Annotated in this window: 92 protein-coding genes (2 of these 92 cut by a window edge); 55 read left to right on the forward strand and 37 right to left on the reverse strand. The window is 41.7% G+C overall.

Annotation, left to right across the window (positions count from 1 at the left end; all coding sequences use genetic code 11):
• The 3 genes in view from ORQ98_RS05875 to ORQ98_RS05885 are tightly spaced (at most 13 nt apart) and all read left to right on the forward strand, a layout consistent with a single transcriptional unit that may run on beyond the window.
• Window positions 1–593, forward strand: the final stretch of a protein-coding gene (locus tag ORQ98_RS05875; protein ID WP_274687855.1) for a 4Fe-4S dicluster domain-containing protein. 1,375 nt of this gene lie to the left of the window's left edge; 593 of the gene's 1,968 nt are visible here — the last part of the coding sequence; its start codon lies off the left edge, out of view; its stop codon occupies window positions 591–593.
• 13 nt (window positions 594–606) lie between these two features.
• Window positions 607–1,428, forward strand: coding sequence for a hypothetical protein (locus ORQ98_RS05880; protein WP_274687856.1), 822 nt, complete (start codon window positions 607–609; stop codon window positions 1,426–1,428).
• Window positions 1,429–1,434: 6 nt separating this feature from the next.
• Window positions 1,435–3,153 (forward strand): hypothetical protein, encoded by a 1,719-nt coding sequence (locus ORQ98_RS05885; protein WP_274687857.1) that lies wholly within the window; start codon window positions 1,435–1,437, stop codon window positions 3,151–3,153.
• Between the two features lie 40 nt (window positions 3,154–3,193).
• On the opposite strand, the gene ORQ98_RS05890 is transcribed toward ORQ98_RS05885, so the two are convergent.
• The 3 genes from ORQ98_RS05890 to ORQ98_RS05900 all read right to left on the reverse strand — a co-directional run bounded on the left by ORQ98_RS05890 (window position 3,194) and on the right by ORQ98_RS05900 (window position 7,892).
• Window positions 3,194–4,252 carry a hypothetical protein gene (locus ORQ98_RS05890; protein WP_274687858.1) on the reverse strand — a complete coding sequence of 353 codons (1,059 nt, stop codon included), beginning with the start codon at window positions 4,250–4,252 and terminating at the stop codon, window positions 3,194–3,196.
• A gap of 94 nt (window positions 4,253–4,346) precedes the next feature.
• The gene (locus ORQ98_RS05895) at window positions 4,347–5,927 is read right to left on the reverse strand and encodes a D-arabinono-1,4-lactone oxidase (protein WP_425347672.1); all 1,581 of its coding nucleotides are present in this window, start codon (window positions 5,925–5,927) and stop codon (window positions 4,347–4,349) included.
• Between the two features lie 120 nt (window positions 5,928–6,047).
• Window positions 6,048–7,892, reverse strand: coding sequence for a carotenoid oxygenase family protein (locus ORQ98_RS05900; RefSeq protein WP_274687860.1), 1,845 nt, complete (start codon window positions 7,890–7,892; stop codon window positions 6,048–6,050).
• A gap of 507 nt (window positions 7,893–8,399) precedes the next feature.
• On the opposite strand from ORQ98_RS05900, the gene ORQ98_RS05905 reads away from it, so the two are divergent.
• Genes ORQ98_RS05905 through ORQ98_RS05915 form a run of 3 tightly spaced genes read left to right on the forward strand, consistent with a single transcriptional unit; the run spans window position 8,400 to window position 12,754 of the window.
• The gene (locus ORQ98_RS05905) at window positions 8,400–10,712 is read left to right on the forward strand and encodes an efflux RND transporter permease subunit (protein WP_274687861.1); all 2,313 of its coding nucleotides are present in this window, start codon (window positions 8,400–8,402) and stop codon (window positions 10,710–10,712) included.
• A gap of 25 nt (window positions 10,713–10,737) precedes the next feature.
• Window positions 10,738–11,559: an outer membrane lipoprotein-sorting protein gene (locus ORQ98_RS05910; protein ID WP_274687862.1), complete on the forward strand. Its 822-nt coding sequence runs from the start codon at window positions 10,738–10,740 to the stop codon at window positions 11,557–11,559.
• Between the two features lie 4 nt (window positions 11,560–11,563).
• Window positions 11,564–12,754 (forward strand): hypothetical protein, encoded by a 1,191-nt coding sequence (locus tag ORQ98_RS05915; protein ID WP_274687863.1) that lies wholly within the window; start codon window positions 11,564–11,566, stop codon window positions 12,752–12,754.
• 98 nt (window positions 12,755–12,852) lie between these two features.
• Here the strand turns inward: ORQ98_RS05915 and ORQ98_RS05920 are convergent, their stop codons facing one another.
• From ORQ98_RS05920 to pigA, 8 genes are all read right to left on the reverse strand, one after another.
• The gene (locus ORQ98_RS05920) at window positions 12,853–14,325 is read right to left on the reverse strand and encodes an FAD-binding protein (protein ID WP_274687864.1); all 1,473 of its coding nucleotides are present in this window, start codon (window positions 14,323–14,325) and stop codon (window positions 12,853–12,855) included.
• 99 nt (window positions 14,326–14,424) lie between these two features.
• The gene (locus ORQ98_RS05925) at window positions 14,425–14,964 is read right to left on the reverse strand and encodes a VOC family protein (RefSeq protein ID WP_274687865.1); all 540 of its coding nucleotides are present in this window, start codon (window positions 14,962–14,964) and stop codon (window positions 14,425–14,427) included.
• A gap of 79 nt (window positions 14,965–15,043) precedes the next feature.
• Window positions 15,044–17,590: a prodigiosin MAP biosynthesis aminotransferase PigE gene (gene pigE / locus ORQ98_RS05930; RefSeq protein ID WP_274687866.1), complete on the reverse strand. Its 2,547-nt coding sequence runs from the start codon at window positions 17,588–17,590 to the stop codon at window positions 15,044–15,046.
• A 19-nt stretch (window positions 17,591–17,609) separates the two neighbouring features.
• Entirely contained in the window at window positions 17,610–20,060 is a 2,451-nt protein-coding gene (pigD, locus tag ORQ98_RS05935) for a prodigiosin MAP biosynthesis protein PigD (protein ID WP_274687867.1), read from the reverse strand.
• A 49-nt stretch (window positions 20,061–20,109) separates the two neighbouring features.
• Window positions 20,110–22,797: a prodigiosin ligase PigC gene (gene pigC / locus ORQ98_RS05940; RefSeq protein WP_274687868.1), complete on the reverse strand. Its 2,688-nt coding sequence runs from the start codon at window positions 22,795–22,797 to the stop codon at window positions 20,110–20,112.
• A gap of 30 nt (window positions 22,798–22,827) precedes the next feature.
• Window positions 22,828–24,510 carry an NAD(P)/FAD-dependent oxidoreductase gene (locus ORQ98_RS05945; protein ID WP_274687869.1) on the reverse strand — a complete coding sequence of 561 codons (1,683 nt, stop codon included), beginning with the start codon at window positions 24,508–24,510 and terminating at the stop codon, window positions 22,828–22,830.
• Between the two features lie 7 nt (window positions 24,511–24,517).
• The gene (locus tag ORQ98_RS05950; protein WP_274687870.1) at window positions 24,518–24,943 is read right to left on the reverse strand and encodes a DUF6041 domain-containing protein; all 426 of its coding nucleotides are present in this window, start codon (window positions 24,941–24,943) and stop codon (window positions 24,518–24,520) included.
• A 34-nt stretch (window positions 24,944–24,977) separates the two neighbouring features.
• Window positions 24,978–26,120: a prodigiosin MBC biosynthesis dehydrogenase PigA gene (gene pigA / locus ORQ98_RS05955; RefSeq protein WP_274687871.1), complete on the reverse strand. Its 1,143-nt coding sequence runs from the start codon at window positions 26,118–26,120 to the stop codon at window positions 24,978–24,980.
• Between the two features lie 506 nt (window positions 26,121–26,626).
• Here pigA and ORQ98_RS05960 point away from each other — a divergent pair.
• From ORQ98_RS05960 to ORQ98_RS05995, 8 genes are all read left to right on the forward strand, one after another.
• Entirely contained in the window at window positions 26,627–26,890 is a 264-nt protein-coding gene (locus ORQ98_RS05960) for an acyl carrier protein (protein WP_274687872.1), read from the forward strand.
• Between the two features lie 48 nt (window positions 26,891–26,938).
• Entirely contained in the window at window positions 26,939–28,744 is a 1,806-nt protein-coding gene (locus ORQ98_RS05965) for an aminotransferase class I/II-fold pyridoxal phosphate-dependent enzyme (protein ID WP_274687873.1), read from the forward strand.
• Between the two features lie 58 nt (window positions 28,745–28,802).
• A complete protein-coding gene (locus tag ORQ98_RS05970; RefSeq protein WP_274687874.1) occupies window positions 28,803–29,114 on the forward strand; it encodes a RedY protein in 312 nt (103 codons plus the stop codon).
• Window positions 29,115–29,167: 53 nt separating this feature from the next.
• Complete coding sequence (locus tag ORQ98_RS05975) at window positions 29,168–30,340, forward strand: nitroreductase family protein (RefSeq protein ID WP_274687875.1); 1,173 nt, start codon at window positions 29,168–29,170, stop codon at window positions 30,338–30,340.
• 14 nt (window positions 30,341–30,354) lie between these two features.
• Window positions 30,355–31,926, forward strand: a complete 1,572-nt coding sequence (locus tag ORQ98_RS05980) for an amino acid adenylation domain-containing protein (RefSeq protein ID WP_274687876.1) — start codon at window positions 30,355–30,357, stop codon at window positions 31,924–31,926.
• A complete protein-coding gene (locus ORQ98_RS05985) occupies window positions 31,926–34,532 on the forward strand; it encodes a polyketide synthase (protein WP_274687877.1) in 2,607 nt (868 codons plus the stop codon). Before ORQ98_RS05980 ends, ORQ98_RS05985 begins: the two co-directional genes overlap by 1 nt.
• Window positions 34,533–34,564: 32 nt before the next feature.
• Window positions 34,565–35,215, forward strand: a complete 651-nt coding sequence (locus tag ORQ98_RS05990; RefSeq protein ID WP_274687878.1) for a class I SAM-dependent methyltransferase — start codon at window positions 34,565–34,567, stop codon at window positions 35,213–35,215.
• 87 nt (window positions 35,216–35,302) lie between these two features.
• On the forward strand, window positions 35,303–36,031 hold the full coding sequence (locus ORQ98_RS05995; RefSeq protein ID WP_274687879.1) for a DUF1295 domain-containing protein: 729 nt from the start codon (window positions 35,303–35,305) through the stop codon (window positions 36,029–36,031).
• Window positions 36,032–36,201: 170 nt separating this feature from the next.
• Here the strand turns inward: ORQ98_RS05995 and ORQ98_RS06000 are convergent, their stop codons facing one another.
• Window positions 36,202–36,948, reverse strand: a complete 747-nt coding sequence (locus tag ORQ98_RS06000) for a helix-turn-helix transcriptional regulator (protein ID WP_274687880.1) — start codon at window positions 36,946–36,948, stop codon at window positions 36,202–36,204.
• Window positions 36,949–37,536: 588 nt separating this feature from the next.
• On the opposite strand from ORQ98_RS06000, the gene flhA reads away from it, so the two are divergent.
• The 14 genes from flhA (at window position 37,537) to ORQ98_RS06070 (ending at window position 52,503) form a co-directional block, all read left to right on the forward strand.
• Window positions 37,537–39,675 (forward strand): flagellar biosynthesis protein FlhA, encoded by a 2,139-nt coding sequence (gene flhA / locus ORQ98_RS06005; protein ID WP_274687881.1) that lies wholly within the window; start codon window positions 37,537–37,539, stop codon window positions 39,673–39,675.
• A gap of 130 nt (window positions 39,676–39,805) precedes the next feature.
• Window positions 39,806–41,134, forward strand: a complete 1,329-nt coding sequence (gene flhF, locus ORQ98_RS06010; protein ID WP_274687882.1) for a flagellar biosynthesis GTPase FlhF — start codon at window positions 39,806–39,808, stop codon at window positions 41,132–41,134.
• 191 nt (window positions 41,135–41,325) lie between these two features.
• Window positions 41,326–42,147: a MinD/ParA family protein gene (locus ORQ98_RS06015; RefSeq protein WP_274687883.1), complete on the forward strand. Its 822-nt coding sequence runs from the start codon at window positions 41,326–41,328 to the stop codon at window positions 42,145–42,147.
• 11 nt (window positions 42,148–42,158) lie between these two features.
• Window positions 42,159–42,896, forward strand: coding sequence for an RNA polymerase sigma factor FliA (locus ORQ98_RS06020; protein WP_274687884.1), 738 nt, complete (start codon window positions 42,159–42,161; stop codon window positions 42,894–42,896).
• Window positions 42,897–42,989: 93 nt separating this feature from the next.
• Window positions 42,990–43,370 carry a chemotaxis response regulator CheY gene (gene cheY, locus ORQ98_RS06025; RefSeq protein WP_425347667.1) on the forward strand — a complete coding sequence of 127 codons (381 nt, stop codon included), beginning with the start codon at window positions 42,990–42,992 and terminating at the stop codon, window positions 43,368–43,370.
• Window positions 43,371–43,379: 9 nt separating this feature from the next.
• Entirely contained in the window at window positions 43,380–44,168 is a 789-nt protein-coding gene (locus ORQ98_RS06030; protein WP_274687886.1) for a protein phosphatase CheZ, read from the forward strand.
• Window positions 44,169–44,180: 12 nt separating this feature from the next.
• The gene (locus ORQ98_RS06035) at window positions 44,181–46,538 is read left to right on the forward strand and encodes a chemotaxis protein CheA (RefSeq protein WP_274687887.1); all 2,358 of its coding nucleotides are present in this window, start codon (window positions 44,181–44,183) and stop codon (window positions 46,536–46,538) included.
• Between the two features lie 42 nt (window positions 46,539–46,580).
• Window positions 46,581–47,714, forward strand: a complete 1,134-nt coding sequence (locus ORQ98_RS06040) for a protein-glutamate methylesterase/protein-glutamine glutaminase (RefSeq protein ID WP_274687888.1) — start codon at window positions 46,581–46,583, stop codon at window positions 47,712–47,714.
• Window positions 47,715–47,907: 193 nt separating this feature from the next.
• Entirely contained in the window at window positions 47,908–48,648 is a 741-nt protein-coding gene (locus ORQ98_RS06045) for a flagellar motor protein (RefSeq protein ID WP_274687889.1), read from the forward strand.
• Window positions 48,649–48,651: 3 nt separating this feature from the next.
• Complete coding sequence (motD, locus tag ORQ98_RS06050; protein WP_274687890.1) at window positions 48,652–49,464, forward strand: flagellar motor protein MotD; 813 nt, start codon at window positions 48,652–48,654, stop codon at window positions 49,462–49,464.
• A gap of 131 nt (window positions 49,465–49,595) precedes the next feature.
• Complete coding sequence (locus ORQ98_RS06055) at window positions 49,596–50,393, forward strand: ParA family protein (RefSeq protein WP_274687891.1); 798 nt, start codon at window positions 49,596–49,598, stop codon at window positions 50,391–50,393.
• A 3-nt stretch (window positions 50,394–50,396) separates the two neighbouring features.
• Window positions 50,397–51,335 (forward strand): chemotaxis protein CheW, encoded by a 939-nt coding sequence (locus ORQ98_RS06060; protein WP_274687892.1) that lies wholly within the window; start codon window positions 50,397–50,399, stop codon window positions 51,333–51,335.
• A gap of 68 nt (window positions 51,336–51,403) precedes the next feature.
• The gene (locus ORQ98_RS06065) at window positions 51,404–51,889 is read left to right on the forward strand and encodes a chemotaxis protein CheW (protein WP_274687893.1); all 486 of its coding nucleotides are present in this window, start codon (window positions 51,404–51,406) and stop codon (window positions 51,887–51,889) included.
• Window positions 51,890–51,990: 101 nt separating this feature from the next.
• The gene (locus ORQ98_RS06070) at window positions 51,991–52,503 is read left to right on the forward strand and encodes a DUF2802 domain-containing protein (RefSeq protein WP_274687894.1); all 513 of its coding nucleotides are present in this window, start codon (window positions 51,991–51,993) and stop codon (window positions 52,501–52,503) included.
• On the opposite strand, the gene ORQ98_RS06075 is transcribed toward ORQ98_RS06070, so the two are convergent.
• Both ORQ98_RS06075 and fliK read right to left on the reverse strand, forming a co-directional pair.
• The gene (locus tag ORQ98_RS06075) at window positions 52,470–52,823 is read right to left on the reverse strand and encodes an EscU/YscU/HrcU family type III secretion system export apparatus switch protein (protein WP_274687895.1); all 354 of its coding nucleotides are present in this window, start codon (window positions 52,821–52,823) and stop codon (window positions 52,470–52,472) included. The genes ORQ98_RS06070 and ORQ98_RS06075 overlap by 34 nt on opposite strands.
• Window positions 52,823–54,382 (reverse strand): flagellar hook-length control protein FliK, encoded by a 1,560-nt coding sequence (gene fliK, locus ORQ98_RS06080; protein ID WP_274687896.1) that lies wholly within the window; start codon window positions 54,380–54,382, stop codon window positions 52,823–52,825. The genes ORQ98_RS06075 and fliK overlap by 1 nt, the downstream gene beginning before the upstream one ends.
• Window positions 54,383–54,668: 286 nt before the next feature.
• Between fliK and ccmA the strand changes: the two genes are divergently transcribed.
• From ccmA to ORQ98_RS06155, 15 genes are all read left to right on the forward strand, one after another.
• Window positions 54,669–55,304, forward strand: a complete 636-nt coding sequence (gene ccmA / locus ORQ98_RS06085; RefSeq protein WP_274687897.1) for a cytochrome c biogenesis heme-transporting ATPase CcmA — start codon at window positions 54,669–54,671, stop codon at window positions 55,302–55,304.
• A 9-nt stretch (window positions 55,305–55,313) separates the two neighbouring features.
• The gene (gene ccmB, locus ORQ98_RS06090; protein ID WP_425347668.1) at window positions 55,314–55,991 is read left to right on the forward strand and encodes a heme exporter protein CcmB; all 678 of its coding nucleotides are present in this window, start codon (window positions 55,314–55,316) and stop codon (window positions 55,989–55,991) included.
• Window positions 55,992–56,011: 20 nt separating this feature from the next.
• The gene (locus tag ORQ98_RS06095; RefSeq protein ID WP_274687898.1) at window positions 56,012–56,755 is read left to right on the forward strand and encodes a heme ABC transporter permease; all 744 of its coding nucleotides are present in this window, start codon (window positions 56,012–56,014) and stop codon (window positions 56,753–56,755) included.
• 9 nt (window positions 56,756–56,764) lie between these two features.
• The gene (gene ccmD / locus ORQ98_RS06100; RefSeq protein WP_274687899.1) at window positions 56,765–56,947 is read left to right on the forward strand and encodes a heme exporter protein CcmD; all 183 of its coding nucleotides are present in this window, start codon (window positions 56,765–56,767) and stop codon (window positions 56,945–56,947) included.
• Window positions 56,944–57,402, forward strand: a complete 459-nt coding sequence (gene ccmE, locus ORQ98_RS06105; RefSeq protein WP_274687900.1) for a cytochrome c maturation protein CcmE — start codon at window positions 56,944–56,946, stop codon at window positions 57,400–57,402. Before ccmD ends, ccmE begins: the two co-directional genes overlap by 4 nt.
• Window positions 57,403–57,445: 43 nt before the next feature.
• Window positions 57,446–59,443, forward strand: a complete 1,998-nt coding sequence (locus ORQ98_RS06110) for a heme lyase CcmF/NrfE family subunit (protein ID WP_274687901.1) — start codon at window positions 57,446–57,448, stop codon at window positions 59,441–59,443.
• Entirely contained in the window at window positions 59,430–59,990 is a 561-nt protein-coding gene (locus tag ORQ98_RS06115) for a DsbE family thiol:disulfide interchange protein (protein ID WP_274687902.1), read from the forward strand. Before ORQ98_RS06110 ends, ORQ98_RS06115 begins: the two co-directional genes overlap by 14 nt.
• A complete protein-coding gene (locus tag ORQ98_RS06120; protein WP_274687903.1) occupies window positions 59,980–60,504 on the forward strand; it encodes a cytochrome c-type biogenesis protein in 525 nt (174 codons plus the stop codon). Before ORQ98_RS06115 ends, ORQ98_RS06120 begins: the two co-directional genes overlap by 11 nt.
• Window positions 60,501–61,736 carry a c-type cytochrome biogenesis protein CcmI gene (gene ccmI / locus ORQ98_RS06125; protein ID WP_274687904.1) on the forward strand — a complete coding sequence of 412 codons (1,236 nt, stop codon included), beginning with the start codon at window positions 60,501–60,503 and terminating at the stop codon, window positions 61,734–61,736. Before ORQ98_RS06120 ends, ccmI begins: the two co-directional genes overlap by 4 nt.
• A 394-nt stretch (window positions 61,737–62,130) precedes the next feature.
• A complete protein-coding gene (locus tag ORQ98_RS06130; protein ID WP_274687905.1) occupies window positions 62,131–62,796 on the forward strand; it encodes a GntR family transcriptional regulator in 666 nt (221 codons plus the stop codon).
• Between the two features lie 506 nt (window positions 62,797–63,302).
• On the forward strand, window positions 63,303–66,809 hold the full coding sequence (gene smc / locus ORQ98_RS06135; RefSeq protein ID WP_274687906.1) for a chromosome segregation protein SMC: 3,507 nt from the start codon (window positions 63,303–63,305) through the stop codon (window positions 66,807–66,809).
• A 343-nt stretch (window positions 66,810–67,152) separates the two neighbouring features.
• A complete protein-coding gene (gene zipA / locus ORQ98_RS06140; RefSeq protein WP_274687907.1) occupies window positions 67,153–68,199 on the forward strand; it encodes a cell division protein ZipA in 1,047 nt (348 codons plus the stop codon).
• Between the two features lie 81 nt (window positions 68,200–68,280).
• Window positions 68,281–70,317 carry an NAD-dependent DNA ligase LigA gene (gene ligA, locus ORQ98_RS06145; RefSeq protein WP_274687908.1) on the forward strand — a complete coding sequence of 679 codons (2,037 nt, stop codon included), beginning with the start codon at window positions 68,281–68,283 and terminating at the stop codon, window positions 70,315–70,317.
• A gap of 82 nt (window positions 70,318–70,399) precedes the next feature.
• Entirely contained in the window at window positions 70,400–71,005 is a 606-nt protein-coding gene (locus ORQ98_RS06150; RefSeq protein WP_274687909.1) for a transglycosylase SLT domain-containing protein, read from the forward strand.
• Window positions 71,006–71,500: 495 nt separating this feature from the next.
• Window positions 71,501–71,941, forward strand: coding sequence for a hypothetical protein (locus ORQ98_RS06155; RefSeq protein ID WP_274687910.1), 441 nt, complete (start codon window positions 71,501–71,503; stop codon window positions 71,939–71,941).
• Window positions 71,942–71,981: 40 nt separating this feature from the next.
• On the opposite strand, the gene ORQ98_RS06160 is transcribed toward ORQ98_RS06155, so the two are convergent.
• Window positions 71,982–73,280: an NAD(P)/FAD-dependent oxidoreductase gene (locus tag ORQ98_RS06160; protein WP_274687911.1), complete on the reverse strand. Its 1,299-nt coding sequence runs from the start codon at window positions 73,278–73,280 to the stop codon at window positions 71,982–71,984.
• Between the two features lie 20 nt (window positions 73,281–73,300).
• A complete protein-coding gene (mnmC, locus tag ORQ98_RS06165) occupies window positions 73,301–75,403 on the reverse strand; it encodes a bifunctional tRNA (5-methylaminomethyl-2-thiouridine)(34)-methyltransferase MnmC2/FAD-dependent 5-carboxymethylaminomethyl-2-thiouridine(34) oxidoreductase MnmC1 (protein WP_274687912.1) in 2,103 nt (700 codons plus the stop codon).
• Window positions 75,404–75,475: 72 nt separating this feature from the next.
• Here mnmC and ORQ98_RS06170 point away from each other — a divergent pair, with 72 nt between their 5' ends.
• On the forward strand, window positions 75,476–78,784 hold the full coding sequence (locus tag ORQ98_RS06170; protein ID WP_274687913.1) for a GGDEF and EAL domain-containing protein: 3,309 nt from the start codon (window positions 75,476–75,478) through the stop codon (window positions 78,782–78,784).
• 134 nt (window positions 78,785–78,918) lie between these two features.
• Here ORQ98_RS06170 and deoD read toward each other — a convergent pair whose 3' ends face one another.
• From deoD to ORQ98_RS06210, 8 genes are all read right to left on the reverse strand, one after another.
• A complete protein-coding gene (deoD, locus tag ORQ98_RS06175) occupies window positions 78,919–79,632 on the reverse strand; it encodes a purine-nucleoside phosphorylase (RefSeq protein ID WP_274687914.1) in 714 nt (237 codons plus the stop codon).
• A gap of 43 nt (window positions 79,633–79,675) precedes the next feature.
• Window positions 79,676–80,893 (reverse strand): phosphopentomutase, encoded by a 1,218-nt coding sequence (locus ORQ98_RS06180; protein ID WP_274687915.1) that lies wholly within the window; start codon window positions 80,891–80,893, stop codon window positions 79,676–79,678.
• On the reverse strand, window positions 80,890–82,236 hold the full coding sequence (gene deoA / locus ORQ98_RS06185; protein WP_274687916.1) for a thymidine phosphorylase: 1,347 nt from the start codon (window positions 82,234–82,236) through the stop codon (window positions 80,890–80,892). The genes ORQ98_RS06180 and deoA overlap by 4 nt, the downstream gene beginning before the upstream one ends.
• A gap of 183 nt (window positions 82,237–82,419) precedes the next feature.
• Complete coding sequence (deoC, locus tag ORQ98_RS06190) at window positions 82,420–83,196, reverse strand: deoxyribose-phosphate aldolase (RefSeq protein WP_274687917.1); 777 nt, start codon at window positions 83,194–83,196, stop codon at window positions 82,420–82,422.
• A gap of 350 nt (window positions 83,197–83,546) precedes the next feature.
• Complete coding sequence (locus tag ORQ98_RS06195) at window positions 83,547–84,779, reverse strand: NupC/NupG family nucleoside CNT transporter (protein WP_274687918.1); 1,233 nt, start codon at window positions 84,777–84,779, stop codon at window positions 83,547–83,549.
• 196 nt (window positions 84,780–84,975) lie between these two features.
• On the reverse strand, window positions 84,976–85,455 hold the full coding sequence (cdd, locus tag ORQ98_RS06200) for a cytidine deaminase (protein WP_425347669.1): 480 nt from the start codon (window positions 85,453–85,455) through the stop codon (window positions 84,976–84,978).
• Window positions 85,456–85,580: 125 nt separating this feature from the next.
• A complete protein-coding gene (locus tag ORQ98_RS06205; RefSeq protein WP_274687920.1) occupies window positions 85,581–86,273 on the reverse strand; it encodes a PspA/IM30 family protein in 693 nt (230 codons plus the stop codon).
• Window positions 86,270–86,899 carry a YjfI family protein gene (locus ORQ98_RS06210; protein WP_274687921.1) on the reverse strand — a complete coding sequence of 210 codons (630 nt, stop codon included), beginning with the start codon at window positions 86,897–86,899 and terminating at the stop codon, window positions 86,270–86,272. Before ORQ98_RS06210 ends, ORQ98_RS06205 begins: the two co-directional genes overlap by 4 nt.
• Window positions 86,900–87,349: 450 nt before the next feature.
• Between ORQ98_RS06210 and ORQ98_RS06215 the strand changes: the two genes are divergently transcribed.
• The 3 genes from ORQ98_RS06215 to ORQ98_RS06225 all read left to right on the forward strand — a co-directional run bounded on the left by ORQ98_RS06215 (window position 87,350) and on the right by ORQ98_RS06225 (window position 89,955).
• Window positions 87,350–87,895 carry an RNA 2'-phosphotransferase gene (locus tag ORQ98_RS06215; protein WP_274687922.1) on the forward strand — a complete coding sequence of 182 codons (546 nt, stop codon included), beginning with the start codon at window positions 87,350–87,352 and terminating at the stop codon, window positions 87,893–87,895.
• 79 nt (window positions 87,896–87,974) lie between these two features.
• Complete coding sequence (locus ORQ98_RS06220; protein WP_274687923.1) at window positions 87,975–88,751, forward strand: TerC family protein; 777 nt, start codon at window positions 87,975–87,977, stop codon at window positions 88,749–88,751.
• 175 nt (window positions 88,752–88,926) lie between these two features.
• On the forward strand, window positions 88,927–89,955 hold the full coding sequence (locus ORQ98_RS06225) for a quinone-dependent dihydroorotate dehydrogenase (protein ID WP_274687924.1): 1,029 nt from the start codon (window positions 88,927–88,929) through the stop codon (window positions 89,953–89,955).
• Window positions 89,956–90,074: 119 nt separating this feature from the next.
• Here the strand turns inward: ORQ98_RS06225 and rmf are convergent, their stop codons facing one another.
• Window positions 90,075–90,284, reverse strand: coding sequence for a ribosome modulation factor (rmf, locus tag ORQ98_RS06230; RefSeq protein WP_274687925.1), 210 nt, complete (start codon window positions 90,282–90,284; stop codon window positions 90,075–90,077).
• A gap of 809 nt (window positions 90,285–91,093) precedes the next feature.
• On the opposite strand from rmf, the gene rlmKL reads away from it, so the two are divergent.
• The 3 genes from rlmKL to ORQ98_RS06245 all read left to right on the forward strand — a co-directional run bounded on the left by rlmKL (window position 91,094) and on the right by ORQ98_RS06245 (window position 95,402).
• A complete protein-coding gene (rlmKL, locus tag ORQ98_RS06235; protein ID WP_274687926.1) occupies window positions 91,094–93,283 on the forward strand; it encodes a bifunctional 23S rRNA (guanine(2069)-N(7))-methyltransferase RlmK/23S rRNA (guanine(2445)-N(2))-methyltransferase RlmL in 2,190 nt (729 codons plus the stop codon).
• 300 nt (window positions 93,284–93,583) lie between these two features.
• Window positions 93,584–94,645 (forward strand): GTP cyclohydrolase II, encoded by a 1,062-nt coding sequence (ribA, locus tag ORQ98_RS06240; RefSeq protein ID WP_274687927.1) that lies wholly within the window; start codon window positions 93,584–93,586, stop codon window positions 94,643–94,645.
• A gap of 46 nt (window positions 94,646–94,691) precedes the next feature.
• Window positions 94,692–95,402, forward strand: a complete 711-nt coding sequence (locus tag ORQ98_RS06245) for a methyltransferase (protein WP_274687928.1) — start codon at window positions 94,692–94,694, stop codon at window positions 95,400–95,402.
• A gap of 103 nt (window positions 95,403–95,505) precedes the next feature.
• Here ORQ98_RS06245 and ORQ98_RS06250 read toward each other — a convergent pair whose 3' ends face one another.
• The gene (locus tag ORQ98_RS06250; protein WP_274687929.1) at window positions 95,506–96,264 is read right to left on the reverse strand and encodes a substrate-binding periplasmic protein; all 759 of its coding nucleotides are present in this window, start codon (window positions 96,262–96,264) and stop codon (window positions 95,506–95,508) included.
• Window positions 96,265–96,497: 233 nt separating this feature from the next.
• Between ORQ98_RS06250 and ORQ98_RS06255 the strand changes: the two genes are divergently transcribed.
• Window positions 96,498–98,810 carry a response regulator gene (locus ORQ98_RS06255; RefSeq protein WP_274687930.1) on the forward strand — a complete coding sequence of 771 codons (2,313 nt, stop codon included), beginning with the start codon at window positions 96,498–96,500 and terminating at the stop codon, window positions 98,808–98,810.
• Window positions 98,811–98,835: 25 nt separating this feature from the next.
• Here ORQ98_RS06255 and ORQ98_RS06260 read toward each other — a convergent pair whose 3' ends face one another.
• From ORQ98_RS06260 to ORQ98_RS06290, 7 genes are all read right to left on the reverse strand, one after another.
• Window positions 98,836–99,651: a secretin N-terminal domain-containing protein gene (locus ORQ98_RS06260; RefSeq protein ID WP_274687931.1), complete on the reverse strand. Its 816-nt coding sequence runs from the start codon at window positions 99,649–99,651 to the stop codon at window positions 98,836–98,838.
• Window positions 99,648–100,664, reverse strand: coding sequence for a GNAT family N-acetyltransferase (locus ORQ98_RS06265; protein ID WP_274687932.1), 1,017 nt, complete (start codon window positions 100,662–100,664; stop codon window positions 99,648–99,650). The genes ORQ98_RS06260 and ORQ98_RS06265 overlap by 4 nt, the downstream gene beginning before the upstream one ends.
• On the reverse strand, window positions 100,639–101,814 hold the full coding sequence (locus ORQ98_RS06270) for a cupin domain-containing protein (protein WP_274687933.1): 1,176 nt from the start codon (window positions 101,812–101,814) through the stop codon (window positions 100,639–100,641). Before ORQ98_RS06270 ends, ORQ98_RS06265 begins: the two co-directional genes overlap by 26 nt.
• The gene (gene purB, locus ORQ98_RS06275) at window positions 101,811–103,181 is read right to left on the reverse strand and encodes an adenylosuccinate lyase (RefSeq protein ID WP_274687934.1); all 1,371 of its coding nucleotides are present in this window, start codon (window positions 103,179–103,181) and stop codon (window positions 101,811–101,813) included. The genes ORQ98_RS06270 and purB overlap by 4 nt, the downstream gene beginning before the upstream one ends.
• Before the next feature lie 225 nt (window positions 103,182–103,406).
• Complete coding sequence (gene hflD, locus ORQ98_RS06280; RefSeq protein ID WP_274687935.1) at window positions 103,407–104,051, reverse strand: high frequency lysogenization protein HflD; 645 nt, start codon at window positions 104,049–104,051, stop codon at window positions 103,407–103,409.
• 86 nt (window positions 104,052–104,137) lie between these two features.
• Window positions 104,138–105,235 (reverse strand): tRNA 2-thiouridine(34) synthase MnmA, encoded by a 1,098-nt coding sequence (mnmA, locus tag ORQ98_RS06285; protein ID WP_274687936.1) that lies wholly within the window; start codon window positions 105,233–105,235, stop codon window positions 104,138–104,140.
• A gap of 44 nt (window positions 105,236–105,279) precedes the next feature.
• Window positions 105,280–105,726, reverse strand: a complete 447-nt coding sequence (locus tag ORQ98_RS06290; protein WP_274687937.1) for an NUDIX hydrolase — start codon at window positions 105,724–105,726, stop codon at window positions 105,280–105,282.
• Window positions 105,727–106,112: 386 nt separating this feature from the next.
• On the opposite strand from ORQ98_RS06290, the gene icd reads away from it, so the two are divergent.
• Window positions 106,113–107,372 carry an NADP-dependent isocitrate dehydrogenase gene (gene icd / locus ORQ98_RS06295; protein WP_274687938.1) on the forward strand — a complete coding sequence of 420 codons (1,260 nt, stop codon included), beginning with the start codon at window positions 106,113–106,115 and terminating at the stop codon, window positions 107,370–107,372.
• 293 nt (window positions 107,373–107,665) lie between these two features.
• Here the strand turns inward: icd and cspD are convergent, their stop codons facing one another.
• Window positions 107,666–107,959, reverse strand: coding sequence for a cold shock domain-containing protein CspD (cspD, locus tag ORQ98_RS06300; RefSeq protein WP_163833209.1), 294 nt, complete (start codon window positions 107,957–107,959; stop codon window positions 107,666–107,668).
• A gap of 233 nt (window positions 107,960–108,192) precedes the next feature.
• Between cspD and clpS the strand changes: the two genes are divergently transcribed.
• Both clpS and clpA read left to right on the forward strand, forming a co-directional pair.
• Window positions 108,193–108,555 carry an ATP-dependent Clp protease adapter ClpS gene (clpS, locus tag ORQ98_RS06305; RefSeq protein WP_274687939.1) on the forward strand — a complete coding sequence of 121 codons (363 nt, stop codon included), beginning with the start codon at window positions 108,193–108,195 and terminating at the stop codon, window positions 108,553–108,555.
• Between the two features lie 26 nt (window positions 108,556–108,581).
• Complete coding sequence (gene clpA, locus ORQ98_RS06310) at window positions 108,582–110,846, forward strand: ATP-dependent Clp protease ATP-binding subunit ClpA (RefSeq protein WP_274687940.1); 2,265 nt, start codon at window positions 108,582–108,584, stop codon at window positions 110,844–110,846.
• A 54-nt stretch (window positions 110,847–110,900) separates the two neighbouring features.
• Here the strand turns inward: clpA and infA are convergent, their stop codons facing one another.
• The 3 genes from infA to aat form a co-directional block, all read right to left on the reverse strand.
• Window positions 110,901–111,119 carry a translation initiation factor IF-1 gene (infA, locus tag ORQ98_RS06315; RefSeq protein ID WP_027706826.1) on the reverse strand — a complete coding sequence of 73 codons (219 nt, stop codon included), beginning with the start codon at window positions 111,117–111,119 and terminating at the stop codon, window positions 110,901–110,903.
• A 328-nt stretch (window positions 111,120–111,447) separates the two neighbouring features.
• Window positions 111,448–112,155 carry an arginyltransferase gene (locus tag ORQ98_RS06320; RefSeq protein WP_274687941.1) on the reverse strand — a complete coding sequence of 236 codons (708 nt, stop codon included), beginning with the start codon at window positions 112,153–112,155 and terminating at the stop codon, window positions 111,448–111,450.
• The gene (gene aat / locus ORQ98_RS06325; protein WP_274687942.1) at window positions 112,152–112,868 is read right to left on the reverse strand and encodes a leucyl/phenylalanyl-tRNA--protein transferase; all 717 of its coding nucleotides are present in this window, start codon (window positions 112,866–112,868) and stop codon (window positions 112,152–112,154) included. Before aat ends, ORQ98_RS06320 begins: the two co-directional genes overlap by 4 nt.
• A gap of 385 nt (window positions 112,869–113,253) precedes the next feature.
• Between aat and ORQ98_RS06330 the strand changes: the two genes are divergently transcribed.
• On the forward strand, window positions 113,254–115,343 hold the 5' portion of the coding sequence (locus ORQ98_RS06330) for a DNA translocase FtsK (RefSeq protein WP_425347670.1). It continues 286 nt past the right edge of the window; 2,090 of the gene's 2,376 nt are visible here — the first part of the coding sequence; it begins with the start codon at window positions 113,254–113,256; its stop codon lies off the right edge, out of view.

Consider the following 115,343-nt stretch of genomic DNA (forward strand, 5'->3'; position numbering starts at 1 on the left):
CCCCTCAACCAGCAGCATTACCTCCCAGCCAACAGCATGAGCTGTTAGTTCATGAAGCATCAGACTTACTGGAGTTTTTTATTGATCAGCGCTTTATCTATGGTACTCAAACCATGCTGATTAACCTTGATCGGTGTACTGGCTGTGATGACTGTGTGAGAGCTTGTGCTTCAGTGCATGACCAAAACCCGCGGTTTATTCGTCATGGCCATCAGCATGGTGGTTTTATGGTAGCTAATGCCTGTATGCAATGTAGTGATCCGCTGTGTTTAGATGGCTGTCCTACCGGTGCCATCTATATGAATAATGCAGGCACTGTAGTAATAAACGACGATATTTGTGTAGGTTGTAGCACCTGCGCTGATAACTGCCCATTTGACAATATTCAGATGGTAAAAATAGTGGATGAGCATGGTAAGCCGGTTCATGCCAATGACCACCAAGGGAAATTGGTGCCGCAGTTAAAGGCCACCAAGTGTGATATGTGTACTGGGCAGCTAAATAGGCCAGCTTGTGAGCTAGCTTGTCCTCATGATGCATTGAGACGAGTTGACATTCATCAAGTAGAAAAAATTAGAGATTGGCTGGCATGACAGGCAATAAAAAATGAACTCATATGTTGTAAGGCGTCGGCTGGTTTATTTATTGGTGCTGGGATTATTGCTGGCAAGTACGCTGATTTTACTTAGCTTGTCTAATTTATCCATGCCCAGTGAGGTCTACTGTACGGGCTGGGGACTACTGGCCGTAATGGGATTGCTGGTTAGCTATCACTGGCGCAAAAAGTTGTTATTTCTGAATTTTGGGGGGGTGCGTTATTGGCTGCGGCTGCATATTTTATTTGGGCTATATGGCGTAGCCTTATTTTTTATTCATATTGATTTTAGTTGGCCCAAGGGGCTGTTTAATCAATTGATTGCGACTGTTTTTTTATTGGAAGTGGGGTCTGGCATGGTGGGTCTTTATTTATCCCGCACTATGCCTCCACGGATGACATGGCTGGGGGAACGGTTATTGTATGAAAAAATGCCAGAGTATTATCAACAGTTGCGCCAGCAGGCTGAAGATCTGGCTTTACAGGCGGCGGCCGAGCACCACACGGATACCTTAGTAAAATTTTACAACCGTAACTTACAAAGTTTTTTGCTGGGGGCAGCCAATTTTTGGCCCCATGTGTTTAATAGTGGTCAGGTGCGTAGCCGCTGGGCTTTGAAGTTTGAAGGGCTACAGCGCTATCTGGTGGAAGATGAGTTACCTGTAGTAACGGAGCTAAGAATATTGGTGTTTCGTAAAATTGAGCTGGATAAACAGTACGCCATTCAGGGGTTATTACGGCGATGGCTGTTTCTACATATACCTCTTGCTTACGCATTATTTATTTTTGTTTTGGCTCACGTAATGGTGATTCATAGCTTTTCTGGGGTTTAGGTTGATATGAAAGGAGAGCGTATTCAACCGTTAGCCCACCGGCAAAGCCGTTATGTTAGGCCCAGCCAAGAAGGAGCCATTACGCGGTTAAAACGTAGTCGTCTGGCATTTGTGCTTTTTTTGGTTGTGTTATTGGGGTTGTTTATCATCTTGACTCATACCCCTTGGCGCCAGCAATTGCTGTTTCCTGGTGCACTGAGTAGTCAACATGGTAGTCAACAGGATCAGTGTATCAGTTGTCATGTTAGAGCAAATGACCCTGTTATGTCCTGGCTATGGCACACCATGCAACCCCTGACCTTGGCTCAACAAAGCCAAGGCTGTATGAGCTGTCATCAACACAAGCACCAAAAGGGTGTAGTGGCCCATGGGTTAGATGAGCAAGCTATTCGTACTTTATTACCTAAAAATATTGAACAACAGCAGGCTGATCAGCATTTAACTGAATTAACCAGTCGTAAACCACTGGGGTGTTTTAACTGCCATACTGAGCACCAAGGGACTGCTGGAGAACTAATAAAACTGTCGGATACAGAATGCGACAGTTGTCATTTAAAGTCTCAGAAGGGCTTTGCTAAGCAGCATAGTGACTTTTCTCTGGCCCGAGATACAGGTATTCAGTTTAATCATGATCGCCATCAGGGTGTATTCTCGGAGCAAGGAAAACTGTTTCAATGTCAGCAGTGTCATGGTGAGAAGCCAGAGCCAGTGTTTCCAAATTTTGATCAACAATGTTTAAGCTGCCATGAGGAAACCATTGAAGAGCCAGTCGTATTACTGGCCTTACCCCGTGTAGCCCAAAAAACGCCTGATATTGGTGAGTGGCCCAAGCAGCGTGGTAATAAAAGGCTTTCTGCTGCAATGGCAGCATTACTGGCAGAGTATGGTGTACCTGACAAGCCTGCGGACAAGTCAAAAAAGGCAACTCAGGCTTATCAGCAGCAACTTGCAAAGGGCTATAAACAACTCGTTCAGGATATTTTGCAAGATAATTTACAGGAAGCTAAATTACTGAAGGTGCAAGGTAAGCTGATGGCAGAGGGATTATTTAAGGAGGCTGATGCTGTACGTCTGTTGTTGCATGATTGCAAAGCATTAATGCCATTGCTGACTAATTTACAAGAACAGTGGTTTCCAAGCCTATTAAAAGAACAAGCTAGCCCAACAGATAAGCCAAAAAAATCACCGCGAAAAGCCCTTAAACCTGACCAGCAGTGGGGAGCAATGGGCAATTGGCAATTAACCCGAAAAGGTTCTGTGGTTGTATCTGTTAATCACCATGCACGAATCAGTGAAATTAAACGTATTGAAAAACAACTGGAAAAAGGTGAATTATCTTCAGAAGATGCCAATACAGGGTGTTTACTGTGCCACCAAATACAAGATAATAAAATTGTATGGCAGTATCAACCAAAACCACCGATGCCCACCTTTAAATTTAAGCACCAACCCCACTTGGTAGGTCAGCCAGAAACCGTATGCTTAAACTGTCATACCCGTTCAGCAGCTAATACAACAGTAACACAACAACAGTCGAGTGATAGTGAAGCAGAAATTAATGAAACTGAAGAACAACAAGTGTCATCAAGTTGGCTATTTTCACCAGTAACTAAACAGCCTTGTGTCAGTTGCCATAAAGAAGAAAGGGTAGGTGAAAATTGCTTGCTTTGTCATAACTATCACTTTGAAGAAGCACCTTGGGCGAAGGCGCTTCTTAACGATTAGTTTATACGGCTTTTATCCTGAAACTGCATTGTATAGTTTTTTATTGAGGATTTGGTTCGGAGAGGATGTCATCACAAAATACATTACCACCAAATTCTAATACGCCTTGTGGAAAATTAACCTGCTCAGTAAGTTGACCAAATTCATAAACATTCACATCTAGTGTAGCTTTCATTGATTTCATAATAGGCTGATCACCGCCTAATACAAGCATTGATGGCATTCTAGAAATATAAAAGTCGTTGATGTTAGCTTTTGCATCTACAGTAATTTTTTTTGTCAATTTATTAAATTCAATATGTAGTTCACCCTTGCAAGCATCCAGTGTTCTTTTCATACTGAGGCCGGCAATGGCAGGGTATAGTGTGATGTCAGATTGTTGGGAAAGATAACGGCCTGCCCATAGTTCAATAGGGATACTACCAGCAGCTGCACCAGTCATCATTAATTGTTGCTTATCATTGATACCTAGTATGTACATAAAACTTGGCGAGTCTTCCTTGGTGTACCAGCCTTTGTCTAAATAAACAGTGCCATAACCCCCATAACTTTCATCATTATCACTATAGCTATATTGAACGGATGTACCCATCGTAAAAATAAACCATTTACCACCGACAAAAGGGATGTCAGTAATAAATCCATAAGGTGTTTGTCCTGGATTACGGCCAGACCAATAATGCTTGTGGTTACTGATAAATTGCATCGAAAAATTAAAGTCAGGTAGTGTTAAAGTGATTTGTTTATCATTGGCATCAACTTTACCTGGAATGCTGTAATGAAAAGCTGTTGAGCCAGAACCACTGGATTGTGTCATGACTTCATCAAAAAAATAATCATAAACTTGCATCTTGCCTTCCTTAGGGGCATATACAACATGCACATACCCCTTTTCCTTTAAAGTAGGCGAATCAGGCATAATGTAAGTTTGTAAACTTATCTTGAAGTAACCCATAGCAGGGTCATTTAAATAATAGAACCATTGTTCACTCCAGGGTTTTTTAGTGGGTGAGTGAGGTTTAATATCTTCTAATGTAGTGGCACTGACAGCGTTGGAAAATAGAACAATGAAACAAGTTAATAGTAGAGTTTTTAACATAGTAATTGATAACAGTTAGTTAATTGGTTTATTGTCCTGCCCACTCATATTGGATACCTTCAATCATGAGCAGGCTATTTATTAAGTGGATTAGTTACATACAAACTTTGGCATCAGCAAAATGTTTGCCAGATACACAGCGAGCACCGGATTGACAATGTTCATCCGTTTGGCAATAACACTCACCACTGGCATTACAGCCTGGGTTTAAATAGTTAATTAACGGGTCTTGGTTACTGACACGTTCCCAGAAGGGATTAGTAAAAATATTATAAGGGTCAACTTCTTGTTTAAAGGCAACAAACTCATCCCATTTAGGATAACGAGAAGGCATATTTTCAAAAATGGCAATGGAATTTTTACCCCAGTGCGGTCTAGCTTGATATTTGCGAAGTGACATTTGTTCAATTTCTAAATTAACGAAATAATTTTTAGGCACTGCCTCTCCTTTTTGGCGTAATGTGTATTCAGTACTTATATAAGCTGAATCACGACCCGCATTCATTCCTAAATAACTAGGGGAAGCTTTGCCAAAGCGAAAGTAAATACCATTTAATGGAAAACAAGTGCGAGAATGCTTGGCGATAATTTGTTTAACATCTTTAATCCAGTTAGGAAGTTGTTCAAGGGGAATAGTGACTTCTTGTAAAGCGATAGGTAAACGATCCCAAATGCATTGATCGGGCTTTTTACATTGAAAGTATTGCATCCGATCTGAATGGCCTACTGGGCTTTTCAGTTTTTTGCCGGTGTCAATATCACGGTAATAGGAGCTGGCCCTGGCATTATAGCGAACACTAGCCGCAAGGCATTGTAAGCTGGAACCAGGAAACTCATGAAGGGCATTAAACAATAACCCATACATATATTCCTGAAAGTCAGATACATCAGCCTGAGCATTGTAGGCATTACCTGGCGTTTCCAGTGGTACTGGGTTATAAGTCGTGACGGTATAACGCCCAAGCCCTGGAAACCAGGCAATATTGGCTGAATAATTGTCTTTGGCTATGGTTAAGACTTTATCTTCCAAGCCGTTATCGTTTTTATAACCTTTAACATCAGCTTTAACCTTAAAAGCAGGCTCTAGCTGAATAGTGACTTCGACAACAATACCCAATACCCCTAAGTTTACTCTGGCAGCATTGAGGGATTCTCCTGTTAATACTCTAACGTCTCCTAATCCATCAACAATTTTTAACTCAGTTACATAGTCAGCAATCATATTGCTTTTTTTATGCAGGGTAGAACCATGGGTCCCACTGCCTAACATACCACCAATGGTGAATGTGCCTAGTTCAGTGACCATGTTGACAGCTAAAGCTTGCTCCCTTAAAAAGTCATTTAATTTATTAAAGCGCATGCCGGCTTGTACGGTAATGGTTTTATTTTCCGCATCAAACTTAACCACTTTATCCATATTTTTTAAGGTGACTTGGATTTCTCCACTTTTGGTACAGGCGGCATCAATTTGACTGGCAAATTTACGATTGCCTGTCATAACTTTTCTATTTTCATCAACGGCTTGTCGTACAACTTCTTGAACTTCTTCTATTGAGTGAGGATCATAAATAATTCCTGGCTTGCATTCAAAGGTGCCCTGGTAATTGGTTAGGGTTTCTTGGTCTCCTTCTAGCCAGGCGAGGGCGGCTTTTGAAATAACAGCAATAAAGGTAATGGCGACAAAAATAACTATTTTTCGTTTCACACTAAATCTCCTTGTGTGGTGGATATTTAATTAACTCCTTGCTTATATATTTACTTTCCAGATACAACCTAAACGATGTGGTAACTAATGTTAACTGAACCGGGGTAAAATATGACGTTTGATGGCTTGTTGGACCTGCCGTGAATGGAATGACAGTTTTTCTTTAAAGTAGCCTGCTATATCAGCTTGATAGGCGGCAACGGGGCGTTTATTAATGGTAGGCACCCAGAGAGCGTGATTGGTAGTAGCAAAATGAAGTTGTGGGCTGGCTAAAATACAAATAGGCCCTTGTGCTAACTGCTTGCCATCGAAAATCCAGAACTCCTTGCCATTAGAGTTTGCATGTGATGGGTATTTGCGTACAACCGCAGTAAAAATATAGCCATCATCTTGAGTATAACTACGGTTTTTGGCCATAAACTGAGGTGTACGCATCACACAGTCTTCAGGGAATTGGTAGCTGTCTGATATAGCCATTTGCTGACAATCCATATGAATAAGCGCAGACGGAACTGGATAACTAGGCAATTGATCATTACGAAAGAGGCGGTTGGGATAATTTTTATAAGCATCAGCTACTCGCTTGACGACATGCTCTGGTCGGTAGCCAATTGCAGCCCAGTAAATATGGTCAAATTGTTCTGGAAACTGAAAATGGCCCCGATAAGCAGGATCATTGAGATCCCAGCAGACTGCTTGGTCTCGAATTAGTTGGAAATCAGAAACAATTTCTCTAACTGAGTCACTCAATACTTGCAGGCGAACTCTGACTAGTCCACCAACATCCACTGGTGCAACTGGGTAACCCGCAATGTCTGAGCTGACATACCCCCCAAATAATAACTTTTCATGGTTAAACTGAGGCTCTGATTTATCCATTGCGCCTAAATACTGACCATATAAAGTAATTTCATTATCATAGTCATCATAATTACACACGATATCCGACGTATCAAAGTTTAATTCAATATAATCAGCGACTACTTGTGAATTATTGGATTGCAAATCTGCTTTGCGAATGATCCAAACTGGCGTATGGTGGTTTTGTGGTGTTACTTTTTTAGAGCCAAGAATGCGCATATTTTCGACACGAGCAGCTGTTTCAAAAATCAAAATATGATGACGTGTGACGCCTAGCGAATGAGAGGTTGCAGTAATAAAAGCATTTTTACCTTGTCTGTTAACGACATTCCAAGTTTTAAAATTACCCACTAAGTCCCATTGAATCAGTCGTATAAAACTGTTTCGTAGTCCAGAAGTCCCCATATTACCACCATAATTGATGGTGAAACATTCATTTCTTTCTAAGTCAAAATAGGGATGACCTGTAGTGCGAACTTGTGGAAATAACCATTTATCAGGCGCAAAGGCTTCTGCAATGGGAGGGAGGCTGGATTTCCATTCATCTACTTCTCCAATCGGGGTAATTAAGTCAAGTGTGGTTCCGTCAAATTCATAAGGGATTCCCCCTTCATAACTTAGGGCGAAACGATTGTTACCTAAATAATTAGGAGCTGTATTACAGTAATTCATAAAGCCTAAATTAGGACTAAAGTAAACAGTACCTCCCAATAGATAAAATGGGTCCAATAATCCACTGAATTTGTCTTGTAAAATGGCAGAGGGGGTTTCAATCATCTTGCGGGTAAAACGCGCTTGCCCATGAGTAAAATCAACTCGAGATAAGGCACCCTTACCGTTAGGAGAAAGATGGTTTTTCTCTAATGGAATGCCTTCAGCAATAAAGACATGGCCGTATAAATCAGCAGGAAGTGAGCCCATAACAATATCTAGAGGGCCTGAAGCAGGCTTTAAACTACTTTGCATAATTACGTTAGGAAAAGACGAAGCAGGAATTAATGCTTGATTGGATAGGGTAATACCTGGCATCAAGCCAGTAACCCCCGCAGCTTTAATAAAGTCCCTTCTTTTCATAGGTACTCCTATCCACTTGAGTGAAGATAAAACTTACAAGTACGTTATTATATTTTTAATGAATTTTTATGACAGATGATATAAGTCTAAGTGACTTCAGCATATTACACGAAATTGAAGGATGGCAATAAAAATTTACAAACTGAGCGGTATTGTAGAAAAAGCTAAACTAAGCTGAGCGTTAACATTGAAATTTGATTGCATTATTTTGATTAAACCGTGTATTGTATGAAGAGTACTTAATAGTTGGCTTATTGATATTGTTACGGTAAATAGTAACCATAATCAATGCTGAGTGATTTTAGCTAAATTGAAATAATAAAGTCATATTTTTGGCTTTGTGATAATATAAAAAGAATTATACGTAAGTATAAAGTAGTGCAGTATAAGGACTAAATATATAGGAAAAAATAGTTGCTAGTTATGAAAGTCTGTACTTACCCGCTATAAGCTGTTTTTAAGTGGTTAAAAAATAGACTTTAGCGACTTGATACCCAGGGAGGGGCAATGATGCAGCAACTCATTAATACACTTCTCGTCCGACCGTGGTTTACCTTACTCGTTTGTCTATTGCTAATTATTGCAGCTTCTTATGGAAATGGTTTATTAACTTTCAGGGGGGATTACAAAGTTTTTTTTAGTAAAGACAACCCTCAGTTAGTTGAGTTTGAAAGTATGCAAAAAGAGTTCAACAAGACTGAAAACATGACGATTGTACTAGCCCCAGATACAGACGATGTTTTTACCAAGTCAACCTTAGCTTTGATTAAAGAAATAACGGAGGAAGCCTGGCAAACACCCTACTCATCCAGAGTTGATTCATTGACCAATTATCAATATACCTATGCCAAAGGAGATGATCTAATTGTTGAAGACCTTGTTTTCGAGACAGTGGACCTTAATCAAACAAAGCTTGAGCAAATTAAGCAAGTAGCAATTAATGAGCCTGACTTAGTTAATCGATTAATTTCTCGCACTGGGCATGTGGCTGTTGTTAATATTACTGTTCAACTACCTGAGCGTGATAAGACTGCTGAAACACTTGAAGTGACACAGTTTGTTAAGAAGTTAACAGCCAAATATAAAGAGAAATATCCAGACATCAGCTTTTATAATTCAGGCATTTTATTTATAGACTATAGCTTTGCAAAAGAAGCACAATTAGATGCTGAACTGATTATTCCTTTAATGTTTGTTGTTATTTTAATTATGTTGGGATGGCTCTTGAAGTCGATTGCCAGTACTTTAGCAACGTTAGTGTTGATTACAGTGACAATAGCAGTAACGATGGGTTTAGCAGGTTGGGCTGGATTTGCTTTAAATACTGCAACAGTCAATGTACCTACTTTAGTAATGACACTTGCTGTGGCAGATTGTGTTCATATCACTTCCTCTGTAGTCTTTGCAATGCGGCAGGGGCAAAGTAAGTTAGCAGCCATTAATCATAGCTTAACCGTTAATTTAAAACCAGTATTCTTAACCAGTGCAACGACTGCACTTGGTTTCTTATCGATGAATTTTTCCGATGCAGATACTTTACAAGAATTAGGAAATTTAACGGCTTTAGGGGTAGTTATAGCTTTTGCTTTTTCTGTTACTTTGCTTCCTGCATTACTGTTGTTATTGCCAATGAAAGTAAAACAGCGGGAATATATTGATAATAACATGAACCAACTAGCTGATTGGGTCATTCTTCACCATCGTAAAATATTACCTTTATCTTTATTATCAGTCATTATATTTGGTGGACTAATTACCTTAAATACTGTAAGTGATGATGCAGTGAGCTACTTTGCTGAAGGAACTGAGTTTAGACGTTCCGCTGACTTTTTGGAAGAAAACTTATCAGGTATGTCTTATGCTGACTTTTCAATTGACTCTGGAACAGCAGGTGGTGTAAATGAGCCTGCGTTTCTTCAAGTTGTTGAAAAGTTTAGTCATTGGCTACGGCAACAGCCTGAGGTTGATCATGTATTTACTATAAGTGATACACTGAAACGCTTGAATAAAAACATGCATGGGGATGACCCTGTTTGGTATAAGTTGCCTGAAACAAGGAATTTAGTTGCACAATATATATTACTCTATGAAATGTCTTTGCCTTACGGATTAGATTTAAACAATCAGTTAAATATTGATAAGTCTGCAACTCGAGTTGCATGTACCATAAAAAACATTGGCAGTAAAGAGTTTATTGCTTTTGAGAATAGAGCAAAACAATGGATTAGAAATAATGCACCAGAATTGAAAGTAACAGCCGCAAGCCCATCGCTTATGTTTGCTCATATTGGAGAACAAAATATGGATAGCATGTTGCAGGGAACATTTATTGCGCTATTATCTATTTCATTTGTATTAATTATTGCATTACGTTCATGGCGATTAGGCCTCATTAGCTTGGTATCGAATGTACTGCCTGCATTGATAGGTTTTGGCTGTTGGGCATTATATTCTGGTCAAATTAATCTAGGGCTTTCTGTGGTTTCTAGTATGAGTTTAGGCATCATAGTAGATGATACAGTTCATTTTTTGAGTAAGTATAAATTGGCGAAAGGGTTAGGAAAGTCGAAAGAAGATGCTATCCGTTACGCTTTTGTCAATGTTGGTCGAGCCTTGTGGATTACAACGTTGGTCTTAGTCATAGGGTTTGGTGTGTTAGTATTATCATCATTTCAGTTAAATGCAGACATGGGGCTGTTGACAAGTGTTATTTTAGTCATTGCATTACTAATCGATTTTATATTTTTACCTGCTTACTTATTGATATTTGATAAGCAAAATGTACTGCAACAAGTACCTGAAGCTGCGATAAGTCATTGAAAATTTGTAGAGTGAGAAGGAAAAAATGATGCTGAATATTATTATGAATAGAGCAGATATAAGGCAAGTATGGTTAGTCGTTATAATAGTGCTATGTGGAACTACGCTACAAATAGCGAAGGCAAATGTATATGCAGAAAAAGGGTTGCAAATTGCCAAAGAGCGAAAAAAAAGGGATATGGGGTGGGGTGATAGTATTTCTGAAGTGATTATGACTTTGCGAAATGCAGAAGGCAAAGAAAGCATTCGGAAAATGCGGATGAAAAATCTAGAGGTGATAGATGACGGCGATAAAGGGCTAACAGTCTTTGATCAACCAAGAGATGTGAAAGGTACTGCTTTTTTAAACTATTCACACCCTACGGAGCCAGACGATCAGTGGTTGTATTTACCAGCACTGAAACGAGTAAAACGGATTGCTTCAAGAAATAAATCAGGCCCTTTTATGGGAAGTGAATTCGCTTACGAAGACTTAACCTCATTTGAAATTGAAAAGTATCGTTACGCTTATTTAAAAGAAGAAGTACTTAATGACGTCAATTGCTTTGTTGTTGAGCAATACCCATTAGACGATTTTTCAGGTTATAAACGATTGGTGGTATGGGTAGACCAACAACATTATCGTCCATTTAAAGTTGAATACTTTGATAAGAAAAATTCCCTATTAAAAAGCTTGTTATTTAAGGATTATAAACGCTACCTAAATAAGTATTGGCGAGCAGCTACAATGGAAATGATGAACCATCAAACAGGTAAAGTTACTGAGCTTAAAACTCTCCGGTTAGAGTTTAATACGGGCTTAAATAAGCAAGACTTCGATAAAAGTAGTTTGAAACGAGTTCGTTAAGTTAATGAGATATTGTTTATTTGGCATTATATGGCTAAGTTTAAGTAGTAGTCATGTGTTGGCAGTTGATGATATTGCTGGTTCATTCAGTCTAGAGAATAGATTTTTTCTAGAAGAGGGCTCACAATCGGATCGACCTGATTATCAGTTAAGTTTGAGTATTGCGCCTGAGCTTTACTGGGCATCAGAAGATGAAAAAGAGAGTTTAACCTTAGTATCTTTTTTTCGTTGGGATAATCAAGACAGTGAGCGTACCCATGCTGATATACGTGAGTTGATGTGGCTGCATGTGGGCAATGAGTGGGAACTAAGAGTTGGGGTAGGCAAAGTATTTTGGGGAGTAACAGAATCTGTTCATTTGGTTGATGTGATCAATCAAACAGATTTTGTTGAAACTGTAGATGGTGAAGAAAAACTAGGGCAGCCAATGCTATTTGGGAGTTGGATTAAAAGCTGGGGTACCTTAGATGTTTTTTTATTACCATGGTTTAGAGAGCGAACCTTCCCTGGGGATAATGAGCGTTTTAGTCTATCGCTACCAATCAAGGTAAATAATGCTGAGTACCAGTCTTCGGCAGAACAACAGCATGTTGATTTTGTTTTACGTTGGAGTCATACAATAGAAGACTGGGACATTGGCACCTATTATTTTCATGGAACATCAAGAGATCCAGATTTAGTTGTGAAGTTTAATGGATTGGGAAACCCAGAGTTAGTGCCTTTTTATCCTCAAATGAAGCAATTTGGGGTAGATATCCAAGCTACTCTGGGTGCATGGCTGTGGAAGCTAGAAGCGATTTATCGAGATAGTACAGAGAGTTATTGGTCTACTATTGCTGGTTTTGAGTACACCTTTGTGGGGGTATTGAACTCGAATTGGGATATTGGTGTACTAGCAGAGTACCAATATGATCAACGGGGAACAGCAGCGCCTATACCACACCAAAATGACCTATTTCTGGGAGGACGGTTTGTAGTTAATGATGTTGCTGGCACAGAAATATTAATGGGTGCAGTGAAAGACTTAAATTGGCATCATAGTTATTCTGGACTAGTTGAAGCCTCTACAAGATTGTCTAATCAGCTTAAACTTTCTCTAGAAGCTTATTTTTTTGCTAGTAATAATATAAGGGATGCTAACTATCCATTTAGAAATGATGATTATATTCAAGTTGGCTTGAAATATTATTTTTAGTATTTATCCCCTTCGCTTGGGATATGGCTGTTATCTTCTTAACATTTAAGAAATAATTCGTGAAGGGTATATCAGGCTAGTGATATACCCATTTTTAGTTAGTCAAAAATAGTTCGGCTAGATCCTAATATTTTTTTAGGGTCAAATCGGTATTTCAATGTTTTAACCATTCTCCATTTACGCCTGTAGTGTCTTCGCCAATCCTGTCTCGTCATTGGTATTGCTCCAACTGGGTACTGAAAGCCACCAGCAGCAACCACTTGTTCATATATTGCTTTATTTATCTGCATTAATGCCTCTGCTTGCTCTATTGTAGGAGGGATGGCATTGCGCATTAATGAAAAATAAAAGAAATAATGGTCTTTAGGTATTTTGAATAATGGTGTGTTAAATGGCTCACAGCTATACCCTGAAAATAGAATTGGTCCACCACCCATATCATTTGGGTTTAAATTCGACAGTATATCAGAAATAACAGGCTCTGCTTGATTGTCTGGAATTAGTAAAGGACACCAGGGGTGAGGGTAGTACCATACACCTATTTTTTTTAACTGCTCAACAATGGGAGCTAAACGATTTAAATAAGCAAAAAATGGCATGTCCTGTATAACTTCAGTTCCGATGTTATAATTGAGCCCATTGAGTTGCTGGGCATTATCGGGTTCGCTACCTGGCTCGAAATACTTGGTTGCTTGTAGACTAAATTTCCAGCCACCATTATTATTGGGTTCTGCTCCCCCTTGAACAGCACTAAATCTTTTATCTTTCAAAAGTTGTTTATTATCACTGAGGAATAATGATAGATCATCATAATAAAGCTGATAAAATCTTACTTGTGAGGGGGCTGAAGTAAGTTTCATACGTGCTTCAACTATAATCCCAAATTGACCTAACCCTGATCTTAGTGCATGAAATAGTGAAGAATAATGAGTTGGAGAGCAGGTTATTAGTTCCCCCTTTCCTGTGACTGCAGTTAATTGTAGTACATTGTCGGCCATTGTACCGAATTGATAGGATTGAGCACCTAAACCTCCAACGGATAATGTTCCACCAACAGTTAACTCAAGAAAGTCAGTTACAATTGGTAAGGTCAGTTGATGAGGTAACGTATGATTTAAAAGATTAAACCAATTTGTACCTGCTTCAACGAGAACACTTGTATCGGTTATCTCTTTTACTGTGGTGAGAGACGACATATCTATTACAACACCAGCGTTGACTTGTGCTTCTCCTGCGGTTGAAAAACCTTGACCTCTTGCAGTAACATTGATTTGATGAACCATTGCAAACCGCACCATTTTTACAATATCTTGTACTGAGGCTGGTTTGAGTACGGCTCTTGGTATTAGGTGAATAATATGACCAAAATCGTCAGCGGCTTTTTGTAATGAGTCGTTATCTGTAAGTAGTTCACCTTCGAAGTCAGGAAAATCATTAGCTAAAAAGTGGTACTGATGATCAAGGAGGGTATCTGTTGTTGCCCAACTTCTAGTTTGTAAGTTAAATCCGATAATAATACCGGCAGTGAGAACTCCTTTTATTGTTTCCCGGCGAGAGAGCTTTTTTTTCATGGCTTGTTTTCCTTAACTAGCAACTAAAGCTGTTTTACAATACTCATTAACGCTACTTAACTATTATTGTTAAGTTCTATTTTATCTCTAAGCTATTGATTAAGTTTTACTCATGTCATGTTTTGAGGGTAAGGATCGTATCATTTCTTTTGTAATATTGGTTTTCCCTTTTTGTTTTAAAGCTTTCATAGTTTTAAGTATACTCCATGGCATTGGGATACTCGGTAGATGGGCAAGCTCCCAACGAATTCCAGTAGGGTCAGTAAAGAAAACAGCATAATAACCAGGCGCGTAAATAGGGTATTCAGCAGGAGTATCCGTTACTGTTACATTTTCTTTTAGTAAAAAATTTTTATGGAAATAATTAACCTCTTTTTTGTTTTTAGCCCATAATGCTATATGGTGAATACCTGTAGAATGCTCTTGTGAGTTTAATATAGTACCCTTTTCGGCAGGTTGAATACCAATATAGCTATGCGGAAAAGGGTATCTTGCTACATAATAAGTAGAGCAGTAACCTAGATTCATTGTCCAAAAGCTATTATAACCTAACCAGCCAAACATGCGATCATAAAACTTGATTGACTCTTCGTAGTTAACGACTGAAAACTCTACATGACAAATGCCTTTGAATCGCATTGATAAACCCTTTCCTTGAATTAGCTATTAATATCCCTTTTTTATTGGTTATATACCATTCGCTTTGGCTATATTATATCTAATCCATAAAAGTTGACATCTCTTCGCACACTATGCCAAATGATTTAACAAAATGGTCAATTTCTTCTTTAGTGATGATAAGAGGAGGCTGAATTCTCATCACAGTGGAGCTGTTTGCAGTAATGAAAGTGAGAATGTGATGATCATTACCTAGCTTGGTTACAAAGCGCATACAAAACATTTCGGCTAATGATTTTTCCATTTCTTTTATCACACCAGACATATGGCCTTTTAATTCATCAGGCAAAAACTGGTAAGTACGAAACCAGTCTCCGGGAAAGCGAGTTGCTAGCTCATTGGCGCAAGCCTCAACAGCTCCCTGAAAATTTTGTTTAAATTGAATACCTAACATTAGCCCCTGGCCGCGAATAGCTGATATAAAAGGGTATTTGGATGCAATTTTTTCAAGCCCTTGTTTTAAATATAATCCCTGCTTATCAGCTTTTTCAAATAATTTTTGCTCAATAATAGAATTAATGGCTGCTAATCCAGTTGTTGCTGCTAGGTTACCGCCACCAAAAGTCGATGTGTGAACTAGAAATCGACCACTAGTGCCGTACGCGGCATCCCATATTTTTGCAGTACTCAGGGTTGCTCCTATAGGCACTAATCCACCTGATAGTGACTTAGAAAGAATAAGAATATCTGGATTAATATTTTCCCACTCACAAGCAAATAACTTGCCTGTACGCCCCATACCGGTTTGAATTTCATCTACTATAAACAAGGTATTAGTTTGACGACAAAGGGTTTCTGCTGCTTTTAAATAACCTGATGGAGGAACATAAACACCTCCTTCTCCTTGAATCGGTTCAATAATGAATGCTGCGGTATCTCTTTTTTCAAGTACTGCCCTCAATGCGTCAATATCACCAAAGGGGACGCTGACACAGCCAGGTAATAATGGCCTGAAATGTTTACAGTGTTTTTCTCGTCCAGTAATCGATAAAGCACCTAGTGTTTTACCATGATAGCTATTGTCTGCATATACCAACTGTGGGCGATTACTTGCTGCTTTCGCGAGTTTAATTGCAGCTTCAACAGCCTCTGCACCTGAGTTACTAAAAAAGACGCGCTCCATTTTTCCTGGAGTGATTTGGCATAGGCGTTCAGCCAACTGAGAAGTTTGTTTCGGGATGGAAATATATTGTATAAAGTTTGGTGTATCACTTTGTAAAAACTGTTGAGCAGCCTCTACAACAGCTGTTGGGTTATGGCCTAAATTTAAACAGCCATAACCTGCAACCATATCCAGATATTGAGTCCCATTGGTGTCTGTTAGTGTCGACTTTTCTGCGCGTTCAAACACACGGTCACAGTGTTGCATTTGCAGAAAGTCAGCCATCATCGGATTAATGTGGCTTCGAAATCGATGTATGGTTTGAGATCGAGTATCTACTGGTAAATGTTGCTGAGAACTTAGTTCTGTATTGACAGGGCTAGTATGGGTTTTATCGATAACACGATTAAAATGGTAATGGCGGAAATGTTCAATCGCTTCTTTACTGATGCGATGGCCATAAGATGCTAACGGTAGAGTAAAAAAACCATGTTGCTCAGCAAGTTTACCTATTTCAATCACTTTTTCAGGGGCTAAATCCCGCCCAATAGAAAAGCATTCAGCTCGGTTTTCTAAAGCGAGTACCATTGTTTCTGCTAAGCAGCCGTTAAGTTGTTGTTTAATGCCTAAATTTAATGACTCACCACCAAATTTCACTTGATTGGATGCTGTAACACAGCCGCCATCAATAATTAAAATATCGTTACGTGGTGTTACGAGTTGTGTGACGTCTCTTGGTAAAGCAATATCAACAACAATTGCACCTGGCATGAGTTTGTTTGCATTAATGACGCCACCCGATGAAGTTGCAGTTGCATAAATTAAGTTGCGTTGATAGCAATCATCAATCTTATCAGTTACCGTTATTTTATCATGCCACTTTTCAGGGATGTCTTCTAAAATTTCCGATTTACTGGCATTACGTGTTCTATGAACTAAATCAAGGTGACATCCTAGTTTGAGTAGCAGTTTGGTTAACGACAGACAGATTGATCCAGGATAACCAACAATCGCAATTCGGGTATTGTCTGGCTTTAGCTTTAGCCAATCTATCAGTTGTACGATAACTTTATATCCAGAATAAGTCGTAAGAGAATTACCACTGGTTACAGGAAGCTTTGCTTGCTTTGCTGTTTCTAAGCCGCGCTTGCCAATAATAGAAGTGAAACCACCTAGGCCCACTAACTGAGAGCCCATTAATTCCATGGACGCAATGCCATCAAAAATACGTTGTTGAACAGTTCGTGCTGACTGGAGCATTTCTTCAGCAGTCATGGGTAAATAATGAACAATACCTTCACATACACTACCTGTTGCAGATTGTATTTGCCCAAAGTCAACAAATGGTATTAAGTTACGATGGCTCCAAAGTTGTCGGTCATAACCACTGTGTAAGTCTTTTGTCGTTCTATCGAACATATCAAGCATTTTAACATATCGTTTAAGGCCGATAGAGGTTGGGTGTGCAATGAATCCAAATTTCATTTGTGACTCTCCATAATTGCTATACTTCAATTAATGAGGATTCTGATTGATTTTGGTATGGTTTTAATACGGGATCATCTCTTTGCCAACCAGTCGCTGTAGCTAAACTAATACCATCACCTTCATTATTATGAGAAACCACTACTGAAAAGAGGTTAATACGCTGAGGTTCAAGTAACGCACTTGCTAACATTTGATTATCAAATGTTTCGATTGTTTGGGATTTAATTTTGAGTCCACATAAATCATCTTCCCAATCTGGAAAATGAATATTAACTAAGCGCATTTGCCGTGAAGTTCGCTTAAACAATATACGTTCTTGATAAGTATTAATAACTGAATGGCCTGCATTCTGAAAAAAGAAAATAGTAATATTTTTGTTCATTTGATTAGGGTGTGCTATAGCATTTTCTATAAAACTAGGTAATACATCTGGTACTACGCCTTTTGCACCATCCCCAATAAAGGCGATGATATTGGTTGGGCAGGTATAGGCAATCCCGACTGATGCTAATAGTGCATCTCCCATGAGTGCCCGACCATACCATCCAGAAAAACCTCTTCTTGTTTTGGCTACATTGCGTATTGCTGAGATGCCACACCGACCTACGTCATATAAGCCTGTATAGTCGTATCCATGCTCAACAATGAGCCGTTCGATAAGATCGTTTAGCTTTGCAAAAAAGAAGTTTGGGCTCATTGGTAAAGTAGGTAATTTATTGACAACATCTGAAGGTGTATCTATTAAAGAGTTTATTGTATGATAACGCTTTATACGCAATGTGTTAGGTACGTTAAGATGTTCATTGACATAATGGAGAAAATCCAGGTAGTTCATTGTTAAACCATGATTTGTAAAGGGAGCAATATGGTTTGGATTATTAGTCAACTGAACAATATCAATTTTTCGTTCTAATCTACCTTCAGGAAACGGGGTAGCAATTTGTGGGATTTTACTTTTTAAGAAAAATAAACACTGTTCACCAGGTGGGTTGAGTTTATTATTGGTATGTAAATAATTATACACTCGAGGCGAATATCCATAAATACTCAGTGTGCCTAAGTAATTAGAATTTCTTTTTCCATTATAAAACTTTGGAATCACGCCAGGATATGTTAAAGAATCTACGAGAGCGATACCTGCTCTACTTGCAATAGATAGCGTCATTTCTAATTCAGTATCATTCATTGGACCACACTGCCATAAAAGCTTTTCTGGACCATGATTAATAATATCAACTACTTTATCAAGTGTTTGTTGACAAGGTGAAATACTGGTAGCTTTATTCTGGTGGCTATTTTTTTTAGAAAAATTTATATCGATATGGCTTACCGCTTCAAGAACGGCTTGTGTAACGAGCAAAACTACTGGACCTTGCTCTAAATCATATAGCTCAGCTACTTTTAGTAGATCATTATCAACATTATCAATATTATCCATGTAGAGATGAGGAACTCGATAAGCAGCGAGTACATCTCGAGTATCTTCATCTTGTGAGATAGTGCCTTGAAAGGCGAACCATTGATTTGCTCTATTTTCAGCACAAATTATAATTCCTTTCGCTTTTGCATCTCTTAAGTTGGCTAAAGTACCTTTAAATTCATCAATCATTCCACTGGTAACTACGATTAAAAAAGGTTTTTGATATAGTTGCCAGTTAGCCATTGCACCACAAGCAAGACTATGTTCACTAGGGCCTCTTAGCGCTGGAATGCCCATGGGTTTAATTTTTGACTCTACATACTGAATGAGTGATGAAACGATTGAGCCAGTAAAATAAAAAAACAACCAATTATTTTGTGCTTTGAGAGAAAATAGATTTAGCAGTTGCTCTCCAAGCAAATTGTGAGGAATGTCTTTTATGGTTGGCTTGATACGGCGATTAGCATAACTCATTTCAAAAAAGTCCATCCATAAACAAAGCAACTTGGTTTGTAATACAGACCGCTCTGTTGGCAATATACACTCAATATATTGCATTGGTTGATAGCGTATTTTACTGTGATTTGTATTTGTAAATGCAGCAGCAGTAAAAGATGAGTAAAAAGAATTGACCTGAGATTCTTTTAATGAAGCATAAAACTCTACAAGCTCTTGGTCGAGCTTTTGTGGTGTAAGCGCATTATTTTCTATTTTAGTATAATCCACATAAACCATGCCAATTTGTAGCTCAGCACTACTTGTTATATTCGGGAGGTTAATTATTTTTTCTGAGGCCCTTTTTAAGCTTGGAGCTTGAATAACTTTAACTGAAATATTGTCTTTGCGCTTGTTTAAATAATTAATGGCCTTATTTTTTGCTTCCTGAAACACGGAGTCAGTTGAAGAGGGGATGAATTTGTAGCTTATATCAGCATCAATAGTGACTTGTTGTATAACTTTACCCTGTAAGTCACTCAATGCACTTAATCCAGCCTCAAAAAAAAAGTTACTTTCTGTAATGACAACTACACCAATAGTAATGTCCATAGTGTGATTCCTTTTTATTTATTAATGAAAGCTTAAAATAGAACGCGTACTAGGTATTGGCTTTCTTTTCAATTCGAATAACTCCAGCATCGCCATCGATGAATATTAAGTCACCTGTTTGGATTTTTTGAGTTGCAGATATTGAGTTTACTACTGCTGGTATTCCAAATTCTCTAGATACGATTGAACTATGAGATAGCGTTGAGCCTATATCAGAAATAACACCTGATGCTAAAGCAAATAATGGTGTCCAAGAAGCATCAGTAAACTTCGTAACTAATATTTCCCCTTGCTTGAATGACTCTACCTGAGTTGTTAAATCTGTGATCACTCGAGCATATGCAGTTATAGAGCCAGGACTGGATCCTAGGCCATAAATAACAGATGAGTCATTATCTTGAGTAACATTAACTTTTCGTTTAGATATATGTTGGCCAATAATTGCCATGGGAGGGTCTTCTAAATTAAGGTTGACTAAATGGCGATGCCTATTTTCATTTACTTTAGTTTTACTAAAGGCTAATTCTGCTGGTTTACGTCCTGCTACGTAATCTCGAAACGTATTAAAATCTATATAAGGAATATCATTTTGATCAATAATGCCTTGTTTTACTAATCGGCTAGCCACTTCGTATACTATTTTTCTATAGAACCATGTTTCTGAAATATAAGTAGGGCGGGTAGCTTCTCTTCGCTCTGCCATTTTACTATAAGCTGCAATGACAAACTTAATTTTTAATTTTGCTTTTAACGGCAGGCATGAAATTAATTGTTCTGTATCAGCTTCTCTTAGTTCACTCACTTTGGTTAATCTTGAATCCAACTTTAGGTCGCTGCCAAGGTACATTCTAATCATTTGTAAAATATAGATTGGGTCATCATTCCAACGTGGTATGGTTAGCTCAAATTCTTGTCTACCTCGAGAACCAAAATTGTAAAGGAAATCAGAAAAATCTTGATACCAGAATATCCTACCTTCTGAATCATTTTTAAGTGTGGCAACTAATTGGTCTAGAGAGGTATTGATAAATAGGTTTGTTAATTTAGGAGAGCGACGAACTGTCTCAGCAAGCACATTGACTGCTTTAGTTACTTCAATTGTTCTTAACCCATTCATTGATGCTTTTATTCTGTTTTGTAATCCATTGCCTTGGTGGCCCAGAAATTTATCACAAAGCTCGGTAAGTAAATCGTATAAAGCAAAGGATTGAAGAAAGAATGGCATATAAGCAGCACAAGCTTCTAGAAAATGCTTATCAATTCTTTCTAATTCTTTATTTAATGCAGTTAAGCTCATTGAATTTAGGTCGAGCTTATGAAAACGAGCGGTTTCTTTTTTTCTCAAAGCTATCATTTTTTTGACGATACGCTCAGAGCTAAACAGGTTTCTTATTTGACAGTAAAGCCAGTAGATGCTGCTTTTAAAATATTGAACACCAGCGGTAGGCTCACCATAGGGATTAATATAGTTGGAAAAATCGATAGTATCAGTAGCATAGCGTTTAGTAAACTTCATTGGATCATGGGTTGGTGGACACTGAGTTAATAATTTTGCTGAAGCGGAAATATTTAAATACACATGACCTTGGATATAGCCCATATAGTGCTGCGATTTGCCAATATCTAATAAACCCATTTTTTTAATCGCAGGTCCATGAATATTATGTTGATAAAAATGGCAAAAAGATAAACCTAAAGGGGTCATTAACCCTGTGACTATTTCTCCCGTATCCATCCTTGAAAACATGGCATTATCACGAATGAAATCATTTGTTTCTTCTGAGTCTGCACACAGCTTTGTTATTTTTTTTTCAGTTGTAATTGGTCTTGCTTGTAAAATCCAAATTTTATTATCTTTAACAGCCCACTCAATATCTAACTCATTATCATAATGTTTACGGATAGCTTCTGATTGCTGAGCAAGCTTTATTGCCTGTTCATCGGTCAAAGATGCTGCATGCACTTTATTTGTGGGCACATCTAAGAGTGAAATTATCCCTGGAGTAGCACGCCCTGACATTGTTTGTTTGGGTCGAACGACTTTATCAATAACTGTAAAATTAGTTTTATCAATAATATAGCTATCAGTCGTTACTTGGCCAGATACTACTCCTTCGCCTAATCCCCAACAAGATTCTACTATTATATGGTTTTTATTTCCATTCACTGGATCTTGAGTAAACAGCACACCTGCTGCATCTGCGTCTACCATTTCCTGTATAATGACACCAATAGCAGAATCTTTATATGAGTTTAAAGGCTTATTGTTTTGATAACTATCTACTCTATCTGCCCAAATAGATCCCCAGCATAGTTTGATACTTTCAGTAACTGATTGCTCGCCATGGATATCTAAATATGTTTCAAACTGCCCAGCATAAGATTGAGTGATGCTATCTTCATTCATTGCAGAAGACCTAACAGCTACTCTCCCTTTACCTATTTTATTATAAGCTTCTATAATACTTTTATGTATAGGCTCAGGTAAGTTAGTTTGTTGAATTTTATTACGAATTTTTTTACATGTTGCTGTATCATAACGATCAAAACTGTTTATCCAGTCTTCTAGGCCTGATTCTTTTAAAAATGCTTGATAAGCAGAGACAGTGACACAATAAGCTTTAGGAACAGGAAAGCCTGCATGAACTAATTTGTTCAGTGATTTCGCCTTACCACCGAGGTTATTGTAGTCGCTACTATGTCCAATATGTGCTACAAAATTATGCTGTTTACTCATTTTTTATCTCCAAGATAATGTAACAATAAATTAAACAGCTTGTTTATTTGGTATAGTATTATTATAGTGATTACTAAGATAGGCAATGGTACTAGTTGCTGCCCAATTACCAGCATAAATTGCTGATTCAATATTTCCAATACCTATACTATCTTGGTTAGCAAAGAAAAGGCCTTTATTTGGACTAGAAGCCAAATTAAAAATATTATTTTTAATTTGACCAATTTCTGATATGACAAGCCCTTGATTCCAGCGCCATATTTTTATGTCTTTAATAATTTGGCTTGATTGGCCTGCAGCTTCTAGGATATCACATACTTCACTTAATACTGATAATTGTAAATCTTTAAAATCTATTTTATTGAGTTTACCTTGATCTTGACTATTAGCAATTGGTTTTAAAAGGGTGATGATGCCATAGTCATCTGGATAGCCAGGGTCTTGCCAATTAGCAACTAGGCAAGTACCTGCTTTACACCAAATATTAGTATCGGTACACGAGGTTAAATCTTCAATTAAATACCCACCAAACTTGTCAGGCCAAATAGGCTCATTTAAAAAAACACCTGCTATACAATAATCATGATGTTTAATAGCCTTCATTGCCTGTAGCTGATTAGTGGGTATGTGTTTTATAGCATTTATCGCTGAATATTTTGGTGCGGCCCAAATTACTGACTTTGCTTTCACTTCTAGCATTTGATTTTGCTGAGAGTAGCGAATAATATAGTTATTATCCTGTTCTGTAATAGAAATAACCTTTGATTTACTTTGTAGAGTACAGTTTTTACATGAACTCAGATTTCTTTCTAATTGCTCTGAAATATAACCATTTCCCCCTGGAAAGGCAACTAATGTGCCATATAAATAGCCAACTAAAAAGTATATTCCTACATAAGCTGAAACAGATTTAGTTGATAAACACTCTACTCTTAAGGTTGTTTCAATTGAGTTAATAACTAATGATCCGATTTTGTAACTAGGAACTAATTCTTTGGGTAGAGTTCTTCTTATATCATGATTACAAAATAAATCATGTAAAGAAATAGAGTCGAATAACTCCATTTCTTCTCTACTCCATTGGCAGTTGTTATGCCATGGCAGCTGAGGGTGTTTGTTCGATGGAGTGAATTTTTCTAAATATTTAAATAATTCTATAAATACAGGGTCTCCTAATTTTTTTGGGGCCGCAACATATCTTTTTTTTGTTACTAAGTTAGTGACTAAGTTTTTTGATAAAGCATAAATTGATGGGTTTTTTAATGATGATGGTTGCTTTAAAAGAGATTTTGTGACTTCGTTTAAATTTTTTATTAGTTCTTTTGTATTAAATAGAACAAGCGTATCCTCATCAGTTTCTTGCCACTTATTCCATAAGTCGAGATCCATTAATAGCTTTCCAACATCGCTTTCAAGTAATGGTTTTTGAAAACATGTCCCTGCTGTTGAAAATCTTAAGTCATTCCACTGGTTTGAACAGGCATTTCCTCCTAGTTTATTTCCTTGGTCAAGTAAAAGTGTGGAGTAGTGCTCCCTCACTTGCCATGCAGCTGTTAAACCAGAAATTCCTCCTCCAACTATTACAATATCATATTCTCCAACATGTTCTATTGCTTGACTACCTTTTACTTGAAAGTCATCATATATACTTTCAAAGTTGTTGCTGGGAAATAATGGTATTGATTTTTCATTGCCACCTGTTTTATCTATCATAATGCTTTTATCTCTTAATGGGTTGTATATTGGGGCTTGAAATACTGCTGTTATCTGTTGGTTGAAGATGGAATTTTACAATTAAAGCTGATATTATTATGAAAAAGCCATCTATAATAAAAATTTGCCAATAAGCTCTGTGTAATATACTAATAAAGCAGATTAGCATAATAATTTGAGCACTGATGGTTGTTTTTATTAAAAATTTATTCAGATATAAAATAAGGCCAGAAAAAAATAGAGCTAATCCTACAAAAATAGTAATAAAGGTAGAGTGACTAACTAGCCAGCTTGTTAATGGTTCAAGTATTGTTTCATGATTTGCCTCTAATGCATTAATTAATACCTCTTTCACATCTTCAACTTGAGGAAATGCTTTAGCAATACCTGCAAGCATATAAATAATGCCAATAATTTTTTGAATAATAGTCATGATAGAAATAATTATTCTCAATGTTAAATAACAGTTAACGTAAACCCATCTGCTTTGCAATTAACTCTCTTTGCACTTCAGAAGTACCTGAGAAGATTCGAGCAGGTAGTGAATCCAGTAACAATCGATCAATACCAACTTCTTTAGAAATTCCCATTCCACCAAATATTTGAATTGCGTCTAATCCAGTTTGTACAGCACTTTCAGATATCCATAATTTGCTTAAAGCTACATCTAATTCATTAGGCTTACCTTGACTTGATTGTTGTCCAACTTTATATAGTAATAGACGTGAAGTTTCTAGCCTTGCTTTAATATCCACGAGCTTATCTGAGATAGCTTGATTATGGCAGATGGGCTTACCAAACTGATGACGTTCTTTTGCGTGGCTTATACACTTTTCTAAAGCACGTTCCATAGCTCCTACATAAGCAGCAAATAAACAGCTTCTTTCCCAAATCATTGAATCATGAAATATTAATGCACCTACATCAAGCGAACCGAGTAAATGACTTTGTGGAATGAAACAGTTATTAAGATAAATATCTGCCCAAGGGGTACTGGCAAGCCCACTTTTCTTTCTATTTTGACTAATGAATAAACCAGTAGTTTTTTTAGGAACTAAAAAGCAACTAATTCCTAAAAATGACTGTTCAGTGTTGGTTTTGGCGTATACTAAAAATATATCAGCTACTGGTGCATTTGTAATGAAGCACTTTTCTCCTGTTATATAATAATAACCATTATCAAATTTTGCAGTCGTTTTCATATTATAAACATCTGAACCAGAGCTTGGCTCAGTAATAGCATTTGCTGCAATTAGTTTTCCTGAAGCTAAATCATGAAGATACTTCTCTTTTATTAACGCTGAACCATGATTCCATACCGGAACAGTACAGGCGAACATATGTGCACATAAAGAAAAAATGAGCCCTAAATCTGGGCAGGATTTGCCAAGTGCCTCTACCATCAGAATGGTATCTAATACATTTAATCCTGAACCTCCCCACTCTTCAGGCACTGGTAATCCTGCAAAACCGAAATTAGCAGCATGTTTCCAGTTTGATTCATTAAAAGATTGATCATCATAAGGCTGTGTTGGTGGAAACGTTTTTGCGGCAAACTGAACCACACTGTCAATATATGACTTTTGGTCATCATTAATCTCAAAGTCCATTTGATTACTCCTAAGTAAATGCTATTTCTAAGTGAAACTTATATAATATATTGATGTTACACTTTTTATATGTTGCGAAATGATTGCAACTATATATATGTAAAAATTATCCAGCTATTAGTTTAATAAAGTTATTTAGTGATATTATAACTGGTTAAAATTATGTCTATATCAGTTTCAAGGTGTAGCTGTCCAATAGTACAGGTTGATTTAAAAAATAAAGTTGCTTAACTATATGACGTTGTATCATATCACCGATAAGTTTTATGGGAGATATAAGTGTTCGCTGATAAAAAATATTAATATCTATTCTACAATTAATATTGCTTTTGTTGGAATATGTTTGCGAATAATAAATTAAAAAACTCTAGTGATCATAAGATGTTGTAGAGTATGTATAAAATTACTACTTTAAATTTGAGCCATGGGTACTTACTAGTAATTATGATAGAGCTGGATTATCTGAGTATTCAGGCAATAGGTCGAAACATATAAAGGAGGAATTCATGGAGCAGTCTCTAGTGGAAACAGAATCTATAAAAAATAAAGTAGTGGAGTTTATTACTTCGACTAAAGATATCGGTAATATAAAACTTGATGATGATGTGCCTTTGTTAAAACTAAATATTTTAGATTCTATCTCACTTTTTGAGCTAATAGCTTATCTACAGGAAGAGTTTGGTATGCTAATTCCTATGACTAGTGTAAAACCTGAAAATTTCCATTCAATTTCAGCAATATGTCATATGGTAAAAAAGTATTTAAAATAATTTGTGATACTTCGATCTCACTTGATTAGTAATGGTGTTGGATAAAAAATGCAAGACTTAATATGTGAAAAATATGTGGTTAATACTATATCATTGCATACTGGCTATGAAAAATCAGTGTTAGAACTTAATGCTGAACTTGAAGCTAAATTAGGAATAGACTCGATTACGCTACACGGTATATTGACTGAAATTGATAAAACATTGGGCTCAAACTCAATATCAAATATTCATAACTGTGTTGTCATTAGTGATATTATTGATAATATAGAGAATTTTTCAGATAAAATACCTAAACAATTTTCCACTGATATTGATGATAATGAGTCAAAAGTATCTAAAGCAATAGCATTTGATAATAAATCTAATAATAATGACTGGAGCAAGATATTTAAAGATAGATTTAATTTGACATTAAATAATGATGATAACCTCTGCAATAAATTAGCTCCTGAGCTATATGATGAATTATTGGCTTATGTTAAAAATATTGTTAAAGGTAACTCAGTAATTAGTATTAATGATTGTAATTCGCTCAGTGATATTGCTACTTTTATCGAGCTTGTTGTAGGAAAACCAGATCAATCAGCGTTAGCGCTTGATACCAGTAATTTGACAATGAAGGATTTTCATGAATATAAAAATCCTGACTTATTTGCAAAAGCTTATCGATTTAGAGACTTCTATCACTCTAGAACTGCTGATGGTAGCTATTGGTATGGAATGCCAATGCTAAGCCGTAGCACAGGTCGTGCTGTAATTTATGATGAAGTGAGAAAAGAAAAGCGTCAATTTATTATGATGGCTTCGAATAATTATTTAGGGTTAGCGAACCACCCTAAAGTAATTGAAGCGATTACATCAGCTGTTAAGAAGTATGGTGCTACTCACACTGGCAGTCGTATTATTGGGGGAACAAACCATCTCCATAAGGAATTAGAACAACGTTTAGCTTCTTTCAAAGGGACTGATGATGCAATAGTGTTTCCATCTGGCTACTCTGCAAATGTAGGTACTATATCGGCATTGGTTAGAAAGTATGATGCAATTATTGTTGATAAGTTTAACCATATGTCCATTATGGATGGTGCAAAGCTTTCAGGTGGTGCAGTCAAAATATATCGTCATAATGATATGGCCCATCTAGAAACTGTATTACGTGATCACTGTAATGATGTTGAAGGCAAACTGATAGTTATTGATGGTGTCTTTAGTATGCATGGTGATGTATGTGATTTACCAAGTATTGTTCGGCTGGCTAAACAGTATAATGCTAAGGTAATGGTTGATGATGCGCACTCAACAGGTGTATTAGGTAAAACAGGTAGTGGTACCGCAGAACATTTTGGCTTAAAAGGTCAGGTTGATTTAGAGCTAGGCACATTTAGCAAAACACTTTCTGGTGTAGGAGGGTTCGTTTGTGGTCGCTCAGAAGTGATTGAGTATTTACGCTTTTTTGCTAACGCTTATGTTTTTGCTGCTACTATTCCAGCCCATGTTGCTGCAGGACTAATTGCATCATTAGACGTAATGCAGACAGAGCCTGAAAGACTACAACAGTTATGGAATAATGTTAATTATTTTAAAACTGAACTAATAAAACTTGGATTTGATACTGAACATAGTGAAAGTGCAGTTATTCCAATTGTTATCAAAGATCATAAACTGGCTCTTGAGTTTGGCAAGAAAGTACGAGATAAGGGTGTTTATTGCCAAACGGTAGTTTATCCTGGTGTGAGTGTTGGTGATGAACGTTTAAGAATAAGTATCAGCTCAGAACACTCAGATGTTGATTTAAACCAAGCATTAGATGTATTTACAACTGCTGGGCGTTCATTAGGGATTATTAATTGATAGGCTTTAGCATTTATTAAGATAATGTAATTAATGTTTTATTATTGGTAGCGTTTCTATGTTAATTATTCATAAAATAAAATTGAAAGAAAAGGTCTCTGCTCTAGACTTTGAAAATTGGGTTAAAGAAAAAGATTATCTTGCATGTGAGTCTTTAGATGGTGTTGTACGATTTGCGGTACATAGTGTGCAGGATAAAAGTGAGAATTTTGACTATGTGGAAACAATATTTGTTAATGACATAACTGTTTTCGAGCAAGATATGAATAAACCTATATTCAAATCGCTTGAAAAAGATTTTTATGCAATGGCGGAAGTGGTTGAGGAAATAGAGTTAAATACTATCTCACCTGGTTATAACTGGTTTTGACTGTGTTGATTCCTTAAACATTAAATGATGGAGTGGATGGCCTAGGAGCTTTAATGAAACAGAAAATAAATGAGTCATTTAATGTACAGTTAGAGAGCTGTTTGAATATTGCTAAGTGGTCTCCATCTTCACATAATAGTCAACCTTGGTTTTGCTTGTTGGTTGAAAATAGTAAGCATCAAAAGCAATTATTTAAAAATATTAATGATCAATTACTCCTTGAAGACCCTGGTTCTAGGGTGATTTTGCTTGGTTTAGATAATAATCGTTGTTTAAAAGCACTTGCTGCCCATGATTTAGAAATGCATTTATCATTAGGTGCTTTTTCTCAGGTTTTAATACGGTTACTCTATTTGTCTGGTTATTCAATTTTAGTAAATGAATACTATGAGCAATCATTGGCTCTTGATTGGATTGACAAATCAAAGGAGCCAAAACTAGCAGTAATTATTAAGGTTGATAATCATAATCAAGCTAATATAAAAAAACCTGAGCAAAAAACCTGTTATGATCGTTTTGTTGATTTAGTAAAATCTAGAAAAACTAATAGAGGTGGCTATTTACCAATATCTAGTTCAGATCAATTTTTTAACGAAGAGAGTGTTTTGCAATATGCAAAGCTATATGATCAACATGACAGTCAGGTAGTACATTTTAATAATACTTGGCAAGTTCAAACAATAGTAGAGCTCATCAAAAAGCATGCGGGTTTAGATTTTCAACATAACCAAGCATGGTCAGAAACTTATCGATATATTTATTTTTTAACAAAAGATTGTAAGCCTATTGGGTTTTCTGTTCAAAGTTTATTTGGAGATTGTAACTTTATTAAGCGATTATGGTTTGCGACTATTTTTAACCCAAAAGTAATATCAATGCTGAACTATTTTGGATTTCATCAGTTGATTGCAAAACAAATGGCAACGCTAGTAAATGACTGTGCTTTTTGTGTAGGTATCACTATTGAACATAGTGCTAGCATTAAACAGAAAATTATGGCAGGTGCTAAAGTAGTTGATAATTGGTTATCAGCCACAGCGAATGGCTTATCTTATCATCCATTAAGTATTTTATTACAACATGACCATGTGCGTAGTCAGTTAGAAAGGCGTTTAGGTGTAAAAGGGCGACTTATTTTTTTTGTAAGAGTGGGGCAGGCAATATCAACATTCAAAGATACTTCCCGTATTTCTGGAGATGAACTACTGACTACTGACTTGTTTTAATGTAATCAAGAAAAATGGCTGATATGATTATGTATAATTTTACCAACCTAAGTGACTTAATATCTACAGGGTTAAAGCAGAACCCAAATGGTACAGCGTTAATTGCTAATAATATTCAGTTGACCTATCTGGAATATAATAATGCAATTACACAGGCGATAGCAACACTAATGAAAAATGGTGTTAAAAAAGGAGATACAGTTGCTATTGTATTACCTAAGTCAATAGAGTCATTGATTACGGTGATGGCTATTATTAAGCTAGGTGCTGTATATGTACCCATCGATATTGCACTGCCTGATGAACGAGTGCTTTATATCATCAATAACTGTCAATGTAAGGTTGTGATTGCCGATTGCCGTTGGTTAGAAAACATAAAAAGTTTAATTGCAGCAGATGCACAACTTATCTTGATAGAGATGTCTTATGAAGAACTGATAAATCAAGAAGGAAGTTTAATACCATTTCATGATGTAGCCATTCATCTGGATGATTTATTATGTATTTTATATACATCAGGATCCACCGGACAACCGAAAGGTGTCAAGATAACCCATCGAAATTTACTGAATTTTATCAACTGGGCACTGTTAACCTTCAATGTCAGTAAGTTTGATGTATTTGCTTGGCATGCAAAACTCAACTTTGATATCTCTACTTTTGATATTTTTTCATCTTTAGCAGTAGGTGCAAGCCTAGTGATACTCGACGATGATGAAATAATGAATCCTTATATATTAGCGGAAAAAATTTATAAACATCAGATTTCAGCGTGGTATTCAGTACCTTCAATTTTACAACTAATGACAAAAACTAATGTGTTAAAACACTTTGACTGTCAGTCACTAAGATATGTTTTGTTTGCAGGAGAAGTATTTCATCCTAAATCATTAAAACAACTTACCATCATGTTGCCAACGGCTAGATTTTTTAATTTGTATGGGCCAACTGAAACGAATGTCTGTACTTTTTTTGAAGTCAATGTTGATCAATTAAGTGAAACCCAACCGCTTCCTATAGGGATGTGTTTGCCTAATGTGGTTGCAAATGTATGTGATGAAAATGGTCACCCTGTAGCGGAGGGGTGTAAAGGAGAACTTATCATTAGTGGACCCTGTGTCACGCCTGGCTACTGGGGGGCCAAAGATCCTTTAATTGCTCAGCAGCATGCAAATAACACCCACTATACAGGTGACTTAGTCCACCAAGAGAATGGCTGTTTGTATTATCATGGTCGTATAGATGGCATGGTTAAAATTAATGGTAACCGAGTTGAGCTAGGTGAAATAGAGCATGTGGTAAATCAATTTAGTGGTGTTATTGATGCGGCAGCTATTATGACTAATAAAGAGGGTTTGCAACAATTAGTTATTTGTTATAAATCAGCAATAGGTGAAATTGATTTAATTGATTTAAAAAGGCATTGTGCTCGATTTTTGCCTAAATATATGATTCCTCATAATGCAATGAAAATCACTGAATTGCCATTAAATCCTAATGGTAAGATAGATAGACGTCGTTTGACGACTTTGCTTGCTAACGATCAAATACCAGTATCAGCTACAACGGCTGCTTTGGAGGTATAATGGCTGAGCCAATCGCTATTGTAGGAATAGCGGGTTGTTATGGTGGTTATCAAAGCCTGACAGATTGGTGGCAAGCGGTAGGCACAATTGATAAGCAGCGATCAGATCCAGCTATTGCTACCCCTTCTGTATATAAGCTTCCGCAGATAGATTTTCAGGCATTAATTAAGCAGTTTCGCATACCTCCTGTTTATCTTAAAACATTGCCTGAAGTGTTATTACGGGTACTCTCAGTAACTGAGCAAGCTATTTTACAAGTTGAACAAGGTGGGACAATTAATCGTCTTACAAGCGATGTTTATTTTGCGGGAGGACAACCGTTTGCCAATATTTGCAATAATGCACTTAGGGTCAATGCAGTTGAGTTTGCAGCAACATTATCTTCTGTAGAACAAAACCTTTTCATGCAAGCGGTCACAGCATTGCCTGCCAATTTTAATGATAAACTTTATGAGCTGTCAGCCTCTATTGCTAGTCAGATAGCCGTTCAGTTTAAATTTCAGGGGCGAGCAATGTCGTTTGATGGTTACGATTTGGGGGCAGCCTGGGCACTCGATACGGCTATAAATAATTTACGTACACATCAGTCTGAGTTAGCATTAGTGTGTGCAGGCCAGGTTTATGACTCTACGTTGTTACTCAGCTTATTGAAACTAGCTAAGCTAATTGATCGACGTCAGTTAACATTGGGAGAGGGAGTAGGGGCGCTAGTATTAATGCGTCAAAGTGACGCTGTTAGGCAGCAACGGCCAATTTTAGCATTATTAACCGGCATGAGTGTATGGCAGCAGCCGGGTAAAGGTGCCTTTAACTATAATGTACGGCAGTCGCTTCAGCAAAAAATAATCCGAAAAGCCTTAGCGCAAAGTGAGCAGCAATCAATAACAAAATTAAAACATGCATTGTTAAGTAGTACGCCCTTTACTTGGCAAGAAGAATATCAGGCATTATCTGCCGTTTATCAACCGTCTCAACCCCATCTTACCTGTACTTCAACGGTAGGCTCGATAGGTCATACTTTCGCTTGTGCTCCATTAGCAGCAATTAGTTATGGGGTAATGGCTATGCAGCATGAGCAGTGGCCAGCTATTGATCCTGTTGCTAACAGCCAAGTCGTTCAGTGGCAACATGAGCCTATTATATCTGTTGCAATTAATTCGATTGGTATTGGTGGGGGTTGTGCTCATGTAGTATTAGCTGCTAATAGCCCTAAGCCTTCAGCTACTGTGGTCAAACCCCATTTTTCTCCAGTTGCAGTGGTGGGTATCGGGGTGAATTTTGCGTTGGGTGACACGACTGAGCAGTTTTGGCGCAACAATTTATTAGGTAAGAATACGTTGCTGCCACTATCTGAGGATAATTTAGCGAATGGGTTAGTAAGTAAAGATGGGTGTTATGATGTTAACCGCAGTTATACGCGGCTGGCATCGCAAATTCAGCTATCGACTATGCAGTGTCCTGCTGGTATGTTGCCTCATCGATGGTTAGCATTGGACCCTTCTCAGAAATTAGCAATTTGGCTTACCCAGAAAGCTATTCAAGACTGGGAGTTGAGTGAGGAATATTTACTTAAACAACCAAACATGGGAGTGTATTGGGGCACTAATCAAAGCAATAAAACAGCGCGAGATTATGGCGCTACCTATTTAAATCAAGAGCAGTTTGCTTTTCTGTTAGACAAATTTAAAATACCAAAGTCTTTACAACAGCGCTGGCAACGTTGGTTAGTTGAGCAATTAGGAGAGCCTGGTCGGTTTGCTTTTGATGGTGGACTAGCATCAGGTATCCCTTTAGCAACTATACAACAACTGGGTATTGTTGGAAAGACGGTAGCGACACAAGCGGCTTGTGCTTCTTCTTTGGCTGCCATTGATATTGCTTGTCGCGCATTACAGTTGGGAGAAATTGATGTAGCGCTGGCTGGCGGATTAGAATTAGGCGCAAATCACTATGAGCTTGTTTTATGTTCAAGAATGCAACTCTTGTCTCCTAATATTATTACTCCATTTGATGTTAGTGCCGATGGGTTTTCAATTGGTGAAGGTGGTGCTTTATTTGTTTTAAAACGACTTGATGATAGCATACGTGACGGTGATCGGATCTATGGCGTGATTCGAAGTATAGGGGCTTCTAATGATGCTATTTCTATGATGGCACCTTCTGCTCAAGGTCAAGCACTTGCGATTGATCGAGCATTTAATCAGGTGGACTTGTTACCAAGAGATATTGAGTTTATCGAAATGCATGGTACGGGTACAACTAAAGGTGATGTGATAGAAACTCAGGCAGTATCGAACAGCTATGGTGCTGTTGTACGACAAAACCCGCTTTATTTAGCTTCAATCAAATCATTAATAGGCCATACGATGGCAGCTGCAGGTGCTGCTGGCTTATTGCGGGCATTATTAGCCGTTTATCATGGGACATTTCCTCATACGATTAATATTTGCCAGCAAAACCCGTCACTTGCTTTAGTGGATAATCTACAAGCGATAATACCGACGGAGCCAGTTCCCTGGAATAGCCAACAGCCCAGGAGAGCGGGAGTTAACTCGTTTGGGACTGGTGGAATTAATTACCATCTACTTGTAGAGCAACATCTTTAATTACTATTTATATAATAGGAAATCAAATAAAAATGATCTCGCAAGAACAAATAGAAACAGGACAGGAAGTCTACTCACCCAATATACTGAAGATATATGATATTATGGTTTTGAGCCTGTCAAATCGGTTTATTTGGAAAAGTAAAAAAAAAATAACCCAGACATTTTTTGATAATGCTGTCACTAATAACCATTTAGATGTTGGAGTGGGTACGGGCTACTTTTTAGATCACTGCCAGTGGCAGCAAAAACCCCGTATTGGTTTAATGGACTTGAACGAAAACTGTCTGCAAGAAGCGAAAAAACGCTTATTACGATATAACCCAGAAATATATTGCTGGGATGTATTTCAACCTATTGAGTTAGAGAATAAATTTGATAGTTGCAGTATGAATTTTTTGTTTCATTGTTTGCCTGGGTCAATTAAGGAAAAATTACAAATTATTAATAATTTAAAAGGTGCATTAAACCCTGGAAGCACTGTTTTTGGTACAACAGTGCTTTATGATGGGGTGAAAAAATCTTTTTTTGCTGAAAAGCTAATGCGCTTCTATAACAAAAAAGGAATTTTCTCTAATTATGGAGACTCCTTATCTGAAATGCAAAAATTACTACCTGAGCTAGGAGAAGTTGAGCAGCTTTCGACTGAGGGGTGTGTTTGTTTTTTTAAACTAACGGTATGATATTAATTTGTGGCTGCTGCTATATCTATGGTGAAAGTTAGACGTGAGGGTCAGTAGCCCTAACTGTTGAGTTATAAGGATAGTAAAATGGAATTATGGATTACACTTGGTGTAGTAATAGCTGTATTATCATTTTTTGCTGCCGGTAGTGCTAAAAAATACCGAGATATGAGAATGCCCTTTATTTGGGGGTTTAACACGTTGTTGCCTGTTGCTTTGGTATACTGTTTTTATGGTAAAGGCGACTGGCAGCATAAACTACTAATTATCAGCTTCGTAGGCATCTATTTGTTAAGAATGAATGTAGTTTTGACAATATGGTATGAGAATACGGCTGCTGCTAAACTAAAAGATGTCATACCGTCTTCACAGTTGACTGGTTTATCATTATTACTTGTTAATATTTTTGGTTGGATTTATTGTTTGCCATTTTATTGGGCTGCAGATTTACAAGGTAGTTTTTCTTATTTGGAGTATTCAGCAATAGGTGTATATATAGTAGGAACAATTTGGCATTTTGGTAGTGATTATCAAAAGCGCAAATTTAAACTTAACCCAGCAAATAAGGGGAAAATTATAAATGTTGGTTTTTGGCGTTATTCGAGGCATCCAAATTACTTCGGCGATTTTTTGATTTTTGTAAGCTTTGGGATGATTTCGGGAAGTATATGGGGAATCGTTGCTCCACTCGCCAATATAGCCCAGTACTTTAGTGATGCTATTCCAAAAAGTGAAAAAATGGCTGAAGACCGTTATGGTCATGATTGGATGGAATATAAAAAGAGTGTAAAGTGTTTTATTCCATGGGTTTATTAGCAGCCGCTATTATTCGCTTAAAGCAAAAGGCCTTGCCCTAGATATACCCGTTAATGGGGCTGTCGAAAGTTTTATTGTATTAGACTTACCCCCATTAACCTAGATATCACTCATGAAGGGGGTATTGATGTTATTATTTATACAATTGCAGTGATTAATGACTATATATGTTATACTGGCTGCTGCATTAATTGAATAAGATTTAAATTTAAAGCTTTGGTGATTGCTTGCACTCTATTCACAGCATCAAGCTTTTTAAATATATTTGATAGGTGAAATTTAACTGTTCTTTCTGATATCGCTAGAATTTTACTAATATCCCAAGTTGACTTGCCTTGAATTATCCAAAACAAAATTTCTTGTTCTCTTTTGGTTAGATTAGGGGCATGGTCTTGCTTTAAACATTGTTCTCTTAAGTGAAAGAACAGACTGTTTAAGTGTGGCAGAGTATAATGAAGAATTCTCTCAATAAAGTTGTATTGCAAACTATGCTGGTATCCTATAATGATAACGACTATCGAGTCATCCAGTTTATTGGATGACTCTACAAAGTGACTGCCTAATAAGCCAAACTCTTTCATCAATGTACAGGTTTTTAGGATACGGCAATTATCAGATTTGCTTAATATATTCTTTATAATGCTATGCTGGTTACTGTTAGCAATAATTTTTTGTGGAACAATAGTGCTTTTTTTGTGGTTATAAATAAACCAAAATGGCGTACTTCCCCCATAGTGCTTAGTATTTTTATCGGAATAAACGATAAACTCATCACATTTTGTGAGTGAAGTAAACTGGTGGGTGATTTCCGAAAGGTTGTCACTGCCATTAATATTGCGTACACAGTTATTAATTAACTCAATAATTTCTATTAGACAGTTTTTTTGTAGGCGCTCACTTTCTTTTGTTGTATTCATTTTAACGTCCTTGTTACTTATGTCATTTCAACTGACAGCAAGTCGATACGTAAGCCACTATGAATTATATTTATTTTTTTTATGGTATTTGGTAATTATTTGTTTTTTCTGAACTTATTGTTAAAAATTTATTTTTTCTGGAAATAGGTGGTGTCAGTTTTTATATTAATTTAATACTAAAGGCAGTTGTACTTTTTTTAAGTTAAATGTGACGTGCTTTGATATTTTTTGAGTCATATTTTGTGTGAGTTAAATTCATAATGATTTTGATGGATTTAAACTGATATACCTTTTACGAATGATTACTAAGCTTCATTATCGCCAAACGCCGAGTATTTATAGCCTCACCTTTATGCCTTTTGGTGTATAAAAATTATTTATGTTAGATATATATCTGCTTTAAGACACTGGGGTATGAATATAGCGTCATAAAAAATATGTTTTTAAACAGTTGGCTAAATGAGGCCGCTTTTTGTAGGTAAAGCCGCTTAATTTATTCGGATTAGTTTTTGCATAACAAGGATATTGTTGTAAGAAATTTGGCAGTAGCAGGATAAAAGATGCAAAACGAAGGGTAAGAGCAACTCCATGGACAAAGCAGCAGTCGTTGAAGGTATTAAGGGGGTAGGGCGCGGTAGTTTTGGGGTTCCACTGCTGCTGTTAGCGCTGCTGGCTATGATGACCTTGCCAGTGCCCCCGTTTATTCTGGATGTGTTATTTACCTTTAATATCACCTTATCATTAGTCGTTTTGTTGGTGAGTGTTTATACCCTGCGCCCCTTAGATTTCGCTGTTTTTCCTACCATTTTATTAGTCGCTACTTTATTACGTCTGGCATTGAATGTTGCCTCAACCCGAGTGGTATTACTCCGTGGTCATGAAGGTGGTGATGCAGCGGGAAAAGTTATTCAAGCGTTCGGTGAGGTGGTGATTGGTGGGAATTATGTAGTTGGGTTGGTGGTGTTTGCCATTTTAATGATCATTAATTTCGTGGTAGTCACTAAAGGGGCGGGCCGTATATCTGAAGTCAGTGCGCGGTTCACCCTGGATGCCATGCCAGGTAAACAAATGGCCATTGATGCGGATTTAAATGCGGGTTTGATCAACCAGGATGAAGCGCGTAAGCGACGGACAGAAGTGGGTCAGGAAGCTGACTTTTATGGCTCAATGGATGGTGCCAGCAAGTTTGTTCGGGGCGATGCCGTCGCAGGGCTGTTGATTTTATTTATTAATATTATTGGTGGCTTAAGCATCGGGATGATTCAACATGATTTACCCTTTCCTGTAGCTATGCAGAATTATTCGCTACTAACGATTGGTGATGGATTAGTGGCGCAAATTCCTTCCTTATTATTATCAACTGCGGCTGCCATTATCGTTACGCGCGTTTCTGATGCGAAAGACATGGGCCACCAGGTGGTTCAGCAAATGTTTGCTACACCTAAGGCATTGGGTGTAGCTGCAGCTATTTTAATAGTGATGGGGTCTATCCCAGGAATGCCTCATTTGGCCTTTTTAGGGCTGGGTTTATTAGCGGCAGGCGGGGCTTTTTGGATTTATCGTCGAACTCAGCCAAAAGTGAAAACAGCAGGAGAAGGGCAGTTGCCTGCGGCACCAGGGCAGAAAACAGCAGAGTCCGCAGAGGTGCCTGCAGCAGCGCCTGAAATAAAAGAGTTAGGTTGGGATGATGTTACTCCAGTCGATATGATTGGTTTAGAAGTCGGCTATCGATTAATTCCCTTGGTAGATAAAACCCAAGGGGGAGAGTTGCTGAGTCGAATTAAAGGTGTCCGGAAAAAACTGTCTCAAGAACTGGGTTTTTTAATGCCTTCAGTGCACATTCGTGACAACCTGGATTTATTACCCAACGCTTATCGTATAACGCTAATGGGTGTGACAATCAGCGAGGCAGAAGTCCACCCTGATCGTGACTTGGCGATTAACCCTGGTCAAGTTTTTGGCTCATTGCAAGGGATTGAAGCCAAGGACCCTGCGTTTGGGTTAGATGCGATTTGGATTGAGTCAAACTTAAAAGAGCAAGCCCAAACCTTAGGCTATACCGTTGTGGATGCATCTACTGTGGTTGCCACGCACTTGAATCAGATTATCCATAAACATGCCCATGAGTTGATTGGCCACGAAGAAGTACAACAAATGTTGGACTTATTAGCTAAGCAGTCGCCGAAATTGGCTGAAGATTTAGTACCAAACAAGTTATCCATCAGTTTATTACTAAAAGTATTGCAGAATTTATTACTGGAAAAAGTCCCTGTTCGTGATATTCGTACCATTGCCGAAGCTTTGGCGGAAGCAGCGATGATAAGTCAAGATCCTGCCACGCTCACTGCCGCAGCTAGAGAGGCATTGTCTCGATCTATCGTGCAAGGGTTGGTAGGTACTGACCTGCAAATTCCAGTGGTTACTTTAGCACCTCAGTTGGAACAGATGTTGCTGCAGTCTGTTCAACAAGCTAAACAGTCAGGTGCTGCAACGGTTGACTCGGTGGTGTTAGAACCAGGTATGGCAGAGCAATTACAGCAGTCTTTAGCTGATGCTTGTCAACGGCAAGAGCTAGCCGGAAAACCTGCCATATTATTGGTGGCAGCACCGATCAGGCCGTTTTTAGCTCGATTTGCCCGGTTTGGGGTACCGAATTTACATGTGCTTTCTTACCAGGAAGTGCCTGATAACAAACAGGTAACCATTGAAGCAACTGTAGGCCAGTAACATGCTTAGCCAGCAATAAAGCTGGTTAAAGGTAAGGCTACATGGTGAGTTTAAACAACTACGTGGGACGTTGTGCCAAAACACTTCACTTGTATTGTTTTGGCCATTGAGTGCGCAGGGGTTAAGTGGCATGACAATAAAACGTTATTTTGCAGCGGATATGCGACAAGCCATGCGGCTGGTGAAAAATGATCTAGGGCTTGATGCGACGATTTTAAACCAACAAAAAGTGGCTGGCGGGGTTGAGGTATTAGCAACTTTAGAATTGTCCCAGCCGACCAGACCCCCTGGTCCTGTGACACCAGAGCCTTTATTAAATGAGGAAAAACAGCAGCTGCGGGTAGCAATTAACCAGGCGAAGCAAGTGATTAATCGTGCCCAGCAGGGTAGTGCTACAACCACTGATGTTAATTTACAGTTGAGGTCAACACCTGGTTTAAAGTCAGTGAGTAAAACTGACTCTACAATGACAGCAACATCTGTTGTACACCCGAATGTCACTGATCATCAATTTAGTGCGCTGCAAAATGAAGTCAGCGGCATGAGGGCATTACTGGAACAACAATTAGGGCAGTTAGGCTGGTTAAAATACTGTAAGCAAAATCCGGCTAAGGCGCAGCTTTGGAAAAAATTGCAGGCGATAGGTTTTAGTGGTCACTATTGTCAACAATTACTGGCGAATTTACCTCTACAGCAACAGGGGCTTGATGCCTGGCGAAATTTATTAGCCAATATTGTGAAAAAACTACCTGTCACCTCTAAAGATATTACCGATCAAGGGGGGATTTTTGCTTGTGTCGGGCCTACTGGCGCAGGAAAAACCACGACGATAGGTAAACTCGCTACCCGTTATGCATTAAAGCATGGTACGGATAAGCTGGCATTAGTCACCATGGATACCTTTCGAATTGGTGCCACTGACCAAATTAAAACTTTAGGTAAAATATTAAATGTGCCGGTTAAAGTGGTGGAGGACGGCCAGCAATTACAAACAGTATTAGATAGCTTTCAGAAAAAGTCGTTGGTCTTAATTGATACAGCTGGGCTTAATCACCAAGATCCCAAATTGCAGCTACAATTATCTATATTAAATCAGGTGCGGCCAATGGTGCGAGGCTTGCTGGTTTTATCAACAACCAGCCAGCAACAAGTGCTGCAAGTGGCTTATAACACATATAGTCAAACTCGGTTAGTAGGGGGGGTGTTAACTAAACTGGATGAGGCTTCCAGGCTGGGGGAGGCAATTGAGCTGCTCATGGATAAACACCTTGCGGTGTCTTATGTCACTGATGGCCAGCGGATTCCGGACGATATTCATCAGGCACGGGCTTATCAATTGATTAGTCGTGCAGTGGCCCTCAGTCAACATGCTGAGTTAGCAGAAAGTGAGCTAATGTCAGCTTATATGCAGGCTAATCCTGTAGCTGTAACACCTCCTATGCAAGCCAATGTTGGTTAATAGCCCTGTGCCCAATGAAAGGGGATGAGAATAATAAATAAGGCGCTAAGGGGAGTCTCGGTTACCTCTATACAGCGTGTTCCTTATTGTCTGTACTCGACAGTTGATGAGTATCGTGACAATGAATGAGCTTCAGGCGGCTGATGCCATGAGCCATTCATTAAAAGGATATAACCAGGATTAATCCGCATATGATCAAACATCCAGTACAAGTAGTCGCAGTAACCGGAGCAAAAGGGGGCGTAGGTAAAACAAATGTAGCAGTAAATTTGAGCATAGCATTGGCGGAACTAGGGCGTCGGGTAATGTTGCTAGATGCTGACTTGGGGTTGGCCAATGTCGATATTTTATTGGGGTTATCTCCAACTCGGAATATGGCGGATGTACTGGCGGGACGCTGTGATCTAAGAGATATTATTTTACAAGGCCCTGGTGGTATTCGAATTATTCCTGCTTCTTCTGGTGCCCAAAAAATGACTGAGCTGAGTTCCCAGGAACATGCTGGAATGATTTCAGCGTTCAGCGAACTCAGTAACCAACTGGACATGCTTATCATTGATACCGCAGCAGGTATTTCTGATACAGTCATTAGTTTTGTTCGAGCTGCACAAGAATTAATTATTGTTGTTACTGATGAGCCTACCTCAATTACTGATGCTTACGCTTTGATTAAATTATTACACCGTGATTATGGGTTATTGCGGTTTCGAGTTGTGGCCAATATGGTGAGATCTCAGCAGGAAGGCCATAATATATATAACAAACTCGTCAATGTAACTGATCGATTTTTAGAAGTGGCGCTGCAATATTTGGGTGCTATTCCGCTGGATGAGGCTGTACGGAAAGCTGTTTTGCGCCAACGCGCCGTTATTGATATTTACCCCCGTTCTAAAGCCGCTGTGGCAATTCGAGCGCTGGCACAAAAAGTCGATGCTTTTCCTCTCCCATCATCACCGCGTGGTCATTTAGAATTTTTTATTGAAAACCTGGTTGCTGGTGAAGTAGGAAGATAATAGGCAATTTTATGGTGTCGAATGAAGCAGGTTTGTATTCTAAGTCGGGACAGCAATTTAACCAGCAATTAATTGAGCAATATGCCGGTTTGGTGAAACGAATCGCCCATCATTTAGCTGCACGGTTGCCTTCTCAGGTGCAATTAGATGATTTATTACAAGCCGGTATGATAGGCCTGTTAGAGGCTGCTAAAAAGTATGATGGGAGTAAAGGTGCTACGTTTGAAACCTATGCAGGTATTCGCATTCGTGGCGCGATGCTTGATGAAATTCGCAAAGGGGATTGGGTACCGCGCTCGGTACATCGCAATAGTCGGCGGATTACCGAAGCAATCAGTGGGCTTGAAGCCAGGCTTGGACGCGACGCCAAAGATGGAGAAATTGCAGAAGAATTAGGATTGAGCTTAACTGAATACCATCAGCTGTTAAGTGATACAGCCTCAAGCCGGTTATTTAGCTTTGAAGAATTACTGAGTAGCCATGATGGACGGCACACTTGGTTAGCGGATCAACAACAATCATCACCGCCAACCAAACACCAAACTGAGCAATTTAAAAAAGCACTGGCTAAAGCCATTGCCACACTACCGGAACGAGAGCAGTTATTGCTCTCACTCTATTATGACGAAGAGCTTAACCTCAAGGAAATTGGCATGGTATTGGGGGTGAGTGAGTCACGCGTAAGTCAGCTTCACAGTCAAGCGGCTGCTCGGCTTCGAGCGCGTCTGCAAGACTGGGCAGTTGAATAGACTGGCACCCTCTTAATGACCTACTAGACTAGTAAGTTAGATGTTCAGCACAAACATCAATGTGGCTTGATGGAGGTCGCTTTGGACAAAAATATGAAAATTCTGATCGTAGATGATTTCTCTACGATGAGACGGATTATAAAAAATTTGTTACGTGACTTAGGTTTCACGAATACGTCAGAAGCAGATGACGGGCAAACTGCACTACCTATGTTGCAAAGTGGTGGCTTTGATTTTCTGGTGACCGACTGGAATATGCCGGGTATGACAGGCATTGACTTACTCAAAGCTGTAAGGGCGGACCCAAAACTAAATACACTTCCTGTTTTAATGGTAACTGCTGAAGCCAAGCGCGATCAAATTATTGAAGCTGCTCAGGCAGGTGTGAATGGCTATGTAGTAAAACCTTTTACTGCTGCGGTGTTGAAGGAGAAAATCGAAAAGATTTTTGAGCGTGTTGAAGCAGGTGGTTAAGAGGTATATATGTCGCTGCTTGATAAATTAAAAGACCATGCGCCCACTGAATTTGAAACGAGCCTGAAAGAACAGGCTCAAAAAATGGTGGAGCATCTGGAAAAAGGCAATTTAAAAGATGCCATAGAAGTTATTCAGGAAATTAACGAAGTCAGGGATAAAAGCTTATACAAAGAGGTGGGCAGACTTACCCGGGCACTACATGAATCGATTCGAAATTTTCATGTAGAGGCTGGGCTGGCGAGTGATGATAAAGAAGCCATGTCTGACATGGTGGATGCATCTGATCGTTTAGAATACGTAACAAAAATGACAGAAAGTGCAGCGAATACAACCATGGACTTGGTTGATAACAGCATGCCCATTATTGATGAGCTCAAGTCAGATGCCCATAGCTTAAGGGATGAATGGACTAAGATTCGCAAGCGGCAAATGAATCCGGATGAATTTAGAAAACTCTATAAACAGATGGATGAGTTTTTAGATCGTAGTGAAAAACAAGTTAATCAAGTCCATAGCAATTTAACTGAAATTTTAGTTGCACAAAATTATCAGGATTTAACTGGTCAGGTTATTAAAAGAGTTGTTGAACTTGTTCAGCAGGTAGAAGACAGTTTAGTTGATCTGGTCAGAATGGCGGGTCAGGTAGATAAAATTACTGGCATTGAGCATGAAATAACAGCAACAGAAGAAGATTCCATTGCTGCTGAAGGTCCACAAATTAAAGCAGAGGAGCGAGTCGATGTAGTGTCAGGCCAAGATGATGTTGATGATTTGCTTTCTAGTTTGGGGTTTTAGGGGAGCTGTCTCATGAGTTTCGAGGCTGATGAAGACATCCTGCAGGATTTTTTAGTCGAAGCCGGAGAAATCTTAGAGCTGCTTTCTGAACAGCTCGTTGATCTGGAAAATAGCCCCGATGATATGGATTTATTAAATGCTATTTTCCGGGGGTTCCACACCGTTAAAGGAGGAGCAGGGTTTCTTCAATTAAATAGCCTTGTTGATTGCTGTCATGTGGCTGAAAATGTTTTTGATATTTTACGCAATGGCCAGCGGTCAGTAACGACCGAGCTAATGGATGTTGTATTACAAGCATTAGACTCAATTAATGAAATGTTCAGCCAAGTTAGGGATCGTGTTGAGCCTTCACCTGCTGACCCTGAGCTATTAAAAGCCCTATCAGTACTTGCCCAACCAGAAGGCGCAGCACCTGCTGAAGCACCACCTGCCGCAGAAGCGGCGCCACCGGAACCACCTCCTGCTGCACCTGAGCCAGCCCCCACTCCCCAGCAACCTACTGCTAATGCCGGGGCTGAAGCAGGGGAAGATATCACTGATGCAGAGTTTGAAAAGCTGTTAGATGCGGTTGCAGACGAATCGTCAGAGGCTAAAGAACCTGATAAAGCGGCAGCTGCTGCAGCGGCTGGCAGCGATGACATTACTGAAGATGAATTTGAAGCACTGCTGGATCAATTACATGGTAGTGGCCCAGTTGGCACCTCAGCGCCAGCACCGGCTGCGCCAGAAAAACCTGCTGAACCTGCGCCTACTTCAGCTGCAGCCCCCCCCAGTGGTGATGAAATTACTGAGGATGAGTTTGAGGCGCTGTTGGATGAATTGCATGGGGGCAGTGCGCCAAGTGGTCAGGGGACTACTCCAGCTGAACCAGCTGGGGCTCAGCCCGCTGCGACGACACCTGCGCCACCAGAAGCTCCAGCAGCTGCCGCAGCCAAAACAGGAAGCGACTTGATAACGGAAGCTGAGTTTGAAAGTCTGCTAGATGAACTACAAGGGAAAACCCCTGCTGCTGCAGCACCTGCTAAGCCTGCTCCAGCCTCCCCCCCACCTGCAAACCCCGCTGCTACTGCGGCACCCGTAAAACGAGAACCACCTGCGGCAGCGCCTCCAGCCAGCCCACCTAAACCACCAGCGGCAGCTGAACCGCGTCAACCAGCGGGTGGAGGCGGTAAGCCAGCGCCAGCCAAAGAAGCGCCTGCTGCTGAAGCCACCGTTCGGGTAGATACTGCGCGACTTGATGACATCATGAACATGGTAGGTGAGCTGGTGTTGGTCAGGAACCGACTAGTCAGGTTGGGTAACAAAAGTGGGGATGAAGTGTTATCAAAGGCTGTTGCCAACCTGGATGTAGTCACGGGTGATCTTCAGTTGTCAGTGATGAAAACCCGGATGCAACCGATCAAGAAAGTATTTGGTCGGTTTCCTCGGGTAGTGCGGGATTTGGCCAGAAGTCTGAAAAAAGAAATTAATTTAGAGCTTGAAGGTGAGGAAACAGACCTAGACAAAAACCTGGTTGAAGCGTTAGCAGACCCTCTAGTGCACTTGGTCAGAAACGCAGTTGATCATGGTATTGAGTCTCCAGAGGATCGAGAAAAAGCAGGTAAATCACGCAAAGGCACCGTGGTATTGTCTGCCCAGCAAGAAGGTGATCATATTTTACTATCCATTGCGGATGACGGTGCAGGGATGGATCCTGATAAATTAAGAGGAATAGCTGTTTCTCGTGGGCTTTATGAACAGGATGCGGCTGATCGGCTATCGGATAATGAGTGTTATAACTTAATTTTTGCCCCCGGTTTTTCAACTAAAACTGAAATTACGGATATTTCTGGCCGTGGAGTGGGCATGGATGTCGTAAAAAATAAAATCTCTCAATTAAATGGCACCATTAATATTGACTCAGTAAAAGGAGAAGGCTCTAAGCTTATTATTAAAGTGCCATTAACATTGGCAATTATGCCAACCTTAATGGTAATGCTGGAAAACCAAGCATTTGCTTTACCTCTAGTCAGTGTGAATGAAATTTTTCATCTGGATTTATCGAAAACTAATGTAGTGGATGGACAGGAAGTGGTCATTGTTAGAGAAAAAGCATTGCCATTATTCCACTTAAAACGTTGGCTAATTAATGGCAGACGATTTGATGACAGTGATGTAACGAAGACAGAAGCTCATGTAGTCGTAGTATCGGTAGGTACTCAACGAGTGGGGTTTGTTGTTGATCAACTAATTGGACAGGAAGAAGTGGTCATTAAACCCTTGGGGCAGACTTTGCAAGGCACACCTGGGATGGCCGGTGCCACCATTACAGGCGATGGGCGAATTGCATTAATCTTGGATGTTCCTAGTTTACTGAAAGAGTATGCATAAACATGGTATTAACTTTGTTAGCTAACAAACAGGAGCGACTGGGTGGCCATTAGAGTGCTAATTGTTGATGACTCAGGCTTTTTTCGTCGCCGGGTCAGTGAAATTTTAAAAACAGACCCACAAATCGAGGTAGTGGGTACTGCAGATAATGGCAGAGAAGCGGTTGATAAAAACCTGGAGCTAAAACCTGATGTCATTACGATGGATTACGAAATGCCGGTCATGGATGGTATTACTGCGCTTGTAAAAATCATGGAAACTCATCCCACCCCTGTATTGATGTTTTCTTCGTTAACCCATGAAGGCGCTCGAGTGACACTAGATGCATTGGAAGCAGGTGCTGTAGATTATTTACCGAAAAACTTTGAAGATATTTCGAGAAATAGCGCAGAATTAAGAAAAACCCTTTGTGATCGCGTAAAAGCTGTAGCGCGCAGTCACATTCCAGGTAAAAGCAGAGCTGCTGAACCCGCACCTTCGCCCGCTCCGGCTCCTGCTGCACCCAAAACCACAGCACCACCAGCAGCGGCAAAACCCAAAAAAATTATTCATGACCTGGCTTCTAATGAAGCAGTTGCAGGTAAGGTGGTTACTTATAGTCGTGGCAGTGCGCGCCATAAGCTGGTGGCTATTGGTACTTCCACCGGAGGCCCAGTTGCTTTACAGAAAGTGTTAACTGCCTTGCCGGGTAATTTTCCTACCCCTATTTTACTGATTCAACATATGCCAGGTACTTTTACTAAAGCTTTTGCTGAGCGCCTCCATCGGTTGTGTCAAATAAATGTAAAAGAGGCGGAAGATGGTGATCAATTAAAACCAGGGGTGGCCTTATTAGCGCCTGGTGGTAAACAGTTAATGGTTGATGGCCGAGGCGGAGGAACCGTTCGAGTGCTGGCGGGTGATGAGCGGTTGAACTATAAGCCTTGTGTGGACGTGACCTTTGGCTCTGCTGCGAAAGCATTTGGCGATAAAGTCTTAGCTGTGGTGTTAACTGGGATGGGAGCAGATGGTAGAGAAGGGGCCCGAATGCTTAAAGCCAAAGGCTCGAAGGTTTGGGCTCAAGACCGGGAAAGCTGTGTTATTTTTGGGATGCCAATGGCAGTCATTAATGCCAATTTGGCAGATGAAGTGGTCGGCTTGGAGAGCCTCAGTCAACGGTTAGTCGAAGCCATATAGAACAGTTCAGTTATACAGGTATGTCTGGAATAACGAGTTGGGTTATCGAAGGAAGAAAGAGCATACCTGCTGTAGAGCATTTTGATCAGTTAGCGTTAACAGGACAGAATAGCGCAATATCTAAATTTAAATACATATTAAATTAAGCACTTGCATTATATTCACTGAATAAAAAAGGATACAGCATTCATATATGGATGTGTTAAGTGTGGTGGGGGTTATCCTCGCTATTTTAGCCATTATAGGTGGCAATTATCTGGAAGGGGGACATGCAAGTGCATTAATTAATGGCCCTGCTGCTTTAATTGTATTTGGTGGCACCCTGGGGGCTGCATTTATTCAAACCTCAGCAGTGAGTTTTAAGCGCGCATTAAGAATGTTTTTATGGATATTTATTCCACCACAGTTTGAAATTCAGGAAGGCATTAGCAAAGTCGTGAATTGGAGTATGACGGCGCGTAAGGAAGGATTGCTTGGACTAGAGGCAATTGCTGATGCTGAAGTGGATGACTTTGCTCGAAAAGGGTTGCAGCTATTAGTCGATGGCAGTGAGCCGGAAGTGCTGAGAAATGTCATGGAAGTGGACTTATATGCGGTTGAAACTCGAGACATGCAGGCAGCCAAGGTGTTTGAAAGTATGGGAGGGTATTCGCCTACCATCGGCATTATTGGTGCAGTAATGGGGTTAATTCATGTGATGGGGAATTTGGCTGACCCTTCGCAATTAGGTTCCGGTATAGCCACCGCATTTGTTGCTACAATTTATGGTGTAGCCTTTGCGAATTTGTTTTTATTACCAGCAGCGAACAAGTTAAAGTTTTGTATTCATCGCCAATCCCTTTACCGGGAAATGATGATAGAAGGCATACTGTCTATTGCTGATGGTGAAAATCCTCGTGCCATTGAACTAAAGCTGCAAGGATTTACTAACTGATTTATGACAAGACGGCGAGTGCGAGAAGAGCATGAAAATCATGAGCGTTGGTTAGTTTCCTATGCTGACTTTATTACCTTATTATTTGCCTTTTTTGTCGTAATGTATTCTATTTCTTCTGTCAATGAAGGCAAGTACCGTATTTTATCAGAAACCCTGGTAGGGGTATTTAGTGAGCCAGACCGTTCCTTAAAACCCATTCAAGTAGGCGATGTGACTCAGCGTTTTCCTGATAAGCCGGTGGATATTATTCAGGTGCCAGATGCCTTTGATATGACGCTAGATGATAGCGAAACTGAGCAGCCTAAAGATGATACTCTGGCTAAATTAGAAAGCCAGTTTAGTGAAACATTTTCAGATTTAATCAGTAAAGATTTATTAACTATTACAGGCAATGAACTGTGGGTAGAAATTGAATTAAAAAGCAACTTATTATTTCTTAGTGGCGACTCGATACCGTCAAATGCGGCTTTTGATATTATAAAGCAAGTGGCGGATATATTGAAAAATTACCAAAACCCTCTGCATATAGAAGGTTTTACCGATAATATGCCAATAAATACTAATCAGTTCCCAACCAACTGGGAGTTGTCTGCGGCCAGAGCGGCAGCGGTGGTTAGGCTGCTGGCCAGTTATGGGGTTGACCCTAGGCGTATGGCTGCCGTGGGGTATGGCCAATTTCAACCGATTACGACTAATGACACCCCGGAAGGACGACGCCAAAATCGTCGAGTGATACTAGTTATTTCAAAAAACCTGGATATCCGAAATAGCGTTAATACGGCAGGGGGGCGTAATAACCCTGGCAGGCCCTGACTATACTCTAAAACATTCTGCTTAAAACAATAGCTATACTGTAATAGTGATTGCTTGGCTTAATCCTTGCGTCTTTTGCCATTTAAATATGTTGTAGTGGAGTGGAAGTTCAGTTGGCATGGGAGTGAATAGTGAGAGTTTGGGCGGTATCTAATCAAAAGGGTGGAGTGGGTAAAACCACCACAGTTGTTACTCTTGGGGGGTTATTGGGCAGTTTACATAAAAAAGTTCTGTTGGTTGATTTAGATCCCCATGCGTCTTTGACCTGTTATTTTAAATATGACCCCGACCACCTTGAGCATAGTGTTTTCGACTTATTTCAACATCAGGGAAATGTGCCAGAAAACCTGCCTGGCCAACTGGTGCTAGAAACCAGTCACCCTAATGTCAATTTTTTGCCTGCCACGACGGCTATTGCTACGTTAGAGCGAAAGCTTGCGGGAGAAGGGGGGTATGGGCTGGTGCTATCAAAAGCACTTGCTCATCTATGGGAACATTTTGATTTTGTATTACTTGATACGCCTCCCCAATTGGGCGTATTAATGGTGAATGCTTTGGCTGCCAGTGAACGACTGTTGATTCCGGTTCAAACTGAGTTTTTAGCAATCAAAGGGTTAGAGCGGATGATGCATACCTTGGATATGATTAATCATTCTAGAAAAAAACAGCTTCCTTACTTGATTGTACCCACCCTCTTTGACCGACGTACCCATGCCAGTATTGCTGCCTTAAGAGCATTGCGAGCTAACTACCCTGAACAAGTTTGGCAATCTTATATTCCGGTGGACACTAAGTTTCGCGATGCCAGTGAGCAGGGGATTGCCATTCATGAGTTGGATAACCATTCTCGTGGGGTTAAAGCCTATCGGCATTTACTAAAAGATTTATTAAACCTGCAAGCCAAGGTGATATCAAAGGCGGTGAGTTAGTATATGAAGCCTTTAGAAGGATCTAAGCCATCAGCAAATGATACGCTGGAAGATTATTTGAGTGACCTATTGCACGATAATCATGGTATGACTGAGCCAGTTCCGGACAAGCTATTATCAACACAACAAACCCAGCAAAATGATGGGCATTCGGCAAAAGATGTGAGTTCAGTAACAAAGGAAGCATTAACCACTCAACCACAGGCTCCATCGTCGCAGCAGCCAAAAGCTGTGACAGCTACCCGTCAACTTCCTGAAGTATTACTGCCTCAACAAGTATTAACTCCTCCAGTTGAAGCGCTGCAACAGACAATTGCAGCCCCTGAGCTAGATACTGTTACTGACTTACAAAAGCTGCAAAAAGCCTCTCTGGCTGAGTTAATCATTGCCAAAGCTCAATCGGCGCCTCCCATTACAGCAGTTGAGCAGGGGCGGCCTGCTTGGGCTGAAAAGCCATTTGAATGCCTGTTATTTAATGTGGCAGGACTCACTCTGGCGGTACCACTGGTTTGTTTAGGTGGTGTGTATCTCTTTAATGATTCGGTCACTCAAGTAGTGGGGCAGCCAGAGTGGGTTTTAGGGCTCTATAAACACCATGATCAGTCGCTTTCTGTTGTGGATACTGCCTGGTGGGTGATGCCAGAACGCTACAAGACTCAAACCATTGAAAATTATCACTATATTATCAGTATTGATAAAACCCGTTGGGGGATAGCGGTACATGATTTGGCTCATGCAGTTAGAATCAGTCCTGATGCAGTGAAATGGCGCACTAAGCGAACCCAACGGCCTTGGTTAGCTGGCATTGTGATTGATGAAATGTGTGCTTTACTGGATATAGCAAAACTGGCACAACTCTTTGATGAACAAGCTAGCCTGAATCGCTCATCTAATACAGAAGCTACTGATAGCAAAGATGATGGGTATGTTGCCAAAAAGTAAGCATTTTGATAGCCCTATATTATAGTTAAAGATGCAAACCGGGGAATTATGTTGGAAGAGAGCAGTTTATGGCAACTCATACTACACAAAGTCAAAGCTCGGAAGATCCCATCCTACAGTGGGTCACCTTTCGTTTAGATGATGAAACCTACGGCATTAATGTAATGCAGGTGCAAGAAGTATTGCGTTATACCGAAATTGCTCCTGTACCTGGTGCGCCTACTTATGTGTTGGGTATTATTAATTTGCGGGGAAATGTAGTTACTGTCATTGATACTCGTCAGCGGTTTGGTTTGCAACCGGCGGAAGTAACAGACAACACCCGGATTGTCATTATTGAAGCAGAAAAACAAGTTGTAGGGATTTTGGTTGATAGTGTGGCTGAAGTTGTTTATTTAAGGCAGTCAGAAATTGAAACGGCACCTAATGTAGGCAATGAAGAAACCGCTAAATTTATTCAGGGTGTTTGTAATAAAAATAATGAGTTATTAATTCTTGTTGAGCTAGATAAATTAATGTCAGAAGGTGAATGGGCTGAAATAGGAGAGATGTAAAAATAAAATAATCGGCCCTGACAGTGAGTCTATACCCAAAGCGTAGGGTTTTTAGGGGCGGCCGTCGAGCAATGAAGCCCCATGAGTTTATGTTTTTATAAATGATTGGGGTGAATGCAGTTAAATGCTCCTGCTTAAACTGCATTCCCACCATCCATGGTGGTCAGCGACGACAACAACCCCTAAAAATCATTCGAGAAGGGTATATGAGTGAAATAGCCGGGGCTTATCTAATTGCTTTTAGCAGTTGTCTCTTTGCCATTGCGGCAGTGATTTATTGTTGGCGACAAAAAAAAATAATAAATAAACAGCAGCTTGCGATTCAACAATTACAACAGGATATCAAAGCTGTAGGTGCAGGCGCTATTGGTGTAGGGCAGCGCTTGCAGCAGGTAGAAACCAAGCTGACCAAAACCATTGATCAACAAGAAATGCTTGAACAGCGTGATGCTGAACAATTGTCGTATACGCAAGCTAATAAACTCTGTGCAATGGGTGCATCAGTAGAAGAAATCATGGATGCATGTGGGTTATCGAAAGCAGAAGCTGAGTTAGTTGCGTTGGTGCACAGACCCTCTCCTCACTCGTCTGGATCAGGCAAACGAGGTAGCTGATTGCTATTATTTTGCGGGCTGTTTTCCTGTTGATTCTTTTCAGTCGTATCCTGCCAACCCTTAGGGTATTTTCCTTGAAGCTTGTACGCAAATGCAATAATTTCAGCGATGGTAAAATACAGTTGTTCAGGTATTTCTTCACCTAGTTCTAACCCAGCCAATAAATTGACTAGCTCTTTATTTTGGTACAAAGGCACTTCGCATTCGGTGGCGATAGTAATAATGGCTTCGGCGATTTCGTCAGATCCTTTGGCGGTTACTTTTGGTGCTGTTTCACCATCATAAAATAAAGCAACTGCTGTTTGTTGTGTGTTATTCATCAGGTTTTAATATCAATTAAATGTTGCTCAATAAATGTATTTTGTCTGGCGGGGGTGCCTTGTTGGCATGTCAGGGTTTCCACTTGTATGCCTCGTTTAGTTAGTGCCTGTTGTAGCTCTTCAATGTGCTGGTTGATTGCTTGATAAGTGGCTTGTTGTTCCGCCCAAAAAGAGACGTTTGCTTTATTATTGCGTAATTTCACTCTGGCATATAACGGTCCTATCGGTGGTAGGTCAAAGCTGAGCTGAAATTGCCAGAGCGTTTCTTGTTCTTCTGTTGATGATGAATGGGGTTGGTTATTTTGCTTTTGTAATTCTAATTGAATACTGTGCCACTGGCTTTGTATATATAGAGGGATTTCCAATTGCCATTGTTGGATAACTGGGGCATCGGCAGTTGGTGTTGCGAGTGTTGGTTGCAAGGACATCAGCTGGTTGCTTTGTAGGCGGTAAACAGCCTGCTTTAACAGTTGCACTAATTCCAGCTGTGTATTTGGCTGGGTGGTAGCGGCTGCAAGCCAGGGAAATTGGTGGCTAAGTGGCTGAGGAATGGTCGTGTATAACTGTGCCCATGGAGATTGTCGAGCTGGACTAGGGGAGGTGTGTGGTTGGCTGGTTTGGCTCAGTGATTTTATTAATTGTAGTAATAGGCCTTTTAGGTCTTGCGACTCTTTTATTGACTGATAGGTTGTTGCAGGTTGATTGGTTAGTTTTTGCTCAAAAAATAAGCCGCTGTTTGTTAGCCACTGACTGAGTTCTTTAGGTGTGGTTAATTGTTTTACCGTCGGTAGCTGACTAACGAAGTCACTAAATACCTTTGGCACACTATTAGGAAGTAGCTGATTGTGTCGAATGGTTTGTGCCAACTGTTTGAGCACCTGATGAACCGGTAGGCTGTGGACTACTGTTTGCTGCAATGATTGGTTGAGCGTTAACCACTGGCTTTGTTGGTAGGGCAGACTTTGCAAGTGAATACCTTGATTAGTGCGATATAGGTTAACGATGTGGCCAGGCAAAATGGGTTGGTCGGTATTTAGCCAAAACACTTGGTTGTTTTGACCAAGCAAAACGGGCAGCAACCGATTACCGCCTTCACCTAAGGGGATTGATGTTCTTAGATGAGGGGTAGGTAAACTATCCAGCACTTGCCCTTGTCGGCCAGGCTGCTGTGGGGTAGCTTCTAGTATACGGCTAAGGTTTTGTAATTGTTGTTGGGGGCTAGGTAGAGTGACCGCCTGTAATAATGTCAACTGGTTGCCTGACTTGGGTAAACTCACGTGTAATACACTGTTATTTGGCCAGGGGGTGTTACTGCGAAACCACCAGGATTTTCCAGCCTGGTCTTTTGCCTCAATAATATAATGGCCATTTTGATCTAGCTGTAACAAGTTACTTTGATTGGCAGGAATAGAAGTGAGAACCTGGCTAACCACAAGGGTATGTCGAGGTGTGTTAGCAGCTGATGTAGAACTTAGCAGGTTGGTGCCTGCTACTGTCTTATTTGCTGGTTTTGGGGCTGTAGTGGGTTCCACGGGTTTATCAGGAATTAAATCCGCCAATCCGTTGTCCTTTTAGTACTGATATAGCTTTATCTTAAAGCTATAGCTTATTTTTTACTGATTGATTACTCCTAAGTGCAAGAGCGGCTTTTGCGGAATATCAATAAAAATGTTTATTAGTGCAAGCTAAGTAAAATGAAACCCTTGTTATCACTTGGGTCAAATGGCTCCGATGCGTATAATGCCCCACCAGTGGAGGGTGCAATTTTTTTCACGCCTTCAGTAGCGGTTACGACGGTTATACAGTGGCCTGATTGAATAAGCTCAGTGTAGTGAAGGGGTTTCGGTGCCAGATTTTCTTAGTGTGCAACAATTAGCGTGTGAACGAGATGATCGTTGGTTGTTTCAGCAGTTAAGTTTTCAGGTTAATCCAGGTGAAATCTGGCAGGTGGAAGGACCTAATGGTTCTGGTAAAACCACCTTATTGCGTATTTTGGCCGGTTTATTAGCACCTCAAACAGGTGAAGTGCTGTGGCAAGGGACAGCTATCCAATTGTTACGAGCAAGCTTTCAGCAGTCGCTACTGTATACAGGGCACCAGGTTGGGGTGAAGGCTCATTTGACGCCAGTTGAAAACTTATCCTGGTATTTGGGCATGTATGGTGATGTATCCAGTCAGGCAGTAATGGAGGCGCTGGCGCAGGTTGGCTTAACTGGCTATGAAGATGTGCTTTGTCACCACTTATCGGCTGGACAGCTGCGGCGAGTTGCTCTGGCCCGTTTGCAATTGGCTACTCAGCCTCTGTGGATTTTAGATGAACCCTTTACTGCTATTGATAAAACAGGCGTGGTGGAGCTTGAGCAATTGTTACTGGAAAAAGCCAAAGCAGGTAAGGCCATTATTTTAACTACCCATCATCAGCTGAACCTTGATTACCAGCAGCTGCACCATCTTTCATTGCTTGATTATCAGGCTCACTAGGAGGCAATCGTGGGTCTGTTAAGTGCATTTCAATTGATAGTAAAGCGAGACTTATTGCTGGCGTTTCGCCGTCGGGCTGAGATCGTTAATCCACTGATTTTTTTCTTATTAGTTGCTTCTTTGTTTCCGCTGGGCATTACCCCTGAACGAAAAATGCTTGCCTTGATTGCACCGGGGGTAATTTGGGTAGCCGCTTTATTGGCAGTGATGCTGTCCTTGGATCAGCTGTTTAAACATGATTATGATGATGGCTCACTAAGCTTGCTGGTGTTATCACCTGTGCCTTTATTTTGGCTAGCGCTAGCGAAAGTACTGGTCCACTGGCTAGTGAGTGGTGCACTACTGTTACTATTTGCCCCGATTTTGGCGTTAATGCTACATCTGCCAGATGCAGCCTGGTGGCCTATGTTGGCTAGTTTACTATTAGGCACGCCTTTATTAAGTTTAATTGGCGCTATTGGTGCTGCCTTAACTGTTGGCTTGAAAAAAGGTGGGGTATTATTGTCATTACTGGTGTTACCGCTGAATATTCCAGTATTGATCTTTGGCTCGGGAGCTGTGATTGCTGCTACCCAAGCATTACCCTATGAAGGTCAGCTACTGTGGCTGGCTGTGTTGTTAGTGTTAGGTATTACCCTAGCACCTTTTGCCATTGCAGCAGGGCTGCGGATAAGTGTTTCTGAATAACTGGTATTGACTGTTTGCTCATGAAGTGGACCTGGTTTCACCGCTTAGGCTCTCCTAAGTGGTTTTTTGAGAAAAGTGGTAAGTGGCTACCCTGGTTGGCTTGGGTTTCCATTGGGTTGCTAACGACGGGGGTTGTATGGGGGCTAGCATTTGCACCACCCGACTACCTGCAAGGCAATAGTTACCGCATTATTTTTATTCATGTACCCAGTGCTTTTCTTGCCCAGGCCTGCTATGTCACGATGGCAGTCGCAGGAGCAGTAGGGTTAGTTTGGAAAATGAAGCTGGCTGATATGGCAGCCAAGTGTTGTGCGCCGATCGGCGCCTCTTTCACGATTCTTGCTTTGTTAACGGGTGCTATATGGGGTAAACCTACCTGGGGAACCTGGTGGGAGTGGGATGCCCGACTTACCTCAATGTTGATTTTATTATTTCTGTATTTAGGTTTTATTGCCTTAGAAAGCGCCATTGATAATGTTCAAACAGCAGCCAAAGCGTGTGCAGTCCTGGCATTGGTTGGACTGGTCAACATCCCGATTATCAAATACTCCGTAGAGTGGTGGAATACTCTACACCAGCCTGCCACTTTAAAACTCACTGAAAAGCCGAGTATGGCGCCTGAAATGTTAGTGCCATTGCTGATATGTATTGCAGGGTTTTATTGTTTTTTTCTAGTGGTCTTTTTATACCGGCTACGTAATGAAATTTTATGGCGAGAGCGGCGCACACAATGGGTGCGGCTTTGGATGAAGCGGTTTCAGTAGGTGTGTTTTATGTATTTTGAGTCATGGCAACAGTTTTGGTTAATGGGGGGGCATGGTCCCTATGTATGGGTCAGTTATGCGATTGGCTTGATGGTGGTTTTGTATAACGTTTTGAGTCCATGGTTGAAACGTAAACAACTGATTAAAGACACCTTACGAAGTATCCGTCGGGAAGAGGTAAGCCAGTCATGAATCCAGTACGTAAGCAGCGGCTGTTGGTGGTCATATTTATTGTGCTTGGTGTTAGCTTGGCTGTAGGGTTAGCGCTGTTTGCCCTGCAAGAGAATGTTAATTATTTCTACTCCCCTCAGCAACTGCAGGCGGGGGAAGCCAAGTTGGATCAAAAAATCAGAGTGGGTGGCTTAGTTGTACCAGGATCAGTCAAGCGTGACCCTGAAAGCTTGAAGGTAGAGTTTACCATTACAGATCAGCAAGCCACAGCAGTTGTTCGTTATGAAGGTATTTTGCCGGACCTGTTCCGCGAAGGACAAGGGATCATTGCCTTAGGCAGGTTGTCAGCTAATCAGATTGTAGAAGCTGATGAGGTATTGGCCAAACATGATGAGAACTATATGCCGCCAGAAGTACAGGAAGCGCTTGAAAAAGCTGGGCATCCTGGTCGTAACACCCAGGCATCTGCACAGTGATGGGATGGATAAATAACCTTGTGTCGGCTGGAGATAAAATAGCATGATTCCAGAACTTGGCCACCTGGCATTAATAATTGCTTTGTGTTTGGCTGTATTGCTCGCTGTAGTGCCATTAATTGGCAGTTATTGCAAAGATCACATCATGATGGGGCTGGCTAAACCCCTGGCAACTGGGCAGCTGGTCTTTCTATCACTCAGTTTTGGTTGCTTGGCTTATGCCTTTCTAGCGGATGATTTTTCTGTCGCTTATGTGGCTCAAAACTCTAACACCCTACTGCCAACACCTTATAAATTCAGTGCCGTATGGGGGGCTCATGAAGGCTCGTTTCTACTATGGTGCCTTATTATGGCTTGCTGGACCTTTGCTGTAGCGCTGGCCAGTCATCACCTGCCCGAGCGGGTTACGGCAAGAGTGCTGGCCATTTTAGGCTGGTGTTCAGTTGGCTTTTTATTGTTCTTAGTGATTACTTCAAACCCTTTTGAGCGTTTATTGCCCAATACCCCTGCAGATGGGCGTGATCTAAATCCTTTACTGCAAGACTTTGGCTTAATCATCCATCCACCTTTGCTATATGTGGGTTATGTAGGCTTTTCTGTGGTATTTGCCTTTGCTATTACTGCATTGCTGGAAGGACGCTTAGATGCCACTTGGGCTCGTTGGTCTCGACCTTGGACAGCCATTGCCTGGGCGTTTTTAACTGTTGGTATTGCACTAGGTAGCTGGTGGGCATACTACGAGCTTGGCTGGGGAGGCTGGTGGTTCTGGGATCCTGTAGAAAATGCTTCATTTATGCCCTGGCTGGTGGGAACAGCATTAATGCACTCCCTAGCTGTGACAGAAAAGCGTGGGGTTTTTAAAAGCTGGACTGTCTTTTTAGCGATTTTCTCTTTTTCCTTGAGTTTGTTAGGTGCCTTTTTAGTTCGTTCTGGCGTGTTAACCTCAGTTCACTCATTTGCTAGTGATCCTTCGCGTGGGGTATTTATTTTAGTGCTGTTGCTGATCGTAATTGGTGGCTCTTTTACTTTGTATGCCTTTCGCGCACCCGCAGTGGCCAGTCAGCAGCGGTTTAACTGGCAGTCTAAAGAAGCGCTGTTGTTACTAAATAATATCTTTTTGTCAGTTGCTACAGCGATGATTTTAATTGGTACGCTATATCCGTTGATAGCTAAAGCCATGGGAGATAATAGTATTTCCATTGGTAAACCCTATTTTGACTTAATGTTTTCGGTATTTATGGCTCCTTTGGCCATTTGTTTGGGAATTGGTATTTGGGCAAACTGGAAGCAGTCTAAGGCAAGCTTTTTGTGGCAACAACTGCGGTATATTGGCTTGGCCAGTGTGATTTTAGGTGTTGTATTTTGTTTCAGTTATGGCGATGGCTGGCTATTACCTGTCTGGTTGGCTGTTTCACTCGTGGCTTGGATTTGTCTCGCTTCAGTCAAACAGCTTTATTATAAAACCCGAAATCAGTCGTCTTTTATCTCTGGATTGCGTCGGCTACCAAGGCATTACTATGGTATGTGGTTCGCACATATCGGTTTTGCGGTCACTATAGCAGGTGCTGTATTAACCAGTTTTTATAGTATTGAGCGGGATATAAAGCTGGCGCCTGGGGATTCGGTTAATTTGGCCGGTTATCAGTTTTTATTTAAAGGGATTCAAGAAAAACAAGGACCAAACTATGTTGCTCAGCAAGGTCAGTTAGTTGTAACCAAGGGTGAGCAGGTGGTTGCATTATTAACGCCTGAAAAACGTCATTATCCCGTACAACAAAATGTTATGACGGAAGCGGCAATTGATCCTGGTTTATTCCGTGATTTGTATGTAGCACTCGGTGAGTCTTTAGATGATAGTGGTGCCTGGGCAGTAAGAGTGCACTTTAAAGCATTTGTCCGGTTGATTTGGTTAGGTGCCTTATTGATGGCATTAGGTGGTGTGCTGGCGGCACTTGATAAGCGTTATCGACTGCGACTGACGGCGAAACAGGCTAATTCCCAGGTAATCAATGCTGAGGTGGTTGCTGATGGCTCGGCTTAAGTTATTTATTCCATTACTGTTGTTTATTGCGCTAGCAGGTTTTCTTTATCAAGGTATTTATGACAAAGATGACAGCTTGACCTCAGCATTACTGAACAAGCCATTTCCCGCATTTTCGTTACCTACGGTCCAATCTGTTGAGACCAATATTGGTAAACAGGAATTACTAGGGGAAGCTGCACTGGTCAATGTGTGGGCGACCTGGTGCCCTTCTTGTCAGGTGGAGCACCCTTATTTACTCAAGCTGGCCCAACAAGGGGTGAAGATCATTGGTGTTAATTACAAGGATGATCGCGCAGCTGCCCAGCAATGGCTGATTAAATTAAAAAACCCCTATGTATTTAGTATTTTTGATCAGAAAGGACGGCTTGGAATGGATTTAGGTGTTTATGGCGCACCTGAAACCTACTTAATCGATAGGGAGGGGACTATTCGTTATAAACATGTAGGGGTAGTGGATGAACAAGTTTGGCTAACTAAAATCAAGCCAAAGTATGATGCCTTAAACACGAAAAAGGCAGAGCCAGTACAACAGAATGCAGGCTAATGGAGTGCCGTTAGTAATGAATATGAAAGCCTATTTAAAGCCATTATTGATTTTGTTCATAACCAGTATGGGGTGGTTGTCCTTCAGTTGGGCAGCTATTGATACTTATCCATTTAAAACTGATGAGCAACGTCAGCGGTTTAAGCAGTTAACAGATGAGCTACGTTGCCCTAAATGTCAAAATCAGAATATTGCTGATTCTAATGCACCCATTGCTAAAGATTTTCGTGAAGAAATATATCGACAGCTGCTGGCTGGGCACTCAAACCAAACTATTGTCGACTTTATGGTTGCTCGATATGGGGAGTTTGTTTTATATCGCCCCACCTTTAGCAAGAAAACCTGGTTACTGTGGATAGGGCCTTTTATTTTGTTAGTAGTGGGGGCAGGGATTTTTTATCGATTAATCAGGAAAGGCCAATCTTCTAGTACTACTGCTTCTGCCCCATTATCAGAAGCTGAGCAGCGGCAAATTGAAGCTATTATTCACCAGCATGAAGAAACGAAGTCATGATGTTATTTTGGGTTATTGCAGCAGTATTATTGATCATTGCTGTATCGTTTATATTATTGCCAATCCCCCGTCTTAACAGGCGATTAAATGAAGCTAGTCAACAACAACAGGCAGAGCAGGTTGCTCGTTACCAGCAGCAATTAGCCGAACTGGACTCTGCACATGCTGCAGGCCAGCTGGATAGTCTGGATTATGAAGAGCAAAAAAATGCTCTGGGAAAACGCTTGCTGGCAGATTATCAGCAGGTAAAGTCAACCCGGTTGAATACTATGATCTGGGTGGCAGGTGGTAGCTTACCAGTAGTTGTAATAGGACTTTATTTATTATTGGGTGGAAGTCAGCAGGTTGCATTTACCCAACAGTTAAAATCGATAGACTGGGACAATGCTAGTGGTGCAGAGCTGGTTAATTCATTGGAAACATTAGCGGCCGACTATCCTAACCAACCCCAAGTGCATTATTTATTGGCTCGTACTTATATAGCAATGAATCAGTTGGGAAAAGCGGAACAGACTTTTACTGTATTAAAAGTACAAGCACCGAATGACCCATCAGTCATTGCTCAATTAGCGCAGGTTAAGTATTTAAAACAAAATAATAAGATCACTCAAGAAGTAACGGCACTTGCTCAGCAAGCATTAACTATTCAACCGAATCAACCCACTGCGCTTGGTATTATGGGAATTGCGGCTTTTGAGTCAGGAGAGTATCAGCAGGCAATACATTATTGGCAGCAAGTGTTGGCTACTCGTCCTGATCATGCGACAGCAACTGCTTTGCAGCAGGGAATAGCAAAAGCACAACAGTTGGCAGGTACAAAGAGCGTTCAACCAAAACCCCAAGTAACAGCAGATCAGCCTGCCTCCGAGCAAGTTGATGGAGAAAAGCTTGCTGATGCAGAAATCAGCGTTTTAGTAGAATTAGATGAAACATTACAACAACAGTTGCCTAAGCATGCGCGGGTTTATGTATTGGCTAAGCATGCCAGTATGGGTATGCCTGTGGCAGTAGTACCACTCCAGGTGAGTGAACTACCAGCTTTGGTAAAACTTAATGACTCAAAAGTCATGATGGCTGGAAATAAATTATCCCAATATCAGACAGTTGATGTGATTGCTAAAATCTCTATTTCTGGAGATGCTACTCAGAGTGACTATATAGTCAGCAAGCAAAATATCAAAGTGAATCATAAAGGGGTTGTACGCTTAGCCATCTCTAAAAGCAGTAGTTAGTATTTTATGATGCTGTGTTCAGTTGCTCAGGCAGCTCACTACACAGCACGCTTTCTGCCTTAGCTGGCAAAATAATAATCTTCAAGCAAACGTCAGCAGATCCTTAATATTAGACTAAAAGCTTAGAAATTAAGATTATAAAACCACTCGTTTTAGCTATATGATGTTCTGAATATCATATGGTAAATATTGAAAAGGCTGTAAAAATACAGCCTTTTTTATTTCTACCTGTCTAACAATAAAATTTTCAATCGAAAAGTGTAGCTTTTTGTACAGTTTTTGTCGTATAAGTAGAAAAATAATTGTACTTATATGATGACTGTTTAGCTTTCAATAATTATTATGTATCTTTGTGTGAATAATGAAATAATAAATTACATAACTGGAATCAGTAATGGTCTTTAAAGCATCTGATAGTCTTTCTGAACAAATTGCACAACACTTAGCAAGTAAAATTATTAAAGGAGAGCTACTTGCTAAGGAAAGGATTCAGGAGTTAAAGGTAGCAAGCGAGTTAGGAGTAAGCCGTGGTTCTGTTCGAGAAGCCTTGCTGATATTACAACGCAAGCACTTAATTGATATTTTGCCCCGTCGTGGTGCAATGGTCACTGAATTAACCGAGCATAAAGTTCAAAGCCTATATGAAATGGTAGTGGAGCTGTATTCATTTCTTGCTTTGAAAGTAGCTGAGAATTGGCAGGCTGAGATTCAGCTGAAACCGTTCAAGGCAACTTTAAAAGAGCTTGAGTTGTTAGCTGAGCAGCGCAATATTGAGCGTTACATTGAGGTGAGCTTTGATATTTTACGTCAAGCGTTACCGATTGCTGATAATTCCTATTTGGAACAAATTTTAGCCAATGTTCAGCCAGCTATTCATCGAACCTATTTCTTGGTAGCAAGCAAATATGAGGATCATATTGTTAAAAGCTTGAGCTTCTTTAAAGCGTTAATTCAGGTCGTTGAGCAAAGAGATCAACAGCAAATCAGGCAAGTTGTTGCTGCTTATGGCAAGCACCACCGAGATATGTTAATGACAGTTGTAGGAGGTCGTGACTACTAACAGTATAGTTGATCTTATTTTAATCAGTTCTACCGCTCGTTGAGAACAGTAGCGTTATTTTGATAATGCTACTGACTTCTATCTATACAACTTTCTAGGTGCATTCAGTTCATTGCCTGTGTAAACTTGTCCTGTTGGGGACTATAGCTAGTTGTGCTAGTTGTATTGGTAAAGAGACTACTCTACATACTAAATCACTCACTTTGCTCAGCCACTGTATGGTGATTATAGTGAAGTGAGTAAGTTGTGACCTGTAGGCTTTTAAAGCCTATATAACAGCCTAATCGTGGGTTGTTGATAGTATGCTAAGTAGTGATTGCTCTAAGCACGCTCTTACCTGTTAATACAGTTATTTGTTAAACCTGTGTAAATGCAGCCCTAAGGGGAAATGTGATTAAGCTATCCTTGGGGGTACCTTAAATACTGCAGGTTTAGACGATTACAACTAGTCTTATTTATATTGTCCCGCCATCTTATAAAGTATGTTTATTGAGATTTAATGTTACATGCGGCTTAAATCAATCAAACTGGCAGGCTTTAAGTCTTTTGTTGACCCCACTAATGTCCCCCTACCCAGTAACATGTGTGGTGTTGTGGGTCCTAATGGTTGTGGTAAATCAAATATTATTGATGCCGTGCGCTGGGTAATGGGAGAAAGCTCCGCTAAAAACCTGCGTGGCGAGTCAATGACCGATGTTATCTTTAATGGCTCAAATGCACGGAAACCTGTGGGGCAAGCGTCGGTAGAATTGATTTTTGATAATAGTGATGGCTCATTGGTGGGAGAATACGCCAAGTACAGTGAAATTTCAGTTAAGCGCCGAGTTACCCGCGATGGTAAAAATCAATATTTTCTGAACGGTACAAAATGCCGGCGGAAAGACATTACGGATATTTTCCTTGGTACGGGGCTAGGGCCTCGAAGCTATGCCATTATCAGCCAGGGGATTATCTCTAATTTAATTGAGTCTAAACCTGAAGAGTTAAGAGTTTTTATTGAAGAAGCGGCGGGTATTTCAAAATATAAAGAGCGCCGCCGAGAAACAGAAAATCGTATTCGCCGTACTACTGAGAATCTTGAGCGACTGACCGACCTGCGTGAAGAACTGGAGCGCCAATTACACCACTTGCATCGTCAGGCACAAGCAGCTGAAAAATATAAAGCATTTAAAGAAGAAGAGCGGTTAAAAAAAGCACAGCTACAAGGGTTGCGCTGGCGAGCTATTCATCAGCAGGTGGAAACCAAAAAACAATTAATTGGTGAGCTGGAAGTTAAGCTGGAAGCAGAGGTTGCGGGGCAGCGCTCGCAAGATTCCGCCATTGAAAAGCAGCGGGAGCTGCATATTTCCTTAACAGATCAGTTTAATGAAGTACAAGGCCGCTATTACAGTATTGGGGCTGAGGTAGCGCGGGTAGAGCAAAGCATCCAACATGCTAAGGCCAGGCTGGCGGAGCTTCAGCAAGACTTGCAAGCCAGTGAAAGTAACTTACAAGAAGCTAACTCCGACTTAGTTAATGATCAGCAGCTACAAGCACAATTGACTGAAGAGCTGGCGGAAATAACCCCAGAGCTAGAGTTGCTCAGTGCAGCAGAAGAAGAATCGGCGATTGCACTGCAAACCGCAGAAGAGTCAATGCAAAACTGGCAAAACCGTTGGGACCAGTTTAACCAGCGATCAGCAGAACCTAAACGGAAGGCAGAGGTTGAGCAGTCCCGCATTCAGCATTTAGAGCAAGTATTGAAGCGATTGCATGAACGGATTCATCGCTTAGAAGAGGAGCAGCTAGGACTTTCAGCAGGGCCTTTGGAAGAAGAAATTGCCTTGCTGCAAGAGCAGCTGTCGGAACTGGAGCTGAATACGGAATCACAAGTTGGGCAAGTCGAAACCGTTGCTCAGTCAATTGAAAGCTATCGTCAACAAGAACAGAAACTGGCAGAGGTGCTTGATCAGTTACGTAGTGAGTTACAGCAGGCTCGTGGGCGCTTTGCATCGTTAGAGGCATTGCAACAGGCTGCCATGGGTGATAATGATGAGGCTAATAGCTGGATCACCGAAGCTGGCTTAGCACAGCAAGCTAAGCTGGCAGAGCAACTGTCAGTGACACCGGGTTGGGAAACCGCATTAGAAACCGTGCTGGGGGACTGTCTGCAAGCGATAGTCGTGGATCAGCTTGATACAACCTCTGAGCAGCTGGCAACCTTGAAAGAAGGCACCGTTACTCTGCTTGAACCTCAGAGCCAACAGCACTCAGTCTCACTCAATGGTAAAACGCCTTTACTGTCAATCGTTAATGATGATAGCCATATTGCCCCTTTACTGTCAGGGATCTATTTGGCTGAAACCCTACCAGAAGCCTTAGCCCATCGTCATGAGTTATCGCCCCATGAGTCTGTTGTGTGCCGGGAAGGTATTTGGGTAGGTCCAAACTGGCTAAGAGTGGCTAAAGGCGATAATGCCCAGGCTGGTATCTTAAAGCGCAAGCAAGCGCTGGAAAGTCTGGCAAATACCATTGACCACCTGGAAACCACCATTGCTGCTCACAGCCAGCAATTGACGGAACTTCAGGATCAACACCGAGCTGCAGAGCAGCAGCGAGAGCAACTTCAGAAAACCCTGGCTGAGCTTAATCGGCAGCAAGGGGAGTGCAAAGCCGCATTGAGTGGTAAGCAAGTGAAGGTTGAGCAGGTGCTTGAACGGCGTAATAGAGTACTTCAAGAATTAGAAGAGCTGGCCAGTCAACAACACCAGGAACAACAGAATATCAGTGAGGCACGGCTGCTGTTACAAGAAGCGCTGGACTTAATGGCAGATGATGAAGGTCAGCGGGAACAGTTATTAGCCAGTCGTGATGAAATCAGGGCCGCACTTGATCAAGCTCGTCAGCAGGCCCGTTATGATAAAGATAAATCGCATCAGCTGGCATTGCGGCAACAGTCGCTGACAACTCAACTGCAGTCAATTGAGCAAGGCCTGAGCCGGCTAACCAGCCAGGTGTCGCGTTTTGCTGATCAGCAGAGCCAGATAAAAGAGACCATTGCCCAAACGGAATTACCACTCGCTGAGTGGGATATGGAACTTGAAGCGCAATTAGAACGTCGAATCCAAGTTGAAGATGAATTAGGCAACGCTCGTCGTGAGCTTGAAACCGTTGATCATGAAATACGACAGTATGAAAAGCTACGCAGTGGTGCAGAACAACAAGCCACTAAAATTCGTGGTGAATTAGAGCAGCAGCGGATTGAGTGGCAAGGTTTAACGGTTAGATTAAATACGTTGCAGGAACAACTGCAGGCAGAACAGTTTGATTTAGAGCAAGTCATTGCTGAACTTCCTGAAGATGCTGATGAAGCCATTTGGACTGAAACGCTGGAAAAACTGGCTAATAAAATCCAGCGGTTGGGTGCCATTAACCTGGCTGCAATTGAAGAGTATGAAGTGCAGTCAGAGCGTAAACGTTATTTAGATGCTCAAAATGACGATTTACAAGAAGCGTTGAATACGCTTGAGGACGCTATCAGAAAAATTGATAAAGAAACGCGTAATCGGTTTAAGAGCACTTTTGATAAGGTCAATAATGGGTTACAAACCCTTTTTCCGAAGGTGTTTGGTGGCGGAAGTGCTTATTTAGAACTAACGGGTGAGGATTTATTAGACACGGGGGTGGCGATAATGGCCAGACCCCCAGGTAAGAAAAACAGCACGATTCATTTATTGTCAGGTGGTGAGAAAGCATTAACGGCCATCGCGTTAGTGTTTTCAATTTTCCAGCTAAATCCTGCGCCATTTTGTATGTTGGATGAGGTTGATGCGCCTTTAGATGATGCCAATGTGGGACGCTATGCTCGCATGGTGACGGAAATGTCTAAGTCAGTACAATTTATTTACATTACCCACAATAAAATAGCGATGGAAGCTGCCAGCCAATTAATGGGGGTAACCATGCAAGAGCCTGGGGTATCTCGCCTGGTAGCCGTTGATGTAGAAGCTGCCGCTGCACTGGCAGCAAACTAGCATCAAAAAATGAATAGGAAACAGGTTGCGCGTAAGTCTTAGATAAAAATTTATGGCTAAAAAGCGGCTAAATATTGCACGGCTTGAAAAATATGCACCATAATTATTGTAAGACGTAAGAAGCATTGCCGCTCTAGATTGTTGCTGTAAATTGTCGTATAGCAAACAACAAGCGCAAGTTAAAGTCTGTTGTAACCGCTCATAAACTGGAGGCTGATGGTTCAATATTTTGTGTTAGCAGTGTTTATTTTACAAGGCCTTCACAAAAATATCTGACGGTTGTGCCAGGTAGTGGTTGAGTAGGGTTATGATAGCCTAATTAGTAATAAGGTTGACAAATACAATGGATATCGGGTTACGAGAATCGTTAATTATTATCGGCATGATTGTGATAGCCGGTATTTTATTTGATGGTTATCGTCGGATGAAAGTTAACCGGCGTCGCGCTAGAGACTTGTCTTTAGGAATGGGTGCTGGGTTACAAAATGACGTTGATGATTTTAATAATGAATTACCCAACGGGGGCGCTCGTGTTGTTGCTCAAGGAGATCAGCCGGTGATGCTGGATGATGAGGTGATCCCTGTGGCTGAAGAAACAGTGGCACCAGAGCCACCATTAATCAGTACGCCAGTGGTTGCAGAAAAAACAGATAAAGTGACACCACTACAGCAATATAAAACGGCTAAGGTTTCATGGGGCAGTAACAGTTCAACAACGAATAAAAAAGCGCCAACAACCAAGCCTGTGATTGCTTCTGATGCTGAAGCAGATGACGATGTGTTAATAGCGGATAAGACTGATCACTATACAACACCTGTGACTAAGCCTACTGCTGCTCGTGTTATTAATAAAAATACCAGCAAACAAAAAACCACTAAACGAGCCCCAGTAAAAACGGTTAAGAAAGAGCCTGCTACCACAGCGGTGGATCAATCTAATCAGTCTATTGCTGAAGAAGTGATCATTATAAATGTTGTTGCAAAAACCGAAGAAGGGTTTGTTGGTAGTGAGCTGTTGCATGCATTATTGGCAAATGGCCTCAAGTTTGGTGAGATGCAAATTTTCCATCGTCATGAGCAGCCTGACGGTAATGGTTGTGTTTTATTCAGTGCAGCTAATGGAGTAGAGCCTGGCTACTTTGACTTGGCTTCTATGGAGCAGCTGCAAACATCAGTGCTCAGTTTGTTCATGAGTTTGCCAGGGCCTCCAGAGCCAATGAAAGCCTTTGAGGAAATGGCGATGGCAGCTTACTATTTGTCCCGTTCATTGCAAGGTGAGTTGAAGGATGAACAGCACAGTGTGATGACGCAGCAAACATTAGAACACTGTCGTCAGCGCATCATGGACTACGAACGTCGTGTGCTGGTTAGAAAGCAGTCCGTTCAGTAAACCTTTTTTTCGTACTAACTTCTATGATCTCAGGCCTGCTTTGCAGGCCTGACGTTTTTTAGCTGATTGTTGGGGAAATGAATGTCAGCATCGAGTGCAGTTAAACAACAAGTTGAACAGTTAAGAAAATCCATTAATGAGCATAACTATCACTATTACGTTAAAGATGATCCGGTTGTCACCGATGCTGAATTTGACCGCTTGCTTCGGGAACTACAGAGCTTAGAGCAGCAATTCCCAGAGCTTATTACTCCCTCATCACCTACACAGCGGGTGGGTGCTGCTCCACTGGCTGGATTTAATGAAGTGGTGCATGAGCTTCCTATGTTGTCACTGGATAATGCATTTAATGAACAAGAATTGGCTGATTTTGAACGGCGTATTCAAGACCGATTGAAAACGGATGTTTCTATTGAGTACACCTGTGAGCCTAAGCTTGATGGTATTGCTGTTAGCTTGCTTTATGAAAGAGGAATCTTGGTAAGAGCGGCAACTCGAGGGGATGGTAATACTGGTGAAGATATTACTTTAAATATCCGCACCATTCCTTCTGTGCCATTGCAGCTAATGGGAGAGCAAATACCTGACCGAATAGAAGTGCGTGGTGAAGTCTATATGCCAAAAGCAGGGTTTGAAGCCTTAAATGCAAAAGCGGCAGAAAAAGGTGAAAAAACCTTTGTTAATCCACGTAATGCGGCTGCAGGTAGTTTACGCCAGCTTGATTCAAGTATTACAGCTAACCGCCCGTTGGAAATGTGCTGTTATGGAGTCGGTATTATTGAAGGTGGCGAGCTGCCGGACAATCATAATGAAGTATTGGTTCTACTGGGTAAGTGGGGATTTAAACTTAATGCTGAAATTAAAGTGGTGACAGGTGTCGTTGAAGCTCAAGATTATTACACCCAGCTTGAGCAGAAAAGGGAACAGTTGTCGTATGAAATAGATGGCATTGTATATAAGGTGAACTCACTTGCTCAGCAGCAACAATTAGGATTTGTCGCACGGGCACCTCGCTGGGCAATTGCTTATAAATTTCCTGCCCAGGAAGAAAGTACTGTATTGGAAAAAGTGGAGTTTCAAGTGGGGCGAACGGGGGCAATCACCCCTGTTGCTCGGTTGAAGCCAGTGTTCGTTAGTGGTGTGACCGTCACCAATGCCACACTACATAATATGGATGAAGTGGCTCGCCTGGATGTAAGAGCGGGTGACACTGTGATTATTCGTCGGGCAGGGGATGTTATTCCTCAAGTGGTGAAAGTCATTATTGAAAAACGGTTAGCTAATGCACAGCCGGTTTCAATACCTGATCACTGCCCTGTTTGTGAATCACAGATTGAACGGGTTGAAGGAGAGGCTGTTGCGCGCTGTAGTGGCGGTTTAATTTGTGCTGCACAACGTAAAGAAGCTATTAAGCATTTTGCCAGTCGCCGAGCGATGGATATTGATGGGTTAGGTGAAAAGCTCGTTGAGCAACTCGTTGATCAGGCGCTTATTAACGATGTAGCCGATTTATTTAACCTAACTGCAGAGGAAGTGGCAAAACTAGAAAGAATGGGGCCCAAGTCAGCAGAGAACTTAATTAATGCGTTGACTGAAGCTAAGCAAACGACACTGGCCCGATTTATTTATGCACTAGGCATTCGTGAAGTAGGAGAGGCAACTGCACAACAGTTAGCTAATTATTTTGGTAACCTGACAGCGTTGCAGCAGGCTGATCAGGAAAGCTTACAACAGGTGTCGGATGTTGGCCCTATCGTAGCGAAGCATATCGCTGTATTTTTTAGTGAACCACATAATTTAGCCGTTATTGAGCGGTTGATTGGCTATGGCGTGCAATGGCCAACAGTTGTAGTAGAACAAGCTCAGGAAAAGCCATTAGCTGGCTATACTTATGTATTAACCGGTACCTTGTCACAAATGTCCCGTGATGAGGCTAAGCAAAACTTACAAGCGCTGGGAGCAAAAGTATCTGGTTCAGTGTCAAATAAGACAACTGCCGTTATTGCTGGTGAGAAAGCAGGCTCAAAACTAGCAAAAGCAGAGTCTTTAGGTGTTGATATACTCAATGAACAAGCTTTAATCGCATTGTTGGAGCAGTATCATTCTGGCGAAAGTTAGCTTTATTATTCGTAAGTTCGGTTTACCTGGCTGTAGTTGGCCATTAATCAAGGGCCATTACGCTACAACTTCGGGTAAACGTATGGTGGGGTTAGTAGTGGGTATCAGCTTGTTTCTGACGGGCTGTGCACATGCCCCACCACCTGAAAACCCCCATAATATTTGTAACATATTCCAAGAAAAAGAAGACTGGTACCACGAAGCCAAAAAGAGCACCCAGCGATGGGGAACACCCATCCCAGTGATGATGTCCATTATGTATCATGAATCCAGCTATGTGGCGAATGCACGACCGCCACGGCGATGGTATTGGGGATTTATTCCAGGGCCTCGTATTTCTACAGCCTATGGTTATGCCCAAGCACTAGATGGGGTTTGGGATGATTATCGTACAGAAGTAGGGGCTTGGGGGGATCGTGACGAATTTGCTGATGCAGTTGATTTTATTGGCTGGTATACCAATAAATCGCTACGCATTAATGGTGTCAAGTTATCTGATGCTCGCAATCAATACCTTAATTATCATGAAGGGTGGGGTGGTTACCAGCGCCGCACCTACCGGCGTAAGCGATGGTTGATGGGGGTGGCTAAGCGGGTTGAAAAAAAAGCTAAGCAGTATCGTTATCAATTGAAGCAATGTGAAGAAGAGTTAAATAAGCCCAGTTTTTGGCAATGGTTGTTTGGCTAAATTTAGAGTAATTAAGTCTCACTCTTTTCAAAAAAACACCAGCCTGTGAACAAGCCCTTGCTTAGGTGCTTCTCTCTCTAGACAGTTGGTAGCATAATCCAAGCTTAGAAGGGATATCAGTTACTGTTAATTGAGTAATAATGCAAATACAAAATTTACCCTATACACAGTTAAAAAATACTTGGTGCAGTAACTAATTAATATAGCCAATACGAATGGCTGTAAACCCTTAAAGTCATTCGTGAAGGGTATAGGTTGATTGAAGGATTGAAGCGCTCGAAACAATAATTGCTTCAGGGAATGAAGTGTCAAACCTGAAACTACTTGTCAATTAGCGCTCGTTGAACAAAAAATAGACCGCCAATAAAGCTAGACTAATACGATGGAGCACTCAATTAGGTAACATTTTTCACGTTATTTATTAAGTGCTCCTAAGAGCTGGTTTTTTTGCGCTACAATACGGCATTTGTCGGTCTTTTCAGGAAGGAGTATCACTTGGACCGTGAGTCAATAGTGTATGGTTGTATAAAAGACTTACCCTTTGGTAATGAGACAGAAGTGCTTAAACGTAGATACCATAACTTACGCACAATTCACTCACTACCCGGCGGGGATGAGTGGCCTTTTTTGTCTCGTGATTTTTTTGCTGTATCAGGCAGTCAGCCTGAGCAAGGTACTTATATAACCCAAGTTATTCACTTTGGGGCTTCTTATTGTGCTGTGGAGTGTGACTGGGAGCAGTGGATAAAAAAGTTTGAAGCGATTTTAAAGCAAATGTACTGGAATTCTGCCACCGTACATTTAGAAACTGAACTGGCTGGCACCCATACTTTTAGCTGGCATGCGGAGAAAAGCTATCACTCACCAGGTGAAGAGTTAAAAGCGCGTTGTGAATGGCAGCATGATGGCCAGCTAAAAACCAAGCAGCACGCATAATGTAAGGATAATTTCTGAACATGGTTTTAAATAGTTGTATTTAAAAACAGTCTTTTAAGCGGTAATACAACATCCCTAATGCTAATAAGGGGGATCTTAATAATGGGCCTCCAGGAAAAGTCAGGTGCTTAATATTAGCAAATACATCAAAACGCTCTAGCTGACCACTCAATGCCTCAGCCATTAGCCTGCCCATCATATGGGTGGCACTCAAACCATGACCAGAGTAGGCTTGGGCATAATAGATATTTTGGTCAAGTACTCCCAATTGGGGCATTCGATTAGCCCCAATGCCAATGTAACCTCCCCACTGATAATCAATATTCACACTGGCCAGTTGTGGAAATACCTTAAGCATATTAGGTCGCAGGGCCTGGCTAATATTGCCGGGGTGCTGACCAGAATAATGACACAACCCACCAAATAACAACCGCTTGTCTGCGGAAAGGCGAAAGTAATCTAAGGTGATCCGCTGGTCACTGACAGCCATATTCTGAGGTAATAACTGTTGAGCTAGGCTATCAGTGAGTGGCTCAGTAGCGATGATATAGCTGCCTGCGGGGAGCACTTTACCTGCTAGCTGTGGCAGTAGTTGACCAAGGTAGGCATTACAACCCACCACAACGGCATTGGCTTTAACCTGGCCATAGGGCGTTTTTACTGTGGGGTGTAGCCCAGGCTCAATAGCAGTGACAGGGCTTTTTTCATAGATTTCAACCCCAAGCTGGGTGGCTGCAGCGGCTTCGCCTAAACACAGGTTTAGTGGGTGCAAATGGCCGCTACCCATATCGACTAACCCTCCGATATAGCCGTTAGCCCCAACCACGGAGCAAAGTTCTGCCTGGTTAACCCATTTCAATGGATAAGAGTAGTTGCGTTGGGTGGATTCTTGGTAGTAATCAGCTAATTGACGAAGGTGTTTTGGCTTGGTAGCTGCGTCAAAATACCCCCAGGTTAAGTCACAGTCTATTTGGTATTTAGCCACTCGTTCTTTAACAATTTCTACAGCTTCGATCCCCATATGCCAGATCGCATCAATACCTTCTTGGCCAATTAAGTTCCGAAATTGTTCAGTCCCATGTCCAATCCCTCTAATAAGTTGGCCTCCATTGCGACCAGAGGCTCCCCAGCCAACCTGATGAGCTTCTAGTACGCAGACTTGGTAATTACGCTCAGCCAACTCTAATGCAGTAGAAATACCAGTAAAACCGCCACCAATAATACAGACATCAACTGTTTTATTGCTGTTTAAATGAGGGTAGGCCGGCTGCTGATTAACACTAGCAACGTAATAAGATGTGGGGTAATTGTCACTATGTACAGAGTCTTGATGCCTCATAAGCCGTATTCTTTTTGATTTTAGCGCTTACGTTGAATTAAGTCCTTCACCAAAAAGCGGCTAGGGTGAAGGGCCGCTAGTAACTCATGGCCTACTGGCATGGGCTCACCTGTTACATAGCAAGCAAGAATTTCCCCTGCAAGTGGCGCAGAAATTAACCCCCTAGAACCATGACCCGTGGTAACAAATAGGCCTGATTGATAAGGGGCTGGTTGAGTAAATGGCTGTCTGGCATTTTTCCGTAAATCACCGTAGGTTTCAATAAAGGCTTGTTCGGCAACAAGTGGACCAATGACAGGCATAAAGTCAGGAGTCGTACACCGAAAGCCGACTCTTCCTTCTTGAAATCCAGTTGGTTGTTGCTGCTGGCAGGCTGTATAGCAACTAGGGGCTAACTGTTGTAAACGGTGTAAGTTCAGCTGATGGTCTTCAATGGTTAATTCGCCAGTTGTAGAATGGTGATTGAAAGTAGCGCCTACTAAGTGCTGGCCTGCAACGGCGGGCGCTAAATAGCCATCACCACAAATGACAGTTCTCAGCTGCTGGCTAGTTTCGTTGACTGGAAAGTAACTGGTTTGGCCACGAATAGCAGCCAGTTTCAAATAGCGGCTTGCTTTTAGCTGACTACTTAGTGTACCACCCGCAATGATCACCACCGGGGCTTGCCATTGACGCTGTTGATGGTCAGTTAAACACCACTGTTGCTCATCTGCTTGCCACTGAATATCAATAATTTGTGCCTGTGGTATAAAGTTAATGCCAGGCTGCTGCAAGAGACTAGTACATAAATGCTTAGGTGAAACCCAACCTGCTTCTGGGAAAAACAACCCTGGGTATTTTATTTCAGTACCTGCTAGCTCACTCAGCATAGTCGATGTAGCAGCTTGGACCATACTCTCAGGGTATAGGCCACTGTTAATAATCGCTTGTTGTCGTTCCGCTTCTTTGTCATTAAACGCCAGTTGAATCACCCCACAGGCAGACCAAAAAGACTGCTGGGATAATCGCTGTTGGATGTTATTTAACCATTGCAAGCTGAAGCGATAGCCTTGTCCAACCAACTGGTTGAGTGGGGTTTGATGGGCAGATAATTTCGCATAAAGCACACCTTGAGGGTTACCTGAAGCCGCCTCAGCTGGTGCAGCCTGCTGGTCCAACACAGTAACCTTAAAGCCTCGTAGGCGTAAGGCTTCTGCTGTGGAGGCACCTGCTAAACCCGCACCAACTATCAGGGCCTGCTTGGCCTGAGCAGTTTGAAGAGGTTGGGGACGATCAAGCCATGGGGTTTTAGTTGTGATTACAGAAGAGATAGTATTGTCTTTAATGCCACACAGCATATCCCGCTTGCTACCAAACCCTTTGACTTTATTGACCGTAAAACCAACGGCTTGTAAACCACGGCGAACGATCCCAGCAGCAGTAAAAGTACTGAAGGTCGTTCCTATCGTGCTTTTATTTGCTATGGCTTGAAATAAACTGGGCTGCCATAGTGAAGGGTTTTTCGCGGGGGCAAAGCCATCTAAAAACCAGGCATTAACAGATCCATCCAATTGTGGAAGGCACTCATTAGCATCCCCAATTAACAAGGTAAGCAAAACCTTGCCGTTAGCAAATTGAAAGCGATAAATGCCAGGTCCAAGTATCTGGTATTGACTCAATAGCTTATTGGCATAGGGAGCTAATTCAGGCCATAAGGCCAGTGCCTGCAATAAGTCTTGCTTGGTCAATGGGTACTGCTCACAGGAAATATAATGCAGCTGTGCTGTTGCTGGTGCATGTTGCTGCCAAAGTTGCCAGGTGCAGAGAAAATTTAAGCCTGTGCCAAAGCCTGTTTCGGCAATAGTAAAAAAGTTTTCTCGAAGGCTTTGCCAACGTTCTGCTAACTGGTTATGCGCAAGAAATACATAGCGTGTTTCTGCTAAACCATTGGTTTTTGAAAAATAAACATCGTCGAATGTGGTGGCGATAGGGAGCCCCTGTGGATTCCAGGAAAGCTCTGCCTGAGGTGGTTGCTGAGATGACAAGCGGTTAGCCCTACTAAATATCAATACCGAGTTGTGACGGCATTGTAGCGAGTTACCTGTTAACTTTCGAGGGATATAAGTGACGGGTGCAACCAGCATAATGACATTTGCTGGGCTACAGTTATGAAAAAGCATTTTTAAAAGTAGTTGTTTTCATCCAAGGGGGTTGGCGTGCTTGAAGAGCTGCCGAGCTTTGTGGTCAACCTGATCGTTATTCATGGGTTAGTTTGCCTTTGTCATAGGCTCCGTAAAAAATTCACCCTGGCATTATTGTATGGGGCATTGGTTATTTTCAGTGTCCTAGCTTGGCGTTATGGCTATGCCGATTTTCGTATTGTCAAAGCGCCACTGTCACTCATGCTGGTGGATATTACCGTTTACAGTGGCATGATCTTTGGGGTTATTCTCCTTTATCTGTATGAGGGGCCTTTTGCGGCACGGGTTGCCATTGGTTTAATTATTGTTAGTAGTCTGGTGCCGCTTATTAATTTGGGGCTTGCCTCACTTAATACCAGTTTGGTAGCTGATGGTTCGCCTCTGCATGTACGCTCCATGGTATTACCCTCCCTGGTCAGTGCAGCTATTTCCATGCTGATGCTGGTATCAATGGCAATATTATGGGAAATCCTGGTGTGGCTGATGCCCGGTATTTCAGCCGCTCTGCGACTGGGTATTACTATGCTGTTGATTTTGCTGGTTGATTCTGTATTGCGTCATAACCTGGCAGAGCTCAGTTATTTAGCTGGGCAGGATTTACTGGCCTATGCCTGGTTAGCCAGTGGTATTGCAACTTTCATGGCATGTTTGTGGATGGCGGTTGGTTTACGCGTTGAGCCTTTACCAGACTTATCCGAATGGAAAAAACCCATCTTTTCAATATTTCGTAATTTAAAAGAGCTGCAAAAAGAGCTGCTGGAAACCCAGCGAACCTTGGAGCTGTTACAAAATCCTGAAAAAGCTGTGGAAGCAGGAGATGATGAATTACTGAAGTCAGGTCTGGCTGAGTGGCGAGGACATGATTTATTGGATAATCCTACGATCCAGGTTTTTTCATTAGATATGGATTTTAAATATATCTTCTTTAATGAAACGCACTTTGAGTTAATGAAGCATTATGCAAAGGTTGAAATTAAACCGGGCATGGATTTTTTACCCGTTGCAGTGGAGTTTTCCAGTGAGGATGAAGGCATTCGCTTTTTAAATCAAATCATTCGAGGAGAAACCGTACAGGTTGAGCGCCGTTATGAGTCACCTGATCGAGAATCAGAAGTCTATGACTTTCGTTATACCCCTGTATTGAGTAGTGATGGCTTTATAAATGGAGTCATTGCATTTGCTGTCAATATTACAGAACAACATCGTGCCATTAATAAATTAGTACGTTCTGAACAGCGCTGGCAGTTGGCGTTGGAAGGTAGTCAGGATGGTATTTGGGACTGGGAAATTCAAGATGGAATGTTGTTTTATTCCCCTCGCTGGTATGAAATGCTGGGTTATAGCCAGGAAAATATGATTTTAAACGGGGAAGAATGGTTAAGTTTAATTCACCCTGAGGATCGTGAGCGCACTATTAAAGAGTGTCAGGCCCATACCTGCGAAGCCAGTGAGTTTTATTTAAGCGAACATCGCAAAAAGCATCGTGACGGCCATTATATTTGGGTGCTAGAACGGGGCAAAGCCCAGTTTGATCGAGAGAATAAGCCCATTAGGTTGTTGGGTACATTAACGGACATTACTCGACGTAAAGAAGCAGAAGAGCGCTTAAAACGCAGTGAAGAACAGCTGCGTTATGCATTTGAAGTGGCTGATGAAGGCATTTGGGATTATGACTTGGTAACCCAAAGTATTTTTTATAGCCCGCAGTATATTGCCATGCTGGGTTATGCGAGTACTGAATTTGAAGATGATCCCCAGGCTTGGTTGCAATATGTTCATCCTGATGATTTACCAAAAGCCAAAGCTTTTATCGGTGATCATATTTGTCGTCATGGTGAGTATGAAGATCAGTTCCGGATGTATCGTAGTAATGGTGAATTAATTCATGTGCTGTCACGCGGTAAAGTGGTGGACATTGATGTGGAAGGGAACCCCCGTCGCGTTATTGGTATTCATAAAGATATTTCTGAGCGGGTAAGACGGATGGAGCAGATTGAGAATCTGGCTTTTTATGATTCCCTTACTAATTTACCAAACCGCCGATTATTGATGGAACGAGCCAGGCAAAGCTTGGCCATGGCCAAGCGCCAGAAAAAAAGTATGGGGGTGATGGTTATTGATTTGGATAAATTTAAACAAGTTAATGACACCCTCGGTCATGATGTGGGGGATGCTGTTTTAATCGAAATTGGCCAGCGGGTGAAATCCAGCTTGAGAGAAGTAGATACCTTGTGTCGTCAAGGAGGGGATGAATTTTCGATCATTTTACCTGAGTGTAATTCATTAACGGCTTTACAATTAGCCAATCGAATTCGAGAAGCGTTAAATGAACCTTGTCAGATCAATGATCATCCAATTGAACTAGGCGCCAGTATTGGTATCGCCTGCTACCCGGAAGATGGCGATAACCTGGGCGAGTTGTTTAAAAATGCCGATATTGCGATGTATCAGGCCAAACATAAAGGGTTGCATGTATCGCTGTTTAAGGAAGAGCAGGCCGAGGTTATGCAGCGGCGGGTAAGGCTTGAAAAAGACTTACAAAAAGCCATCGGCTCGCCACAAATGTACCTGACCTTTCAGCCCAGAACCAATTTAATTACTGGGCAATATACCAGTGTTGAAGTATTAACACGCTGGACACACCCTGAGTTTGGGGAAGTTATGCCGCTGGAGTTTATTCCTATTGCAGAAAACTCTGGGTTAATTCATAGCTTGGGACGTTGGATTGTAACAGAGGCTTGCCGGCAGTCTCAGGAGTGGAGGGCAGCAGGGCTCTCAGTAAAAATCGCGGTGAATGTTTCTGCTACCGAATTGCAAAATAACCAGTTACACAAATTTATTCAACAGGTGTTGTCTGAGTATGGACTGGCTGGTAGTGACCTAGAAATTGAATTAACTGAATCCGCTGTAATGAAAAATGTCGAAAAGAACAGTGTATTACTCCATGCTTTTAAAGATCTAGGTGTAGGAGTAGCCATTGATGATTTCGGCACAGGTTATTCGTCTTTGAGTTATTTAAACCGGCTACCTATTAATTGCGTTAAAATTGATAAGCAGTTTATTCATCAAATTTCTACTACAGGGGGGCCTGAGGCGGATCAGGCTGGGATTGTTAGAGCTATTATTCATTTGGCCAAAAGCATGGGCATTAGAACCGTTGCTGAAGGGGTGGAAACCATCGAGCAACAACAGTTTTTACAACAATTGTTGTGTGATGAAGCGCAGGGCTATTTATTTTGCGAGCCGGTTAGCCCCGATGAAATCGTCAGGCAGTTTACTCAAAATCGATCAAATAATGGCGAGGAAGTGAAGTTCTCTATTTAAAGAGGATTTTAATTAGAGGTAACCTAAATAAAAAGCTGCCAGAGATGATCGCAGAAGCTAATACATATGGAGTAACAGGGTATTCTGTGGGGAGTTACTCCATATCGGACACTAAGCTTGCTTTTTTAAAACCGTTATTTATCTAGTAAAACAGAATCTAATGCCAGCTCAATCATTTGCTTAAAGCTGGTTTGACGTGCTTCTGCACTGAGTTTTTCATTGCGGGTAATATGGTCACTGACAGTGAAAATAGCCAGTGCTTGGGCACCATACTCAGCGGCTACCCCGTATAAACCAGCCGCTTCCATTTCAACAGCCAATACCCGGTATTTTGCCATTAGCTCAAACAGTTGTTGATCTGGGGTATAAAACAGGTCGGATGAAAACACATTACCCACTCGTACTGGTAATTGTTTTTGTTTAGCTGCCGTCACAGCATTAGCTAATAATTGATAATCTGCAATAGCCGCAAAATCATAGTCATTAAAGCGAATCCGGTTTACTTTGGAGTCGGTGCTAGCGCCCATACCGATAATAATATCTTGCAATTTGATGCTGTCATCAACAGCACCACAGCTACCCACCCGAATAATTTTTTTAACATCATAATCAGTAATTAATTCTTTGGCATAAATGGACATGGAAGGAATCCCCATGCCGGAGCCCATGACTGAAATACGGCGATCTTTATAAGTGCCGGTGTAACCAAACATATTGCGGACTTCAGTGACACATTTAGCATCTGTTAAGAAGTTTTCAGCAATAAATTTAGCTCTTAGCGGGTCGCCTGGCATTAATACAGTCTCAGCAAAATCACCGGGTGCTGCACTGATGTGAGGAGTAGCCATTATGTTATTTCTCCGTTTTGTTCGTTCTAAAAAAATTAATGAGTTACGACAAAAATGAAGTGCCGTATTCCATCGGCGTTAACTTAAAGTAACTGGCAAGGCTTTGGCCGATGTCTGCAAAAGTTTCTCGTTGACCCAGGTCTTGAGTGGGGACTGACTGACCGTAAACTAACACAGGAATATGTTCTCGAGTATGGTCGGAGCCAGGCCAGCTGGGGTCGCAGCCATGATCAGCAGTCATAATGACAATATCACTAGGCTGCATTTTATTGAGTAATTCTGGTAAGCGTTGATCAAAGTACTCTAAGGCACAGGCATAACCGTTAATGTCACGACGATGGCCATAGGATGAATCAAAGTCGACAAAATTGGTAAAAATAATACTGTTGTCGCCAGTGTTGTCCATTGCTGTCAGGGTTGCATCAAACAATTCGTCCAAGCCAGTCGCTTTGACCTTTTGAGTAATGCCCTGGTGGGCATAAATATCGGCAATTTTACCGATACTGATTACCTCGCCACCTGCAGCAGCCAGTTTATCCAGTACGGTTGGGGCGGGTGGGGGTACAGCATAGTCACGCCGATTGCCAGTGCGTGCATAATTATCTGGATGGTCACCAACGAAGGGGCGGGCAATCACCCGACCAATGTTGTACTCATCACAAAGCTCACGGGCAATCTCACACAGCTCATAAAGCCTTTCTAAACCAAAACTGTCTTCATGACAGGCAATTTGGAACACACTATCAGCTGAGGTATAAACAATGGGTTTGCCGCTCTTGATATGCTCTTCACCTAACTGTTGAATAATAGTGGTGCCAGAGGCATGGCAATTACCCAATACGCCAGGTAATTTGCCTCGCTTAATCAGTTTTTCCAGTAATTCGGGAGGAAAGCTTTGTTGCTGCTCAGAAAAATAGCCCCAATCGAATAGCACAGGTACGCCAGCTATTTCCCAGTGACCGCTTGGTGTGTCTTTGCCGCTGCTGAGTTCTTTGGCAAAGCCATAGGCGCCAATGAGGTCACATTGGGTATCCACACCCATAGGAAAGTTGCCTGTACTACCTTTTGCTGCGTGCATTAAGCCTAGCTTGGTCAGATTAGGCAACTTCAGTGGACCGCTGCGACCATTATTCGCTGTTCCTTTTGCACAGGCTTCAGCAATATGGCCAAGGGTATCGGCACCGGTATCGCCAAAAGTGTGAGCATCGGCGGTGGCACCAATCCCGAAGGAATCCAGTACTAAAATCAGGGCTCGTTTCATAGGGGCTTCTCTTGGCAGCTTGCTAAATCAATGCGTTCATAGACACAAGGAGTTGTTTCTGGTGCTGCTGTCGATAAAGTTAAATTGGCTGAAATGTAATCTGCAGCGGCTTGCCAGTCAGTTTCGTTGCGGGCATGAATTGTCATTAATGACTGGCCTTTGTCAACCTTTGTGCCTAACGTCACAATATCAGATAACCCTACTTGGTAGTCGATTTTATCGGAAGCACGTTGTCTGCCCCCGCCTAACTGAACAACGGCAATACCTAGCTCTCGCGTATTCATAGTGGATATGACACCAGTTTGGGACGCAACTAGTGGTTTACTGATCGGAGCCAGCGGTAGATGGTGTTCTGGTTTTTCCAGTAAATCAGCAGGGCCACCGAGGGCGCTGACCATCTTGGCAAATATCTCAGCAGCTTTACCGCTATCCAAGGCCATGTTGAGCTTATCGCGGGCTTCTGAGATTGAGCTTGCCAGATTGGCTAGCAATAGCAACTCAGCACATAACTCAATGGTCACCTGATGTAATCGAGGGTTACGGTAACGACCGGTTAAATAATCAACTGTTTCGCGAACCTCCACAGCATTACCGGCCGTACTCGCAAGCACCTGGTTCATATCGGTTAACAGTGCGCTGGTAGCTACTCCAGCACCATTAGCGACTTGAACAATGCTCTGAGCCAGTTCTTTGGATTTTTCGTAACTGGGCATAAAGGCCCCGTTGCCGACTTTTACATCCATCACTAGGGCGTCTAGCCCGGCGGCAAGTTTTTTAGCGAGGATGGAACAGGTGATCATTGCTACGGATTCAACGGTAGCGGTGACATCACGAATACCATAAACCCGCTTATCAGCAGGTGCCAGGTTGGCAGTCTGACCAATAATGGCAACGCCAACGTCTTTGACCACTTTTCTAAACCGGGTGTTATCTGGGTTAGTGTTATAGCCGGGGATACTGTCGAGTTTATCCAATGTGCCGCCAGTATGGCCTAAGCCACGACCTGAAATCATCGGCACATAACCTCCACAGGCCGCAATCATTGGCCCAAGCATAAGGCTAACGACATCGCCAACCCCACCGGTTGAGTGTTTGTCTACGATAGGGCCAGGTAACTGTAAGTCACTCCAGTCGAGTACATCACCTGAGTGCTGCATGGCTTGAGTAAAAGCGACCCGCTCAGGCATAGTAAAATCGTTAAAATAAACAGCCATGGCTAATGCAGCAACTTGGCCTTCGCTAACTTTGCCCGAGGTAATCCCCTCAACAAAAAACTGTATTTGCTCTTTACTTAACGTTTGACCATCGCGCTTTTGGCGAATAATTTCTTGAGGTAAATACATCTTATGCACCCCTATTGGTTTTATACCCTTCATGAGAGGCTGTCGCAAAAGTTGGTAAAATATGGAAGCTTCATATTTATTCACCAATAATCGTTAGCGACACCTTCATGAACGACTAGAGCATTCTGAAGGGTAATTACAGTTGATTTTTAATTGCTTGTTTTTGTTATTGGTAGTGTTTTGTTAATAACTACTACCAGCTGTATTGTTTCCTGGTTGGTGCCCTAAGGTGGTGAGTAAGCTTGCTAATAAACTGCTGGCACCAAAGCGAAAGTGTTGTGCAGAGACCCAGTCATCACCTAACAAGTTGCGGGCCAGTGATAAATATTCTGCTGCTTGCTCAGCATTACGAACCCCGCCCGCTGCTTTAAAGCCGCACTGACTGCCGTTAGCTTTAATTGCTTTTAGCATGATTTCCGCTGCGTCTAGAGTGGCATTAACAGGTACTTTGCCGGTGGAAGTTTTAATAAAATCAGCGCCTGCCTGAATACTGATTAGACTGGCTTTTTCAATTAAGGCTGGGTCTTTTAACTCACCACTTTCGATAATCACTTTCAGTTTAACTTTGTCACCACAAGCTTGTTTACAAGCAGCTACCAGCTCAGCGCCAATCGTTTCATTTCCAGCCATTAGTGCTCGATAGGGAAATACAACATCCACTTCGTCAGCACCATAGGCAACAGCAGCACGGGTTTCTGCTTCAGCAATAGCAACATCATCTCCACCCGCTGGAAAATTAGTGACAGTGGCAATCAGAATATTTTCACAGTTCAGGCTTGTTAAAGTTTTTTTGGCAATAGGAACAAAGCGAGGGTAAACACAAACCGCTGCTGTATTACCTGCAGGGCTATGGGCCTGGTGGCAAAGCTGAATAATTTTCGCTTCAGTATCATCGTCATTGAGGGAGGTCAGATCCATTAAGTTAAGCGCTTGTTGTGCAGCTTGTGCTAATTTAGTCATACTTTTCTCTTATTGCTTTATATGATGAAGCCTAGGCTGAATAGGGTTACTACTCTATGTGAATCTAAAAAAGTTGTCCAATCGGTCTGGTTTTTTCTTATGCCTTTTCCTGGGAATGAAATCAAGTGAAATTGGAAAATATTGTGGGAAAACTTGATAAAAAACAAAGGGGCTGCTGAAAAGCTATTTTTGAACACGTTTTCGCAAAAATCGGATAATAGGGAGTGACTGCTGACTGGACCCAGCAAAAGCGCTAAAGACCAAGGATGGCCTTTAGCGCAGTAGAGTAAAAATCCTGTTACTCCATATATATTTTTCAGTGTCCTTTAGTGTAAAAGCACTTTGGTGAGTTATAGGACAGCCAGGGTTAAAAAGATCCCGGCAATAGTGGCACTCATTAGGTTCGAGAGGGTGCCTGCTATAACTGCTTTAATCCCCATTCTAGCGATATCCTGGCGGCGAGAAGGGGCTAAGCTACCAAGTCCCCCTAACAGGATGGCAATTGAAGACAGGTTAGCAAAGCCGCAAAGAGCGAAGGTGGCGATTGCTTGAGAAGTGGGTGATAAACTGTCTTTAATATTGGCAAAATCCATGTAGGCAACAAACTCGTTTAAAATTAGCTTTTGTCCAATTAAGGAGCCTACCTGGTTAGCTTCACTCCAGGGTACGCCTAAAATAAATGCTAAAGGAGAGAATAGCTTTCCAAGCAAGTACTGGAAGGTAAGATCTGTGATACCGAAGTACTCACCTATCCCGCCTAACCAGAAGTTTAAAAGTGCAATTAAGCCAACGAAAGCAATTAACATGGCCCCCACATTAACAGCCAGGCGTAAACCATTGGAAGCACCTACAGCAGCAGCATCGATCACATTGGCGGGTTTATCTGCATCATCTAATACTTCTTCAAAGTTCTGATGGGGTTTTTCCGTTTCTGGCATAATTATTTTTGCCATTAATAGCCCGCCTGGTGCCGCCATAAAACTGGCTGCAATTAGAAATCGCATATCAGCCCCAAGACCCGCATAACCGGCAAGTACTGTACCTGCAACAGAGGCTAAGCCACCGACCATAATGGCAAATAGTTCTGATTGAGTCATGGTAGGTATAAAGGGTTTTACCACCAGCGGGGCTTCGGTTTGCCCAACAAAAATGTTGGCAGTTGCAGATAACGATTCTGGACGGCTGGTACCCAGTAATTTTTGGATGCCGCCACCAATAAAGCGAATGACCAACTGCATAATGCCTAAATAATAAAGCACGGCAATTAGTGATGAGAAAAAGATAATGACAGTTAATACATTAATCGCAAAGACAAAACCCACTTTAAATTTGGCTAGATCGCCAAATAAAAATTCAGTGCCCACTTTACTTTGTGTAATAACGGCGTTGACACCATTAGCCATGGCATTTAAGACATCCTGGCCAATTGATGTATAAAGTACAAAAGCACCTATCAGTAATTGAAGTGCAAATGCTCCCCCTATGGTACGAAGGTTAATGGCTTTTCGGTTACTCGATAGTGCTAAGGCAATCCCCAGTAGGACGAGCATCCCCCCGAGGCTAATTATTATTTGTAGGATCATGGGTCTACCTCAACCAGCGTTAAAGCGGCCAATTATTACAAATTCATTGCCTATCGCAAACGCTTTTTGTCCCATTGGTTAAGTTTTGAGCCGTTTTTTTAAAGTGCTGCGATTTTGCTGGTTATTGAAACGTGTTTATATTTTAAGAATTTTTATTTTATTAACTAAAAGTTATGTGCAGTGCTGGCTACTTGCTTTATAGCCCGTCAAAACTAAAGCCAGCGGGCAATAGTGATTGGACGGTCCACTGTTGTAGCTGATTTTCATCATCACATGCAGCATAAATAGGTGTGTCTGCTGCTAAAAATTCGGCAATGACTTGGCGGCAGGCACCACAAGGGGAGTAAAGCTTATTACCAGGCATATAAATCAGCATGGCTTGCATGGCTTGCTTGTTAATCCCTTGTGCAGTAGCTGAATAAATTGCGGTTCTTTCGGCGCAGTTAGTGAGGCCATAGGAAATATTTTCCACATTACAGCCAGGAATCATTTGCCCATCAACCGTTAACAGAGCAGCCCCCACAGGGAATTGACTGTAACAGCAATAAGCATTGGCTGCGGCTTGTTTGGCTACTGATTTCATCTGCGCGAGCACTTCAGCAGATAAGGAGGTCATGGTTGCTTCCTCATTTTTCAAACGGGAGCTAATGCTGAACAACAACCTGCAAGAAAGCAAGCATTAAAATAGTCGGATGGAAATGAATGGTTGGATAGAAATTAAAGAAGAAAACAACTGGCCTGAATATTTCGTTGGATAATCAAAACTCTGACTAGCCCTACAAAGCAGGGCTAGCGAAAATATTAACCTTGTTTTTTGGCTTTTAATCGAGCCAGAATATCGTTGGCACTAGATGCACCAGGCTTAATTCCTGCGGCTTTCATTTTTGACTCTAAGCTGGCATCACCATGCTCTTCTGACATTTGTTGGGCCGCTTCCATTTGGGCAGCGCGCTCTGCTTGTTTTTTCTTGATTCTGTCTAGTGAGTCGGTTGCTGTTTGCATTTTTGAGTTGGCCCCACTATAGCGGGCTGCAACAGCTGCTTGGGCTTTCTGCACACTATCGGTTGCTTTTACCGTATCCACTTGCTGCTTAAGGCGCTTTAAATTGCTTTCGGCATGGGTAACGGCTTTTCGTAAATTTTCTACGCTTTGGTTGAAGCCGCTTTTGACGTCTTCTTCGGTTGCCAGTTGTGACTCGTAATCAGCAATTTTTTCTGCAATTTCTACCGCTAACGTTTCATTGCCTTTTTCTAAAGCCTGGCTGGCATAGGTTTCATATTCACTGATTTTGGTTTTTAGCTGGCCACATTTGTCGTTAGCAAGTTTTTCTTTCGCCATAATATTCGCCAGAGCAGTTTTTGAACGGTTAAGTTCTTCACCCGCATCGCGAATTTCCTGGTCAAGGATGCGCAAGGCTTGATTATCAACGATGGCTTCGCCAATTTCTGTCGCACCACCACGAACGGCTGTCATTAATTTACTCCAGATGCTCATGCGCTTGCTCCTTCTTGTTTAACTAAAAAACGTTCATAAGCCTCAGATGCTTTGATGACATTATCGGCCAGCGTTTCTATTTCAAATACAATACTAGGGATGATTGAAGAGGCACTTAATGCACCAAATAAACAGTAGTAATCTTTGCCATCTGGCCAGCGGTCTAAGCTAATACTGGAAAGCGGCAGTAGCTTGTGAGTACGAAGAACCTCCTCGTTAAAAGCAGTAACATCATTGATTTCTTCTGTTGACCAGAGAATCACTTCAGCCAAAATTTGCTCCCCTGACACGCTGAGGAAGATGGGGATATCAGCGTATTCATGCATGACAATGTGCAAACACTGGTCGGTACCTTCAATTATTTCCAAGGTGGCTGCGTCTGACTTAAACAACTCTACGTTGTTTAGCTCTTCATACAGCGACTGGGTGTTCCATAATGTTTCTTCAGCCATTGTGATCCTCTCTATATCGCTAGGTTGCGTGTCTGGTAGGCGTAAAACTTTCTCTACTTGTCGCAGAGTAGAAGCATGTTCAGGCAATATCCAGACATCTTTTTTGATCAGGCCTTGTGCCCGCAAGCGCTCTCTAAACATGCGTTGATAGTGGGCGCCAGACTTGCGAGTCATGCTTTTCTCCTAAGTGTTATACATGTTATTTGTTACATGTAATAAGCTAAAGTTTACCTGTAAGGTAGGAGGAAGTCTATGTTATATCACATGTAATTACTTTGACAGGTGATCCTCTAAGATGTTTCACATGTAATAGTTCATTTTCACCATTCTTGCAACTACTATTGAAGACGGTCACCCGATATCTGCTCGCTTTTTGTGACAACCTGATTGAGGGACAAATATTGAGAATGTAATAAAAGCTGTGGGAAGAGGGAGTGATAAAGAGGGTGAAGTTGTTGGCGGGGTGAGTTAGTTTTTTTAAGTCACAACAACGAGCTTCGGGCAAACATTAGCAGCCCCTAGTATAATTAAGGTGTAGTGTCTTAGCAGGATTTCGTTTTTCCTGCTTTATCACACAAACTGTCGTATTTGATGTACAGAGAAAGCCCAAAGTAAGTAGTTAATATGTCAAAGTCTGATATTCATTGCAGTAAATGGTTAAGTTATGTGCTCAGACATCGGCCAGATGAAGTGGGGTTAAGTTTAGATCCACATGGCTGGGTTGAGGTAAGTGAGTTGTTAGAGGCTGCTCAGCAGAAAAAAATTCCTCTTGATAAAGAAAAGCTTCTATTCATTGTTAAGACCAATGATAAGAAACGTTTTAGCCTAAGTGAGTGTGGAAAGAAAATTCGTGCTAATCGTGGCCATTCAATACCTGTTGAACTGTCATTGCCTGCGCTTACACCTCCTGATGTACTGTATCATGGTACAGCAACCCGATTTATTAAAGCTATTCGTCAAGAAGGGGTCAAGTCGATGAGGCGGCAGCATGTGCACTTATCAGAAGATACTGCATCTGCTCATGAGGTTGGCACGCGTCATGGGGTGCCTCATATCCTGGCTGTTGACGCAAAAAGCATGGCAGCAGCAGGTTATAAGTTTTATCAAGCCATTGATAGTATCTGGCTAACAGACCAGGTTCCCGCTAAATATATTCATTGGGATATTTAACAACGCCGTGGAAGTTAGCAGTAAGCAGCCGCCTTGTGTAGTATTGACCCCTATTTTTAACTAACGAGATTTGACTATTATGGAGTGGATTGCGCAGCCAGAAGCTTGGGTGGCATTGGCTACCCTAACAGCATTAGAGATAGTGCTTGGTATAGACAACATTATATTTATTTCAATTCTGGTTGGACGCTTGCCTGAAGAGCAGCGACATAAAGCCCGTATTATTGGGTTGGGCCTGGCTATGTTTATGCGAATTGGCCTGCTTTTATCGCTGTCTTGGGTAATGGGATTAACAGACAACTTGTTTAACGCCTTTGGTCAGGATATTTCCGGACGCGATCTTATTTTGCTCGGTGGTGGATTATTTTTAATTGGTAAAAGTACCCTGGAAATTCATAACTCCTTGGAAGGTGAAGGAGAGCATGGTCAGCATAAGGCCGCTGCTAGTTTCACTGCAATCCTGGTGCAAATTGCCATTATTGATATTGTTTTTTCCTTAGACTCAGTGATCACTGCTGTTGGGTTGGCTAAACATGTACCAGTGATGGTGCTGGCAATTGTTATTTCGGTGTTGGTTATGATGCTGGCTGCCAGAGCAATCAGTGATTATGTGGATAGAAACCCCACAATAAAAATGCTGGCATTAAGCTTTCTTGTACTAATCGGCACTGCGCTGGTTGGTGAAGGCTTGGATATGCACATTCCTAAAGGCTACATTTACTTTGCCATGGCATTTTCCGTGATAGTGGAGCTGCTCAACCTAAAAGCTCGAGGAAAATCCAAAGACCCAGTTCATTTACACCGTACCTTAATTGAAAAAGAGCAGGCTGCCGATCAACAAGTGAAGGGTAGTTAATAATTAAACTTCCCTAAAAATCCTTCAAGAAGGGTATAAGTGGTGCTGATTAGCCTGCCAAGGTTATAATACAGCACTGCCTTTTTGTATTTATAGAGATCACTAAACAAGCGATCTCTATAAATAGTGGAGGCAGCACTCGCCGTTAATCAGCATTTTTTAATTAAGGGGTATTATGTATCAGCTTGTGCGTCAACTGCTGTTTAAGTTTTCTGCCGAGACTTCCCATGAATTAGGGTTGGATATGATTGGTGCTGGGGAGCGGTTGGGGTTAACTCAGCGTTTTATTAAACCCATACCAGAGCAACCTGTTGAAGTGATGGGGCTTCGTTTTCCTAACCCTGTAGGGTTGGCAGCTGGGCTGGATAAGAATGCTGATTATCTAGCAGGGCTGGGTGTTTTAGGTTTTGGGTTTATTGAGGTAGGTACTGTTACTCCTCGGCCTCAGCCTGGCAACCCAAAACCACGATTATTCCGGTTACCAGCAGCAGAAGCCATTATTAATCGAATGGGGTTTAATAATAAAGGGGTTGATCATCTGGTTGAGAAAGTAAAGTGCAGCCGTTACTCCGGTATTCTAGGGATTAATATTGGTAAAAACCTAGATACACCGGTAGAAAAGGCGGTAGATGATTATCTGATTTGCTTGAATAAAGTTTATCCCTATGCTGATTATGTAACAGTCAATATTTCCTCACCTAATACACCTGGCTTGAGAAACTTGCAGTATGGTGATGCACTGGCAGCGTTATTAGCCAGCTTAAAAGAGGCGCAGGCAAAGTTAGCCAGTCAGCATCAGAAGCAAGTGCCTTTAGTGGTAAAGATAGCGCCTGATATGACCGCTGAAGAAATCAGCCAAGTGGCAGAGGTATTTTTAGCCCACCAGATTGATGGTGTCATAGCAACCAATACGACCATTGATAAAAAGCAGGTCAGTCACTTGCACCATGGCAATGAGCAGGGTGGCTTAAGTGGTAAGCCGCTGGCGGAACAGTCCACCGAAGTGATTAAGCAGCTTGCTCAAGCACTTAATGGAAAAATTCCCATTATTGGTGTGGGGGGGGTTCATGATGCTGCTAGTGCTGCAGCTAAAATTGAAGCGGGCGCAGCATTAGTACAGGTTTATAGTGGTTTTATTTATCAAGGGCCACAATTGATCCGTGATGCGGTAGAAGGGGTGAGGTCAGCAAAGAGTGGCAGCTAACATAAAGAGCATCTTTCACCTCAAGTTTGACCACTTGTTTGCTTGGATAGAACTTTTAAAATAGCCAGAAGCCAGAAATAAAACGGCCCGCTTAAGCGGGCCAGTGTGAATCATGAAAGTCAGTAATGCTTAGAGTATATTTTATGTACACCAGAGACGCCGGTGTAACCGTCCCACTGATCGGACCACCCCTCTCGCCAGCCATTTAACCACGACTGCTTTACTGCATCTTGACCGTGGGGGCAGACATCCCGTGAACGGCCTGAAATTCCAACTTGATAACCCTTTTGAAATGCTCTTTCAGCTTTGCTTCTTTTGTGTCTTCTCATAGTGTGAATAGCCTCACTGGTTATAAACTGGACTCTTTCCAGAAACTTCTCTTGAGGTTTTGGTTTTACCTTGGTTGTACTTGTAGCAGCTTAACTGTGCCACAAGTGAGTAATGTCCTACGAAGGACAGTGTTTTACACCCGCTTCACCCTGAAAGTGTTTAGAGGTAACTGTGTATACCCCCCTCAATTCACTCTTAATTTGGTGAGGCGTTATGATATGAATAGCGTATTGCGTAACTTGTGTTAAGAATTGATTAAGAATAGACATATTCGTTTTTATACAACACTCCTCTATCCCTTGTTCCTTGTGGCTTATAGCAATGGTAGCTGATTGTAACGGCGGCTTCTGAGCTGCCAAAATGCTACCCTCATAATCTATGTTTTAGTATGGACCAGTACAAGTGAAAAAAGTGCCGAATGGTAAGTTATGATTATTCTTTATAGTGTATTGGCTTTATTGTTGAGTAACTGTTGTGTTAAGTAAGGGATATTATTTCCCGTTCGAGCGATTGCTTACCAGATGTTAGCGACCTTTTTCCTATCGTGGCTTACCTCTATCCTATGAGATGACCACAAAAGCTGGGAAATATAGAGTGATAGGGTGTTCTGGAACGGCTGTTGGGAACAGCAAAAGTGCTAAAGGCCATGGATGGTCTTGTAGAACGGTGGAAGAATACCCTGTTACTTCAATTTATTCTCCAGTACCCTGTCGCGACACCCTCATGGGGCGGCGTAGACTATAATACTGGACTACCCCGTTAAGTACGTTAGAATGCGCTGCTCTTGAAGCGAATGAGCAATGCGGTAATGACCAACCCCACCCAATTTCAATTGACTGCCACCTGCCCAAAAGGGCTAGAACAGCTATTAGCTGAAGAGCTTAGTCGGCTAGGTGCCAGTGATGTCAAGCAAACAGTCGCAGCAGTGAATTTTACTGGCACGATGGAGGTTGCCTACCGCGTCTGTCTATGGTCACGGCTAGCAAACCGCGTGCTGCTCAAACTTGCTGAGTTACCTGCACAGTCAAAGGAAATACTGTATCAACAAGTTCAAACGATTGACTGGGTGGATCATATTGATGTTGATAGTGACTTCCTGATTGATTTTATTGGTACATCTGGTGCTATTCGTAATAGCCGCTTTGGGGCGCTGACAGTAAAAGATGCAATCGTTGATCAGTTTAGAAGTAAGTTTGGGAAACGTCCTAATATTGCTAAAGAGCAACCAGCGGTCCGGGTATCTGTACGATTAAAGCATGACCAAGTAACCGTTGCTATTGATTTGGCTGGGATTAGCTTGCATGAGCGTGGCTATCGGCGTGAAGCTGGGATGGCGCCATTAAAAGAAAACCTGGCTGCTGCCATGTTGATTCGCGCTGGTTGGCCTGGTTTAGCGGCGCAACAATCTGCCAGTTTGGTAGACCCAATGTGTGGTGCTGGCACTCTATTAATTGAAGCGGGATTAATGGCGGCAGATATTGCTCCTGGCTTGCTGAGACACTACTTTGGTTTTCAAGGTTGGCTAGGCCATATCCCTGCTATTTGGAATAAGCTGGTGGCAGAGGCTAAACAGCGTCGTGAGCAAGGAATGAGCCAGCAGTTTCCGGTCATCTGTGGTTTTGAGCCTGGCTACAAAGTGCTTACTAAGGCACAGGCTAATGTTGAACGAGCTGGCTTAGCCGGTATTGTTAAGATTAAACAGGTGGATTTAGCGCAGCTAACCCCTAGCGCTACTGAACATATGCCCACTGGTTTAATGATAACAAACCCACCCTATGGTGAACGGCTCGGTAATGAAGCTAGCCTGGTTTATCTTTATCAACATTTAGGTGAAAAAATGCAGCAGTGCTTTTCTGGTTGGCAGGCAGCTTTTTTAACCAGTAGCGCAGACCTGGCCAGACGCACCCGGTTACGCTCTCATAAGCACTATAAGTTGTATAATGGGGCATTAGAGTGCGCCCTTTATTTATTTGCCATTCCTGGAGAAAGCTCTGCAGCGGCTAATGCTACCAAACCTGTGTCAGGTGGTAAGCCATTAGAACAAGCAACACAGATTCGGTTATCGAAAGGTGCTGAAATGTTTGCCAATCGGCTTAGAAAAAATCTAAAACAATTAAAAAAATGGCGCAATCAACATAATATTCACTGCTACCGTTTATATGATGCGGATATGCCAGAATATGCCGTGGCAATTGATTGTTATAATGATTGGGTGCATGTTCAGGAATATGCGCCACCTAAGTCAATTGACCCAACAAAAGCGGCTGCGCGTTTAAACGATGTTATCAGTGCATTGCCTGTGGTATTGGATGTTCCAGAAAAACAAGTCATTGTCAAACGACGAGAGCAGCAGCAAGGTAAAAAGCAGTATCAAAAACACGACAGTCGTGGTGAGTTTATGCAGGTTGAAGAGCATGGCTGTCAGCTGCTTGTTAATTTACAGGATTACCTGGATACAGGCTTATTTTTAGATCATCGGCCGATTAGGCACATAATTCAACAGCAAGCAAAAGGTAAACGCTTTTTAAACCTATTTTGTTATACAGCTTCAGCCTCTGTTCATGCAGCAAAAGGCGGTGCCGTAAAGACCACCAGTGTTGACTTGTCGAAAACCTATTTAAATTGGGCTGATAAAAACTTTAGATTAAATGGCTTTTCTCAGCAGCGTCATCAATTAATAGAGGCGGATAGTCTGGCTTGGTTAAAAGAGCAAACTCAGCGCTATGATTTGATTTTTATTGACCCTCCTACGTTCTCTAACTCTAAAAAACTTAATCAAGATTTTGATGTACAGCGAGATCATGGTGAATTAATTAAGCAAGCAATGGGGATTTTGACTAGAGAAGGTGTACTGTATTTCTCCAATAATTTCCGTAAATTTAAAATAGATGAAAGCTTATTAGAAAAATATAAGGTTAAAGAAATTACCTCAATAACTATCGATCCTGATTTTCAGCGTAATGCGAAAATTCATCGCTGTTGGGAGATTAGGTACTAGGATAAAAGCATAGTGCATATATGGATTTATGGCTTATGCGCTTTGTGGTAAAAACTGAATGTTAACTCTATCTATGGAGTTTAAAAGCATGGAATAACTACCAGGGATGGTTAGAGGTGCCCTAAATATAACTTTAGATAGAACGACGTGATTATTGCGCACTTAAATATTACGTAATAATAGCGCTTTTATTACGTGACTGTTATTTTTAAACATAATTTTGTTATGCCATTTTATCAATATTTTGTAAGTAGGTTGCTAAACTAAAAGTAAGGGACAGCATTTAAAGTGAGACCTACTATGGCTGATGCTATACAGTTTTATGAACCTAATGAGCGTTATGGATTTTTTTCTAATTTTTCATTGCATTCTATTGTTATCGATGGAACTACCTGGCCCACTGTAGAGCATTATTATCAAGCCAGTAAGTTTTTAGCTGCAGATATTATTGCCCGGGTACATCATGCAACAACACCTGAGCAAGCCTTTAAAATCAGTCGTGAATACAGCAAACAAGTACGACCTGACTGGAACAGTATAAAAGAAGCTGTAATGATGCGAGGTTTGCGCTGTAAGTTTCATCAGCATCACCCATTGGCGCATTGGTTAGTGGCAACTGAAACACAGCCAATAGTTGAGCATTGTTACTCTGATGCCTACTGGGGAGATGGGGGCGATGGAAGTGGCCAAAATCGATTAGGGCAGCTGTTAATGGCGCTTCGTGATGAGCTGAAAAACAAGCACCCCTATAAAATGATTCGCTATGTAGATGCTGCACAACTGCCTACCCAGTTTGGAGTGTTTACTATGCATGGTTTTGTCCAGCCCGATAATAATACAGAACACCTGGCGCTTACTTATGGAGAACTGGATGTAACTAAACCCGTCTTAATCCGTCTACATTCAGAATGTTTGACGGGGGATGCTTTATATAGTCTGCGCTGTGATTGTGGTTTTCAATTGCAGAAAGCATTGGAAACGATAGTCTCTCATGGAAGTGGTGCGTTACTGTATTTACGACAGGAGGGGAGAGGAATAGGGTTGCTTAATAAAATACGTGCCTATCATCTTCAAGATAAGGGAGCTGATACAGTAGAAGCTAATGAGCGATTAGGTTTTGCAGCAGATATGAGAGAATACCACTTTTGTGAAGGGATGTTGCACTATTTAGAAATTGATCAAGTAAAACTGATGACAAATAACCCTAGAAAAGTGCAAGCATTGTGTATTGCAGGTATTAATGTAGTAGAGCGTGTTCCTTTGCAGGAAGGACATAACATATACAATGATAATTATTTAGCAACTAAATCTAGTAAACTACGACATATTCTTTCAAAAGAAGATGGTTTTAGCTTGTCTTAGATTTTTTGATGGTGATATGGAAAAAAGAATATGTTAAGGAGAAAATATGCAGCGAGTATGGTCAGAAGACCCTATAAAAAATGCTTATCTCAAAGGTGTTATTACACTGTTAGAGCGAAGTCAACATGAAAACAAAAAACAATATGAGATAGAAATATTAGGTGAAAAGTTTGATGTACTACCTAATGTATTTCCCCCATCGTATTTTCGTGATACAGCATTTTTTGTAGAGAATATGCCAGATGTAACGGGTAATCGCATATTGGAGGTAGGATGTGGTACTGGCGTAACTGCAGTCATGCTTGCATTAAAGGGTGCTATGAGTGTGGTGGCTGTAGATATTAATGAAGATGCAATAAAAAATACTATCTTAAATATTAATAAGCATCAGCTAAATGATCGAGTGAGCTGCTTTTATTCTGATGTTTTTTCCGACATAAACGATAATGAAAAATTTGATATTATTTATTGGAATATTCCTTTTGGTAAAGTAGATGCTGATTTATCAACTCTTGAGAGATCGGTATTTGATATGGGGTATGCGGCAGTGCAACGCTTTTTTACTGAAGGGGTTAAATATTTGAAGCCTGGTGGCTATTTACTTTATGGGTTTTCCCCTGTTATAGGGGATGAAGTGGCTTTGGTGGAAATTATTAAAAATGCTGGGCTGAAAACAAATATCATTGCAAAAGCTTATGAGGAGTTAAAAGAATATTCTATTGAATTTCATCTATGTAAAGCTGAACTCTGTTTATAGTTGTTCGTTATGAGCGGAAAAATAAGTACTACTTTGTATTCGATGCTGCTTATGCTAAACAGTAGTGATTATTTTTTGTTATTTTCTATCTTTTGTTCTTGTTTTATTTATTGTATTTACTGACTATGTCAGATAATCTGCCATTATTTTTAATTGTTTTTAATCTGTCATTAATAAAGAGTTGAATATTTTTGTCAATTTGGTTTGAGTATGCTAGGTGAATATCGTAGTTATTAGCAATACTACTGACATCAACCATTTGGTAATCATCTGTATTCCGCATAGTCTTACGTAAGTTATATAAAACCCTAACTTTAAGCTCAATAAAGCCGGTGAACTTTGTCATGACAGGACGATCTAGTATTTTGAAGGCTGAGCTGTGATCTTTTACTCTAATTTCCTTTACTTTACCTTGCTTGATCAGTTCTTCTAGTCCAGGGTAGTCAAAGCCATCCATTAAAATAACGGTTTTACCAAAGAGGTCGGATGTGCTTGTGTAGTTAAATCCAGGCTTTTTAATGAGCATAATATTTTTTACACTATAAATAGGCACTGCAGATAGATTTTCATTTTGAATACCAGGCCAAGCGGGAGAGCCGAATGTTACCCAGTTTTTATACTTCTTTTCCTCCATGATTGAAATCATTCGTTTAAATGGAAAAGTGCGGGTAGTAAGTTGATATTCGCTGTTCTTGAAAACTTCTTTTACAATATCTGTAACAATACCTGAATGTTGTTTGCCATCGTTCTCTATTTGGAAAGGCTGTGCCTGACTTTTGATAACAACGTAATTTACTTCCCCTGCCCACGCATGACTAACATAATGTAATACTACGAAAAAAAACAGTAGTTTTATTTTCATATTGTTCTTCTCTGAAAATGTTCATCCATTAAAAATAAAGATAGCACAGGCATCGTTGGTACTATAAGCCCAGTAGTGTATATCTATATTAAATTAACCATAGCTCAACATGACTTATTGATTCGGATACAGCTACACTAGTATATGAAGTATCAGTGATAACACCAATATATTGAACGGCTTGTAAATCAGCAAAAGCTAAGGAACTCCCTTTATCAATGGAAGCAGGGAATTTGAAATTTAAACAGGGCTTAGGTCGCCAGCTGATCTTTTGGATATTGCTGGCGAGTTCTCTGTTGACATTGTTTATTACACTTTTAACGCTTTATATTGATTATCGTAATGATGTTTCTGCCATCAATGAAAGAGTAGTGCAAATAGAAAAAAGCTTGTTGCCTGCTATTACAGCCAGTTTGTGGGTGGAGGATCTTGCTCAGGCAACAGTCCAGGCAGAAGGGATTAAACGACTGCCAGATGTTAAGTACGTTGCTGTGGTGCATGGTGATAACTCAAAAATTGAACTGGGTCACTCAGCAACCCGATATTCTATGAACAAGCAATGGCCACTGCTTTATCAATATGAAGGTGAAACCTTATCACTTGGCGAATTAAAGGTGGTTGTCAGTTTAGAAGCGGTTTATCAGCGTTTGTTTGACAAAGCGCTGTTTGTATTATCAAGTCAGGCGATAAAAACGTTTATTGTATCTGGCTTAATTTTATTAATAGTTTACTTGTTGGTGGGTAGGCACTTGCGCAGTATGGCAGATATGATGGCAACAGCCGAGTTAACGAGCTTAGGTGGAGAGGTGCTCAAGCTACAGCGCTATAAAACGAAAGACGACGAGTTAAATTACTTAGTTAACTCCTTTAATAAAATGAATAGTAGTTTGCATCAATCTTATCAAGAAACATTACAAGCAAAAAATGAAGCTGAATTGGCTAATCGCCGCAAGAGCGAGTTTGTTGCCAATATGAGTCATGAAATTAGAACGCCAATGAATGGTGTTATTGGTATGACTTCTTTGTTACAAGGTACTCAGCTGGATGTGGAGCAAAAAGATTATGTTAAAACAATTTATTCTTCATCTCATGCCTTATTAAATATTATTAATGATATTTTGGACTTTTCTAAAATAGAAGCAGGGAAACTGGATATTGAGCATATTGAATTTAGTTTAACTGACTTAATGGAAGATATTATTGATTTGTTGCATGGCAAAGCATTAGAAAAAGGCTTGGAGTTATTTAGTTACATTGATGACAATGTGCCTAAACGATTAATCAACGATCCGGGGCGTGTCCGTCAAGTAGTCACGAACTTGATAAATAATGCAATTAAGTTTACCCGGTATGGTAACGTTATGTTGGATATTCGTAAAACCAGGGAAAGCGAAGGGCAGGCTTGGATTAAGTTTTCAGTACAGGACACCGGAGTGGGTATTAGTAAAGAAAAACAAACACTGATATTTGAGAAGTTTTGTCAGGCTGATAACTCAACTACGCGCTTATATGGTGGGACTGGTTTAGGGCTGTCGATATCCAGCAACTTAGTCAAACTAATGGGGGGAGAATTAAAGGTTGAGAGCCAGTTAAATAAAGGCAGTTGCTTTTACTTTGAAATACCTTTTGGCGTTCAAGCTTACAGCCAAATGCCAGTATTGCTCGGATCAGAAAAGTCGTTACGTGGTGTTCGAGTGATGGTAGTGGATGATCATGACTTTAATTTAAAAGTATCTGAGCAACAACTGAATAGCTGGGGAATGAGAGTATTTTGCATCAATCAGTCAGTTGATGTATTGCCAACATTGCAAGCGGCCTTAGCAGATAATGATCCATTTGAGCTCGTGATTGTAGATAAAATATTACCTTTTATGAATGGGTATGATATTGCTCGTTCCATTCGAGAAACACCTGAACTCAGTCAAATTAAATTAATGATGACCACGGCGGAGCCTTCTCATCATGATATGGAGTTTTGTAAAAAAGTGGGGATTAATGCTTTTATTACTCGGCCATGTCGTAAACAAAACTTACAAAGCCTGTTGCAAGCTGCATTGGCAACTAAGGATAACAGTGAAGTATTAACTAAATATTCAATTCGTGAGTCTCATAAACCTGAGTCTCAGGCATTATCAAGTAATATTCAGTTGCATGTATTATTGGTGGAGGATAATCCGGTTAATCAGAAAGTGGCTAAAACCATGTTAAGCAAATTGGGTTGTCAGGTGGTCTTAGTTGAAAATGGTAAGGCTGCAGTGGAAGCGTGGCAGCATGATAAATTTGATGTTATTTTGATGGATTGCCAAATGCCAGTGATGGATGGTTTTGAGGCGACTAAGATCATACGTCAATTAGAGACTGGTTTGGACGATGATAAACCAACACCGATTATTGCTCTCACCGCTAATGCAGTAAATGACGAGCAACAAAAGTGCTTGGCGGCAGGCATGGACGAATTTATTAGCAAGCCAGTGACTATTAAACAGTTAACAGCCGTACTACAAAAATATAAAGCAAAAACTACTCAGCTCACTGAACTCAACTAGCCGTTTTTACACCTACCACTAGTGATTAAAGCGTATCAATTTTAATAGAGTATTGCGCCTGTTGGTTTGCAGTAGAGTAATGGCGACTTAATAATTCTTTATTATTGGTCTGGCTGTTATTGGTAATGCCGCCAAAATTGACCCACTGACCTAGTGGTGCCGTAAACGCTGTATTGGTTTCTTGTATGTCTATGGTTCGCTGCTGTTGCGGATTCACTCGATTATTGTGGCTGTTTAATTGGATGTGGGCTTGGTTGCCACTGACCCGCACAGTCACATAAAACCCAGCAGTGACATTTTTATAATAAGTACTGCTTTGGTGGTAGTTGCCATAACGAGTATGTTCTTTAACGGGGATTTGTTGGCCTACCTGAATAAAAGCAGGCTGTCCTTCCACTGCTCTGACCTGTTTTATCCCATTATTTTGATTGGCTAATGTGCCATGACGAATAATAACGCGGTTTTTATCAGGTACAGGGTAGGTGTTACTGATGGTGGTATCGCCAATTTTAATCCGTGCTTGAGTGTCAAAACCTCGGTCAGTATTCGTTTGACGACTGTTATCGCGTACACTGATTAATAGCTGCTTGATAGGTTTATCCAGCTGATTAATTAACTGGGTAAGTTCTTGATAGTTAGTTGCAGTCGTTTTAATGATCAGGACATTGTTGAACGTAGTCACTGTACCATTCGCTGCGACTAATGGTCTTAACGTTTCAACCAAGTTTTCAGCCGGTTGGTAGCGGGGTTCAAGGGTGTAAGTATGTAAGGATTCTCCCCAAGCAAGCTGACAAAATGCCATGATCCCCATTAACGGAGACAAACGAGAAATTGCTGTCATATGGCTAAATTCCTGAAGTCCTGTGGAATGGTGCTTTTTTCCCAGGCTGAACGAAATAATTCATTGTGTTGTTTGACATAGCCAGGGTCATTAAAGTTCGCCACGGCTTCATAACGATCCCGGTCCATGACTTCTAGCCAGCCTAACCGGTCTACTAACACCGTGCCCAAGCTATCCAGTGGATAATGAGGGTGGACTAGGTGCACTGCTACCAGGCTAGGTATACGCTGCTGTAAGGCAAAAAGCGGATGAAACTGGTGTACTAGCGGTTGAGTATCTGCCACCAGTATATCCACTCGACTCACTGGATTGCGCCGTGCAAATGCAGACAAACTGGCAACCACTGTGGAATGGCCAAACACGCTGATATCCAAGTCAGGTGAGAAAACCCGTATGTGCTCATCAGCTTGGTTAATTAAACTAACCAAGTGGTTGATAATGGCGTCATGGCCAGTCACGTGAACCGGTTCATTGTGCTCACCCAGGATGAAAGGGCAGCCGTTAGTTCCAGTTTTGCTGGCTCGAGGTTCATAATCAGGCTTGTCTGGGGCTTTTAGAATAGTAAACGGCTCGGCATGGGAGGGTGGCATATAGGGCATGGGGGGCCATTGTCCTTGTTGCCAACAGAGTTGCCAAGTGTCTGAATCTAACTGACTGAGCCGCTGAAATCCTACAGCTTCAAACCAGCTGACCCAGTTACCATCCGCCTGACAATGGAGCTGGGTAATCGCTTGGTCAGCCACTTTATCAATAACGAACTTAAGTAGCTGTTGACCTAAGCCTTGATGGCGATAGCTGGGATTAACCCATACATGGTCAATTCGATGAGGATCACCTGCTAGCAGCCAAACGGATGCAACCAACAGGTCATCCCCTTTAACGATGACATAAGGCACTGCACTATCAAGCTGTTGAACATCATCAGGTGCTGGAGGTGGTTCAGCAAGTGCTTCAGCCACTGCCTGCCATTGTTCGAGAGATACTGCTTTAAATGCTTCCATCAGTGTCGTCATGAATCGTCACTGTTTCCATTGTCCAAAGAGTTGCAAGAAACGTTATCACAGCTTCTGATTTCGACTGCAGGTGATGCCAAGTAACGGAGTGACGTTCGCATAGCCGCTGGACAATAGGCAGTGCTTCTTTCGAAGTGGTGACCGACACACCATCCGCAAACACCAAGAGCTCTTGATTAGTTTCACTATAGGCCAGACGAGCGTCAAGGTTAAGGACGATTTGGTAACCTTCTTGTAACAAGTTAGATAATTCTGTTATGGCAGTGGGTTGTAGCTGTTCTTTTGCTAAGACAGGTGGCGTGCTGTACTTAGGCTCAGTCATGTGCTCACCAAACCACTGCCTCAACTTATCTGGTTGGTCAATGATGCTAAGGAGCTGTTGGCGTAGTCTTGTGATGGTAGCATCATCAATTTTTCCAGGCTCTTTGGAAACATCAAGGTCTGGGTCATGGTAGCGCTGTTCAGGCACTAACTCACTGGCGATAAAGTCAGCAAACATGCCAATCATATCGGCGTAAGCGGGTGCTCGAAAGCCAATGGAAAAGGTCATACCGGGTGTCAAAGCAATACCATAGTGTGCCACTTGAGGTGGAAGATACAGTACATCTCCCGGTTCCAGAGTATAGGTTTGTTCAGCTGTAAACTGCTCAAGCACCTGTAGGTCAGGGTGGCAGAGTAGAGGTGTGTCACTGTCACAGCGTCCACCTAACTGCCACTCGCGGGTACCCTCTGCCTGAAGCAGAAATACATCATAGTTGTCATAGTGAGGGCCAACACTACCCCCTGTTGCAGCAAAGCTGATCATGATGTCATCCAAACGCCAGCGGGGTAAGAAACTGACGGTTTTCAGCAGCTCAGCTACTTCAGGGACCCAGTGGTCAACTGCCTGGACCAATAAGGTCCAGTCTTTATCGCCTAGTTCAGCAAAAGTTGCTTCGCTGAATGGACCTCGACGTAAGGCCCAGGGTTGTTCCTCCACCTGGGCTTGGATAATCCGCGATTCTACTTCTGGCTCTAATGCCAAGCCTGCCAGCTCATCGGGAGTGATGGGCACTTCAAACTGTGGGAGCGCCTGCTTAATTAACAGAGGTTGTTTTTGCCAGTAGTCTTTTAGGAAAGCAGCTGCTGGCAGTTTGCCCAGTAAACTCATTCAATCCCCTTGGCCTGGTCTACAGCATTACCAATATAGTTGGCTGGTGTCAGCTGTTTAAGCTGGGCTTTTACCTCAGCAGGTAGCTCAAGAGTATCTACAAACTCAGCTAATGTGGCTTGGGTAATCGCTTTGCCGCGAGTTAAGGCTTTCAGTTTTTCATAAGGCTCAGGAATGCCATAACGGCGCATTACTGTTTGAATGGGTTCGGCTAGTACCTCCCAGGCATTGTCCAGATCTTCAGCCAGCCGTGTCTCATTGGTTTCCAGCTTGCTGATACCTTTCAGGCTACTTTGATAAGCAATCACGCAGTGGCCAATGCCTACACCCAAATTACGCAAAACAGTTGAGTCAGTTAAGTCTCGTTGCCAGCGGGAAATCGGTAGTTTGCTAGACAAATGTTGAAAGATCGCATTGGCAATGCCCAGGTTGCCTTCGGAGTTTTCAAAGTCAATCGGGTTAACCTTGTGAGGCATCGTAGAGGAACCTACTTCGCCAGCCACGGTTTTCTGCTTGAAGTAGCCCAGCGAAATGTAACCCCAAACGTCACGGTCAAAGTCGATCAGGATAGTATTGAAACGGCTAATCGCATCATAAAGCTCGGCGATATAGTCGTGAGGCTCAATTTGGGTGGTATAGGGATTCCAGGTGAGCCCTAAGCTTTCGACAAACTGTTGGGCGTTGGCTTGCCAATCTACATCAGGGTAAGCCGACAAATGGGCATTGTAGTTACCCACGGCACCGTTAATTTTGCCCAATAATGGGATTTGCTTGAGTTGCGCCAATTGACGATTGAGCCTGGCGACTACATTAGCCATTTCTTTGCCCAGGGTCGTAGGCGAGGCAGTTTGGCCGTGGGTGCGAGATAACATGGGTAAATCAGCAAACTGAACAGCGAGCTGCTTGATTGCGGTAGTCACTTGCTCCATTTGTGGGATCAGTACTTCACTCAGCCCAGCCTGTAGCATTAAACCATGGGATAGGTTGTTGATGTCCTCTGAAGTACAAGCAAAGTGAACAAATTCGCTGATAGCGGCCAGTTCAGGATGGTCAGCAAGTTTCTCTTTTATGAAGTACTCTACCGCTTTAACGTCGTGGTTGGTTGTACTTTCAATGGCTTTTACCCGCTCGGCGTCTGCAACTGAAAAGTTGTTCAAAAGGGCATCCAGCAGTTGGTTAGCTTCTGCTGAAAGGGTAGGCACCTCACTAATGCCAGGATGTTTAGCAAGCTGCTGGAGCCAGCGCACCTCTACGATAACTCGGAATCGAATCAGGCCATATTCGCTGAAAATAGTGCGTAATGCCTCGGTTTTATTGCCATAACGGCCATCAATGGGAGAAATTGCAGTCAGTGCAGAGAGTTGCATAAGGGATTGTCCACAGCGATAGGAGGGATTGCATAACTTTTGCGCTTGCAAATAAGGCGTTAAAAACCAACTCAAAATGCTCATTTATTTTATATAAACGCCACTTTCTGATCGATTTTTGCCTTGTTTTTGCTGCGCTCATAACGTTTTGCGGCACCCTCATAGGTTTAAAAAATAGGTTGAAATAAAAGAGTCAAAAATTAATGTCGTTATTTCACCAGCTTGTTAATAGCCAAGCTGGTTAAGGGCTGAAAGTAGTTTTTTACGATAAATCAGTAGATGCCAACGTCGGCCACCGACTTGATGCCAAAGCATCGCGGCTCTCACACCTGCCAGCAGCGTGGCCCTGATTTTATCGGCATTGGTTTGCTGCTGTAAGTACTGAGGATCGCCAGTCACCTGAATTCTTGGTCGGAAAGTACTGATAGTATCAAGATACAGGGATGCCAGGTTGGCCATGACATTCACATGGTTAACACCAAAGTGAGCGACCTGGTCTTGTACTTGTTCCAGTCGTTCACTAATGGTTTGGAGCATACCCGATGCTTTGCTCAGCTTGCGCTCCAGGTGAATTAAAGTCAGTGCATAACGAATGGTATCGGTATGAGTGGGCTGGCTACCCGTCCGCTCAAGAATTTGCTTGAGAATATTAAAACCAATCGTTAACCCAGATACCCCATTGAAAACCGCTTCTACATTTTCTGGTTGAGTACATAAAATACTGTTTATAGAAGTATCCAGTGCATCAGTCGGCGCTTGACCTTGTTTTGCAATTTGCTCAACCAAGTGGCTGGCCTGGAATATGCCAGCTAAAGCAATCAGTTGGTTATGATAGTTGTGAGAGGCCATATCACTTCGTACTTTTAACATTCATGGTGTGCTTTAAGGGGTACAGCTTAAGCAGTACAACTTGTTAAGTATTGCTTGTTAAGAGCTGTTTTTTAAGTACTGATTTGTTAATTACTGCTGGCAATTACCCCACCACCTAAACAAATTTGATCGTCGTAAAACACCACCGATTGACCCAGGGTGACTGCTCGCTGCGGTTTATCAAAGGTGACTTGATAGTCACCATTAGGCAGTTGCTCTAGCAAACAGGCCTGATCTTGCTGGCGATAGCGAATTTTTGCCGTTAGTCGTGCAGGCAGGCTGGGTGGCTCACCAGCGACCCAATCGACAACAGGTGCAGTGAGTCGCTGGGCAAAAAGTAATGGGTGATCAGTCCCTTGAACGGCAATCAGCACATTGCGATTCAGGTCTTTGGCTGCAACATACCAAGGTGCTTCTTGGGCGCCTTTCAGGCCTCCAATTCTTAACCCTTGGCGTTGGCCAATCGTGTGATACATCAAGCCTTGATGCTGACCAATGATGTCACCCTCTGGGGTTTCGATATTACCAGGCTGAGCCGGTAGGTACTGCTTTAAAAAGTCACTAAAACGACGTTCACCAATAAAACAAATACCGGTACTGTCTTTTTTGTTGTGAGTAATTAAGTCATGCTGCTCAGCAAGTGCTCGCACCTCAGGTTTTGTTAATTCGCCAACGGGAAACAGGGTTTTGGCAAATTGCTCAGTGCCAACGGCATGTAAAAAGTAGCTCTGATCTTTGTTGTGGTCGAGCCCTCTTAACAAGCAGGCTTTATCCTCTATGATGCGTTTTCGAGCGTAATGACCTGTGGCGATATAATCGGCGCCTAAGACCACAGCATAATCTAGGAAGGCTTTAAACTTAATTTCTTTATTACAAAGGATATCAGGGTTTGGCGTTCGCCCGGCTTGATATTCGTGTAAAAAATGTTCAAATACATTGTCCCAATATTCAGCAGCAAAATTGGCCGTGTGTAAGGGAATTCCCAGTTTGTCACAAACGGCTTGAGCATCAGCTAAGTCTTGCTTGGCGGTACAGTACTCGGTGCCATCATCCTCCTCCCAGTTTTTCATAAACAGCCCTTCAACCTGATAGCCTTGCTCTTTTAGCAAGAGGGCTGAAACGGAGGAGTCGACACCACCAGACATACCAACGACAACGCGGGTGGGGTGATTATCATCAACCATTATAAAACCAAACCATATACATCATGTTAAAAAAGCCAGCTATTCTACTCATCCTCGTGAATAACTGCCAATGGATAACGTATTCCTGCAAGATAGTCTTTAATACATTGTACGACCAGTGGGCTACGCAGGTGAATATCAGACTGGTTGAGCTGCTCTAAGCTTAACCAGTGGGTGGCATCAATGTCAGGATCCAGCTGATGATCAGGATGGTGTTGCATGGGCTCAGCTATAAAGCAGTAGCGGTGAAAAGTCAGGTCGCTGGCTGAGGGGCGATAAATATACACACCCAGGAGGTAACAGGGCTTTACCTCCCAGCCGGTTTCTTCAAAGGTTTCCCTGATAGCAGCATCCACAATTTTTTCATTGGCTTCGATATGACCAGCGGGCTGGTTAAATACAAGTTGACCTTTCACCTGTTCACTGACGGTTAAAAAGGTTTGATCTTTTTCCACAATGGTGGCGACAGTGGCCCTTGGGGTCCAAATCATAGCGATTGTCTCAGTTTGGCAGAAGATGCTCAGCAGCTAGAAAGTTGAATAGTTATTAAATGTTGGCTAAAAATCAACGACAAGTGCAAGGAAAAGTCGTTGTTGTATAAATGTAAAAAATAACCGGGATTAATGAGGTTTATGTAATAAAACTACAAATACTGTCATAATACCCGACAAAATAGGGTCAGTTCATACTGTCGTGAATAAACCGGTTTTAATTAGCGCCTGTTACCACGGCAACGCATGCTTAGTTCTTGTACTAAAAGGTAAAGGGCTAACCAGAAAAAGTAGGTGACAACGTGTAGAATAACTACAACAATAATCCTGTTTTAGCATGTTGATAGGCCTTAACAATTAACCTAACCAGAAAAACGGAGTAGAGAATGGGATACCAAAAAATTCAGGTACCAACGACAGGCGAGAAAATTACTGTTAATGCTGATAACTCCCTGAACGTACCTAACCATCCTATTGTTCCTTACATTGAAGGGGATGGTATTGGGGTTGATGTATCACCTGCCATGATCAAAGTGGTCGATGCTGCTGTTGAGAAAGCTTATGGTGGTGAGCGTAAGATTTCTTGGATGGAAGTCTATGCAGGCGAAAAAGCTACTCAAGTATACGACGAAAACACCTGGTTGCCTGAAGAAACCTTGGAAGCGTTTAAAGAATTTGCCGTGGGTATTAAAGGGCCTCTCACCACACCGGTTGGTGGTGGTATTCGCTCACTGAATGTTGCGCTTCGCCAAGAGCTAGACCTGTATGTTTGTCAGCGCCCTGTCCGTTGGTTCACGGGTGTGCCAAGCCCACTGGTGAATCCAGAAACCGTCGATATGTGTATTTTCCGTGAAAACTCGGAAGATATTTACGCTGGGGTTGAATGGAAGGCGGGTACGCCAGAAGCGGATAAGGTCATTAAATTTTTCAAAGAAGAAATGGGCGTAACCAAAATTCGCTTTGACACCAACTGTGGTATAGGTATTAAGCCCGTTTCAGAAGAAGGCACTAAGCGTCTAGTACGCAAAGCGATTCAGTACGCTATCGACAATGATAAGTCCTCTGTTACTTTGGTACACAAAGGCAACATTATGAAGTTTACCGAAGGTGCTTTTAAAGAATGGGGCTATGAGTTATCACAGCAAGAGTTTGGTGCTGAATTATTGGATGGTGGCCCATGGTGCACCTTTAAAAATCCAAAAACCGGTAAAGAAATCGTAGTTAAGGACGTGATTGCTGATGCCATGCTGCAGCAAATCTTACTGCGTCCTGCCGAGTATGATGTGATTGCTACGCTTAACTTAAATGGTGACTACTTATCTGATGCGCTAGCGGCAGAAGTGGGTGGTATTGGCATTGCGCCGGGCGCCAACTTAAGTGATACCGTAGCTATTTTTGAAGCGACGCATGGTACGGCACCAAAATATGCGGGTCAGGACAAAGTGAACCCAGGTTCATTGATTCTTTCTGCTGAAATGATGTTACGTCATATGGGCTGGACGGAAGCAGCTGATTTAATCATCAAAGGGATGGAAGGTGCTATTTCCGCGAAAACCGTTACTTATGACTTTGAGCGTTTGATGGATGGTGCTAAGTTGCTGAAGTGCTCTGAGTTCGGTGATGCCATGATTGAGCATATGGGCTAATTAAAGCGCTTATTTGTTTGAACTGCCTGACAGTCAATTAATAACGATAAATTATTAATAGCGAACAATTAATAGACGGTTAGGTAGTCATTACAAAATTGTTTAAAAAATGTTGATGGTTAATTGTTGTACTTTAACTGTAGGGTAATAATCAGTAGAGAATTAGCGGTTGATTAATATTGAATAAATAGCAACCCATTCATACCAAAAAGGGCCTTAATTCCAAACGGTATTAAGACCCTTTTTGTTAGTTGCTGTAAACAGCAATTATTATTGTTGTTAGTTTGTTTTTGTTAGTCTTCTAATGCTGCTTCCTCTCGCTGGTTAAAAGTGGATACTTTCACACCTGGCTCTGAAACTGCTATCGAGCCTCCGGCATCCTGGGGTAAAGGAACAATATTAATGGCATGCAATCCCTTCGGGCCTTGAAGGATATCAAAGTTGACGGGTTGGCCTGCTTTTAAGGTTTTGTAACCATCCATCTCAATCGATGAGTAGTGCACAAACAGGTCTTCGTCACTGTCCTCTGGTAAAATAAACCCATACCCTTTGGCATTATTAAACCATTTCACTTTACCTGTTGGCATGCTTAATTCCCTCTGCGATAAACTCCTAATTGGAGTAGTTCCTACAACACTATGTCACCTTGTCCCTAGGCAACATAAACGAAAAAAACCATCAATGATGGTTTTAAAACTAGTGTTTAACAAGAGAAGACTTATGTCAAGTAGTTCAAAGCTGCAAAATTTCGATTAACAGAGTTATCATAATAAGAATTCCATAGAATAATTTTTCTTGTGAATAGGGTTGAGTATTAACGATGGGTAAATTAAAAGAACTTCGTCTAACATTAGATAGTGAGGATGGAACCGGCGATCTAGACGAGGACGGACAAGTTGTGGTGGCGCCGGCAAAGCCTGCTTTAAAACCACCCGCTATGTACAAAGTAGTACTCATCAATGATGATTACACCCCAATGGACTTCGTTGTTGAAGTACTACAGTTGTTTTTTAATATGAACTGGGAGAAAGCTACTCAGGTCATGCTAACAGTCCACACACAAGGGAAGGGGGTTTGTGGAGTGTTTACAAAAGATGTTGCTGAAACTAAAGCAGAGCAGGTGAATCAATATTCAAAAGAGAGCCAGCACCCTCTGTTGTGCAACATTGAGAAAGCTAATTAATCAGCGGAACCTAAGGTACCAACGATATGTTGAATAAAGACCTCGAAGTGACCTTGAACCATGCCTTCAAGGATGCTCGTGCCAAACGTCATGAGTTTATGACGGTGGAGCATCTACTGTTGGCGCTGCTGGATAACGATGCAGCAGCCAAGGTGTTGAAGGCTTGTGGTGCTGATATGGATCGCTTACGCAGGGACTTAACTGACTTCGTCGACTCAACCACGCCCTTAATTCCTAGTAATGAAGATGATCGAGAAACTCAGCCTACGCTGGGGTTTCAGCGGGTATTGCAACGAGCTGTATTTCATGTGCAAAGTTCGGGAAAAAAGGAAGTAACAGGCGCCAATGTATTGGTCGCCATTTTTAGTGAGCAAGAGAGTCAAGCGGTTTACTTCCTCAAACAACAAAATATCGCCAGGATAGATGTGGTTAATTTTATTGCTCATGGTATTTCCAAAGTATCAGGCGCAAGTAGTGACCAAGAGGAAATTGGTCATGAGCAAGGAGATGATGAGGCAGCAACAGAAACAGGCACTTCATCGAATCCACTAGAGAACTTTGCCACTAATCTGAATGAGCAGGCTAAAGCTGGTCGGATTGATCCTTTGGTGGGGAGAGATCAAGAGCTGGAGCGAGTAGCGCAAATTTTGACTCGTCGCCGTAAAAATAACCCATTATTAGTGGGTGAGGCGGGCGTTGGTAAAACAGCGATTGCTGAAGGGCTTGCCAAGCGTATTGTTGATGAAGAAGTCCCTGATATTTTATCAGATGCCACCATTTACTCATTAGACTTGGGTGCCTTGCTTGCAGGTACCAAGTATCGTGGTGATTTTGAAAAGCGGTTCAAGCAGTTGCTGGCAGAGCTTCGTAAAAAAGCCCATGCCATTTTATTTATTGATGAAATCCATACCATTATTGGTGCAGGGGCGGCATCAGGTGGAGTGATGGATGCCTCTAACTTACTGAAACCATTACTGACCTCTGGTGAGCTTCGCTGCATTGGCTCAACCACGTTTCAAGAGTTTCGCGGTATTTTTGAAAAAGATCGGGCATTGGCACGGCGCTTTCAAAAGGTCGATATTAATGAGCCTAATGTGGAGGATACTTTCCATATCCTCAAAGGGCTAAAACCAAAGTTCGAAGAGCACCACTGTATTAAATACACAGAAACTGCACTGCGGGCGGCTTCAGAGTTAGCTGATCGCTATATTAATGATCGGCATATGCCAGACAAAGCGATTGATGTCATTGATGAGGCTGGGGCTTATCAGCGCTTGCAGCCTGAAAATAAGCGGAAGAAAACCATTGGCGTTGGAGATATTGAGTCGATTGTTGCCAAAATTGCTCGGATTCCACCAAAAAATGTATCCGCTTCGGATAAGGAAATTTTAGAAAAACTCGAACGCAACTTGAAAATGGTGGTGTTTGGTCAGGATGAAGCCATTACCTCGTTGGCCACTGCGATCAAAATGTCTCGTGCTGGTTTAAAGGCACCAGAGCGTCCTGTAGGGGCTTTTCTATTTGCAGGGCCTACAGGTGTAGGTAAGACTGAAGTCAGTCGTCAGTTGGCTGAGGTGCTGGGTATTGAGCTAGTTCGATTCGATATGTCTGAGTATATGGAGCGGCATACCGTTTCACGGCTGATTGGTGCTCCACCCGGTTATGTTGGATACGACCAAGGTGGTCTATTAACTGAGGCGATCAACAAGCAGCCTCATTGTGTCTTATTAATGGATGAGATAGAAAAGGCCCATCCAGAGGTATTTAACTTACTATTGCAAGTGATGGATCATGGCACATTAACAGACAACAACGGTCGTAAAGCAGATTTTCGTAATGTGATTATTGTGATGACAACCAATGCTGGGGCTGAAACGGTTAGTCGAGCGTCCATTGGGTTTACTGAGCAAGATCACTCAACTGATGGAATGGAAGCGATTAAAAAGACGTTCTCGCCAGAATTTCGTAACCGCTTAGATGCTATTATCCAGTTTGGTAATTTAGACCCAGATGTGATCAAGCATGTGGTTGATAAGTTCTTAACGGAACTACAAACTCAACTTGATGACAAGAAAGTGTTGCTAGAGGTTGATGAGAGTGCTCGTGCCTGGTTGGCTCAGGAAGGCTATGACAAGCAAATGGGTGCGCGGCCAATGGCGCGGGTGATTCAAGAGAATCTGAAAAAACCATTGGCAGAAGAAATTCTGTTTGGGCAGCTAGCCAGTAACGGCGGTAAGGTTGTTGTCTCAGTTAAGGACGGTATGTTGGCATTGGATTATGAGGCAGCGTAAAAGCTGCCCTCGTAATCTGGCTCTGAAGCAGTGATCTGGACTTAGCAGATTGAATTAACGGGCACGGTAAGTAATACGACCTTTGCTTAAGTCGTAAGGGGTCAGCTCAACCCTCACTTTGTCGCCAGTTAAAATGCGAATGTAGTTTTTGCGCATTTTTCCAGAGATATGGGCAGTCACTACATGACCATTTTCAAGTTCTACACGAAACATGGTGTTTGGCAGAGTGTCAATCACAGTGCCTTCCATTTCAATAGAGTCTTCTTTTGCCATTCGGCTTAGCACCTCAATGCGTTGATTAGCTGAGAAGCTAACTTCAGTATAAATCAGCTAGCTTGATATAGTCTCAATATAAGCTAGCTGATTTATATCAAGATAGCTTCTGGTAAAACGGGCTGCATTCTGCCTGAAAACTAGTCTAGAAGTAAAGGCTATAAAGGTCTAGAAAACTAATTTTTTTATCATAAACACTTTAAATGCCTTTATTTATAGGAGACAGCACCCACTTCTTTATACTTTGGGCTAGCCCTTTATACTTTTGACTATAATCGTGGTGAAAATCGCAATAGATAATGAAGCTATAAATTATATTGCAACCGTTTTATAAAACAGTTAACCATTGATGATCCAGATAGATTTCTAATGGTCTGAATTCAGTTTTATAGCTCATTTTTTGGCACTCTTTGATCCAGTAGCCCAGATAAACATAGGGCAAACCCAAGGATTTGGCCAAGCGAATTTGTTGTAGGATACAGTAAGTACCTAAGCTGTGTTTGGTAAGACCGGGCTCAAAGAAGGTATAAATGGCGGATAAACCTTTGGCCAGCTCATCCATCACGGCAACAGCCACTAGCTTATCGTTTAAACGGCACTCCATAAACTTACAAAACGACCAATCGCCGACTAGAAAAGAGTTAAATTGCTCTTTAGTGGGAGGGAACATATCGCCATCAGCATGTCTGGCTTCAATGTAGCGGGCATACAAGTCATAATATTCGTTGCAATAGCGGGATGGGCGGATTTCCAGGGTAATGGCGTGGTTAACCTTTAAGATTCGTTGAAATCGTCGTTTGAGTTTGAATTCATCAACCTTTACTCGCACCGGTGTACAAGCACAGCAAGCCTCGCAGTGAGGACGATATAAATGCTGGCCACTGCGCCGAAAGCCTAAGTCGGTCAACTGGCTATAAAGTGGCTTGGAAATAATAATATCAGGGTCAAGAAAAAGTGTGGTGGCTTGCTGCTCAGGTAAGTAACTGCAAGTATGGGGCTGGGTGGCGTAGAATTTTAATGCTTTCAGGTTACTCATGTGCTCTCACCCAGCAACGTGGTGTGAAATTCTTTCCAGTTCGTCACGGATGTATGACAACAATATTGATTAAGATAGTCAACGAACAGCTCCCTGGAAATAGGTCTCGCGCCTAAACTAGCCAAGTGCTCACTATAAACCTGACAATCAATGAGTGGAAAGTTCCATTGCTTCAGCTGCTCCACCAAATAGTAGAGCGCGACTTTCGAGGCATTGGTTGCTCGGCTGAACATAGACTCACCAAAAAAGACTGAGCCGATAGCGACACCATAGAGCCCACCTACTAGAGAATCATTTTGCCAGCACTCAATAGAGTGAGCATGTCCTGATAAATGCAGCTCATTGTAAGCAGTGTACATTTCATCACTAATCCAGGTACCACTGCTTTCTTTCCGTGGTTCAGCACAAGCCTGCATAACCTGGGAAAAAGCCTGGTCACAGGTGATTGTAAAAGGCTTTCTCTTGATGAACTTACGTAAGCTTCGAGACACTTTTAGCTCTTCAGGCAGTAACACCATGCGTGGATTAGGTGACCACCAGAGAATGGGTTCAGTTTCACTAAACCAGGGGAAAATACCATGGCGATAGGCTTCCAGTAGAGTGCTAATGGAGAGGTTTCCCCCTGCTGCCAATAGACCGTCAGGGTAGTCTAAGGCATCACTCACCGGTGGAAATTTAACTGGATAATCGTTAAGCCAAGGAATTTGCGCCATATATACCAATGTAAGTCAGCTTCATTTCTTGTTATTTGCGGCACCCTAACAGCCAAAAGGGACATTGGCAATTTTAGCTTGAATATTGCTTGCTGGTTTTTCGAGAAGTATAAATTTAGTGTCTTATAAGGGGGCGTGCACGAAATAACTTGTTAGATGTTTGTTCCAAGGCGCCCGTTCCTGTGACACTTTTTTGTCAGTTAAAGCCACTCGCCTTGTTTATGTTGTACTAGTAACGGCTGGTTGAGAGATCTGGGCTACAAAACAGATTTGCTAATATAAACACTAAATTATTCAATAATTTAGGCGCGTATAGTTAATGTAGTGGTGGGCAATAACTTGCTAAGCTATTATTATATAAGCTTTTTTGAGGAAGGGTAGGCTATTGAAAAGCACGAAAACTCGAGCTAACGATACTATTACAATTCCCAGCATTTCATTTGTTGCACGGCTGAAAGAGGGCATATTAATTGCCTTGGTGGCAACCTGTGTTTATTTGCTGATGGCATTATTCACCTATAGTCCCACTGACCCTGGTTGGTCTCATACAGGTAATGGTCAGCCGGTGCAAAATGCAGTTGGTGCTTCAGGGGCCTGGTTTGCTGATTTGTTACTGTCACTCTTTGGATACTTTGCCTTCTTATTCCCACTGCTACTTGCCATTAAAGCCTGGCAAGTGTTTCGTTTTCGGCACCGACCCGTTGAGTTTAATGGACTCTTATGGACGTTGCGCGCCTTAGGGCTGATCGTCACAGTCGCTACAGGGGCCTCCCTGGCTTCTCTGCATTTTGCTATGCCTGCTGCCGAGCAATTACCTGCTTCTTCGGGTGGCATCCTGGGTACGGTTATTATCAAGCATACTCTCCCTGCCTTTAATGTGATTGGTTCTACATTAGTGTTGGTGACTTGCTTCTTAGTGGGGGTCACTGTGTTTACTGATTTATCCTGGTTGCGGCTGATGGATGTCACTGGACGAGTGGTGTTGGACTTTCTGGCCCTGGTGGTGCATGGCTGTAAGCTAGCCTGGAAACGTCGACCCAAATTTGAAAAAAAAGCAGTGATGGAACAGCCTGTCAAACCGAAGCGTAAGCGAAAGAAGCGTCAGGAACCGGAGTTTGATGGCGATATTGAAGATAATATTGATGAGGTAGGGGAGGGGAGTAAACGATCTCCTATCTTAATCTCTCCACCCACTCAAGCGGTTACACCAGCTAGCGCGCCGCAGCCAAAAAGCCAAAAGCGCCGTAATGTTCAATATGCTGGTCAGGTATCTGGCGATATGCCAGCCGCTACTTTATTAGATGAGCCTGATGCGACAAATCGCAAAGGCTTTTCCGAAGAAGATCTAGAAACCTTGTCGGAGTTGCTTGAAGTCAAGTTGAAAGACTTCAACGTGGTGGCTGAAGTGGTAGCAGTTCACCCTGGGCCTGTTATTACGCGATTTGAAATTCAACCTGCACCTGGGGTTAAAGTTAGCAAAATCACCAACCTGGCCAAAGATTTGGCTCGTTCATTAGCAGTGGTTAGTGTTCGGGTGGTGGAAGTGATTCCTGGTAAGTCTGTTGTTGGTATTGAAATTCCTAATGAAGATCGGGAAATTGTCTATTTTGGTGAGGTCATTAACTCTAAAGCTTATCAAGCCTCTGATTCACCGTTAAGCCTGGCGTTAGGGCATGATATTTCAGGACAAGCGGTGGTGGTGAATTTGGCTAAAATGCCTCATTTGTTGGTGGCCGGTACCACTGGCTCGGGTAAGTCAGTTGGGGTTAATAGCATGCTGTTGAGTATGTTGTTTAAGGCTTCACCCGAAGAGCTGCGGCTGATTATGGTGGATCCAAAGATGTTGGAGCTTTCCATCTATGAGGGTATTCCCCACCTGCTCGCGCCTGTCGTAACCGATATGAAAGAAGCTTCTAATGCGTTGCGTTGGTGTGTGGCAGAGATGGAGCGCCGCTATAAGCTAATGGCCAAGTTGGGGGTGCGAAACATTGCTGGCTTTAACCGGAAGGTTAAGGATGCGATTAAGTCGGGAGAACCAATTCCAGACCCACTCCACCAGCCTGTCAGTGAAGATGATCATGCGCCAGGGCTAGAGGCGCTGCCATTTATTGTGGTAGTGATTGATGAGTTTGCTGACATGATGATGATCGTCGGCAAAAAGGTTGAAGAACTGATTGCGCGTCTTGCACAGAAAGCACGGGCAGCAGGTATCCATATGATTCTGGCCACTCAGCGACCATCAGTGGATGTGATTACTGGGTTAATCAAGGCGAATATCCCAACGCGAATCAGTTTCCAGGTATCTTCGAAAATAGACTCTCGCACCATTCTTGATCAGGGGGGAGCTGAACAGCTGCTAGGACATGGAGACATGCTGTACCTTCCGCCAGGTACGGGTGTGCCAATTCGGGTGCACGGGGCATTTGTATCCGATGATGAAGTGCATCGCGTGGTGGCTGACTGGAAAGCTCGATC

Source organism: Spartinivicinus poritis (assembly GCF_028858535.1).
Taxonomy (GTDB): Bacteria; Pseudomonadota; Gammaproteobacteria; order Pseudomonadales; family Zooshikellaceae; genus Spartinivicinus; species Spartinivicinus poritis.

Coding starts and splice junctions, on each gene's coding strand:
- ORQ98_RS05880 (WP_274687856.1), top strand. CDS start 607: ATGAACTCATATGTTGTAAGGCGTCGGCTGGTTTATTTATTGGTGCTG.
- ORQ98_RS05885 (WP_274687857.1), top strand. CDS start 1,435: ATGAAAGGAGAGCGTATTCAACCGTTAGCCCACCGGCAAAGCCGTTAT.
- ORQ98_RS05890 (WP_274687858.1), bottom strand. CDS start 4,252: ATGTTAAAAACTCTACTATTAACTTGTTTCATTGTTCTATTTTCCAAC.
- ORQ98_RS05900 (WP_274687860.1), bottom strand. CDS start 7,892: ATGAAAAGAAGGGACTTTATTAAAGCTGCGGGGGTTACTGGCTTGATG.
- ORQ98_RS05905 (WP_274687861.1), top strand. CDS start 8,400: ATGATGCAGCAACTCATTAATACACTTCTCGTCCGACCGTGGTTTACC.
- ORQ98_RS05910 (WP_274687862.1), top strand. CDS start 10,738: ATGATGCTGAATATTATTATGAATAGAGCAGATATAAGGCAAGTATGG.
- ORQ98_RS05915 (WP_274687863.1), top strand. CDS start 11,564: ATGAGATATTGTTTATTTGGCATTATATGGCTAAGTTTAAGTAGTAGT.
- ORQ98_RS05920 (WP_274687864.1), bottom strand. CDS start 14,325: ATGAAAAAAAAGCTCTCTCGCCGGGAAACAATAAAAGGAGTTCTCACT.
- ORQ98_RS05925 (WP_274687865.1), bottom strand. CDS start 14,964: ATGCGATTCAAAGGCATTTGTCATGTAGAGTTTTCAGTCGTTAACTAC.
- pigE (WP_274687866.1), bottom strand. CDS start 17,590: ATGAAATTTGGATTCATTGCACACCCAACCTCTATCGGCCTTAAACGA.
- pigD (WP_274687867.1), bottom strand. CDS start 20,060: ATGGACATTACTATTGGTGTAGTTGTCATTACAGAAAGTAACTTTTTT.
- pigC (WP_274687868.1), bottom strand. CDS start 22,797: ATGAGTAAACAGCATAATTTTGTAGCACATATTGGACATAGTAGCGAC.
- ORQ98_RS05945 (WP_274687869.1), bottom strand. CDS start 24,510: ATGATAGATAAAACAGGTGGCAATGAAAAATCAATACCATTATTTCCC.
- ORQ98_RS05950 (WP_274687870.1), bottom strand. CDS start 24,943: ATGACTATTATTCAAAAAATTATTGGCATTATTTATATGCTTGCAGGT.
- pigA (WP_274687871.1), bottom strand. CDS start 26,120: ATGGACTTTGAGATTAATGATGACCAAAAGTCATATATTGACAGTGTG.
- ORQ98_RS05960 (WP_274687872.1), top strand. CDS start 26,627: ATGGAGCAGTCTCTAGTGGAAACAGAATCTATAAAAAATAAAGTAGTG.
- ORQ98_RS05965 (WP_274687873.1), top strand. CDS start 26,939: ATGCAAGACTTAATATGTGAAAAATATGTGGTTAATACTATATCATTG.
- ORQ98_RS05970 (WP_274687874.1), top strand. CDS start 28,803: ATGTTAATTATTCATAAAATAAAATTGAAAGAAAAGGTCTCTGCTCTA.
- ORQ98_RS05975 (WP_274687875.1), top strand. CDS start 29,168: ATGAAACAGAAAATAAATGAGTCATTTAATGTACAGTTAGAGAGCTGT.
- ORQ98_RS05980 (WP_274687876.1), top strand. CDS start 30,355: ATGGCTGATATGATTATGTATAATTTTACCAACCTAAGTGACTTAATA.
- ORQ98_RS05985 (WP_274687877.1), top strand. CDS start 31,926: ATGGCTGAGCCAATCGCTATTGTAGGAATAGCGGGTTGTTATGGTGGT.
- ORQ98_RS05990 (WP_274687878.1), top strand. CDS start 34,565: ATGATCTCGCAAGAACAAATAGAAACAGGACAGGAAGTCTACTCACCC.
- ORQ98_RS05995 (WP_274687879.1), top strand. CDS start 35,303: ATGGAATTATGGATTACACTTGGTGTAGTAATAGCTGTATTATCATTT.
- ORQ98_RS06000 (WP_274687880.1), bottom strand. CDS start 36,948: ATGAATACAACAAAAGAAAGTGAGCGCCTACAAAAAAACTGTCTAATA.
- flhA (WP_274687881.1), top strand. CDS start 37,537: ATGGACAAAGCAGCAGTCGTTGAAGGTATTAAGGGGGTAGGGCGCGGT.
- flhF (WP_274687882.1), top strand. CDS start 39,806: ATGACAATAAAACGTTATTTTGCAGCGGATATGCGACAAGCCATGCGG.
- ORQ98_RS06015 (WP_274687883.1), top strand. CDS start 41,326: ATGATCAAACATCCAGTACAAGTAGTCGCAGTAACCGGAGCAAAAGGG.
- ORQ98_RS06020 (WP_274687884.1), top strand. CDS start 42,159: ATGGTGTCGAATGAAGCAGGTTTGTATTCTAAGTCGGGACAGCAATTT.
- cheY (WP_425347667.1), top strand. CDS start 42,990: ATGAAAATTCTGATCGTAGATGATTTCTCTACGATGAGACGGATTATA.
- ORQ98_RS06030 (WP_274687886.1), top strand. CDS start 43,380: ATGTCGCTGCTTGATAAATTAAAAGACCATGCGCCCACTGAATTTGAA.
- ORQ98_RS06035 (WP_274687887.1), top strand. CDS start 44,181: ATGAGTTTCGAGGCTGATGAAGACATCCTGCAGGATTTTTTAGTCGAA.
- ORQ98_RS06045 (WP_274687889.1), top strand. CDS start 47,908: ATGGATGTGTTAAGTGTGGTGGGGGTTATCCTCGCTATTTTAGCCATT.
- motD (WP_274687890.1), top strand. CDS start 48,652: ATGACAAGACGGCGAGTGCGAGAAGAGCATGAAAATCATGAGCGTTGG.
- ORQ98_RS06060 (WP_274687892.1), top strand. CDS start 50,397: ATGAAGCCTTTAGAAGGATCTAAGCCATCAGCAAATGATACGCTGGAA.
- ORQ98_RS06065 (WP_274687893.1), top strand. CDS start 51,404: ATGGCAACTCATACTACACAAAGTCAAAGCTCGGAAGATCCCATCCTA.
- ORQ98_RS06070 (WP_274687894.1), top strand. CDS start 51,991: ATGATTGGGGTGAATGCAGTTAAATGCTCCTGCTTAAACTGCATTCCC.
- ORQ98_RS06075 (WP_274687895.1), bottom strand. CDS start 52,823: ATGAATAACACACAACAAACAGCAGTTGCTTTATTTTATGATGGTGAA.
- ORQ98_RS06095 (WP_274687898.1), top strand. CDS start 56,012: ATGAAGTGGACCTGGTTTCACCGCTTAGGCTCTCCTAAGTGGTTTTTT.
- ccmD (WP_274687899.1), top strand. CDS start 56,765: ATGTATTTTGAGTCATGGCAACAGTTTTGGTTAATGGGGGGGCATGGT.
- ccmE (WP_274687900.1), top strand. CDS start 56,944: ATGAATCCAGTACGTAAGCAGCGGCTGTTGGTGGTCATATTTATTGTG.
- ORQ98_RS06110 (WP_274687901.1), top strand. CDS start 57,446: ATGATTCCAGAACTTGGCCACCTGGCATTAATAATTGCTTTGTGTTTG.
- ORQ98_RS06115 (WP_274687902.1), top strand. CDS start 59,430: ATGGCTCGGCTTAAGTTATTTATTCCATTACTGTTGTTTATTGCGCTA.
- ORQ98_RS06120 (WP_274687903.1), top strand. CDS start 59,980: ATGCAGGCTAATGGAGTGCCGTTAGTAATGAATATGAAAGCCTATTTA.
- ccmI (WP_274687904.1), top strand. CDS start 60,501: ATGATGTTATTTTGGGTTATTGCAGCAGTATTATTGATCATTGCTGTA.
- ORQ98_RS06130 (WP_274687905.1), top strand. CDS start 62,131: ATGGTCTTTAAAGCATCTGATAGTCTTTCTGAACAAATTGCACAACAC.
- smc (WP_274687906.1), top strand. CDS start 63,303: ATGCGGCTTAAATCAATCAAACTGGCAGGCTTTAAGTCTTTTGTTGAC.
- zipA (WP_274687907.1), top strand. CDS start 67,153: ATGGATATCGGGTTACGAGAATCGTTAATTATTATCGGCATGATTGTG.
- ligA (WP_274687908.1), top strand. CDS start 68,281: ATGTCAGCATCGAGTGCAGTTAAACAACAAGTTGAACAGTTAAGAAAA.
- ORQ98_RS06150 (WP_274687909.1), top strand. CDS start 70,400: ATGGTGGGGTTAGTAGTGGGTATCAGCTTGTTTCTGACGGGCTGTGCA.
- ORQ98_RS06160 (WP_274687911.1), bottom strand. CDS start 73,280: ATGAGGCATCAAGACTCTGTACATAGTGACAATTACCCCACATCTTAT.
- mnmC (WP_274687912.1), bottom strand. CDS start 75,403: ATGCTGGTTGCACCCGTCACTTATATCCCTCGAAAGTTAACAGGTAAC.
- deoD (WP_274687914.1), bottom strand. CDS start 79,632: ATGGCTACTCCTCACATCAGTGCAGCACCCGGTGATTTTGCTGAGACT.
- ORQ98_RS06180 (WP_274687915.1), bottom strand. CDS start 80,893: ATGAAACGAGCCCTGATTTTAGTACTGGATTCCTTCGGGATTGGTGCC.
- deoA (WP_274687916.1), bottom strand. CDS start 82,236: ATGTATTTACCTCAAGAAATTATTCGCCAAAAGCGCGATGGTCAAACG.
- deoC (WP_274687917.1), bottom strand. CDS start 83,196: ATGACTAAATTAGCACAAGCTGCACAACAAGCGCTTAACTTAATGGAT.
- ORQ98_RS06195 (WP_274687918.1), bottom strand. CDS start 84,779: ATGATCCTACAAATAATAATTAGCCTCGGGGGGATGCTCGTCCTACTG.
- ORQ98_RS06205 (WP_274687920.1), bottom strand. CDS start 86,273: ATGAGCATCTGGAGTAAATTAATGACAGCCGTTCGTGGTGGTGCGACA.
- ORQ98_RS06210 (WP_274687921.1), bottom strand. CDS start 86,899: ATGACTCGCAAGTCTGGCGCCCACTATCAACGCATGTTTAGAGAGCGC.
- ORQ98_RS06215 (WP_274687922.1), top strand. CDS start 87,350: ATGTCAAAGTCTGATATTCATTGCAGTAAATGGTTAAGTTATGTGCTC.
- ORQ98_RS06220 (WP_274687923.1), top strand. CDS start 87,975: ATGGAGTGGATTGCGCAGCCAGAAGCTTGGGTGGCATTGGCTACCCTA.
- ORQ98_RS06225 (WP_274687924.1), top strand. CDS start 88,927: ATGTATCAGCTTGTGCGTCAACTGCTGTTTAAGTTTTCTGCCGAGACT.
- rmf (WP_274687925.1), bottom strand. CDS start 90,284: ATGAGAAGACACAAAAGAAGCAAAGCTGAAAGAGCATTTCAAAAGGGT.
- rlmKL (WP_274687926.1), top strand. CDS start 91,094: ATGACCAACCCCACCCAATTTCAATTGACTGCCACCTGCCCAAAAGGG.
- ribA (WP_274687927.1), top strand. CDS start 93,584: ATGGCTGATGCTATACAGTTTTATGAACCTAATGAGCGTTATGGATTT.
- ORQ98_RS06245 (WP_274687928.1), top strand. CDS start 94,692: ATGCAGCGAGTATGGTCAGAAGACCCTATAAAAAATGCTTATCTCAAA.
- ORQ98_RS06250 (WP_274687929.1), bottom strand. CDS start 96,264: ATGAAAATAAAACTACTGTTTTTTTTCGTAGTATTACATTATGTTAGT.
- ORQ98_RS06260 (WP_274687931.1), bottom strand. CDS start 99,651: ATGACAGCAATTTCTCGTTTGTCTCCGTTAATGGGGATCATGGCATTT.
- ORQ98_RS06265 (WP_274687932.1), bottom strand. CDS start 100,664: ATGACGACACTGATGGAAGCATTTAAAGCAGTATCTCTCGAACAATGG.
- ORQ98_RS06270 (WP_274687933.1), bottom strand. CDS start 101,814: ATGAGTTTACTGGGCAAACTGCCAGCAGCTGCTTTCCTAAAAGACTAC.
- purB (WP_274687934.1), bottom strand. CDS start 103,181: ATGCAACTCTCTGCACTGACTGCAATTTCTCCCATTGATGGCCGTTAT.
- hflD (WP_274687935.1), bottom strand. CDS start 104,051: ATGTTAAAAGTACGAAGTGATATGGCCTCTCACAACTATCATAACCAA.
- mnmA (WP_274687936.1), bottom strand. CDS start 105,235: ATGGTTGATGATAATCACCCCACCCGCGTTGTCGTTGGTATGTCTGGT.
- ORQ98_RS06290 (WP_274687937.1), bottom strand. CDS start 105,726: ATGATTTGGACCCCAAGGGCCACTGTCGCCACCATTGTGGAAAAAGAT.
- icd (WP_274687938.1), top strand. CDS start 106,113: ATGGGATACCAAAAAATTCAGGTACCAACGACAGGCGAGAAAATTACT.
- cspD (WP_163833209.1), bottom strand. CDS start 107,959: ATGCCAACAGGTAAAGTGAAATGGTTTAATAATGCCAAAGGGTATGGG.
- clpS (WP_274687939.1), top strand. CDS start 108,193: ATGGGTAAATTAAAAGAACTTCGTCTAACATTAGATAGTGAGGATGGA.
- clpA (WP_274687940.1), top strand. CDS start 108,582: ATGTTGAATAAAGACCTCGAAGTGACCTTGAACCATGCCTTCAAGGAT.
- infA (WP_027706826.1), bottom strand. CDS start 111,119: ATGGCAAAAGAAGACTCTATTGAAATGGAAGGCACTGTGATTGACACT.
- ORQ98_RS06320 (WP_274687941.1), bottom strand. CDS start 112,155: ATGAGTAACCTGAAAGCATTAAAATTCTACGCCACCCAGCCCCATACT.
- aat (WP_274687942.1), bottom strand. CDS start 112,868: ATGGCGCAAATTCCTTGGCTTAACGATTATCCAGTTAAATTTCCACCG.